General features: G+C 39.1%; 97 protein-coding genes, 4 tRNA genes and 2 pseudogenes. 96 read left to right on the top strand and 7 right to left on the bottom strand.

The window, feature by feature from the left end; genetic code table 11:
- Positions 1–143: 143 nt before the first annotated feature.
- From B9J78_03985 to B9J78_03900, 18 genes are all read left to right on the top strand, one after another.
- Positions 144–1,544: a hypothetical protein gene (locus tag B9J78_03985; protein MBA2124078.1), complete on the top strand. Its 1,401-nt coding sequence runs from the start codon at positions 144–146 to the stop codon at positions 1,542–1,544.
- A gap of 133 nt (positions 1,545–1,677) precedes the next feature.
- The gene (locus B9J78_03980) at positions 1,678–2,418 is read left to right on the top strand and encodes a 3-oxoacyl-[acyl-carrier-protein] reductase (GenBank protein MBA2124077.1); all 741 of its coding nucleotides are present in this window, start codon (positions 1,678–1,680) and stop codon (positions 2,416–2,418) included.
- 80 nt (positions 2,419–2,498) lie between these two features.
- A complete protein-coding gene (locus B9J78_03975) occupies positions 2,499–3,194 on the top strand; it encodes a hypothetical protein (protein ID MBA2124076.1) in 696 nt (231 codons plus the stop codon).
- Positions 3,191–4,465: a phosphoribosylamine--glycine ligase gene (locus B9J78_03970; protein MBA2124075.1), complete on the top strand. Its 1,275-nt coding sequence runs from the start codon at positions 3,191–3,193 to the stop codon at positions 4,463–4,465. Before B9J78_03975 ends, B9J78_03970 begins: the two co-directional genes overlap by 4 nt.
- The gene (locus tag B9J78_03965) at positions 4,458–5,378 is read left to right on the top strand and encodes a tRNA (adenosine(37)-N6)-dimethylallyltransferase MiaA (GenBank protein MBA2124074.1); all 921 of its coding nucleotides are present in this window, start codon (positions 4,458–4,460) and stop codon (positions 5,376–5,378) included. Before B9J78_03970 ends, B9J78_03965 begins: the two co-directional genes overlap by 8 nt.
- 215 nt (positions 5,379–5,593) lie before the next feature.
- A complete protein-coding gene (locus B9J78_03960; protein ID MBA2124073.1) occupies positions 5,594–6,862 on the top strand; it encodes a GTPase HflX in 1,269 nt (422 codons plus the stop codon).
- A gap of 17 nt (positions 6,863–6,879) precedes the next feature.
- A complete protein-coding gene (locus B9J78_03955) occupies positions 6,880–9,378 on the top strand; it encodes a DNA gyrase subunit A (GenBank protein MBA2124072.1) in 2,499 nt (832 codons plus the stop codon).
- A gap of 13 nt (positions 9,379–9,391) precedes the next feature.
- A complete protein-coding gene (locus B9J78_03950) occupies positions 9,392–9,841 on the top strand; it encodes a hypothetical protein (protein MBA2124071.1) in 450 nt (149 codons plus the stop codon).
- 455 nt (positions 9,842–10,296) lie between these two features.
- Entirely contained in the window at positions 10,297–10,761 is a 465-nt protein-coding gene (locus tag B9J78_03945) for a hypothetical protein (protein MBA2124070.1), read from the top strand.
- Positions 10,740–11,360: an electron transport complex subunit RsxE gene (locus tag B9J78_03940; protein MBA2124069.1), complete on the top strand. Its 621-nt coding sequence runs from the start codon at positions 10,740–10,742 to the stop codon at positions 11,358–11,360. The genes B9J78_03945 and B9J78_03940 overlap by 22 nt, the downstream gene beginning before the upstream one ends.
- A 4-nt stretch (positions 11,361–11,364) precedes the next feature.
- Positions 11,365–12,147, top strand: coding sequence for a tRNA pseudouridine(38-40) synthase TruA (locus B9J78_03935; protein MBA2124068.1), 783 nt, complete (start codon positions 11,365–11,367; stop codon positions 12,145–12,147).
- 23 nt (positions 12,148–12,170) lie between these two features.
- Positions 12,171–12,932 carry a hypothetical protein gene (locus tag B9J78_03930; protein MBA2124067.1) on the top strand — a complete coding sequence of 254 codons (762 nt, stop codon included), beginning with the start codon at positions 12,171–12,173 and terminating at the stop codon, positions 12,930–12,932.
- Positions 12,884–15,121 carry a hypothetical protein gene (locus tag B9J78_03925; GenBank protein ID MBA2124066.1) on the top strand — a complete coding sequence of 746 codons (2,238 nt, stop codon included), beginning with the start codon at positions 12,884–12,886 and terminating at the stop codon, positions 15,119–15,121. The genes B9J78_03930 and B9J78_03925 overlap by 49 nt, the downstream gene beginning before the upstream one ends.
- Entirely contained in the window at positions 15,090–15,800 is a 711-nt protein-coding gene (locus tag B9J78_03920; GenBank protein MBA2124065.1) for a hypothetical protein, read from the top strand. The genes B9J78_03925 and B9J78_03920 overlap by 32 nt, the downstream gene beginning before the upstream one ends.
- A 59-nt stretch (positions 15,801–15,859) precedes the next feature.
- Positions 15,860–16,030, top strand: a complete 171-nt coding sequence (locus B9J78_03915; protein ID MBA2124064.1) for a hypothetical protein — start codon at positions 15,860–15,862, stop codon at positions 16,028–16,030.
- Between the two features lie 88 nt (positions 16,031–16,118).
- Positions 16,119–16,340 carry a hypothetical protein gene (locus B9J78_03910; GenBank protein ID MBA2124063.1) on the top strand — a complete coding sequence of 74 codons (222 nt, stop codon included), beginning with the start codon at positions 16,119–16,121 and terminating at the stop codon, positions 16,338–16,340.
- Positions 16,341–16,349: 9 nt separating this feature from the next.
- Positions 16,350–16,562: a HicB family protein gene (locus tag B9J78_03905; GenBank protein ID MBA2124062.1), complete on the top strand. Its 213-nt coding sequence runs from the start codon at positions 16,350–16,352 to the stop codon at positions 16,560–16,562.
- Positions 16,507–17,109 carry a hypothetical protein gene (locus tag B9J78_03900; protein MBA2124061.1) on the top strand — a complete coding sequence of 201 codons (603 nt, stop codon included), beginning with the start codon at positions 16,507–16,509 and terminating at the stop codon, positions 17,107–17,109. Before B9J78_03905 ends, B9J78_03900 begins: the two co-directional genes overlap by 56 nt.
- A 26-nt stretch (positions 17,110–17,135) precedes the next feature.
- Here the strand turns inward: B9J78_03900 and B9J78_03895 are convergent, their stop codons facing one another.
- Genes B9J78_03895 through B9J78_03885 form a run of 3 tightly spaced genes read right to left on the bottom strand, consistent with a single transcriptional unit; the run spans position 17,136 to position 17,795 of the window.
- Entirely contained in the window at positions 17,136–17,315 is a 180-nt protein-coding gene (locus B9J78_03895; GenBank protein MBA2124060.1) for a hypothetical protein, read from the bottom strand.
- Between the two features lie 49 nt (positions 17,316–17,364).
- Entirely contained in the window at positions 17,365–17,580 is a 216-nt protein-coding gene (locus tag B9J78_03890) for a hypothetical protein (GenBank protein ID MBA2124059.1), read from the bottom strand.
- On the bottom strand, positions 17,577–17,795 hold the full coding sequence (locus tag B9J78_03885; GenBank protein ID MBA2124058.1) for a hypothetical protein: 219 nt from the start codon (positions 17,793–17,795) through the stop codon (positions 17,577–17,579). Before B9J78_03885 ends, B9J78_03890 begins: the two co-directional genes overlap by 4 nt.
- Positions 17,796–18,396: 601 nt before the next feature.
- Here B9J78_03885 and B9J78_03880 point away from each other — a divergent pair.
- The 49 genes and pseudogenes from B9J78_03880 to B9J78_03640 all read left to right on the top strand — a co-directional run bounded on the left by B9J78_03880 (position 18,397) and on the right by B9J78_03640 (position 58,596).
- Positions 18,397–18,522, top strand: a complete 126-nt coding sequence (locus B9J78_03880) for a rubredoxin (protein ID MBA2124057.1) — start codon at positions 18,397–18,399, stop codon at positions 18,520–18,522.
- Positions 18,523–18,735: 213 nt separating this feature from the next.
- Positions 18,736–19,212 carry a hypothetical protein gene (locus tag B9J78_03875; GenBank protein MBA2124056.1) on the top strand — a complete coding sequence of 159 codons (477 nt, stop codon included), beginning with the start codon at positions 18,736–18,738 and terminating at the stop codon, positions 19,210–19,212.
- 17 nt (positions 19,213–19,229) lie between these two features.
- Positions 19,230–19,670 (top strand): hypothetical protein, encoded by a 441-nt coding sequence (locus tag B9J78_03870; GenBank protein MBA2124055.1) that lies wholly within the window; start codon positions 19,230–19,232, stop codon positions 19,668–19,670.
- A 116-nt stretch (positions 19,671–19,786) separates the two neighbouring features.
- A complete protein-coding gene (locus B9J78_03865) occupies positions 19,787–20,263 on the top strand; it encodes a hypothetical protein (GenBank protein ID MBA2124054.1) in 477 nt (158 codons plus the stop codon).
- Between the two features lie 15 nt (positions 20,264–20,278).
- Positions 20,279–20,515 (top strand): NrdH-redoxin, encoded by a 237-nt coding sequence (locus tag B9J78_03860; GenBank protein ID MBA2124053.1) that lies wholly within the window; start codon positions 20,279–20,281, stop codon positions 20,513–20,515.
- A gap of 1 nt (position 20,516) precedes the next feature.
- On the top strand, positions 20,517–20,753 hold the full coding sequence (locus B9J78_03855; protein MBA2124052.1) for a hypothetical protein: 237 nt from the start codon (positions 20,517–20,519) through the stop codon (positions 20,751–20,753).
- A gap of 19 nt (positions 20,754–20,772) precedes the next feature.
- Positions 20,773–21,672 carry a hypothetical protein gene (locus B9J78_03850; GenBank protein ID MBA2124051.1) on the top strand — a complete coding sequence of 300 codons (900 nt, stop codon included), beginning with the start codon at positions 20,773–20,775 and terminating at the stop codon, positions 21,670–21,672.
- Positions 21,673–21,772: 100 nt separating this feature from the next.
- A complete protein-coding gene (locus tag B9J78_03845) occupies positions 21,773–22,195 on the top strand; it encodes a hypothetical protein (GenBank protein MBA2124050.1) in 423 nt (140 codons plus the stop codon).
- Positions 22,196–22,276: 81 nt separating this feature from the next.
- Positions 22,277–23,572, top strand: a complete 1,296-nt coding sequence (locus B9J78_03840; GenBank protein MBA2124049.1) for an O-acetylhomoserine aminocarboxypropyltransferase — start codon at positions 22,277–22,279, stop codon at positions 23,570–23,572.
- Between the two features lie 58 nt (positions 23,573–23,630).
- Positions 23,631–24,567, top strand: a pseudogene (locus B9J78_03835) (cysteine synthase A).
- The gene (locus tag B9J78_03830) at positions 24,564–25,724 is read left to right on the top strand and encodes a homoserine O-acetyltransferase (GenBank protein ID MBA2124048.1); all 1,161 of its coding nucleotides are present in this window, start codon (positions 24,564–24,566) and stop codon (positions 25,722–25,724) included. Before B9J78_03835 ends, B9J78_03830 begins: the two are co-directional and overlap by 4 nt.
- The gene (locus B9J78_03825; GenBank protein MBA2124047.1) at positions 25,714–26,358 is read left to right on the top strand and encodes a methionine biosynthesis protein MetW; all 645 of its coding nucleotides are present in this window, start codon (positions 25,714–25,716) and stop codon (positions 26,356–26,358) included. The genes B9J78_03830 and B9J78_03825 overlap by 11 nt, the downstream gene beginning before the upstream one ends.
- Before the next feature lie 159 nt (positions 26,359–26,517).
- Positions 26,518–27,579, top strand: coding sequence for a hypothetical protein (locus B9J78_03820; GenBank protein MBA2124046.1), 1,062 nt, complete (start codon positions 26,518–26,520; stop codon positions 27,577–27,579).
- Between the two features lie 143 nt (positions 27,580–27,722).
- Positions 27,723–28,571, top strand: a complete 849-nt coding sequence (locus B9J78_03815; GenBank protein ID MBA2124045.1) for a sulfonate ABC transporter permease — start codon at positions 27,723–27,725, stop codon at positions 28,569–28,571.
- Positions 28,572–28,577: 6 nt separating this feature from the next.
- The gene (locus B9J78_03810) at positions 28,578–29,453 is read left to right on the top strand and encodes an ABC transporter ATP-binding protein (protein MBA2124044.1); all 876 of its coding nucleotides are present in this window, start codon (positions 28,578–28,580) and stop codon (positions 29,451–29,453) included.
- Between the two features lie 15 nt (positions 29,454–29,468).
- The gene (locus B9J78_03805; GenBank protein MBA2124043.1) at positions 29,469–30,470 is read left to right on the top strand and encodes a cysteine synthase A; all 1,002 of its coding nucleotides are present in this window, start codon (positions 29,469–29,471) and stop codon (positions 30,468–30,470) included.
- Between the two features lie 142 nt (positions 30,471–30,612).
- The gene (locus tag B9J78_03800; protein ID MBA2124042.1) at positions 30,613–31,752 is read left to right on the top strand and encodes a cystathionine gamma-synthase; all 1,140 of its coding nucleotides are present in this window, start codon (positions 30,613–30,615) and stop codon (positions 31,750–31,752) included.
- Positions 31,753–31,782: 30 nt separating this feature from the next.
- Positions 31,783–32,091: a hypothetical protein gene (locus tag B9J78_03795; GenBank protein MBA2124041.1), complete on the top strand. Its 309-nt coding sequence runs from the start codon at positions 31,783–31,785 to the stop codon at positions 32,089–32,091.
- A 63-nt stretch (positions 32,092–32,154) separates the two neighbouring features.
- Positions 32,155–32,883 (top strand): hypothetical protein, encoded by a 729-nt coding sequence (locus tag B9J78_03790; protein ID MBA2124040.1) that lies wholly within the window; start codon positions 32,155–32,157, stop codon positions 32,881–32,883.
- A gap of 113 nt (positions 32,884–32,996) precedes the next feature.
- Positions 32,997–33,932: a hypothetical protein gene (locus B9J78_03785; GenBank protein ID MBA2124039.1), complete on the top strand. Its 936-nt coding sequence runs from the start codon at positions 32,997–32,999 to the stop codon at positions 33,930–33,932.
- Positions 33,933–34,075: 143 nt separating this feature from the next.
- Entirely contained in the window at positions 34,076–35,311 is a 1,236-nt protein-coding gene (locus B9J78_03780; GenBank protein ID MBA2124038.1) for a hypothetical protein, read from the top strand.
- A complete protein-coding gene (locus B9J78_03775) occupies positions 35,308–36,273 on the top strand; it encodes a hypothetical protein (GenBank protein ID MBA2124037.1) in 966 nt (321 codons plus the stop codon). Before B9J78_03780 ends, B9J78_03775 begins: the two co-directional genes overlap by 4 nt.
- Positions 36,248–36,484, top strand: coding sequence for a hypothetical protein (locus B9J78_03770; protein MBA2124036.1), 237 nt, complete (start codon positions 36,248–36,250; stop codon positions 36,482–36,484). Before B9J78_03775 ends, B9J78_03770 begins: the two co-directional genes overlap by 26 nt.
- The gene (locus tag B9J78_03765; GenBank protein ID MBA2124035.1) at positions 36,481–37,509 is read left to right on the top strand and encodes a hypothetical protein; all 1,029 of its coding nucleotides are present in this window, start codon (positions 36,481–36,483) and stop codon (positions 37,507–37,509) included. The genes B9J78_03770 and B9J78_03765 overlap by 4 nt, the downstream gene beginning before the upstream one ends.
- Positions 37,510–37,532: 23 nt before the next feature.
- Positions 37,533–40,628, top strand: coding sequence for a CusA/CzcA family heavy metal efflux RND transporter (locus tag B9J78_03760; GenBank protein MBA2124034.1), 3,096 nt, complete (start codon positions 37,533–37,535; stop codon positions 40,626–40,628).
- A gap of 140 nt (positions 40,629–40,768) precedes the next feature.
- The gene (locus B9J78_03755) at positions 40,769–41,692 is read left to right on the top strand and encodes a phosphate ABC transporter permease subunit PstC (protein ID MBA2124033.1); all 924 of its coding nucleotides are present in this window, start codon (positions 40,769–40,771) and stop codon (positions 41,690–41,692) included.
- Position 41,693: 1 nt separating this feature from the next.
- Positions 41,694–42,545, top strand: a complete 852-nt coding sequence (locus tag B9J78_03750) for a phosphate ABC transporter, permease protein PstA (GenBank protein ID MBA2124032.1) — start codon at positions 41,694–41,696, stop codon at positions 42,543–42,545.
- A gap of 13 nt (positions 42,546–42,558) precedes the next feature.
- Positions 42,559–43,416, top strand: a complete 858-nt coding sequence (locus tag B9J78_03745) for a phosphate ABC transporter ATP-binding protein (protein MBA2124031.1) — start codon at positions 42,559–42,561, stop codon at positions 43,414–43,416.
- Positions 43,397–43,801: a hypothetical protein gene (locus B9J78_03740; GenBank protein MBA2124030.1), complete on the top strand. Its 405-nt coding sequence runs from the start codon at positions 43,397–43,399 to the stop codon at positions 43,799–43,801. Before B9J78_03745 ends, B9J78_03740 begins: the two co-directional genes overlap by 20 nt.
- Positions 43,802–43,828: 27 nt before the next feature.
- On the top strand, positions 43,829–44,209 hold the full coding sequence (locus B9J78_03735; protein MBA2124029.1) for a hypothetical protein: 381 nt from the start codon (positions 43,829–43,831) through the stop codon (positions 44,207–44,209).
- Between the two features lie 10 nt (positions 44,210–44,219).
- On the top strand, positions 44,220–45,257 hold the full coding sequence (locus B9J78_03730) for a glutamyl-tRNA reductase (protein MBA2124028.1): 1,038 nt from the start codon (positions 44,220–44,222) through the stop codon (positions 45,255–45,257).
- The gene (locus tag B9J78_03725; protein MBA2124027.1) at positions 45,200–45,880 is read left to right on the top strand and encodes a hydroxymethylbilane synthase; all 681 of its coding nucleotides are present in this window, start codon (positions 45,200–45,202) and stop codon (positions 45,878–45,880) included. Before B9J78_03730 ends, B9J78_03725 begins: the two co-directional genes overlap by 58 nt.
- Complete coding sequence (locus B9J78_03720; protein ID MBA2124026.1) at positions 45,877–47,277, top strand: uroporphyrinogen-III C-methyltransferase; 1,401 nt, start codon at positions 45,877–45,879, stop codon at positions 47,275–47,277. The genes B9J78_03725 and B9J78_03720 overlap by 4 nt, the downstream gene beginning before the upstream one ends.
- On the top strand, positions 47,259–48,239 hold the full coding sequence (locus B9J78_03715; GenBank protein MBA2124025.1) for a delta-aminolevulinic acid dehydratase: 981 nt from the start codon (positions 47,259–47,261) through the stop codon (positions 48,237–48,239). Before B9J78_03720 ends, B9J78_03715 begins: the two co-directional genes overlap by 19 nt.
- Before the next feature lie 100 nt (positions 48,240–48,339).
- Positions 48,340–49,641, top strand: a complete 1,302-nt coding sequence (locus tag B9J78_03710) for a glutamate-1-semialdehyde-2,1-aminomutase (protein ID MBA2124024.1) — start codon at positions 48,340–48,342, stop codon at positions 49,639–49,641.
- Position 49,642: 1 nt separating this feature from the next.
- Positions 49,643–50,782 (top strand): cysteine synthase A, encoded by a 1,140-nt coding sequence (locus B9J78_03705; protein ID MBA2124023.1) that lies wholly within the window; start codon positions 49,643–49,645, stop codon positions 50,780–50,782.
- Positions 50,783–50,794: 12 nt separating this feature from the next.
- The gene (locus B9J78_03700; protein ID MBA2124022.1) at positions 50,795–51,652 is read left to right on the top strand and encodes a coenzyme F420 hydrogenase; all 858 of its coding nucleotides are present in this window, start codon (positions 50,795–50,797) and stop codon (positions 51,650–51,652) included.
- On the top strand, positions 51,649–51,885 hold the full coding sequence (locus tag B9J78_03695; GenBank protein MBA2124021.1) for a hypothetical protein: 237 nt from the start codon (positions 51,649–51,651) through the stop codon (positions 51,883–51,885). Before B9J78_03700 ends, B9J78_03695 begins: the two co-directional genes overlap by 4 nt.
- 9 nt (positions 51,886–51,894) lie before the next feature.
- Positions 51,895–52,586 (top strand): annotated as a pseudogene (locus B9J78_03690) (hypothetical protein).
- A 13-nt stretch (positions 52,587–52,599) separates the two neighbouring features.
- Positions 52,600–52,878: a molybdopterin synthase sulfur carrier subunit gene (locus tag B9J78_03685; protein ID MBA2124020.1), complete on the top strand. Its 279-nt coding sequence runs from the start codon at positions 52,600–52,602 to the stop codon at positions 52,876–52,878.
- The gene (locus B9J78_03680) at positions 52,875–53,693 is read left to right on the top strand and encodes an adenylyltransferase (GenBank protein ID MBA2124019.1); all 819 of its coding nucleotides are present in this window, start codon (positions 52,875–52,877) and stop codon (positions 53,691–53,693) included. The genes B9J78_03685 and B9J78_03680 overlap by 4 nt, the downstream gene beginning before the upstream one ends.
- Positions 53,694–53,696: 3 nt before the next feature.
- Positions 53,697–53,936, top strand: coding sequence for a ferredoxin (locus B9J78_03675; GenBank protein MBA2124018.1), 240 nt, complete (start codon positions 53,697–53,699; stop codon positions 53,934–53,936).
- Positions 53,937–54,013: 77 nt separating this feature from the next.
- Entirely contained in the window at positions 54,014–54,184 is a 171-nt protein-coding gene (locus B9J78_03670; GenBank protein ID MBA2124017.1) for a hypothetical protein, read from the top strand.
- Between the two features lie 596 nt (positions 54,185–54,780).
- On the top strand, positions 54,781–54,990 hold the full coding sequence (locus B9J78_03665; GenBank protein ID MBA2124016.1) for a hypothetical protein: 210 nt from the start codon (positions 54,781–54,783) through the stop codon (positions 54,988–54,990).
- A gap of 77 nt (positions 54,991–55,067) precedes the next feature.
- Complete coding sequence (locus B9J78_03660) at positions 55,068–55,298, top strand: hypothetical protein (protein MBA2124015.1); 231 nt, start codon at positions 55,068–55,070, stop codon at positions 55,296–55,298.
- Positions 55,295–56,170 (top strand): hypothetical protein, encoded by an 876-nt coding sequence (locus B9J78_03655; protein ID MBA2124014.1) that lies wholly within the window; start codon positions 55,295–55,297, stop codon positions 56,168–56,170. The genes B9J78_03660 and B9J78_03655 overlap by 4 nt, the downstream gene beginning before the upstream one ends.
- On the top strand, positions 56,161–57,453 hold the full coding sequence (locus tag B9J78_03650) for a hypothetical protein (protein ID MBA2124013.1): 1,293 nt from the start codon (positions 56,161–56,163) through the stop codon (positions 57,451–57,453). Before B9J78_03655 ends, B9J78_03650 begins: the two co-directional genes overlap by 10 nt.
- A 116-nt stretch (positions 57,454–57,569) precedes the next feature.
- On the top strand, positions 57,570–58,142 hold the full coding sequence (locus tag B9J78_03645) for a hypothetical protein (protein MBA2124012.1): 573 nt from the start codon (positions 57,570–57,572) through the stop codon (positions 58,140–58,142).
- Positions 58,132–58,596, top strand: a complete 465-nt coding sequence (locus tag B9J78_03640) for a hypothetical protein (GenBank protein ID MBA2124011.1) — start codon at positions 58,132–58,134, stop codon at positions 58,594–58,596. Before B9J78_03645 ends, B9J78_03640 begins: the two co-directional genes overlap by 11 nt.
- Before the next feature lie 287 nt (positions 58,597–58,883).
- On the opposite strand, the gene B9J78_03635 is transcribed toward B9J78_03640, so the two are convergent.
- Positions 58,884–59,165, bottom strand: coding sequence for a hypothetical protein (locus B9J78_03635; protein MBA2124010.1), 282 nt, complete (start codon positions 59,163–59,165; stop codon positions 58,884–58,886).
- 120 nt (positions 59,166–59,285) lie between these two features.
- Between B9J78_03635 and B9J78_03630 the strand changes: the two genes are divergently transcribed.
- Genes B9J78_03630 through B9J78_03595 form a run of 8 tightly spaced genes read left to right on the top strand, consistent with a single transcriptional unit; the run spans position 59,286 to position 66,537 of the window.
- Positions 59,286–59,903 (top strand): hypothetical protein, encoded by a 618-nt coding sequence (locus B9J78_03630; GenBank protein MBA2124009.1) that lies wholly within the window; start codon positions 59,286–59,288, stop codon positions 59,901–59,903.
- Complete coding sequence (locus B9J78_03625) at positions 59,900–60,457, top strand: hypothetical protein (GenBank protein ID MBA2124008.1); 558 nt, start codon at positions 59,900–59,902, stop codon at positions 60,455–60,457. The genes B9J78_03630 and B9J78_03625 overlap by 4 nt, the downstream gene beginning before the upstream one ends.
- A gap of 21 nt (positions 60,458–60,478) precedes the next feature.
- Positions 60,479–61,492 (top strand): hypothetical protein, encoded by a 1,014-nt coding sequence (locus B9J78_03620; GenBank protein MBA2124007.1) that lies wholly within the window; start codon positions 60,479–60,481, stop codon positions 61,490–61,492.
- 51 nt (positions 61,493–61,543) lie between these two features.
- Positions 61,544–62,062 carry a hypothetical protein gene (locus B9J78_03615; protein ID MBA2124006.1) on the top strand — a complete coding sequence of 173 codons (519 nt, stop codon included), beginning with the start codon at positions 61,544–61,546 and terminating at the stop codon, positions 62,060–62,062.
- A 33-nt stretch (positions 62,063–62,095) separates the two neighbouring features.
- Positions 62,096–63,457, top strand: coding sequence for a tRNA (N6-isopentenyl adenosine(37)-C2)-methylthiotransferase MiaB (locus B9J78_03610; GenBank protein ID MBA2124005.1), 1,362 nt, complete (start codon positions 62,096–62,098; stop codon positions 63,455–63,457).
- 49 nt (positions 63,458–63,506) lie between these two features.
- On the top strand, positions 63,507–64,958 hold the full coding sequence (locus tag B9J78_03605; protein ID MBA2124004.1) for a hypothetical protein: 1,452 nt from the start codon (positions 63,507–63,509) through the stop codon (positions 64,956–64,958).
- Entirely contained in the window at positions 64,951–65,508 is a 558-nt protein-coding gene (locus B9J78_03600; GenBank protein MBA2124003.1) for a hypothetical protein, read from the top strand. The genes B9J78_03605 and B9J78_03600 overlap by 8 nt, the downstream gene beginning before the upstream one ends.
- 51 nt (positions 65,509–65,559) lie before the next feature.
- Positions 65,560–66,537, top strand: coding sequence for a hypothetical protein (locus tag B9J78_03595; protein ID MBA2124002.1), 978 nt, complete (start codon positions 65,560–65,562; stop codon positions 66,535–66,537).
- 223 nt (positions 66,538–66,760) lie between these two features.
- On the opposite strand, the gene B9J78_03590 is transcribed toward B9J78_03595, so the two are convergent.
- Positions 66,761–67,519 (bottom strand): hypothetical protein, encoded by a 759-nt coding sequence (locus tag B9J78_03590; protein MBA2124001.1) that lies wholly within the window; start codon positions 67,517–67,519, stop codon positions 66,761–66,763.
- A 486-nt stretch (positions 67,520–68,005) separates the two neighbouring features.
- Between B9J78_03590 and B9J78_03585 the strand changes: the two genes are divergently transcribed.
- Together B9J78_03585 and B9J78_03580 are read left to right on the top strand one after the other, a co-directional pair.
- Positions 68,006–68,251, top strand: coding sequence for a hypothetical protein (locus B9J78_03585; protein MBA2124000.1), 246 nt, complete (start codon positions 68,006–68,008; stop codon positions 68,249–68,251).
- A 4-nt stretch (positions 68,252–68,255) separates the two neighbouring features.
- A complete protein-coding gene (locus B9J78_03580) occupies positions 68,256–68,447 on the top strand; it encodes a hypothetical protein (protein MBA2123999.1) in 192 nt (63 codons plus the stop codon).
- A 1,943-nt stretch (positions 68,448–70,390) separates the two neighbouring features.
- Here the strand turns inward: B9J78_03580 and B9J78_03575 are convergent.
- Together B9J78_03575 and B9J78_03570 are read right to left on the bottom strand one after the other, a co-directional pair.
- A complete protein-coding gene (locus B9J78_03575) occupies positions 70,391–71,512 on the bottom strand; it encodes a hypothetical protein (protein MBA2123998.1) in 1,122 nt (373 codons plus the stop codon).
- A gap of 337 nt (positions 71,513–71,849) precedes the next feature.
- On the bottom strand, positions 71,850–72,788 hold the full coding sequence (locus B9J78_03570; GenBank protein ID MBA2123997.1) for a hypothetical protein: 939 nt from the start codon (positions 72,786–72,788) through the stop codon (positions 71,850–71,852).
- A gap of 364 nt (positions 72,789–73,152) precedes the next feature.
- On the opposite strand from B9J78_03570, the gene B9J78_03565 reads away from it, so the two are divergent.
- The 19 genes from B9J78_03565 (at position 73,153) to B9J78_03475 (ending at position 92,222) form a co-directional block, all read left to right on the top strand.
- A complete protein-coding gene (locus B9J78_03565) occupies positions 73,153–74,334 on the top strand; it encodes an electron transfer flavoprotein subunit alpha (GenBank protein ID MBA2123996.1) in 1,182 nt (393 codons plus the stop codon).
- A gap of 137 nt (positions 74,335–74,471) precedes the next feature.
- Complete coding sequence (locus tag B9J78_03560) at positions 74,472–75,062, top strand: carbon monoxide dehydrogenase (GenBank protein MBA2123995.1); 591 nt, start codon at positions 74,472–74,474, stop codon at positions 75,060–75,062.
- Complete coding sequence (locus B9J78_03555) at positions 75,059–76,240, top strand: ferredoxin oxidoreductase (protein ID MBA2123994.1); 1,182 nt, start codon at positions 75,059–75,061, stop codon at positions 76,238–76,240. The genes B9J78_03560 and B9J78_03555 overlap by 4 nt, the downstream gene beginning before the upstream one ends.
- Entirely contained in the window at positions 76,221–77,084 is an 864-nt protein-coding gene (locus tag B9J78_03550; protein MBA2123993.1) for a ferredoxin oxidoreductase, read from the top strand. The genes B9J78_03555 and B9J78_03550 overlap by 20 nt, the downstream gene beginning before the upstream one ends.
- A 29-nt stretch (positions 77,085–77,113) precedes the next feature.
- Positions 77,114–77,836 (top strand): ferredoxin oxidoreductase, encoded by a 723-nt coding sequence (locus B9J78_03545; GenBank protein MBA2123992.1) that lies wholly within the window; start codon positions 77,114–77,116, stop codon positions 77,834–77,836.
- A 67-nt stretch (positions 77,837–77,903) separates the two neighbouring features.
- Positions 77,904–78,101: a 4Fe-4S ferredoxin gene (locus tag B9J78_03540; GenBank protein ID MBA2123991.1), complete on the top strand. Its 198-nt coding sequence runs from the start codon at positions 77,904–77,906 to the stop codon at positions 78,099–78,101.
- Positions 78,102–78,388: 287 nt separating this feature from the next.
- Complete coding sequence (locus tag B9J78_03535; GenBank protein MBA2123990.1) at positions 78,389–79,012, top strand: hypothetical protein; 624 nt, start codon at positions 78,389–78,391, stop codon at positions 79,010–79,012.
- Positions 79,012–79,575, top strand: a complete 564-nt coding sequence (locus B9J78_03530) for a hypothetical protein (protein ID MBA2123989.1) — start codon at positions 79,012–79,014, stop codon at positions 79,573–79,575. The genes B9J78_03535 and B9J78_03530 overlap by 1 nt, the downstream gene beginning before the upstream one ends.
- Before the next feature lie 302 nt (positions 79,576–79,877).
- Positions 79,878–81,068 carry an aspartate aminotransferase gene (locus B9J78_03525; protein MBA2123988.1) on the top strand — a complete coding sequence of 397 codons (1,191 nt, stop codon included), beginning with the start codon at positions 79,878–79,880 and terminating at the stop codon, positions 81,066–81,068.
- Positions 81,069–81,147: 79 nt separating this feature from the next.
- Positions 81,148–82,386: a homocitrate synthase gene (locus B9J78_03520; protein MBA2123987.1), complete on the top strand. Its 1,239-nt coding sequence runs from the start codon at positions 81,148–81,150 to the stop codon at positions 82,384–82,386.
- 36 nt (positions 82,387–82,422) lie between these two features.
- A complete protein-coding gene (locus B9J78_03515; protein ID MBA2123986.1) occupies positions 82,423–86,001 on the top strand; it encodes a chromosome segregation protein SMC in 3,579 nt (1,192 codons plus the stop codon).
- A gap of 825 nt (positions 86,002–86,826) precedes the next feature.
- Positions 86,827–86,902, top strand: a tRNA-Lys gene (locus tag B9J78_03510).
- Positions 86,903–86,930: 28 nt separating this feature from the next.
- Positions 86,931–87,013, top strand: a tRNA-Leu gene (locus tag B9J78_03505).
- 25 nt (positions 87,014–87,038) lie between these two features.
- Positions 87,039–87,114 (top strand) — tRNA-Gly (locus tag B9J78_03500).
- Positions 87,115–87,410: 296 nt separating this feature from the next.
- On the top strand, positions 87,411–88,706 hold the full coding sequence (locus tag B9J78_03495) for a trigger factor (protein MBA2123985.1): 1,296 nt from the start codon (positions 87,411–87,413) through the stop codon (positions 88,704–88,706).
- Between the two features lie 46 nt (positions 88,707–88,752).
- Positions 88,753–89,349: an ATP-dependent Clp endopeptidase, proteolytic subunit ClpP gene (locus B9J78_03490; protein ID MBA2123984.1), complete on the top strand. Its 597-nt coding sequence runs from the start codon at positions 88,753–88,755 to the stop codon at positions 89,347–89,349.
- Positions 89,346–90,506 (top strand): aminotransferase, encoded by a 1,161-nt coding sequence (locus B9J78_03485; protein MBA2123983.1) that lies wholly within the window; start codon positions 89,346–89,348, stop codon positions 90,504–90,506. The genes B9J78_03490 and B9J78_03485 overlap by 4 nt, the downstream gene beginning before the upstream one ends.
- Positions 90,503–92,092, top strand: a complete 1,590-nt coding sequence (locus B9J78_03480) for a phosphoglycerate dehydrogenase (GenBank protein MBA2123982.1) — start codon at positions 90,503–90,505, stop codon at positions 92,090–92,092. Before B9J78_03485 ends, B9J78_03480 begins: the two co-directional genes overlap by 4 nt.
- Positions 92,093–92,146: 54 nt before the next feature.
- Positions 92,147–92,222: transfer RNA gene (locus B9J78_03475), tRNA-Asn, on the top strand.
- Positions 92,223–94,249 lie beyond the last annotated feature (2,027 nt).

Below are 94,249 nucleotides of genomic sequence, written 5' to 3'. Positions count from 1 at the left end.
ATATAAATCGGCTCCATACGGAGGTTTGCGGGCTGTCATCCTTGCTAAAAAAAGAACTTGGGTTAAACACAAAAACATTTTAACATATTACTAACCAATTCGCTCTAGGATGTCTAGGGTGAAGATTATACCAGGAGGTAAAAATGAAGAGGTTCATTTTACTGGTCGGCATATTTTTGGGTTTATTGCTTTTCCTTGGTAGGCAAATTGGGGCAGAGCCAGTAGATATAAGCCTTACGGTCTACAACCAAAATTTTGGCCTGGTTCGGGATGTGCGTTATTTAGACCTTGAAAAAGGGTTAAATGTGGTAAGATTTAGCCAGATACCGGTGCTCATAGAGCGGGAGAGTATCCATTTTAGATCCCTTACACATCCGGGGAGCGTCTGGATTCAAGAGCAGGATTTTGAATATGACCTGATAAGCGTCAGCCGGCTTCTACAAAAATACTTAAAACAAGAGATTCAAATTCTAGATGAAAAGAACCGCCTCTATTTAGGCCAACTTCTAAGTTACAGTGACAGGGAGATAATTTTAAGAAGAAAAGACGGCGCTATTACAGTAGTTGAACGCGGGAATATAAGCAGTATGGAGTTTCCCGCTCTTCCCGAGGACTTGGTGGACAGTCCCACGCTGGTCTGGGAGATTGTTAACGAAAAAAAAGGCCAACATAAAGCAGAGGTTTCCTATCTGACCAAGGGACTTAACTGGACAGCTGAATATAAGGCGACAATATCTCCCCAAGAAGAATTCTTAAAATTAGATGCATTGGTTACCTTAAATAATACTTCCGGAGCTGCCTATAATGATGCTGCATTAAAACTAGTGGCCGGAGAGCTCAGACGAGAAAAAGAAACACCAGGAATTATAAGAGAAATGGCGATGATGAAAATGGCAGACATGGCCGCTCTCCAGTTTGAACAACAGCAGTTATTTGAATATCATACCTATACCCTACCTCATAGGACTACATTAGAAAACAATCAGCAAAAACAGATTTTATTCTTAACCTCCGAAGACATACCCTTTGAGAAGATATATACTTTTGAGACTGCGAAAGAGCACTGGCGGTATGACCACCGGGTTGAGTCTCTGAGAACTCCTGTAGAGGTTACTCTGCAGTTTAAGAATGATGAGAAATCCCGGCTTGGTAAGCCCTTACCCGCTGGCAAGGTGAAGGTCTATCAAGAAACAGAATCGGGTTTAGAATTTATAGGAGAAGACAGCATCCTTCATACACCTGAATCAGAAGAAGTAAAACTCTATATTGGCAATGCCTTTGATATAATGGGTGAGAAAAAACATATAGAACACAAGAAGATTGCCCATAATATCTTTCAGAACACATATGAGATCAGCATAAGAAACCACAAGAAGGAAAAGGTTACTATCTCGGTTGTTGAGCGTTTAGGAAGCGATTTGGAGATTATCTCTGCTGACCATAACTATAAAAAGAAAGACGCCTTTACCGTAGAGTTTAGTATGGATATTGCTCCTGAATCCTCCTGTTCTATAACCTATACCGTCCGCAATAAGATATATTAAAAATAGGCAAATGTCTTAAGAAAAACCCGTTCTTGTTTGTGTCAAAAACCCTGGTGGTTAGCGGTTGTTGGTAAATAAATTTAAGTATGAAATGTTCTTAAATTAAATTTGAGAAAGAAGATAGGAAAATAATATGTTAAATAATAAAATTGCATTTATAACTGGTGCGGGAAGAGGGATTGGTTTTGAGATTGCAAAAACTCTTGGGAAACAGGGTGCAAGCCTTGTCCTGTGTGATATAGATGAGAAAATAATAACAGACTCTGCAAAGTCCCTTTCTGATTTAACAGGGAAAAATGTTTTGGGTTTGGTTATAGATGTTACAGATCAGGAGTCGGTTGAAGAAGGTGTAAATAAAATTATTGATAAATTTCAAAAGATAGATATTCTTGTAAATAATGCAGGTATTACACGAGATGCACTTATTTTAAGAATGAAAGACGAGGACTGGGATGCTGTTCTTAATGTGAATCTTAAAGGTGCATTTCATTGTATAAGGTCGGTGTCCCGTTATATGTTAAAACAAAGGTCTGGTAAAATTATAAATGTTGCATCCATAATAGGGCTGATGGGAAATCCTGGACAGGCTAACTATTCTGCATCAAAAGCAGGTCTTATCGGGCTTACAAAAACTGCTGCAAAAGAGTTTGCCTCACGCGGCATACAGGTAAATGCAGTTGCCCCTGGTTTTATAGAAACGGTAATGACCTCAAAACTTACGGAAGATATAAGAAATAAAATACTCTCTGTAATACCTGCTGGCAGATTCGGTAAGGCAGAGGATATTGCAGAAGTGGTGCTTTTTCTTTCAGGTTCCGGTTCAGATTATCTTACAGGTGAGATTATTCGGATAGACGGCGGAATGGCAATGTAGATAAGATAGGCCAGGAAACGGACGGGTTAGGAAGTCTTGATAAAAATTATGTTTTAAAGTAGACTAATTTTGTGGAGAATATTTTTAAGAAAAACACCAAATTTTTGAAAAACAAAGCAAAAGAATTTGGCTCTGTCCTTACAGGAATTGCGAATATAAAAGATGTTAAAAAAGAGTTTTCTATTGATAAACAAACATTAACAAATCTTGATTTTGCGATTTCCGTTGCTGTTTTAGTATCCGATAGCATTCTTTCGGGTATTAAAAATCATCCCACCCACCTTTATTATCATCATTACAAACAGTTGAATATGTTGTTAGATAGCATTGCAACAAGACTTTCTAATTGGATAAATATCCAGGGCTTTTCATCTCTTCCTGTTCCAGCCTCACAGATAATAGATTGGGAAAAACAAAAAGCGCATCTCTCTCATAAAAAAATGGCAGTTCTGGCAGGTTTGGGATGGATAGGAAGATCCAACCTTCTTGTAACGCCGGAGTTTGGTTCACAGGTTCGGCTTGTAACTGTTCTTACCAATATGCCACTTTCAGTTGATACATCATTAAAAAAGTATATGTATGGGTGCAGGATGTGTTTTTCTTGTATTGAGTCTTGCCCTGCACATGCTATAAAAAAAGATGTGAAAGATTTTGATTTTAAAGCCTGTTTTGAAAAACTTCAAGAGTTTAGAAGATTAAAATATACAAACCAGTTTATATGCGGTGTATGTGTAAAATCTTGTAAAAGGACAAGACAAGATGTAAGGAGAATATGAAAGCAGTTGTGATCGGTTCTGGTGGAAGAGAGCATGCAATTGTATGGAAGATAAGCCAGAGTCCAAGGATAAAAAAGATATGGTGTCTGCCGGGCAATGCCGGAATTTCATCAATTGCAGAGTGTGTGAATATAAAAGCAGATAATATAGGGGAGATTTTTGAATTTGTAAAGAAGACAAATCCAGATATTGTTGTCGTTGGCCCTGAAAAGCCTCTGTGTTTAGGGCTTTCAGACAGGATTTCTTCTATCGGTATAAATGTATTTGGCCCTTCAAAAGATGCATCCCAGCTTGAGGGAAGCAAGGTTTTTTCAAAACTTCTTATGAAAAAATATAATATACCAACCGCAAATGCAGAGATTTTTAAAGACTATCAAAAGGCATTACATTATGTAGAAAGTGTTCAATTTCCCATTGTTATAAAAGCAGATGGCCTTGCAGCAGGAAAAGGTGTTTTAATTGCAAAAACAAAACAGGAGGCAAAACAATCAATTAAAATGATTTTAGTGGACAGGGTATTTGGCTTTTCAGGTGAAAAGATAATAGTGGAAGAGTGTCTTACGGGGCAGGAGGCATCAATACTTGCTCTTACAGATGGAAAAACAGTGATTTCTCTTGCTCCATCCCAGGACCATAAAAGAATAGGCGAGAATGATACAGGACCAAACACAGGTGGTATGGGTGCATATTCACCAACACCTGTTGTGACAGACTCTATAATTAAAGAGATGGAGGAAAAGATATTAAAAAAAACTGTTTATGCAATGGAAAAAGAAGGACACCTATACAGAGGGGTTTTGTATGCAGGGATTATGATTACATCAGAAGGACCAAAGGTTCTTGAGTTTAATGTAAGGTTCGGAGACCCTGAGGCGCAGTCAATACTTCCGAGGCTTGATTCTGATATTGTTGATGCAATGCTATCTGTTTGTGAAGGAAAGATTTTGCAAACAACATTAAAATGGAAAGAACAGTCTTGTGTATGTGTTGTAGTCTCATCAAGAGGATACCCTGGAGATTATGAAAAGGGCAAAATAATTTACGGACTTGACAAGGTTTCAAAGATGAGAAATGTCCATCTCTTTCACTCAGGAACAAAATTTAATAACGGGAATATAATAACAGATAGCGGAAGAGTTATAAGCATAACCGCAATGGGGAAAAATATAAAAAGTGCTATAAAAAATGTGTATAATGCAGTTTCTATGATAAGTTTTGAAAATATGTATTACAGGAAAGATATTGCCAGGGTAGCATTGTTATATGAATAGGGCAATATTTATTGTTGGTCCTACCGGTACTGGCAAGTCAGATGTTGCAGTTGAACTTTCCAAAACTATTCCCTCAGAAATCATCTCTTGTGATTCTATGCAGGTATATAAAGGAATGGATATAGGAACAGGCAAGGCATCAAAAGAGATACTGTCAACAGCACCACACCATCTTATTGATATTATTAAACCTTCAGAGGATTTTAATGTTGCAAAATATATTTATTATGTCCAAATTGCGCTTGAAAAAATAAAGAACCATAATAAGATACCGATATTTGTTGGTGGAAGCGGACTTTATATAAATTCAATAGTGTACGGCCTTTGCGGTGCACCTGCGCAGGTTCCTGAAATAAGGGCTCGGATTTTAAAAGAGCAAGACCGGAAGGGAATAGAGTATCTGTTTAAAAAGTTAAAAAGTGTTGACCCTGTTGCTGCATCAAAGATTGAGGGCTTTAACCTGAGAAGGATTGTAAGGGCATTAGAGGTATTTGAGGCTACCGGTATTGCAATATCAAGATACAGAGAAAAAACAGAAAGCATAATTTCCAATTATGCTGTAAAAATGTTTGGGCTTACAATGGAAAGGCAAAAATTGTATAACAGGATAAACAAAAGGGTTGTGAATATGTTTGACATGGGGCTTGTGAGAGAGGTAAAAAATCTTTCTCAAAATAAAATGAGTTGGACATCAAGCAAGGCTCTCGGTTATAAAGAGGTGATAGACTGTTTAAAGAAAAACATTTCTCTGGAAGATACAATTTCTCTTGTTCAAAGAAACACAAGAAGATATGCAAAAAGGCAGATGACATGGTTTAAAAAAAATAAAAATATAAAATGGATAGATGTAGAAGATAAAGCGTCTGAGGATATAGCAAACCAGATTTTTAGCTTTACAGCAGGAGACAGATGACAGGTGACAGGGAAAAGCCGTTGTTCGTATATCGTCGTAAGTATCTTTTATGGAATGCAATATACGGAATACAGGGGACAGGAGGTAGTGGAAAAAATGGTGACTGGTGATAGGCAATAGGCGACAGGTGACTGGTGCCCTGGTATCTCGGTGAACGGTGAACGGTGAACGGTGAACGGAACGCAGGCGACAGATGTCAAGGATAAAACTATTATATGAAAATTTATCGGACAAACGAAAAGGCTTTTCTTGTCATTGTGGAAAACACACAGGACAAGGAAAGATGGTATATTACAGATATTGTTGAAGAAACCAGACAACTTGTATTATCAAGCGGAGTTTCTATTGTAGGTGAGATAATATGCAGGCAGTCAACAATAAATCCAAAGTTTTATATTGGGACAGGCAAGATTGAAGAGATTATCCATTCTTCATATATAAGGGGTGCAGATGTTTTAATATTTAGTGAGGACCTTTCTGGGACACAGCAAAGAAATCTTGAATTGGCTTTTGGGTCTAAGGTAATAGACAGAACACAACTTATACTTGATATATTTGCACAAAGGGCCCATACAAATGAGGGTAAGATTCAGGTTGAACTTGCCCAGGTGCAGTATCTTCTCCCGAGACTTTCAGGCAAAGGTATAATGCTTTCAAGGCTTGGAGGAGGTATAGGAACGCGTGGTCCGGGTGAAACAAAACTTGAAACAGATAGAAGGAAGATAAGACAGAAAATAGGCCGCCTTAAAAGCAGTTTAGAAGATATTAAAAAGCACAGACTTCTTTCAAGGAAACACAGGAAAAAACATAATCTTCCAAGTATTGCGCTTGTCGGTTATACAAATGCAGGAAAATCTGTACTTCATAACACACTTACACATTCTGGCGCATATGTGGATGACAGAATGTTTAGCACTCTGGATCCTCTGGCAAGGGAGTTAAAACTTCCCAACGGTTGCAAGGTTGTTATACTTGACACGGTTGGTTTTCTTCACCGTCTTCCACATCATCTTATAGATGCATTTAAAGCCACGCTTGAAGAAACAGAAGAATCAGACCTTATACTACATATAGTTGATGTTAGCCATCCCCGTGCTTTCAGGTATATAGAGGCAGTAACAGATGTTTTAAAGGAATTGAATGTATCTGAAAAGCCACAGCTTCTTTGTTTGAACAAGGTAGATCTTCTTGATACACCCGCAAGAATAAAAAGGCTAAAAGATTTGTATCCGCAGTCGGTTGTTATATCTGCGCTTCATGGGAATGGTATTGGAATTATGTTAGAAAAAATTGAACAGATGTTGTCAAAATATTTTCAGAGAATTAAAATTACAATACCGAGAGAAAGACAGGACTTATTAAGTTTAGCATATTCAGAAGGGAATGTTTATTCAAGACAGGATTTACAAGAGGGGGTATATCTTGATATAATAGTTTCATCGGCAATAGCGGATAAGTTTTTACTAATGAATAATATAAAATAGGAAGGAAAAATTAAAATATGTCAAACAATGAAGCATTATATGCAAGAAATGAAAAGATATTGCAGGTTCCGGTAGAGGAAGAGATGAAGTCTGCTTATCTGAGGTATGCAATGAGTGTTATTATCGGCAGAGCGCTTCCGGATGTAAGAGATGGTCTTAAGCCTGTCCAGAGAAGGCTTCTTTATTGTATGAAGAATGACCTTAATTTAGAACACAATAAGCCCTATAAAAAGTCTGCCCGTATAGTGGGTGATACAATGGGTAGATATCATCCGCATGGCGATGCAGCGCTTTATGAAACACTTGTAAGAATGGCACAGGATTTTTCAATGAGGTATCCTCTTGTGGATGGGCAGGGGAACTTTGGTTCAATAGATGGGGACCCACCGGCTGCAATGAGATACACAGAGGCTCGTCTTGCTTCAATATCGGACACAGTGCTTCAGGATTTAGACAAAGATACCGTTGCATTTGGTCCAAACTTTGATGAATCATTAAAAGAACCACTTGTTCTTCCTTCCATACTTCCAAATCTTTTAGTAAACGGCTCATCTGGTATTGCCGTTGGTATGGCAACAAACATTCCTCCTCATAATCTTTCAGAAGTTGTAGATGCAATTACATCTCTTATAGATAATCCTGATTGTGAAATTAAGGATTTAATGAGATTTATAAAAGGGCCTGATTTCCCCACAGGTGGAATAATACTTGGGGCAGAAGGTATAAAACAGGCATTTACAACAGGAAGAGGTTCCATAAAACTATCGGCAAGGGCAAATATTGAACAGCAAAAATCAGGCAGGGAATCTATTGTAATTACCGAGATTCCATACCAGGTAAATAAAACAAACCTTATACAGGCAATAGCAGACCTTGTCCAGAATAAAAAGATAGAGGGCATAAGTGATGTCCGTGATGAGACAGACAGAGAAGGTGTCCGTATAGTTGTTGAGTTAAAAAGGGATCAAAACTCAAGGGTTATATTAAACCAGTTGTACAAACATACACAGATGCAGACCACTTTTGGTGTTATAATGCTTGAACTTGTTGACGGGAAGCCCCGTGTTTTAAATATCAAAGAAATACTTCAGGAATATGTAAAATACAGAAAAGAGATTGTTACAAAAAGAACACAGTTTGAACTTGATAAAGCACAAAACAGGGCACACATATTAGAAGGATTTAAGATTGCTGTTGATAACCTTGATGCAATTATAAGTATTATTAAAAAAAGTGAGAACCCTGAAATTGCAAAACAGGCTTTAATTAAAAAATTCTCTTTTTCTGACAAACAGACTCAGGCAATACTTGAGATGCAACTTCAAAGACTTACCTCTCTTGAAAGGAAAAAAACAGACGATGAATATCTTGAAATTATAAAACAGATAGAAATCTATAAAGGCATACTTGCCAGTGTAAAAAAAATTCTTCAGATTATAAAACAGGAGGTAATGACATTAAAAGAAAAATATGGTGATGAAAGAAGAACACAGATTGTTCTTAAAGCAGAGGAACTTGAAACAGAGGATTTAATTGCAGAAGAAGATATGGTTGTTACAATATCCCATATCGGTTATATAAAAAGGCTTCCTGTAAGTACATACAGGAAACAGAAAAGGGGTGGGAAAGGTGTTTCTGCAGGTGAATTAAAAGAAGAGGATTTTATAGAGCATCTTTTTATTGCAAGCACGCATGACTATATGTTGTTTTTTACAGATAAAGGAAAGGTGTACTGGCTTAAAGTATTTGAATTGCCGCAAGCCTCAAGACAGGCAAAGGGAAGAGCAATAGTCAACTGTCTTGAAATTGAGCAGTCAGAAAAGATAAGCTCGCTTCTTGTTGTAAGGAAGTTTGAAGAAAATAAGTATCTTGTTATGGCAACACAAAAAGGAATTATAAAAAAGACCACACTTTCTGTATATTCACATCCCAAAAAAGCAGGGATTGTTGCTATAAATATTCGTGAAGGGGATAAACTTGTTGCCTGTCAGATTACAGATGGGAAAAGTGATATATTTTTTGCGACAAAACAGGGAAAGGCAATAAGATTTAGTGAAGAGTGCATCCGTGCTGTGGGAAGAACAGCTACTGGTGTCAGAGGAATAAGGCTGTCCAACGAAGACAGTGTGATAGCAATGGAGGTTGTAGGCACAGGGGCCCTTATTTTTACGATAACTGAAAATGGGCTTGGCAAGTGCACTTCAATAGATGCCTACAGGAAACAGAGAAGAGGTGGCAAAGGCATAATAAATATAAAATGCACACAGAAAAACGGAAGTGTTATAGGGGTTAAGGCTGTCCAAGAAGATGATGAACTTATGATAATTACGCAGGAGGGTATGATGGTAAGAACCCCAGCAAAGGATATAAGAACAATTGGTAGATCTACTCAGGGTATAAAAATAATAAAACTTAATGAAAGTGACAGTGTAGCAAACCTATCAATACTTGCGGCAAAGGATAATGAGAATTCAGCTCTTCAGCAGAACGGAGAGCAGGGTGGCCCAGCCCTTTAAGTAAGGGAGCGGGGTGAAGTTGAGGAAGGAACAGAACAGTGGAATAGAGCTTATAGAACATACAGCAGATATCGGGCTTATCTTAAACGGAAAAGACTTAAAAAGCCTTTTTAAGAATGCCGCCCTGGGGCTTTTTCAGATACTTGCTGATATAAAAAAAATAAAGCCTTTACTGGAAATAAAAATATTGGTAGAAGAAGATAATTTAGAGTTTTTGCTTGTCCGGTTTCTTCAGGAGATCGTATATATATCTGAAACACAAGAGATGGCTTTTAAAGATATAACTATTGAAGATATAAAAAAGACGGCTAGTAGGTGGTCTATTTCTTCTGCACTAAAAGCAGAACCATTTGAAACATCAAGACGGAGGTTAAAAACTTCTGTAAAGGCAGTTACATATCATAACCTGTATATTAAAAAAACAGGCGCAGGTTATCAGGCAAGGGTAATATTTGATGTGTAGGAATAGAAAAATCACAATGCAAAGTAAGCAGCTGGTGCCAGAACACCAGAGCACCAGAGCACCAGAACACCAGAGCACCAGTTTTAGCGCTCAAAGGAAAACTCTATGTTGTTTCAACGTCTATCGGCAATCTTTCTGATATTACATTCAGGGCAGTTGAAGTTCTTAAAAGTGTTTTTCTTATTGCCGCTGAAGATACACGGCGGACATCCATTTTATTGCGGCACTACAATATAGGGACACCGATAGTAAGTTTTCACTTGAAGATTTGGCTGATCTTGTTCCTTTAAGAAATATAGTTCTTGTAAAAGAAATAACAAAGATGTTTGAAGAATATATAAGAGGAAAGATTGAAGATGTCTTACAGATATGTAAAAACAGAGACTTAAAAGGAGAATATGTCCTTATCATTGCGCCCAAAGAATCGTAATCTATTATTATCTTTCGTAATTTGTTTGTTTTACTTTTCCGCCGTCTTTTCTCAACAAATACAGATTAAGGACCTTCTTAATACACCCTGGGTTTATGATGGTCAAGAGGTCATTGTCAGGGGTGAGGTTATAGGCAATGTAATGAAAAGAAAAGATGGTGTGTGGTTTAATGTTCTGGATGAAACAGGTGCTATGGGTATATGGACAGAATCTCTTGATGTTTATTTACAGGGTGGTTCATACAACAGGACAGGAACTATTGTTCTTGTGAAGGGTTTCTTTAACAGGGCATGTCCAAAACATGGCGGTCAGATAGATATACATAGCAATGAAATAGATATAATTTCAGATTCTACAGAAAGGCAACATCCGCTAGATAAAGGAAAACTTAAGATTCTTACCCTGCTTGGCATCCTGTTTTTAGTTGCAATTGTTTTTAATTTTATATTGATTGCAAGGAGAAAACGATGGCTGAAAAACTCTGCGTAAAAAGCTGCCTCTGGAACGGTTTGTGCATTGAAAATCCTGTTTTTAGGCTTATGCTCGGACTGTGTCCTGCGCTTGCTGTAACAACATCTGTTTTAAGCGGTTTCAGTATGGGTCTTGCGGCAATATTTGTTCTTATATGTTCCAGCGTGATTATATCACTCTTAAAAGGCATTATACCCGAACAGATAAGGATCCCCTGTTATATTGTTGTGATTGCAACATTTGTCACGATTACAAAGATGATTCTTATGGCATACTTCTTCGAAATCTATAATAAATTAGGTCTTTTTATAGATATTATGGTTGTCAACTGTATAATCCTTGGAAGAGTAGAGGCATTTGCATCAAAGAATACTGTTTTTTATTCTTTCTGGGATGCAGTGGGCATGGGAACAGGATTTCTTTTTGCCACAACACTGATAGGAGGTATCCGTGAAGTATTGGGAAGCGGGACACTGTTAAGCGGCACATCATTTGTTTTTTCTATACCATTTTTAGAAACAAGTCCTGTAATTGCTATGATACTTCCACCAGGTGCATTTCTTATAGTAGGTTTTATTCTCGGGCTTTTAAATTTAATGCAAACCAGGAGATTATGAGCCTGTGTCCAGAAGATTTCTTGTCCAAATAGAATATGACGGAACTTCATACTGCGGTTGGCAGGCGCAGGACATCAAAAAATCAAAAAAGCCCAGCATTCAACAGGTTGTTGAAGGTGCTATATTTAAGTTATTCAATACGAGGGTTAAGGTTTATTCATCAGGTAGAACAGATTCAGGTGTTCATTCTCTGGCACAGTATGCGCATTTTGATGTTGATACACATTTTTCAGACTTTAAGATTTTAAAAGCAATCAATTCATACCTGCCGGAAGATGTTGCTATTGTTCAGTGTAGACAGGTTGGGCGTGATTTTAATTCAAGGTTCTTACCCTCAATAAGGACATATACATACACAATTGTCAACAGAAGTGTAAGACCCGTTATACAAAGAATGTACTGCTGTTTTATTCCATATCACCTGAATGTAAGAAGAATGCAAAAAGAGATAAAGTTTATTATAGGGAAACACGACTTTAAGTGTTTTCAGGCAAAAGATAAAAAGGAAAGGTTAGGTATAAGAACAATAACTGCTGCAAGTGTCAGGAAAAGGGGGGATAAAATTTATATACAAATCAGTGCCAATGGATTTTTATATAATATGGTAAGAAACATCGTTGGCACACTTATTGATATAGGAAGGGGAAAATTACCGCAAGGCAGTATGAAAAAGATACTTGATTCTAAGGATAGGTTTTTTGCAGGGCCCACTGCTCCTGCAAAGGGACTTTGTCTTACCAGCATAGACTTTTGTAAGGTTACAGAAGGCATTGTTTCAGGAAAATAATACAGATAGTGAAGGAGTAGGTATTGAGAATAATAGATGCAGTTTTTTTAGGAGTTATACAGGGACTTACTGAGTTTTTACCTATTTCAAGCTCCGGTCATCTAGTAGTTGTCCAGCAAATGTTTAATCTAAGGCAGGCAGGGTTTGCGCTTAATGTTCTTTTACATTTAGGAACTATTTTTTCAATACTGATATTTTTTTATAAAGACATTATTGCATTATTTAATAAAAACAGAAAGACAATTTATATGATATTTATATCTATGCTCCCCACAGGCGTATTGGGTTTATTCTTGCATGGATATCTTGAAAATTTATTTGAAAACATCAGGTTTGTTGGATGGATGTGGCTAATAAACGGAATGGTTCTTATATCAGCAAGTTTATATCTTAAGTTTAAAAAAAGTAGGACTTTTAAAAATAGTGTTGGTTTTAAGGAAGCGGTATGGATAGGATTTTCACAGGGAGTTGCAGTTTTACCCGGCATATCAAGGAGTGGTTCTACTATATCCTGTGCTATATTTTCAGGTATAGAAAAACAACAGGCTATAAGATTCTCAATGTTATTAAGTATTCCTGCTGTTGTAGCAGCAAATATTGTTAAAATAAATGATATACAACAGATAACAGATCAAGCCGGATTATTACCAGTCTTTTTGGGATTTATAACATCTTTTTTATCAGGTATTTTAGCACTCTGGATATTATGGAAGGCTGTTCAGAAACAAAAGTTTGAATGGTTTGGAATATATTGTATTATTGCTGGGACCTACATTTTAATATGAAACAAGAACATATAAGTGAAATTAAGGGTGTTGTTATTATTGCCGTTTCTATTCTTATTATGGCAAGTTTAATATCTTGGACACCACAGGACATACCATTTTATTCTTCACAGCCAAATATGCCTGCAAAGAACTTTGTCGGTATATTCGGCGCATATCTTTCGGGTGTCCTATTTTTCTTGTTCGGCATCTCGTCGTTTCTCATCCCTTTATTTTTATTTTATGTGGGACTTAATTATTTTGTCAGGAAAAACATCCAGAGGCCTTGTGATAAAATTATAGGGATTTTGCTTCTCATATTTTCAGTCTGCGGGATTTTAGGTATATGGTTAGGTTCAAATAAGTTTAATTTAACCGGTTTTTTAGGTCTACTGATATCTAATGCTCTTATCTCTTTTACAGGAACATTGGGGGGCTTGCTCATTTTGTCTGTTGTAGGAATTTTGTCTGTGGTTCTAATAACTGAGGTGTTGATTGCATCTGTGTTTGTCCGAATAAAAGATTGGTGGAACCTAAGGATTTTAACGCAGGATAAAAAACCTATCTTTGAAAAGAATCTAAAAATGACGGGAATAAAAACAAAATTTGTCCGGCCCGTCAGAACTTCTGTGAAAATAGACAGTGGTTTTCACTTTAAAAAACGCCCCTTACAACCCGTAGCATCAAGGCCAGAAGATGTAAGAGAAGAAAAACAGGATAAAAAGCCTGATTATATCTTTCCGCCCATAGATCTGTTTGATATCCCTCCTCCTATAGAGCAAAGAAAAATAGAAGAAGATTTAAAGAAAAATGCACAGATTCTTGAAGATACACTGAAAGACTTTGCAGTAGAAGTAAAGGTTGTCCAGGTTGACAGAGGTCCTGTTATCACGCTTTATCAAATCCAGCCTGCATCAGGCGTAAAGGTAAGCAGGATTGTTCAGCTTTGTGATGATATTGCTCTTAATATGAAGGCTGAGAGTGTAAGGATTGTTGCCCCGATTCCTGGTAAATCAACAGTAGGCATTGAATTACCTAACACACAGTCTACTTTAGTATATTTAAGAGACATACTTGAAAGTTCAGAGTTCAAAAGCACAGGCGCCAAACTTCCGCTTGCACTGGGTAAAGATATTGCAGGAAAGTCTGTTGTATCGGACCTTATAGATATGCCTCATCTTCTTATTGCAGGAACAACCGGTTCTGGAAAAACTGTGTGCATAAACTCACTTATATCCTCTTTTATATTCAGGATTCACCCCAGAGATTTAAAATTTCTTCTTATTGACCCGAAGATGGTTGAGATGAGTATGTTTAACAACCTTCCTCATCTTTTATGTCCTGTTCTTATAGATGCAAAAAAAACATCAATTGCACTTATGTGGTTGGTTCAGGAAATGGAAAGAAGATTTAAAATATTTTCCAATGTTGGTGCAAGGGACATAGAAATGTATAACAGTAAAATATCAGGAAAACAATTACAATCAAAAAATGGTTTAGAATACAAACGGATTCCGTTTATAGTGGTTGTTATAGACGAACTGGCAGATCTTATGATGACTGTCAAAGATGAGGTTGAGGCCGCTATACAACGTTTGACGCAGTTATCAAGGGCAGTGGGAATACATCTTATAGTTGCAACACAAAGACCGAGTGTTGATGTTATAACGGGTGTTATTAAGGCAAACTGTCCTGCAAGAATATCATTTCAGGTCTCATCCAAAGTTGATTCAAGAACTGTTCTTGATATGAATGGCGCAGAGAAATTGCTTGGCAAAGGAGACCTGTTATTTTTAAGACCCGGAACCTCAAAACCCATAAGAGCACAGGGCTCACTTGTAAATGACGAGGAGGTCCAAAGACTTGTAGGTTTTGTAAAATCACAAACACAACCTTCCTACGAACAGACATTATTAAATTCAATAAGGTCTGACAAACATCTCTTTGCGGGTTCTGTTGCCGATGATGAGTTGTATGATGATGGATTACAGATTGTATTATCTACAGGAACAGCTTCTGTTTCTGTTTTACAGAGAAAGATGAGACTGAGTTACCAAAGGGCTGCTCGTCTTATAGACCTTATGGAAGAAAGGGGGATTGTTGGTCCTTACAGGGGTTCAAAACCCAGAGAAATACTTGTTGATATTCCCGCCGGACAGGTAGAAAAAAAAGGTAAAGATGAAAACATTGTGTCAGAAAATAAGGGATAAAAGAGTACTCTTAAATGTTTCACAAGAGGAAGTTTCTCATAAGACGAAGATACCTGTAAAAATTATTGCTGCGATAGAAGATGGAACAGTGGAAAATATTTTAGAGTGGGTTTATATAAAAAGTTATATAAAAAAACTTGCAGATTTTTTAAAAATTCCATCAGAAGTCATCTTTGACGAATTCAAAAAAACCTCACATCTTTTAAAACAGGAGATAGTTATAAAACAGGACTCTTTAAAAATAAAAATAGAATCAGGTAAAAAAAGAATTAAATTTAAACCGATATTCTTAGGAATTATAAGCGTAATAATTTTAGGATTTATTTTATGGGGTTCAGTAGTTTTTATTCCCAGGATAAACTTCAAAAGACAGGCAAAAACAAAAATTAAACAAGAAGTGCAGGTGCCAAAGGCGGTTATTCCGCAGGTTCAATTTTTTAAGGTCAGGCTGCGGGCAAAAAAGGATGTATGGATGCAGGTAACAGTGGACGGTAGGGTGCTGTTTTCTGCTATACTATCAGAAGGCAGAAGTATAGGGTGGGATGTTAAAGAAAAAGTCCTTTTATGGGTGGGAAACGTTGATGCTGTATCTCTTCAGATAGACGGTAAAGATTATGATATCCCAGGCAGAGGTGTTGTAAAAGATATAGTCATTACAAGAGAAGGTGCGAAAAGGTAATGGGGGGTTATGCTCACGGGTTCATAAAAACAGATGACTGGTGACAGGTTAACTGGTGACTGGTGCTCCGGTGCACTGGTGTTCTGGTAAGGGGGGGTAGAGCTCACGAAGAGTTAGGACTGGGCACAGTAATCGTCGGTGCCTTTTCCGATTCGGCAGTCAAGAAAGTTTTAGGTCTGCCCAAGAATTTAGAGCCGTTGGCAGTAATGCCCGTAGGGTATAAGAAATAAAAGTCAGTCTTGAGGATTTGATACACCATTTTTATAAATGTCTTGACACATTAGGTATGTATGATGTAACTTAATAGAAGGGAATAAGATGGGTAGAGAACTAAGAGGAATTAAGGGAAAGGAAGCGATTGAGGCTTTTGTTCGGGCAGGTGGGGAAAAGAGGCCGGGGAAGGGGGATCATGTAAATATAAAAATGCCTAATGGGCTAATTATTACTATTCCCGGGAAAAAGGAGTTAAAAATTGGGTTATTAAAGGCCGCTATTCGAAAAGCAGGCTTAACAGAAGAACGATTTTCTAATCTTTTATGAGGAGGGGGTATGGAATATACAGTAATATTGCATCGGGCTGAAGAAGGAGGTTTTTGGGTGGAGGTTCCTGCTTTACCGGGTTGTTTTTCTCAAGGTGAGACAGTGGAGGAAACTTTAACCAATACAAAAGAAGCGATAGAATCTCATCTTCTGGCCTTGAGAGCAGATGGGCAGAGCTTGCCTAAAGACGAAATTTTGGTTTTTAGTAAGATTGAGGTATAAATTGGAGGTTGAAATTCTCTTGGCTCGGGCAAATCGTTTGATTAATCACGGACCGGTAGTTCTGGTTACCTCTCAATATAAAGATAAGACAAATATCGTCACCTTGGCCTGGGTTACTCCGGTATCACACAATCCGCCTCTGGTAGCCATCTGTATCCACAAGAATCACTTCTCCCATGAGTTGATTAAAGAATCCAAAGAGTTTGTAATAAATGTGCCAGGAGAGGATTTAATAGAAAAAGTACACGCTTGTGGAACTGTCTCGGGAAGAGAAGTGGATAAGTTTCAAAAATTTGGGCTCACTCCCATAAAGGCCAAGAAGGTTAGCCCTCCCTTAATTGCTGAGTGTTTTGCTCATCTGGAATGCAAGGTAGAAAAAATCTATCCTGGAGGAGACCATTCGATATTTTTGGGTGAGGTAGTTTATGTCCAGGTAGAGGAAGGATTATTTAGTGAGTTTTTGGACGTTGAGAAGGTTAAGACCTTACATCACTTAGGAGCGAATCTATATACCACGCCTGCAAGGATTATAAAGGTTGCGGATTAAAAATCAGACTTAAAATATATCCCGCTTTAAGGTTGAGGTTGAGGTAGTAACCTTCTAATTTCACTTTCCAACTGTTCTTTCAGGGCATAGTGGTCTTGCAGGAAGGGAAAGAGTGTCTTTGCTATAAAGGCAATCGCTACTACACACTTGCGATTTGCGATTTGGGGGCTTTTTTCTTTTAAGTAATTATTTATGCGAAACCTCATGCTACTTCACGCAATACTATTTTAGCCCTGTCAGTAAAAGAAGAACTGCTTAAGAGTTTAAGGATATAGATTTTTTTAACACCATAACCCACCAATGATACTTTCTGGTTCTTAATAACTGGATGTTTAAGGGAGAAAAGTATCTTTTCTGAAGATTCTCTAATTTAGTGAAACTTTTTCCTCCAAATTCTTCTCCCCAGTCTGTCTGGAAGTAGAGTTTTTGATAAAAACCAAAGGCTCTTAACCAAAGTTGAACTAATATCATAAAGGCAAAACCGTTGGTAAATGACTTTTCCTTCCTGCCTGGGGCAGACAGGTTAGTTCTCTACTGGTCTTTGAAATGTTTCCTTTATTCTTATTTAAGGTACTTAAAAGAAACTCTCTTGCTTTTATCCTATTCATTATGGTAGAGCTGGCAATAGGTAATCTGGGACATCGGAAATCCCCTTTAGTCTTTTGATAAAACTTTAAAAGAGACAATATTCATTTTACCTGTCTGCCCCAGGCAGGTAAGACTTCAAAACATCTTTAAAAGCTCTACCTGTCTGCCCCAGGCAGGAGGGGGTGGTCACGATGTCCAGGCGCAAAAACACATGTTAATTGACCCTGTTAGAGAATTGCTTGATGCCAAAAGTGTTTATAGATATTGGTTTCTCTAACAGGGTTGACATGAACCTGAGATATGTGTTAGGATAATTACACCATGAATCGAGTTAAGTTTCCCCAAAAATTGTGCTTGACAGGTTTAATGAAATGTGGTATACTGAACCTAGCTTTTGGAGAAACTAAACTGTTACGTTATCATTATTATGGGGCTGAATAGTTACAGTTCTACTCTGTTGCCTTTAGAAAGAAGCGCTATGAGAGCATAAAAGAACTTCAGGTTGACCTGGATAACTTCATGGATTATTATAATTACAGACCTGTCTGCGAGCGCTCTCGCTCAGGCAGGCGAACACACCAAGGCTATAAACTAAAGAAGAACGGCTATAGGATACCGCCTGCCTGTGCGTCTTCGCCTGTCTGCTGTGCTGGCACAGGCAGGCACGCAGACAGGTAACAACATCTTGAAGCCAGGACAATTTATGACCAGCAAAAAGGTGACCCGGATAACGGTATAAACCCAGGCACTACCTTTGAGGATTTACCGGATAGTTGGGTTTGTCCACAATGTGGAGTAGGTAAAGATTTGTTTGAGAAAGTTTAGGAAGGAGGTGAATACAAATGGCAAAGAGATGCGGGACAAAAAAAGCAACCAAAACTGCAAAGAAAGGTAGCCGTTATACCTGTGATGCTTGTGGTTTGGTGGTTACAGTGGATAATGTCTGCGGTTGTGTGGATACTTGCGATATCATCTGTTGTGGTTATGAAATGAAGCCCAAGAAATAGTTGCTTAAAACAAGAAAGGAGGGTCTAAAAAATGGGTAAACAAGGAATAAAAATCGTAGGGATTGATGTGGGTGATTTAATTAAGGATTTAAATAAGGCCTATTGTGATGAGTGGCTTGCTTATTATGCCTACTGGTATATGGCAAAAACAGTTACCGGTAAAGGTTATGAGGATATAAGTGAATTTTTAGCCAAGATTGCCAAGGAGGAAGAAGAACACGCCGGTGAACTTGCCGACAGAATCCAGGAGTTAGGCGGACTTCCTTTAGCTAACCCAATTGAATTAGAGAAGAATGCCAATGCCCCTTACCCTAAGCCACCCAAAGATACGGCTGATTATGACAAAATTATTAAGGTTGTCTTGGATGCCGAGGCAGGAGCAATTGAGGTTTATAATAAATTGGCAGAGAAAACTAAAGATAAAGACCATGCTACCTATCAACTTATTGGTCATATCTTGTCAGAAGAGATAAAACATGAGGATATGTTTGAAGATTTATTAGAATAAAAATCAAGGAGACGGAGATGGATACATTTGTCTGTGGTAAGTGTGGTTATGTAGCATTTGGTTCGCCTCCCGATGTATGTCCGGTCTGTGGAGCAAAGAAAGAGGCGTTTGAGATGGACAATACTGCGATTAAAAGACCGGTTGATTCGAAAAACCTAAACGAATTAGAAAAGAAGCATATTCCTCAGATTAAGATTACCAAGACTTGCGATTTGGTGGGCTCAGGCTGCGTGGATGCAAATATCAAAATCGGCGAGATTCTGCATCCTATGGAGACAAAACACTACATTATGTATATGGATATCTATTTAGACCGCGCATTTATTGGCCGTTACCATCTCACCCCTGAGAAACTCAATCCTGTTTTGGGGATACATTTGAAAGTAAATTCTGGAAAACTGTTAGTTCTGGAAAACTGCAATCTTCACGGCCACTGGGTGAGTGAAGTAGAGATTTAGTGAATCCAGCACCATCCGGAAGCACTTTTGCCCAAACCAAAAATATTTGATTGCAGTAGAGGTAAAAGAAATTGTTGACCTTATGCCAAGGCATATAAAACCGGAAGCTTAAACTTATGGGAAATATTTTTTCCGCAAGTGAAGTAGTAGAATTGGGCATTCAGATTGAGAAAAACGGCAGGGATTTTTATAATACCCTAACCAAACAATCAAAGAAAGCAAAAGTCCAAGAACTATTTAGGTATCTGGCAGGTGAAGAAGAAAAACACATTGTTGTCTTTCAGAAGATATTGGATTCCGTAGAAAAATACCAGCCGCCTGAAAGTTATCCTGTAGAATATTTTGCCTATATGAATGCCTTTGCTTCTGAATATGTGTTTACTAAAGAAAATAAAGGTAAAGAAATCGCCCAAAAAATAAAGACAGACAAAGAAGCAGTAGATTTAGGCATAGGCTTTGAGAAGGATTCCATTATTTTTTACGAAGGGATGAAGAAGGTAGTGCCAGAGCATGACCCAAAGGTAATTAGTGAATTGATTAGCCAGGAGCAAAGTCATCTCAGGCAACTGGTGGAGTTAAAAAAGAATTTTTAATTTTAAGGAAGCAAGATGGCAAAGTCAGTAAAGATTTATACTACCTCTACCTGTCCTTATTGCATTCGTGCTAAACAATTTTTAAAAGACAACAATATCACTTATGAGGATGTAGATGTGTCTGTTAACCAACAAGCAGGAGAAGAGATGATCCAAAAATCTGGTCAGATTGGAGTTCCGGTTTTAGATATCGACGGTAAAATTATTGTCGGCTTTGACAAAGAAAGAATAAAAGAGGCTCTGGGATTATAAAATGTATGAAATGGGGTATCCATTTGACTCACGTAAACTGAATATGCAATGGCCTATCTGGTGCCGAGGGACCGACAAGACGCCAGTAAGGGACCACCTTAGCCATGCGGCCAGCGAACACGAAGCAAATAGCTCCAACATGCTTCCTCTGTACCGAAAAATTCATCAAATTCCATCAAAGTTCTTGAAAAATCATTGGCGTCCACAACAGCATGTATTACACCATGTGGTAACGTGAGTCAAGTGGATACCCCCATATGTATGATTTAATTATTATCGGTGCAGGACCAGCAGGGATTACCGCCTCTGTTTATGCTGCCAGAAAAAGAATGAATTTCTTGGTGATTACCAAAGATATCGGGGGACAGGCAGCGTTAAGTGGTGATATAGAGAATTACACCGGTTATCAGTTTATCACTGGCCCGGATTTGGCAGCTAAGTTTGAGGAACATATGCACAAATTTGAGATTACCCTAAAGGAAAACGAAGAGGTCGTAGAGCTTAAAAAGAAAGAAGATAAAGTTTGGGTGAAGACTAACAAAGATACTTATGAAGCCAAGACTGCAATCATCGCTTCTGGAAAAAGGTCAAGAGAGCTGAATGTGCCGGGAGAAAAAGAATTTAAGAACAAAGGCCTGACTTACTGCGCTACCTGCGACGGGCCACTGTTTACGGGTAAAGATGTTGCGGTTATTGGCGGCGGAAATTCTGCCTTAGATGCTACCCTGCAATTACTTAAGATAGCCAGGCAGATTTATTTAATTAATAATACTCCCACTTTAGGTGGTGATGCGGTAATGCGGGAAAAAGTAGAAGATGCTAAATTTGTAACGGTCTTAAATAATGCTCAGGTAACAAAAATATTCGGGGAAAGAATGGTTAGCGGGATTAAAATAAAAAGGCAGGATAGAGAAGAGGCATTATCCGTAGAAGGCGTATTTGTAGAAATCGGTCTTATCCCAACTTCCGAATTTGCAAAAGATGTAGAAAAAAATCAATTTGGCGAAATCAGGGTAAACCCTTATAATGAAACCAATATCCCCGGCATCTTTGCTGCGGGCGATGTTACGGATGTGCCAGAGAAACAGATAATTATTGCCGCCGGAGAAGGGTCAAAAGCCAGTCTAAGTGCCTTTCGTTATTTAGCCCATTCATAATAACATAAAAAAATAAATATTTTTTCTTGACAAAATAAAAAATATACTGTATACTTTACTATGTTGATAGGCTTACTAATATTAAGTTGATGGGGATAAAATGAGGATTTCAGCAGAGAGCGACTATGCCTGTAAGGCGCTTTTAGAATTAGCCTTATACTGGCCGAACAGAGAGCCGGTTCGGATATCTACGATAGCCAAGAAACAAAATATCCCGATTAAGTATCTGGAGCAGATTCTAATTCAGTTAAAAAACGCAAGGTTAGTAGAAAGCGTGCGAGGAAAACAGGGCGGATATAGACTGGCTAAGGCGCCTCGTGAAATAAGCTTAGGCGAAATGATGCGCAAGGTTAAAGGCCCTCTCTTGCAATTGGCGGATACTGCAACCCAGAAAAAATCTGTATTTACGGCTATTTGGAAAGAGGTGGAGGATTCTATAGTTAAGGTGTTGGATAAAGTAAATTTTGAAGATATAGCAAATAAAACCAGGAGCAGGGAGGGTGCTATGATTTATCAGATTTAATTTTTTTTGCTTACTATATATAAACATCATTTATACGTAATATCTCAACTATATTTATATGTCAAAAGGAGGATGGAAAAAATGACGGAAAAAAATGAGGGTTTGAGAACAGAAACATTGGCGTTGCACGGAGGACAGGTTGCGGACCCGACGACGGGGGCGCGGGCTGTGCCGATTTATCAGACGACCTCTTATCAGTTCAAAAATACGGAGCATGCGGCGAATCTTTTTGCACTGAAAGAATTCGGGAACATTTACACAAGGATAATGAACCCGACAACCGATGTCTTTGAAAAACGAATGGCAGCTCTGGACGGTGGCGTCGGAGCGCTTGCTGTGGCGAGCGGGCAGGCTGCGCAGGCACTCGCTCTCCTCAATATAGCGCAGGCAGGTGATGAGATCGTTTCGGCAGATAACCTCTACGGCGGAACGTATAATCAATTCCATTATACTTTCCCGCGCTTAGGAATAAAGGTCAAATTTGTTAAGTCCAATGACCTTGAGGCTTTTCAGAGAGCGATAACCCCAAAGACGAAAGCACTATATGCCGAATCCATAGGTAATCCCAAACTTGACATCGCGGATTTGGAAGGAATATCCAAGGTTGCCCATAAGAACGGCATTCCGTTTGTTTTGGACAATACGGTATCCCCTTATTTATTAAGACCGTTTGATTTTGGAGTAGATATCATTGTGTATTCGGCGACCAAGTTTATCGGCGGCCACGGCACAAGCATCGGCGGGGTAATCGTTGATTCCGGTAAGTTTGATTGGGATAACGGTAAGTTCCCTCTTATCTCTGAACCCGAACCAAGCTATCATGGAATTGATTTCATCGAAGCGCTTAAGCCGCTTGGTAATATCGCCTATATCATCAAGGCGCGGGTTACTCTTTTAAGGGATCTTGGTCCGGCGCTTTCACCGTTCAACGCTTTTCTGTTTTTGCAGGGGTTAGAAACCTTGCACCTGAGGATGCCGCGGCATTCCGAAAATGCGCTTGCAGTAGCGAAATATTTGAAGAAACATTCAAGGGTAAGCTGGGTTAATTATCCGGGTTTGGATGATAGTCCCGAAAGAGAAAGGGTTAAAAGGTATCTACCAAAAGGAGCGGGTGCAATATTAGGTTTTGGAATTAAAGGAGGGTTGGAAGCGGGAAGAAAATTTATTGACTCGCTTCAATTAATATCGCACTTGGCCAATGTCGGTGATGCTAAAAGTCTTGCCATTCATCCGGCGACTACCACACATCAGCAGTTATCTGACGAAGAGCAGTTATCAACCGGGGTGACTCAGGATTTTGTTCGCCTGTCCATTGGCATTGAGCACATTGACGATATCCTTGCCGATATCGAGCAGGCATTAGCTAAAACAGCATAAGACACCCCGCGCTTATTGGAATTGCGCGGGTGTTGCCCTTGTGGCAAGGAGGATGACAATGGGTAGGATATATTCTGATATTACAAAAACCGTAGGCAATACTCCTTTAGTAAAACTTAACCGTATTACCAATGGAGTAGAAGCTACGGTAGTAGCGAAGTTAGAGTCGTTTAATCCGCTTTCAAGCGTGAAAGACCGTATAGGAGTATCGCTGATTGAAGACGCAGAGCGCAGGGGTGTGCTTAAAAAAGACACCGTAGATTATTGAACCTACCAGTGGCAATACGGGAATCTCTCTGGCATTCGTAGCTGCGGCAAAAGGCTACAAATTGATTTTGACTATGCCTGAGACGATGAGTATCGAACGCAGGCAGCTGCTTAAAATCCTCGGGGCAGAGGTTGTATTAACCGAAGGCACAAAAGGGATGAAAGGCGCAGTGGAAAAAGCTGAAGAGTTAGCCAAGTCTACCCCAAACAGTTTTATACCGCAGCAATTCAATAATCCTGCTAATCCTGAGATCCATCGCAAAACAACTGCCGAGGAGATCTGGAACGATACTGATGGAAAGGTTGATATTCTCGTATCAGGAGTTGGTAATGGAGGAACAATCACGGGAGTCTCCGAAGTAATTAAGAAAAGAAAGCCGGATTTTAAGGCAATCGCAGTTGAACCCGAAGCTTCTCCGGTTTTATCCGGTGGTAAACCCGGGCCGCATAAAATCCAGGGAATAGGCGCAGGGTTTATCCCTCAGGTTTTAAATAGAGATGTCGTGGATGAGATCATCCAGGTTTCTAATGAAAACGCCGGAGAGATTGCCCGGCAACTCGCAAAATTAGAAGGGATCCTTGCCGGTATTTCAAGCGGCGCAGCTCTATGGGCCGCATTGGAAGTTGCCAAGCGAAAAGAGAACAAAGGAAAACTCATTGTGGTAGTCCTCCCTGATACAGGGGAACGGTATCTTACTACATGGCTTTTCCAAGAGGTTAAGGTATGACAGAGGAAAGAAGAGAATCAAGGGAGAATAGCGTTGGGGTTGCTCAGACGCAATACGTTACGTTTGATAGCCTTCCACTCGAGAGTGGAGAGAAGCTTGCACCTGTTACTCTTGCCTATGAGACCTATGGTGTATTAAACGAGAAAAAATCTAACGCCATTCTTATTCTCCATGCGCTTTCAGGCGATGCGCATGTAGCCGGTGTGCATGAAGGGCAGAATAACACGGGATGGTGGGATGCTATGGTCGGCCCGGGCAAGGCATTTGACACGGAAAAGTATTTTGTAGTTTGTTCAAATGTTTTAGGCGGATGCAAAGGCTCTACCGGTCCCTCAAGCGTCAATCCCAAAACCGGTAAGCCTTACGCTCTTGATTTTCCGGTTATTACCATAAATGATATGGTTAATGCCGAAAAGCAGCTTATTGATTATTTAGGTATTGAGAAATTATTGACAGTTGTAGGCGGTTCAATGGGGGGAATGCAGGTTTTGTCGTGGCTGGTGAGATATCCCCAGAGGATCCGCAGCGCAATACCAATTGCCACAGCTGCAAGGCATTCTCCTCAGCAGATTGCGTTCAATGAGGTAGGTAGGCAGGCAATTATGGCTGATCCGTACTGGAAGTCGGGGAATTACTACGACGGGCCACTGCCAGCCAAGGGCCTAGCAGTGGCAAGGATGATTGGCCATATAACATTCATGAGCGATGTTTCCATGACTGAAAAGTTCGGAAGACAAAAAAAGAATAATGCCCAAAACGTCAAATTCACTGCTGATTTTGAGGTAGAGGGGTATTTGCGCTATCGCGGCGACAATTTTGTCAAAAGGTTTGACGCTAACTCTTACCTTTATATTACCAAGGCCATTGATAATTTCGATGCATCAAATGGTATGTCCCTTCAGGAAGTGTTAGAGGGAATAAAGGCGAAAGTGCTAGTTATTGCCTTTAAATCAGATTGGCTGTATCCGGCATATCAGTCAAAGGAAATAGTCAAAGCCTGCAAGCTTTCAGGGATAGAGGCGACATATTGCGAAGTTGATTCAACATACGGACATGACGCTTTTCTTTTGGAAGTTGAGGAAGAAACGCACCTGATTTCACATTTCTTAAAAAAAGTATTTTATGAATATGAGGTAACAGGAAGCTATGACATATGAGAATATCCGCCCGGATCATAGAATAATACTCGGTTTAGTCCAGCAGCAATCAAAAGTTTTAGATCTTGGCTGCGGGACAGGAGAGCTCTTGTATATTCTGATCAAGGAGAAGAACGTACGCGGTCAGGGCATTGAAATAGACGAGCAGGCAATATATAAATGTGTAGCCCGGGGTTTAAGCGTATTTCATGGAGACATAGATTCCGGACTGTCCGAGTATAAAGATAAATCTTTTGATTATGTAATTTTAAACCAGAGCCTTCAGGAGGTCAGGAAGCCTGAAATTGTTCTGAAGGAATCTCTGAGGGTAAGTAGAAAAGTTATAGTTAGCTTCCCTAATTTTACCTATTACAGTGCGCGTTTACAGATATTCTTTAAAGGCAAAGTTCCGGTCACGCCTTCTCTGCCTTATGAATGGTACAATACGCCCAATCTCCATTTTTTAAGCATTTCGGATTTTATTGAATATTGCCGCAGGAGAGACATCAGAATAGAAAAATCCTTTTTTATCGGGAAAAATAAAAAGGTGAGGATATTTCCAAACTTGTTTGCATCGGTAGGAATATTCCTCATCGCGAAAAAAGAGCCCGAAAGTATTTGTAAATCTTCTCCAAAAATAGTAGAGGTAGTGTAGGGCTTTATGCCCGTGTAGGCATAGCGCAGGGGCTTCTCCCGTTCTCGGACGCCCATCTACACTACATTGCCCATAAAGGGGGATACTACCCTGTGGATAACTACACTTTTGGGAGAAGAGCCGTATTTGTAAATGTAAAGAGAGGAGGATAGTGTCAAAATGAATAAAGCTACTCGAAATCAAAAGTGGTTGTGGGTTAGTCTGGCGGTTACGCTAGTATTGGTGATTGTGGTTGGAATGGTTTTGGTCACGGACTGGTTTCGGCCAGCTCCTGTTGGCGACCCAGAAGATGTTTTAACCAAAATCATTGTTGCTGATGCTTGGTCCACGCATCATTTAAACCTGTATGTCGCTCAGGAGAAGGGGCTTTTTGGAAAGCATGGCCTGGAAGTTGAGATTCAGCCCGTCAAAAGCCTGTCTGCAGCCAGGGATCTTGTGGTTGCTGGGGCAGCAGATGTGTTCTGGTCCTGTCCCACAGTAGCCATCGCCGCCATAGCTGGCGGTGCACCTATGCAGATAATTGCTCAGGTTAAAGAGCCCTGCACTTCAGTTTTGGTTGTTCCCGCTGGTTCACCCATTGAAACACTGAGAGATTTGAAGGGGAAGAACATTGCCGGGATATCGCCAGCTTGTGAAGCGGTAATTAGCATAACCAAAGCAGCAAGAGGGGAAGGCGCTGAATTTAACCTGGTAAAGCTTGCCGGAGGACCGGCAATTGCTGCCCTTGAGGCAGGCCAGATTGACGGCGCAATTTTGGAAGAGCCTCATGCCAGCATAGTGGAATTGAAAGGATTCAGAGTGCTTTTCCGAGAAGTTTCTCTGGCTATCCCCTGCCGTACTATCAACGCAAGAGCGGGATTTTTGGCAAGCGATGCCGATGCACTGAAGAGGTTTGTCGAGGCGGTAAATGAAGCTAATGCTATCATCCGTAAGGAGGGACCTCAAGCAGATGTTATCGTCGAGATCGCCCATAAATATACAGGGGCGCCCAAAGATGCCATTAGACATGGCAATCCAAGATTAGGGTTCACCATCTACATAAATGAACAGGGCTACAAGCAGTTGGGGGATGACTTGGTCGAGTTAGGTCATATCAAGGAAAACCCTGGGGACAGGATGTTTGCGCAAGAGTTTAAGGGGATAACCTGGGGGTTTGCTGAGAGACCTGTGGAAATTAAGATTCAAGAGGACGGACACGTGACCGTGATTGAGAAGAATTAGTGCCTTGCAAAATTAGTTATTGATACTAAAATCACCAAGTAGTCATTGTCCGGCTTGACCGGACAATCCAGAATCCCTGGCCATTTCCTGGATTCCCGCTTTCGCGGGAATGACAAAGAGCAAGAATTTAGGGAGGATTACTTGTGGAAGAAACAGCCGTAAGCAGGACTATTACTTATGAAACAAAGGGGTTAAACTTAGTAACGAAAGAGTTCCGGACTTTTGCTAAAAATTCCTTTGGCAGCATTATTACCCGCGAATTCCTTACCGTGGCCGTTCCTATTCTTTTGTTGTGGGAGTTCCTTCCTCGTCTTGGCGTTGTCCCACAGACCTTGATACCCCCACCGTCGACCGTTGCCCTTACCTTCTGGGACCTTCTCGTCGAGCATGACTTCATGGGACACCTTGGTAGCAGCCTTTTAAGGTTCTTCTCAGGTTTAGTTTTGGGCTTATTGCTCGCTTTTCCAATAGGGATTCTGATGGGCTGGAATATGTTTCTCCGTCGGCATAGCTTGCCACTCTTCCAGATTTTGGCTCCGATTCCGCCGCCAGCCTGGGTGCCTATTACCATTATCTTCCTTGGTGTGGGGCTGCCAATGCAGACCTTTTTGGTTTTCCTGGGTGCTTTTTATCCCATTCTTTTTAACACTTATCAGGCGGTGAAAGATACTGAGCCAAGGTATATTGCCTCGGCGCGGGTTTATGGTGCCAGTGAATTTACTTTGATTAAGCATGTCTATGTTCCTGCTGCGCTTGGCTCTGTGATTATGGGGATTAAAATCGGCATAGCCCTGGGGCTGGTGATGCTGGTAATAGCCGAGATGTACGGCGCCCCTAATGGCATTGGCTGGCTTTTGGTGGAATCCAAGGAATTCTTTCGCATAGACAGGATGGTGGTTTGTATGCTTACCCTGGGTTTTATGGGCTGGTTTCTCATTGAAATCATGAAGCACCTTGAACTTAAACTCGCTTTCTGGAAGGCGGGGAGGTAATCAGCCATGATCGAAGCCAGGGAAATCACCAAGTTCTTTTCAGTAATTAACCCTAATGGAATAGCCGAGGGGAATACTGCAGTTTTATCCGTCTCATTAAAAATCGAAGATGGCGAGTTTGTGGCTATCGTTGGTCCTACCGGTTGCGGCAAGTCTACTTTCCTGGAAATCCTGGCAGGGTTACAGGCCCCATCTGAGGGACAGGTCTACATGCAGGATAAGATGGTATTAGAACCACTCCCTCACACACGCAAGGAAATGGATGCTTATCAAAAGAAATACCGCTTCCTGTCACCGATCGCCAATAACCTGTTTCGAGACACCCCGAAGTTTGATATTGCTATGATTTTCCAGGATTATAGTATTTATCCATGGATGACCGCATTAGAAAACGTGCTTTTTACCTTGAAACTGCGTGGTGTATTGAGCGGGGAAAGGGAGCAACTGGCTAGAAGGTACTTAAGCCTTGTGGGTTTGAGCGGTGCTGAAAATAGATATCCCTCCCAACTTTCAGGAGGAATGCGTCAGCGTGTTGCCCTGGCTAGGGCTCTTTCGGTGGAACCAAAGATTATCCTGATGGATGAGCCCTTTGCGGCAATTGATGCTCTTTCGCGGGAAAAACTACAGGATGATCTTTTAAACATCTGGAAAATTATGCAAAAGACTGTCGTTTTCGTAACTCATGACATTGAGGAGGCGGTATATCTTGCTGACCGCATAATCGTATTTTCACCTCAGCCGGGTACGGTCCGCAATATCATTTCCGTAGATGTCCCCAGACCGAGAATGCGTGGCAACAAAGAATTAGTGGAGTTGGAGAACCGTATTTTCCAGATTTATCGCTTCGATGTTATTGGCGAGGCTTTAGATTATGTTATTTAATTGAGGAGAAGATGGATGAACATAAATCAAATTGAATCTCCGGATGAAGTTCCGATTCGGGAGAAGAATTTTCGAGGTAAGATTTACCAGGATATAACCCGGGTAATTGGCTGCACTCCTCTTGTCAGGATAAATCGGCTGACACGCGATTGCGGAGCCGAGGTAGTAGCCAAGCTGGAGTCGTTTAATCCCTTAAACAGCGTGAAGGATAGAATCGGCGCAGCCATGCTCGAGGCAGCAGAGAGAGTGGGGTTGCTTAAGCCGGGGATGGTGATTATAGAGCCTACCTCCGGGAACACCGGGATTGGGTTGGCTCTTGCCTGCGCCGCCATGGGATATCGCCTGGTTTTAACTATGCCCGAGACGATGTCGATAGAGCGCCGGAAGATTCTGCAGATATTAGGGGCTGAGGTTGTACTTACACCAGGTTCAGAGGGGATGAAGGGCGCTATTAGCAAGGCAGAGGAGCTGCATCGCCAGATCCGGGGCAGCTTTGTCCCCCAGCAGTTTGAAAATCTGGCTAATCCACATGTCCATCGTCTAACCACGGCGGAGGAAATCTGGGAGGATACCGGTGGTAGAGTGGATATCCTGGTTGCAGGTATCGGTACAGGAGGGACGGTTACCGGGGTATCGGAGGTAATTAAGAAGCGCAAGCCTTCTTTTCAAGCAATCGGGGTGGAACCAGAAGCATCTCCGGTGCTTTCCGGAGGTAGACCAGGACCGCATCGTATACAGGGGATTGGCGCTGGTTTTGTGCCGAAGGTGCTAAATCGCAAAATTCTTGATGAGGTCATCACTGTAACAAATGAAGATGCCTTCACTACAGCCAGAAGAGTGGCTAAAGAAGAAGGGATACTCTGTGGCATATCTTCGGGGGCAGCCATGTGGGCAGCTTTACAGGTGGCGAAAAGGCCGCAAAACAAGGGGAAACTCATTGTCGTTGTCTTCCCTGACTCGGGTGAGAGATATGTGTCCACTCCGTTATTCTCTTTCGATTCGGAAGCAACTGCATGAAAGGCTACCCGATCCCACGGCTGAGGCGATCGGACCGGTGCTGATGAGTATCAGGACAGGCTCGAAAGGCGACCGGAGATGTTGGAGGCTTCAGTGGGGATAGAGAAGCCCCCCTGCAAAGAGAAAAGGAAGGAGAAGAAATATGAGATTCGAAACATTAGCGATTCATGGCAGCGAAAAGCCCGATCCCACCACCGGCGCATTAATCACACCGATCTATCAGACCTCCACCTTTGCCTTTGAGGATGTGGGCAAGACCAGGGGCTACGACTATTCTCGCACCTCCAACCCCACCAGGAAGGTGTTGGAGGAGACCATCGCCAGGCTCGAGGGCGGAAAGGCGGGATTTGCCTTTGCCACCGGCATGGCTGCCGAAGCCACCGCAATATATTTGCTGAAGGCCGGAGACCATGTGATCTCCGGAGATGACATCTACGGCGGAACCTACCGTCTGTTTCAAGATGTGATGACCAACTTCGGATTGGAGTTTACCTTCCTACGTCTGAATAACAGACGGGAGATCGAGGATGCCATAAGGCCCAATACCAGGATGATATGGATCGAGACCCCCTCCAATCCGCTGCTAAATATCACGGATGTAGAGATGGTGGTAGATATTGCCCGAAAGCATAATCTGTTGACCATGGCGGATAATACCTTTCCCACGCCCTGTTTCCTGCGGCCAATTGAGTATGGCGTTGATTTGGTGGTGCATTCTACTACCAAGTATCTCAACGGCCACTGCGATGTTGTCGGTGGGGCGATAGTGACCGCTACCGATGATCTAACCCAAAAGGTGCAATTTCTCTTGAATGCTCTGGGCACCTGTGCCTCACCCTTTGACTGCTGGCTGGTGCTTCGCGGGATCAAGACCCTGCCTTTGAGGGTTAAGCAGCATGCGATGTCTGCTGCCGCGGTCGCCTCATTTCTGGAGAAACACCCCCGGGTAAGCAGGGTATTCTATCCCGGACTGAAGTCTCATCCGGGTCATGAGATCGCCGCCCGGCAGATGGACGGTTTCGGCGGGATGGTGTCCTTCGAGATAAATGGCGAGGTTAACTCGTTCTTGAGAGGTGTCGAGCTATTCATTCTAGCGGAGTCCCTTGGCGGCGCTAATTCCCTCGTAGAGCACCCGGCTACCATGAGCCATGCCTCGATGCCGAAGGAGTTCCGGGAGAAGGTGGGTATCTTCGATAACCTGGTGAGACTCTCCGTGGGATTGGAGAATATCGAGGATATAATCGAGGATTTGGAGCAGGCGCTGGCAAAAACTGAAGGTTAGTCAGCCCGACAACGAGTCTATTATCCGGGATTGCCGGGTAGTAAACAATATAATCTTGCAAAAAAACAGATGAGCGGTTTCGGAGGGATGATAAGTTTTGAGATAAAAGGCGGCTTTCCCGCCGTTGAAAAATTCGTATCAAAATTAAAATTGTTCCTGCTGGCGGAGTCGCTGGGCGGGGTTGAATCGCTCGCCTGTTATCCTACAAAAATGACTCACAGTTCTCTATCTGCAGAAGAGAGGTCAAAACGGGGGATAAAAGAAAATCTTATCCGTCTATCCGTCGGCATTGAAAATAAAATTGACTTAAAAGATGATTTGGCAAAGGCGCTGTCGTAATTTTTTTACCATATTTGTCTACTAATATAATAGACAAAATAATCAAAAAAGGAGGAAGTTAAAATGGGATTGTTAGAAAAGGCAAAAACTGCTGATGTGAAGGTGTTGGTGGAAACATTGAGTTTCAAGCAGAAAGTGGACAGGTCAATTGAACTCATCTCCGAAGCATTAAAAGTTTACGGTGACGGATTGGTTGTGGCCAACAGCCTGGGTAAAGATTCAGTGGCGGTATGGGATCTAGCCAAGCGTGTCAGCCCCAAAATAAGAGGGTTTATTGTCACCACCAGATTCCAACACAAAGAGACCATTGAATTTATGTTCCAGGAGGTTGAAAGATATCCGGAACTAAAAATCTATAAGAATGATGCGGATATTCCCGAAGGGCTGTATCGGACAGATCCAAACCGATGCTGCGATTTATTAAAGGTAGAGCCGACCAGTCGCGCAATTAGAGAGATGGAGGCGACCTGCTGGGTAACGGGTTTACGTTGCACCGAAGGCCGCACCCGTACCGATTATAAAGAGGTAGAGGAGCGCGATAAAGGGTTGCTTAAATTAAATCCGATTTTAATCTGGAAAGAACGGGAGGTCTGGCAATATCTGGCAGTATATTCTGTGCGGGTAAATCCGATTTATCAAGAAGGCTACCGCTCTCTTGATTGTTTTACCTGCACGCAAATTACCACCGACGAAAATGAGCGTGCCGGACGCTGGGTTGGCACAAGCAAATGCGGCGGCGAATGCGGAATCCATACGCGGCCTTTGAAAAATGTAGATGGAGATGGGATTTGAGTGGTAGAGAAACCAAAAATCACAAAATATAATATTTAAGAATATGGAAATAAAACAAAATAGTAAAATTGATGAGCAGATGATCGGAAAAATAAAAAACGGAGGGAAATCAGATGACTAAAATGATAAATATTTTATTAATAGTTGTTTTGTTGTTAAGCGGAAAAATTGGGTTTAGTCAGGAAAAAGAACTCAAAGGAACGGTAACGTTATCGGGAGCCTGGGCAATTTATCCGACTGCGGTTGCTTGGGCGGAAGCATTCCGGAAAAAACACCCCGGTGTGAGAATTGATGTCTCTGCCGGCGGCGCCGGAAAAGGCGCGGCAGATGCGATTGCCGGATTAGTTGATATCGGAATGGTCTCTCGTGACCCTGACCCGGCAGAGATTAAGAAAGGGATAGTGCCAATTTACATTTTGCATGATGCAGTATATCCAACGATAAGTGATAAAAATCCAGTACTGCAAGACCTTCTAAAAAAAGGTGTAAAGAGACAGACCTGGATTGACATTTATATCAGCGGCATAATTACTACTTGGGATGAAGTAGTTGGACGGAAGGTAGGTAGACCAATCCATGTCTATACCCGCTCTGATTCTTGCGGTGCGGCAGCAACTTGGGCAGCATACTTAGGTAAGAAGCAAGAAGATTTGCGTGGTGTGGGTATATTTGGTGACCCAGGATTACTTGAAGCATCTAGAAGAGACCCAATTGGGATTGGATATTCTAACTTTAGTTTTGTCTTTACAAGGGAAGGGACAGTAGTAAAAGGTGTGAAGTTAGTTCCAATTGATTCCAATGAAAATGGTCTCGCTGACCCGGATGAAATTTACAACGACCGTGAAACCGCAATCAAAGCAATCCGTGCAGGTAGATACCCGGTGACAAGAAAAAATTATTTCTTTGTCAAAGGTAAACCAAAAGGATTAGTAAAAGAGTTCATTAAGTTTGCTCTTTCTGATGAAGGCACAAAAATTGTTGACGAAATACAAACAAGTTTGTCGCTGTCAAAGACGGAAAGAGAAGAAGTTTTGAACGCAATGGAATAAAGCAAACAAAGGGAGAGGCATTTGCCTCTCCCCGCTAGATACTGTCAAAAATAATATGAAAGAATATGTGTTGACTAACGATACATTAAGTTGTATACTTAATGTATCGTTATCTAACAATTTACTAACCAATTCGCTCTAGGATGTCTAGGGTGAAGATTATACCAGAGGAGGTTGTGATGAAGGTCGTTCTTATCGTGTTAACATTGATGTCCTTCCATATTAAGATAGCCGGAGGGGAAGAGTTGGAAAAACTTTCTTTGGAAGAGGCATTGAAAATCGCTTTTATAAATAATCCTGAAATAGTGACAGCAGAAAAAAATATTGAATCAGCAAGGGCAAGAGTTGTTCAGGCTTTGGCTTATCCTAATCCTGAACTTGAGACGGTAATGAAAAATCCTTCCGGAGGTGTAGAAGTTGAAGTCAGTCAAGAATTGGAACTCTTTGGGAAAAGAACACTCCGGGGAAATATGGCAAGAAATGAGATTAAAATCTACGAAAGTGAGTTGGAGTTAATCCACTTGGGGGTCTCTTTTAAGGTTAAGGAATCATATGCTCAGATATTGTTGGCAAGAAAAATAGAGGAACTTGCTGAGGAGTCTTTAAATCTAACCAGGAAATTTTTGGATAAAGTCCGGGAGAAATTTAATCTTGGAGAAGTTTTAAGGAGTGAATTACTCAGGGCGGAGATTGAGATGTTTTACGCTCAAAATGAGTTATTAGTAGCCGAAAAAGATCTCTCTCTTAATAAGGCAAAATTAAATATTTTACTCGGGAGATCGGTCTCTCATAAATTCGTTTGCACCGATGAATTTGTTTATAAAGAGAGGCGGTTTGATTTAGACACGCTTATAAAAAATGCTTTGATAAACAGGCCAGACCTTAAGGCTAAAAAACTGATGCTTGATTCAAAAAATATGGAGGTAAAATTGATGAGAAAAGAGAGGTTTGCTAACCCCTCCGTCGGTTTTTGGGCAGAACGGGAAGACAGAGAACAGAGATTGGGAGTCACCCTGGGAATACCTTTACCTTTCTGGTATAGAAAACAAGGTGAGATTGCAGAGGCAAGAAATGAGTCACAAAAGATAGAATATCAAATAAATTTCCTCAAAAGGCAGATAGAATTAGAAGTTAACAATGCCTTTGGGGAGGTTGTTTTATCTGATAGGCAAGTGGCACTGATGGAAAAATCTGTAAAGAAAGGAAGCGAATTAATCAGGCTGATTGAGATGCAATATGCGGAAGGAAAAACCGATTTTTTAACCTATCTTGAAGTTCTAACAACATTCAAAGGGACTCGATTGAGTTATTTTAGGTCCATACTTGACCATCAAATAAAGTTAGCGATTTTAGAAAAAACAACAGGAGGTGAACTATGAAAAGGTCTTATTGGCCGTGGCTGTTAATTGTAGGTATAGTTTGTTTAATTGTGGGAATATTAGTGTGGAGAGGATTCAGGGAAGAGGAGCATCCGCATAAACACGGAGAGGTATGCCATTGCTATTGTTTCGAACAACAAGGGAAGGAGGAAGATGCACACAAACATGACGCAGAGCATCCTGTCCATATTGGTCATGGCGCAGAAAAATCGTCCCAGGTCACGGTTTGGACCGAGCGATTCGAAATTTTCCTTGAGCATGCATTTATCGTGGCAAATACACCAACCAAATTTATCACCCATGTCTCCGACCTGCAAACACTTAAGCCTCGGGGAAAAGGACCCGTTACTTTCATTTTGCGTCGCGGCTCCGAGACACCGGACAAGCATATCGCACGGGCTCCGGTTAGAGACGGTATTTACATTCCAGAACTAACTTTTCCACTACCTGGTGAGTGGAGTCTGTCGCTGGTTATCCCCCTTGAAGGCAAAGATCATCTCGTCGAACTGCCGCCTTTTGAGGTATATGGTTCCCATGAAGAAGTTGACCGTGCTCCATTTCCTAAAGAGATCGCTGGCATAAGTTTTCTCAAGGAACAGCAATGGAAAATGCTAACCAGGGCCGAACCTGTGGGACGACGAAAAGCGATAGGACAGGAGACCTTGGTTGTACCAGAGTCGGCTCTGATTGATGAAAACGGCAAGCCAGTAGCTTTCGTCCAGGTAGCCGGCGAAACCTTTGAGAAACGTTATCTGGAACTGGGCAACAGAGATAATGACTTTGTAGAGGTTTTGTCTGGTCTATCCGATGGTGAGCGCGTTGTGACCAAAGGCGCCTATGCCATTGCTGAAGCTGAAAGAAAAAAGGAACATCCGCATAGACATGGAGAGGGCTGCCATTGCTGGTGTTTTGAAGAGGGACATCCACACAGGCACGATGAAGGAGTTCATCACGAGCACTAGTGTAGTGTCCCTAACGTTTCTTGACATTTGGCTGTCATTGCGAGGGGCGATGCAACGAAGCAATCTCACTTTTTGGTTCAGAAAACAAGATTGCTTCACTTTGTTCGCAATGACAAATGTAAAGGGACTTATGGGACGGTACACTATGTCTATACTTGACCATCAAACAAAGTTGGCGATTTTAGAAAAAACAACAGGAGGTGAACTATGAAAAGGTCTTATTGGCCGTGGCTGTTAATTGTAGGTATAGTTTGTTTAATTGTGGGAATATTAGTGTGGAGAGGATTCAGGGAAGAGGAGCATCCGCATAAACATGGAGAGGGCTGCCATTGCTGGTGTTTTGAAGAGGGACATCCACACAGGCACGATGAAGGAGTTCATCACGAGCACGAGGAGGAAGGTGTTGTCCAAATATCTACTCGGGGCAAGAAGATGATAGGATTAAAAACAGATAAGGTTGCTATGCGGCATATAAAGAAAAGTCTACGAATTACCGGAGAGATAGCCCAGGATAGCGAGAAATTATTCCATGTCACTTCCAATATTCCGGGTGAGATAGTTGAAGTTAAAGTTGGTTTGGGGGATAATGTGGAAAAAGGAACTTTACTGGCACTTGTCAAAGGCAGTAAAGACGGGAAAATTGAAGAGATAAAATCTCCCAGTGGGACACTAATTATAGGACAACGTATTTCTGAGGGAGAAGAAGTGGACATGCTTACTTCTCTTTTCACAATAGCCGATATATCTACGATGAAAGCAAGTTTTGATGTCTATGAAAAAGATATAGCCATTGTAAAATTGGGACAAAAAGTCAAAGTGAAAACCCGTGCATATCCCGGCAAGATTTACCCCGGTGAAATAACATTCATCTCTCCACGGGTTGACAGGAGAACAAGAACTATAAAAATAAGGGTAGATATTGATAACTATGACCACACGCTGAAACTCGGTAAGTTTGTTACAGGAGATATAATTTACACGGCTCCTCACAAAATGGTATCTATTGCCAATTCAGCAATACAAAGATGGGAAAACAAAGAAATTGTTTTCATACCAATAGGGGACAACAGATACAAACTGAGGGAAATCAAATTAGGAACGACAGGGGAGGAGTTTTCAGAAGTGATTGCCGGGCTTAAACTTGGTGAACAGGTAGTGACCAAAGGTGGTTTTCACCTGAAAGCTGAACTCCAGAAAGCGGCTATTGACTTCGGTGCCCACGGCCATCCGCATTAAAATTGTCTGAAGGAGAGAATATGATTGAGAAAATTATTCAGTTTTCATTAAGACACAAATTCTTAGTAGTGCTGGGGTTTGTGGGGATTTGTATTGCCGGATTTATCTCCCTTACCCGGCTGCCTATTGACGCCTTTCCCGATGTCAGTCCCAACCTGGTGCAGGTATTTGCTGAGGTTGAAGGAACAGCTCCCGAAGAGATTGAAGCGTTAGTTACCCGACCAATTGAGGTTGCGATGTTAGGGCTGCCCGGTGTCCAACGGCTCCGTTCACTCTCGTCATTTGGACTCTCCACGGTAAAGGTCTATTTTGAGGATGATGTGGACATATACTTTGCCCGGCAACTTGTTTCCGAGAGACTTAAAGTAGCCGAAGAAGCTATTCCGGACGGATTAAAGATACATCATGGTCTGGAAATGGGACCAATCGCCAGCGGAATGGGGAAAATCCTTTCCTACTATGTTGAAGGGGACGAATATAGCAATGTTGATTTGCGCACATTTCAGGACTGGATTATTAAACCCGACATTCAAACTGTGCCCGGTGTTGCCGAGGTTATCACTCAGGGAGGCAATGTTAGACAGTATCAGATAAAGATATATCCCGCTCAACTTTTGAAATACGATTTAACAATGGAGGATATAATTGAGGCGGTTCAGCAAAATAACCTGAATGTAGGCGCTGGTATTATGAAAAAAGGAAGTGAAGAATGGATTATCCGAAGTTTGGGGTTGATTGAAACCGTTAGTGATATTGAGAATATTGTTATCGGTATTGAAGATGGAGTTCCTGTTTATGTAAGGGATGTGGCAAGGGTGGAATTTGGAGCCGCTTTTAGGCGCGGCATTGCCTCTATGGATGGTCAAAAGGAGATTGTGACCGGAAGCGTCTATAAACTTCATGGAGCAAATTCCTTTGAGGTGATTGGCCGTCTGAAAGAACGAATAAAAGAGATCAATGAAATCTTACCTCCCGGTGTCCGAATAATTACTTTCTACGACCAGTCCTCTCTGGTTAAAAGCAGTATACACACCGTCAGAGAAGCACTTACTTTAGGGTTTATTTTGGTTTCTCTTGTTGTATTTGTTTTTTTGGGTAAATTCCGCAATACCTTAATAGTGGTCTTTTCACTGCCTTTTTCAATGTTATTGGCATTTATTTTGATGCACCGCTATGGAATACCCGGCGACCTGATATCTTTTGGGGGAGTAGCGATTGCTCTGGGTATGATAGTTGATGCCACTATTATAATGGTAGAAAAGATCCAATCATCCCTGCAGGAGAATTCTGATACCGGTTCAGTCACAGGAGTGATTTTATCTGCTGGTAAAGAAGTTGGACCTCCCATACTTTTTGCCGTTTTTATTATCATTGCTGTCTTTATACCCATCTTTACTCTTGGGGGTGTGGAAGGAAAAATGTTTAGACCGCTGGCTTTTGCGGTGACTATGACTATGCTCGGTTCTTTGCTCTATTCTCTGATTGTCGCTCCCGCATTTTGCAGTTTACTCCACAAAAGGAAGAGTGAAGAGAAGAAAAAGAAACCCATTTTTTCCATAGCCCTTAAATTTTACAGGGCAGTGTTGATGTTTTTTCTCCCCCGCCGCTTGTTGGTTGTTTCTACAATGGTTATTCTACTTGTCTTGGGCGGGCTGGTTTTTACCCGGCTTGGCAAAGAGTTCATCCCTACCCTTCAGGAAGGGACAATTCAGGTCTTAGTATATATGGACCCCAACATATCCTTGAAAGAAATCAGTAGTATTGCAACAAAATTAGAAAAAGAGATCTTGACTATTCCAGAGGTTAAACGGGTTGTTTCCGACATTGGTTACGGGGAGGTTGGTCCTCATATACATCACACCAATTTTGCCTGTATAACCGTTGACCTATATCCCAGGGATAAGTGGAAAACGGTTAAAACCCAGGAAGAACTTGTTTCCAAAATTGACCGCCGTATTGCTGATTTTCCAGGCGCTTCAATCAGTTTTTCCCAGCCAATCCAGCACGAGATTGATGATTTGATAGCCGGTGCCGGGACCCAGGTGGTAGTGAAACTATTTGGACTGGATTTTGATATTCTCCGTCAAAAAGCAGCGGAAATAGAAGGAGTCCTTTCCACAATAAAGGGAGTGGCTGATTTAAGGACCGAGCAGGTAGTTGGCCAAACCCAGGTCCAGATAGATATAAACCGTGATGAAGTAGCACGTCATGGACTGAATATTTACGAGATACAGCATGCAATCCACGACGCCATAGGGGGAGAGGAGGTCGGCAAGGTTTTTGAAGAAGAGAAAATATTCGGCATCACGGTTAGATTTGCCGAGCCCTACCGCAAAGACATTAAGTCAATAAGAAACCTACTTGTTCGCACTCCTGCCGGGTATAATGTGCCGCTTGAACAACTGGCGGACATCGGCACGGTTACCGGCATTAGACAGGTAACCCGTGAAGATGCCCGCCGGTTTATCTCCATTCAGTGTAATGTCAGAGGACGGGATGCCGGTGGTTTTGTAGAGGAAGCGCAGAAAAGAATAGCAGAGGCGGTAAGCATTCCTTCGGGGTACAGGATTTCCTGGGGTGGACAATTTGAATTGCATCAGGCAGCAAACCGGAGATTATCGGTTGTCGTTCCGATTACCCTGTTTCTGATTCTCGTGCTCCTTTACATTTTATTTAATTCATTTAAGAATGTTCTTTTAATTATACTGAACATACCGTTGGCATTGGTAGGCGGGATATTTGCCCTTGCTATGTTTGGGGAGAATTTGAGTATCCCCTCTTCTATTGGATTTATCGCGCTTTTTGGAATTACCATGACAAACGGTTTGGTACTAATAACGAGTTTTGAATATCTAAAAAAAGAAGGTCTTGTTTTGAAAGAAGTAATAATTGAGGGTTCTCTGTCAAGATTAAGGGCGGTTTTAATGGCTACGATAACCACTGTACTGGGATTACTCCCCTTAATTATAACTACCGGAGTGGGCTCGGAAATACAGAGACCCTTAGCCATTGTAGTAGTAGGCGGACTTGTTTCCTCTACTTTACTAACCCTGATTGTTTTACCCGTGATTTATAGCTGGATGTCTTCAAGAAAAAAGATAGTAAATGGAGCTTACTGAAAAATGTAAAATAAACTTGCAGTAATGACGGAAAAATGATAAATAGACCACAAAATAAACCACAGAGGGCACAGAGTTAATTCTCTGTGTTCTCTGTGGTTAGATTTTGACAGAACCCCCTGCTAATTTAGGATAAAAAAATGAATGCCAGAAAATTCAAAGATATTGTTGCGCAGAGAGTAATGTTTTTATTCTGTTTATTTGTTTTGAGTATTACTTTTCTGATGGTATTTGGTTTATATTGGAGGTCAAAACCGGTATTGGCGGTAAATAACTTAAAAGAGATACTTTTTTCAGTAACATGGTCTCCTACTTCCGGGCAATTCGGTCTGGCAAGTTTTATTGTTGGAACTTTTTGGGTGACCGTAATTGCAATGGTTATTGCGGTGCCTTTAAGTGTTTTGACAGCAATTTTTCTTTCTGAATATGCGCCGAAAAAGATTCGTGAAGTTATTAAACCGATAATTGATTTATTAGCAGGAATTTCGCCGGTTGTCTACGGCGTTTGGGGGATGATTGCCATCGTGCCGTTGGTGCGGGACTATCTTATGCCTTTTTTCAGCGAGGGATTGCCGTTTTTTCCGTTTCGCTCCAATAATTATACCGGTTTTACCGCTTTAACCGCCGGTATCGTTTTGGCAGTGATGGTTTTCCCCTTAATTATTTCCGTTGTTGAAGAAGTAATCGGAGCAGTTCCTGTTGAGATGAGAGAGGCATCATTGTCTTTAGGTGCCACACAGTGGCAGACAACAAGGTTTGTCGTCTTAAGAAAAGTGCGTTCAGGCATTATTGCAGCAGTAATTTTAGGGTTATCCAGGGCTTTTGGCGAAACAATGGCTGTCTTGATGGTCGCCGGATGTGCTATGCACATATTTCCTAAATCAATTTTTGATCCTGTCTATCCTTTACCTGCACTTATTGCAAATACTTACGGCGAGATGATGTCTATACCTTTATACGATTCGGCGCTGCTTCTGGTAGCATTTATCCTTCTGATAGTGACAATTTTATTCAATATACTTGGTCGGGTAATTTTATTTCACATTGAAAGAGGAGAATCCTGATATGCACGGCAAGAGAATTGAAGAAATTTTTTTTAAGTTTCTTATGCTCTTTTCTACATTTATAGTTGTTGGAAGTTTAGTTCTGATTCTTGCGGTAATCTTTTTGAAAGGGTTGCCGGCGCTGAATCTGGATATGCTTATTAAGACACCAGAAGGCGGATATTATATAGGTAAAGAAGGCGGTATACTCAATGCTATTTTAGGTTCAATTGTTTTGGGATTTGGAGCAACATTTTTGGCTTTTTTAGTCAGTATGCCGATGGTTTTTTACTTAAATTTGTATTTGAAAAAAAATTCAAAACTTGCTTTGGTTGTGCGGCTTTTCCTTGATATTTTGTGGGGCATTCCATCAATCGTCTACGGAGCATTCGGCTTTACTTTAATGGTATTTTTTGGACTTCGCGCTTCGCTATTAGCAGGTATGATTACCGTTGCTTTATTGATAATTCCGATAATGGCAAGAAGTATGGATGAGATCTTAAAAATGATACCGCTGGAATTGAAAGAGGCATCTTTTAGTTTGGGGGCAACCAGATTAGAGACCGCAACAAAAATTATTTTTAAGCAGGCGATGCCCGGGATATTAACGGCAGTCCTTATTGCTTTCGGACGCGGTATCGGTGACGCTGCCTCGGTATTATTCACAGCAGGTTTTACCGATTTCCTGCCTTATTCGTTGTTTAGGCCGGTTGCGACTTTACCTCTGGCGATATTTTTCCAGTTGGGAACTCCTTTTCCGGAAGTGCAGCAGCGCGGATATGCCTCGGCTATAGTGTTGACGGTCCTGCTTTTAACTATCAGTATTGTTTCCAGGTTATTGTCAAAAAAATTTAGTAAACATATTATTAGATAGAGAGGAAAATGGGATGGAATCTGCGAAAACGCATATAAACATAAAAAATCTTAATGTATTTTATGACGATCATCACGCATTAAAGGATATAACTGTCGATATTCCGGAGAAAAATATAACTGCTATAATCGGACCGTCCGGTTGCGGCAAAACAACTTTATTGAAGTCATTTAACAGACTCTTGGAGTTGCAAAACAGTGTTAAAATATCAGGGGAGATTTTATTTAACGGTGAAAATATTTACGGTAATAGAACCGATGTAATTTATCTCAGAAAAAAGATAGGATTGCTTCCCCAGAAACCGTATCCACTGCCGATGTCAATATATGACAATGTTGCATATGGTTTGAGGATTCACGGTCGCACAGGAAAAAAATTTCTGGATGAAAAAGTCCGGCATTATCTGAAAGAAGCAGGTCTATGGAATGAAGTAAAAGATAGATTAAGGACATCTGCGGCAAAATTATCGTTAGGGCAACAGCAAAGATTATGCCTTGCAAGAGGACTTGCCGTTGAACCGGAAGCAATTCTTGCCGATGAACCCACTTCATCATTAGATCCCGTTTCATCGGAACGTATAGAAAAGAAATTGTTGGAATTAAAGAAAGACTATACTGTAATAATAGTTACTCATAACATTCAACAAGCAATGCGGCTTGCAGACTACGTAATTTTTCTTTATTTAGGCCAGTTGATTGAAAATGATTTGGCGAAGAATGTTTTCAAGAAACCAAAAGAAGAGATGACGTCTGCGTACATAAATGGTGAGTTTTTAGATGAAATTTGGGTAAAACGAACTTTTGATTTAACAGGAAAAGTTTCCGATGGGGGGAGGTATTTAAAAGATTTCCATGATTATAAAAAAAAATAAATTAGAGCAAATTGTAAAACATTCTCGTAGAGAATATCCTCGTGAATCTTGCGGAATATTGGCTGGCAAAGAAGAAAAAATTGAGAAAATTTATCAAATGGAGAATATCTCTGATAATCCGGCTACTTGTTATTTTATGGACCCGAAAGAACAATTAAAAGTATTTAAAGAAATGCGTAATTTAGGATTAGAGATGGTAGGTATATACCATTCACATCTTGATACAGAGGCTTATCCTTCGGCGCATGATGTGGAGTTAGCCTATTATCCGGATGCTTCTTACGTAATTGCTTCAATAAAGGATAAAGAAAATCCAAGCATAAGGTCATTTAGAATTGTTAATGGTGAAATTACAGAAGAAGAAATCGAACTGGCTGATAGTTGATGGTCTATAGTTGATGGTCTATAGTTGATGGAGGAGGTAAAAATGTATGGGTTTGAAAAACTCGAAGTTTGGCAAAAGACAAGGAAGTTTGTGAAAAGGATTTATGAACTTACGGCAACTTATCCACCAGAAGAGAAATTTGGTTTAGCTCAACATACTCGAAAAAGTGCGATTTCCGCGTTGTCAGCCATTGCAGAAGGGAGTAGCCGGTTTAGTAAAGTCGATTTTAAGCGATATATTCAAATTTCTCTTGGTTCTCTATATGAGACGGTAACGCAATTATTTGTTGCCCTAGATAATGATTTCTTAACCCAGCGGGCATTCAACGAACTCTATTCTGAATCCGAGAATATTGCTAAAATGCTTTGCAATCTCTCTAAATCCCAATCCATAGACAATAGACTATAGACGATAGACGATGTTGATGCTAGTAGGCACAAATCATAAATTTAGCCCCATTGAATTAAGAGAAAGGCTTTCTTTTTCCAAAAAGAGGTTAAAAGATGCACTTTCTCTCTTAAGGGAATGGCAAATATTTAAGGGAGCGGTTATTCTTTCTACTTGTAACCGAGTGGAGATTTATGCTAGCACAGAAAATCTCAAAGTTGCAAGAGCCCATATAATAAATTTTCTTTCGCGATACCATGAGATTGAGATAGAAAAAATTTTACCTTATCTCTATATATATGAGGGCGAAGAAGCGGTTAGACACTTATTTTCGGTCACTTGCGGTCTAGATTCGTTGATTCTTGGTGAGACACAAATTTCAGGGCAAGTTAAACATGCATATCTTGAAACAGAAGATATTGCTTTTGCTGATAAGTTCTTGACCAAGATTTTTAATCATGCTCTAACTTTAGCTAGTATGATACACAAAGAGACCAAAATATCTGAAGGAAAAATTTCGGTAGGAGGCATTGCTATAGATTTTATAAGAAAGCGATTAGGCAACCTATCGCACAAGAGCATTCTAATTATTGGAGTAGGGAAGGTTACAGAATTAGTTTTGAGGTACCTAAAAAAAGAAAAACCCAATGTGGTCTTTATCTCCAGTCGATCTTTTGAAAAGGCAAAGGCATTGGCAAGTCAGATTAATGCTGTGGCTGTAAGATTCGATAGATTAAGAGAGTCTTTGAAAATGGCGGATGTAGTCATAACCGCTACAGCAAGCCCACATTTTATTATTAAAAAGGAGACCTTAGCAGGCCTTATTAATCGGGAGCTTCTTATAGTTGACCTTGCTTTACCAAGAGACGTTGATCCTCTAGTAAAAGAGATAATGGGTATTGAGCTTTTTTGTTTAGAAGATTTAGATACTGTAATTGAAGAAAATATGAAGATAAAGAAACGAGAAGCACAAAAGGCTAAAAAGATTATAGATATAGAGGTGGAAAGATTATGGGAAAGAATTACAGAGTTGGAACAAGAACCAGCCCTCTTGCACTTAAGCAGGTAGAAGAGGTTGTAAACAATTTAAAGAAATTCTACCCTGATCTTAATGTAAAGATTATAGGTATAGATACATATGGCGATAAGGATAAGTTTACGCCTATATCGCAAATAGAAGGAACAGACTTTTTTACAAAAGAAATAGATGAGGCACTTTTAAGGGGTGAGATTGATTTTTCTGTCCACAGTGCAAAGGACTTACCGGATAATTTGGCGCCTGGACTTTTTATCGCGGCCATTACAAAGTCTATTGATCCTTACGATGCCCTGGTTTCAAAGAATAATCTAACCCTTGATGAACTGAAGGTGGGCGCAAAAATAGGGACAAGTAGTTTGAGAAGAAAAACCCATCTTAAAAATTATCGTGATGATTTTCATATTGTGGATATCCGCGGTAATATCGGGGAGAGATTAAAGATGCTTGATGAAACAGACTTAGATGCTATTGTGGTTGCTGCTTGTGGCCTGATTAGGTTGGGGCTGGAAGATAGGATTTCCCAAAGGATACCATTTGAGATCCTTATTCCTCATCCTTTACAAGGGTCTTTGGCAGTTGTCAGAAGAGCCGAAGATTTACATCTGCATAACTTGCTTTCAGCAATCGATTCCCGGGAGGCGGTTTTATTATGAAAGGCAAAGTTTATTTAGTGGGTGCAGGACCTGGTAAGCCTGATTTAATAACTGTAAGAGGACTTAATATCCTTAAAGAGTCGGATGTGGTTATTTATGACTACCTCGTAGATAAGAGTCTTTTAGGATATACAAAAGATGGCGCAGAATTAATCTGTTGCGATGAATTAGGTAAGAAACGCTACGCTAATGGTTTTTTAGTTCATCAGAATAAAATTAATAATTTGTTAATCAGGAAGGCCAAAGAAGAAAAGAAGGTGGCAAGGCTAAAGAACGGTGATCCCTCAATATTTAGCAGGTATTCTCAGGAACTTGAGGTCTTAACCAAAAATAAAATAGAATTTGAAGTAGTCCCGGGGGTTACTGCCGCAGTTGCGGCTGCGGGTCTAAGTGGCATACCTTTAACCGATAGAAAACTTGCTTCCAGTTGTGTCTTTGTTACCGGTCATGAGGACCCGACGAAGAAAGAAAGTTTGCTTGATTGGGATTCACTGGCAAAAATTGGCACATTAGTTCTTTATATGGCAATAGAGAATTTGGATGAAATAGTTTCCAAGTTACTTAAGTGCGGAAGGGATGAGAATACACCAGTGGCAATAATCCAGGATGCCAGTTTAATAACCCAGAGAATTTTAACCAGCACCTTAAAAAATATTGCGAAAAAGGCCAAAGAGCAAGGTTTAAAACCGCCGGCAATAGTTATTGTTGGCAAGATAGCAAAGTTAGAGAAGGAATTTAACTGGCTGAGGAAAGGTAAGTGGGTTTTGTTTACCGGTTTGTCGCAGGAGAGATTTTTCAATAAAGGCGTTTATTTTCATCTTCCTTTAATTAAGATCGAGCCCTTATATAACTATAGGGAATTTGATAATTATGTAGAGAATATCAGGAATTTTGACTGGATAGTATTTGCCAGCCGATACGGCGTAGAGTACTTCTTCAAGAGGTTGAAAGCGATAGGTTATGATTCAAGGTTGCTTTCAAATATAAAGATTGGAGCTATCGGGAATTCTACAAAAAATAGACTCTTAGACTTTGGAATTATAGCGGATTTGGTACCTAAGAAAGAATCCGCGGAAGGCTTGGTTACGGAATTTAAGAACTTAGACATAGAAGGCAAAAGGATATTTTTACCCCGTTCAGATATTTCGGATAAAGGTTTGGAGAAGGCATTCAAAAAATTAGGAGCAAGAGTAACTACCAGTTTCGCTTATAAAAATGTAATGCCTGAGGATTTGCCAGACTTAGAGTTAAATACTTTTAATGAGATTATGTTTACCAGCCCCTCTGCGGTTAGAAATTTTAAGCGAAGATATAAAAAAATACCCCAAAGTGTAAAAGTTAGATGTATTGGTGATGTAACCTTAAAAGAGGCAAAAAAATGGCATTTAATAGATTAAGAAGAAATCAAATAATTAGGAATTTGGTTAGCGAAACAAGGCTTGTAGCTTCGGATTTGATTCAGCCTTATTTTGTTATTGAAGGAAAAAATAAAAAAGAAGTCATTAAGTCCATGCCTGGAGTTTATCGGCTATCTATCGACAACTTGCTTAAGGATATCAAGGAGACTAAAGTTTTGGATATAAAAGCAATACTCTTATTTGGAATTCCGCGTAAAAAAGATAAGAAAGGAACCGAAGCTTACGCCGAAGGTGGCATTATTCAGAAGACTGTAAGAGCAATCAGAAAAGAAATAAAAGATATAATAATTATTACCGATGTTTGTTTATGCGGATATACTCCTTATGGTCATTGCAGGATATTGAAAAAAAATGCCGAAGTTCTTGATGTAGATGTTGATGGAACTTTAGATACTTTAGCTAAAATAGCTGTTTCTCACGCTCAGGCAGGAGCGGATTTTGTTGCGCCTTCAGCAATGATGCTTCACCAGGTTAAGGCGATAAGAAAGGCCTTGGACAAGAATGATTTCGTAAAGACTAAAATATTTGCCTATTCGGCAAAATACGCCTCAAATTTTTATGCACCATTCCGAGAAGCGCTTAATTCAGCTCCCCGCTTCGGGGACAGAATGAGTTATCAACTTGACTTCGGTGATCCGAGTGAAGCATTAAAACGGATAGGTCAAGATATTGATGAAGGTGCAGATATGGTTATGGTTAAGCCAGCATTAGCGTATTTAGATATTATCTATAGGGCAAAAGAAAAGTTTAATATACCTATAGCTGCATATAATGTGAGTGGAGAATATAGCGCAATAAAAAAGTTAAGCGAAGGCGATAAAACAAAGGAGAAGGAGTTAGCTCTTGAGGTGCTTACCTCCATAAAAAGGGCTGGCGCAGATTTCATTATTAGTTATTTTGGAAAAGAGGTTGGGAAATGGTTGATGGTTGATGGTGTATAGTTTATAGCAAAAAGGAGAATAAATGTTTAGTTTTGAGAAACTTGAGGGCTGAAATCATAGCTAAAATGCTTAGTAAACTTTCTAAATCACGGGATAGTCAATGAGCCATAAACTATCAACTATAAACCATAAACTTTTTGGTGAAGCCAAAAGGTATATTCCCGGAGGAGTAAATAGCCCGGTGCGTTCATTTCAGGCAGTGGGAGGATTGCCTGTTTTTGTAAAAGAGGCAAAAGGTTCAAAAATTTACGGAGAATGCGGCAAGGGGTTCATTGATTACTGCCTGAGTTGGGGAGCATTGATTTTGGGCCATGCGCATCCGAAGGTTATAGAGGCATTATCACGAACCATAAAAAATGGAACCAGTTTTGGCACAGTGACAAAATTAGAGACAGAATTGGCAAAACTTATTGTAGAGGCAATACCTTCTATAGACCAGGTTAGACTTACTAATTCTGGCACAGAAGCAGTAATGAGCGCAATTAGGCTTGCCCGCGCCTGTACAAAAAAAGATAAGATTATAAAATTTGCAGGCGCATACCATGGTCACGTAGATTATCTTTTGGTAAAAGCAGGTTCAGGTCAGGCGACGTTGGGTATTCCAGCCAGTTCAGGTGTGCCGAAAGATTTTATTAAACATACAATAGTACTTCCTTATAACGATATAAAGAGAGCTAAAGAAACAGCAAAAAAGTTTCAAAAAGATTTAGCAGCGATAATTGTTGAACCGGTGCAGGCAAATTGTGGAGTGATTAGACCTTTGCCTGGATTTCTCGAAGGCTTAAGAAAGATAGCTGATAAATATAATATCGTTCTTATTTTTGATGAAGTGATTACCGGCTTTCGTCTTTCGTATGGCGGTGCTCAAGGTTATTTTGGCGTAAAAGCAGATTTAACTTGTTTAGGTAAAATTATCGGAGGAGGTTTACCTGTAGGCGCATTTGGAGGAAGGAAAGAAATAATGCAGTATCTTTCTCCGGAAGGTGAAGTTTATCAGGCAGGCACATTATCAGGAAATCCCGTAGCGGTTACAGCAGGAATAATTACTTTAAAGTTGCTTAAAGAAAATAACCCTTATAATGATTTGCAAAAAAAGGCCGAAGAATTGAGCCAGTATTTAGAATTAAAAGCCAAAGAATATCAAATAAAGATTAAAGTCAATCACATCGGTTCTATGTTTAGCATATTTTTTACAGGTAAGGATGTTACGGATTATCAGACCGCACAAAATCAAGATTTAAAGTCCTTTAAACGATTCTACCACAACTTGCTAAAAGGAGGAGTTTATTTTTCTCCTTCAGGATTTGAAGCAAATTTTTTATCTACTGCGCATACAGAAAAAGATTTAAAGTATACCTTACGGGCTATTAGTAAAGCACTAGAAATTTTAAGGAGGAGTTAAAATGGCTATAACTATTTTCTTAAATGGAAAAAAAGAAGAGATTAAGAATAATATTAGCATATCAGGTCTTTTGGACGCTAAAAAGATGAGGCCTGAAGTGGTTACAGTAGAATTGAACGATAAAATCATTGGTAAAGATAAGTATCAATCTACCCAACTTAAGCCAAACGATAGGCTAGAGTTCGTTTACTATATGGGTGGAGGTTTGCCTTTTTCGGAAAGAATAGCAGAAAATGTATTAGAATTAATAGGTCAGACTCCTATGGTAAGATTCAATAAGATTGCAGGAGGAGGTTCTGCGGAAATTCTGGCAAAATTAGAGTCTTTTAACCCCGGGGGGAGCGTTAAAGATAGAATCTGCCTTTCAATGATTGAAGATGCTGAAGATAAAGGCTTGCTTAAACCAGGTGCAACCATAATCGAGCCAACAAGCGGTAATACTGGTATAGGACTGGCGATGATTTCAGCGGTCAAAGGCTATAGATGTATTCTTACTATGCCCGAGACAATGAGTTTAGAGAGAATATATATTCTTAAATCTTACGGTGCAGAAGTGGTGCTTACTCCTGGGGCCGAAGGGATGAGGGGTTCTATTAAAAAAGCGGAGGAGATTCTGAAGAAGATTCCAAATAGTTTTATGCCTCAACAGTTTAAAAATGAGGCTAACCCTGAGATTCACAGGAAGACGACTGCAAAAGAAATTCTAATTGTTACAGATGGAAAAATTGACGCCTTTGTTGCGGGAGTTGGCACAGGAGGAACGATAACCGGAGTAGGTGAGGTTTTAAAGAAGAATAATCCGAAGATAAAAATAGTTGCAGTTGAGCCTGCGGCAAGTGCTGTTCTTTCGGGAAAAGAACTGGGCCCACATAAGATTCAGGGTATTGGTGCAGGCTTTATTCCCGATGTTTTAAACCAGGGCATAATTGATGAGATAATTCAGGTTGATGATAATGATGCATTCAGAACAGCAAGAAGGCTAGCTAGGGAAGAGGGGTTATTCGTAGGTATATCAGCAGGCGCAGCAGCATATTCAGCATTAAAGGTAGCCAAAGACTTAGGAGAGGGTAAAAGAGTAGTTGTAGTCTTACCTGACACAGGTGAGAGATATTTTTCTATGGAACAGTATTTCGAAGCGTAAGAGGTAGTTAATATGGCTGAATACAATATAAAAGAATTAAAAAGTGGTGGTTTAATGAAGCAAAAGGAAAAGGATTTATTTTCTCTGCGCCTGCGAGTTGTGGGTGGATATGTTAAGTCTGAACAATTAGTTATACTTTCAGAAATCGCCAATAAATATGGCAAAGGATATATCCATTTGACCACAAGACAGGGTGTTGAGATCCCCAACATAAACTTTAAGGACTTTGAGAAAGTAAGAAAAGAACTTGCTGAGGTTGAGCTTGAAATGGGCGCCTGCGGCCAGAGGGTAAGGACTGTAACTGCCTGTCAAGGCAAAGAGTGCAGCCACGGTTTAATAGATTGTCTCTTTTTGGCAAGAGAGATTGACAAAAAATTCTTTGGCATAGGGGGATACCCACATAAATTTAAGATAGGAATTACCGGCTGTCCAAATGCCTGTATTAAACCCCAGGAGAATGACTTAGGAATAATGGGTCGGCTGAAGAAGAGATTCGTAAAGGAAAACTGCGATTACTGTGGTTTATGTGCGCAAGTTTGCCCAGTGGGTGCAATAGAGGTGGATAAAGACAACGAAAAGATTATATTTCATGAAGATAAGTGCATAGGTTGCGGTGACTGTGTATACTCTTGTCCAACCAATGCCTGGCAGAAAAGGCAGGATGGTTACACTATCTCCGTAGGTGGAAAGATGGGCAAATTCCCGAAATTAGGCATAAGGGCATTTGATTTTGTGGAAACAAAGGAAGAGGTATTCAAGATTATAGAAAAAACATTGCAGTTTTACAAAGAATTCGGCAAACAAGGCGAGCGGTTCAGGGACACCTTAGACAGGGTCGGGTTGGATAATTATAAGGAGTACGTCCGATGAATGCTATAAAGCCGCGCGAGACTTTAAATTTGGAAAAAGTAGCGTGTCCTAACAGCTTTGTTAGAACAAAGCTTAAACTTGAAGAGATGGAGCAGGGGCAAGTTTTAGAGGTGATTTTAGATGATGGCGAGCCTATTAAAAATGTTCCTCGGGCTGTGAAAGAAGAAGGGCATGAAATCATGAAAGTAGAAAAATTAGATAATAAGTGGAGACTGTTAATTAAGAAAGCCTGAGGTGAAAATATAAGTTATGTTAAAGGATTAAAGTGCAGAGAATGCCAAAGAACATATCCAAAAAAGCCTCTCTATGTATGCGAGTACTGCTTTGGCCCCTTAGAGGTTGATTATGTGTTGACTAACGATACATTAAGTTGTATACTTAATGTATCGTTAGTCAACACTTTATAGTTCCCTGTGCCGGCGGTTCTTTAATCACCAAAATCTGGAAAGGGTTAAAAGAATTTAAGACCATAGGATTGATTGACAAAGTTGATACAGAAATTCATGCGGCTCAAGCCACAGGCTGTTGTCCTATAGTTACTGCCGTTAAAGAAGATTCCGATATCATAAGACCAGTTAAGCCGAACACAATCGCTAAATCTTTAGCTATTGGGAATCCAGCAGATGGTGTATATGCAGTTGGAACTGTAAAGGAGTCTGGCGGTTATGCTGAAGACGTGACTGATGATGAAATTGTTGAGGCAATAAAACTTCTAGCAGAAACAGAGGGAATATTTGCTGAGACAGCAGGGGGTGTGACTTTAGGTGCAACAAAGAAGCTCATTGAGCAAGGCAAGATACCTAAAGATGAATCTATTGTTGTATGCGTAACAGGCAATGGTTTGAAGACTCAGGAAGCTGTTGTAGAGAAGATAGGAAAGCCAATTAAAATTAAACCTAATATCGCTTCTTTTAAAGAAAACGTAAAGGAATAAGGAGGTTGCAAAGATGGCAATTAAAGTTAGAGTTCCAGCACCACTTCAGAAATTAACTAAAAACCAGTCAGAGATCCAAGCAAATGGCACAAACATAAAAGAGTTAATCGATGATTTAGAGAGAAATTTTCCAGGGATTAAAGGAAGAATTTGTGATGAAACAGGTAAGGTTCGTAGATTTATAAACATCTATGTAAATGAAGAGGATGTACGATTCCTGCAACAAGACCAAACTCTCCTGGAAGATGGCGATGAAGTTTCGATAATTCCAGCAATAGCAGGAGGAAGATAATGAAATTACGCGAAGACCAAATTGAAAGATATTCACGGCAGATAATACTACCCAATGTAGGCGGAAAAGGCCAAGAGAAATTACTTAATGCCAAAGTCTTAATAATAGGTGCAGGTGGATTAGGGTCTCCTTGCGCATTATACTTAGCTTCTGCAGGAATTGGTAAGATCGGGATTGTAGATTCAGATAAGGTTGAACTTAATAACCTTCAAAGACAGATTCTCCATTCGAATTCAAACGTGGGAAAGACTAAGGTTGAATCCGCAAAGGAGAGAATGACTGGTATAAATCCCGATGTGGAAGTTATTACTTATAACCTCAGGCTTACTTCAGAAAACATATTGGATATTATTCGGAATTACGACATTATTGTTGACGGCTCGGATAACTTTCCAACGCGCTATTTGGTAAATGATGCCTGTGTCATATCTCGTAAGCCATTATCTCATGGAGGCATATTTAGATTTGACGGTCAGGCAATCACAATATTGCCGCATCAAAGCGCTTGTTATAGATGTTTATTTCCAGAACCACCACTACCTGGCCTTGTGCCAAGTTGCCAAGAAGCAGGCATATTGGGGGCAGTTGCTGGGATAATTGGCACAATCCAAGCAAATGAGGCACTAAAATATATCTTAGAAATAGGAAATCTTCTAGCAGGGAAGCTTTTAGTATTTAATGCTTTGGATTCTTCTTTTCGGCAGGTTAAGGTTCCCAAAGATCCAAAATGCCAAATTTGCGGAGAAAGCCCAACAGTTACAAAACTAATAGATTATGAGGAGTTTTGTAGTCTCAAGAAAATAAAGGAGGAGTAAGCTATGGCAAAGAAAATGGTACATTTAGTATTTCCCCAAAGGCTAATTAAGAAGCCTGTGATTTATACTATGGCAAAGAAGTATGAAGTAGTCCCGAATATCCGCAGGGCAAAGGTTACAGAAAAAATAGGAGAAGTAACTTTAGAGTTGAGTGGCACAAAGGAGAATTTGGAAAAGGGAAGAAGGTATTTGGAACGACAAGGCGTAAAGGTTGAGCCAGTAGTTGGAGACATTGTAGAGTAATTACTTGCAATCCATTTGACAATAGTATTTATATATGATATAAAAACCTCTATATTGAGAAAAAGAGGAGGTTTAGGATGGAATATGGATATAAAGAACCAGTTTATACTATCGGTATAGTCTCCAAGTCTTTAAAAGTTTGCCCAGCTACACTTGGGATCTGGGAGAGAAAAGGATTAATTAAACCCGCACGTTTAGGAAAAAATAGATTTTGCTACCAAGAAAGAGATGTGCGGGCTGCTTTTTAAAAACATCAAGATCGCCCCCGCCATCGGCGGGGCGTTACCACAAAAAAATTTCTTTTTTTCTTTTTGCCCCCTTTAATTTTTTGTTTTCAGAAACAGAAAAGAAACTACAATGTCAAAAGAATCAAAAACTTATAAAAATATGCCAAAAAAAGTCTACATTCGAACTTTCGGATGGCCTTATGCTTCGGCTTTACAATATACTTTATTTGTTCTTTAAGATTCAATGAACTTTAGGCACCGCCTGCTTAGGCAGGCTCCCGGTGTGGTGTTTGCACCGTTCAGCTTCGCTGTCGCTCAGCTTCACTCCACGCTCGCTTGGACGCTCGCTAAAGTGGTAATGCAATAGTCCGATTCGGCTTTGTGTTGGACGCATTTTGGGTGGCGGCAAAATGCGCCCAACACCCTGCGTCCTCAACCTCGCAATGTAGTATTTTACACTGTATTCTCGTGTGTCTGCTGGGTAAGTCAAATGGTCCTGAAAATCGTTGACAAAGTAAATAAACTTGATATAATAAAGTTAAAATTAGATATTTGTTCCGTGTTTGAAGGGGGGAAATCCCGGACGTTAAAAAAGTAAAACCTTCGTTGGTAAAGTTATGACCGGCGGAGGATTTTTTATTTTTGGAGAAATAATGAAAGAAGCTGTTAACTGGCATGAATCAGCAGAGATTTACTGTAAGGCAGAAATGTACGAGGATGCCGTTGCTTGTTATGATCGCGCCATAGAACTAAATCCATCAGATGACGTGGCGTGGTTTCGTAAGGGATATGCTTTTTTCTTCTTGATAAGAATACTGAAGAGTTAAAGTGCTATAATAAAGCCCTGGAGATTAATCCAAAAAATATTGATGCCCTAGAAAATAAAGGGGCGTGTTTATTAAGGATGAGTAGAGAACAAGAATCAATGGAGTGTTTTGAGGAAGCGCTTAAAATAGCGCAACGCAATGTCTGCATATGGTTTAACAGGGGCATGGCGTTAAAAAAGAAAGGCAGATATTGGGACGCATTACTTTCTTTTGATAAAGGACTTGAGCTTTGTCCAAATGATAAAGATGCCCTGCGATGCGTGGATGACATTATGAAGAGGCTAATTAAACCAGAGAGGTTAACATGAGCAAGGAAGAGAAGTGGAAGTTTAAGCGGACAATGAATGAAGAATTGAAGAAAAAGTTGATAGAGGAGCCTTTATATAAACAATTGTTGCCGGATATTAAGGATAATGGCGAAGTTTTTCCGGCAATACGAAATGAAGTAATAGATTTTTATCATTATGGTGGCAGATTATTCTCATATGACAAAGAAGGATTTAAAACGCACGTTAAGTATGCTTCGGCATATAAAGAATATCCCGAAGCGTATATTACCGAGCTAATGCTTGGGAATCTGAAACAAATACAAAGTTTTACCGACGGCTATGAAAGGATAAAAGAAAATTGTTCTTTATATTCAGGAGTTGAAGCTCAAGGAGTTTCTAAAATATATGAAAATCATTCGTTCGCGAGTTCAAAAACGAAAAATTCGAGCGTTGTGGTTTTGGATATCGAAGTTTCATTTGAGGCGATAGAAGAAGATAGGTTGCAGGATAGAATCGATATACTCTTATTTGAAAAAGAAAAGAATAGATTAATCTTCTGTGAGGTAAAACACTTTTCAAACAGCGAGATATGGGCAGAAAAGGTTGAGAACATAAAAGTAGTGGAACAGATAAGAAGATATACTGACCAAATCAAAGATAAAGAGGGCCAAATCATCGCGGCATATAACAATTATACGAAGATAGTTAATGATTTATTCCAGATATCCTTACCTGAACCGGAGAAGATATGCCCTACAGTTCCTTTGATAATATTTGGATTTGACCGCGATCAGTTGAAAGGAAGGTTTAAGGATTTATTTAAAGAAAAAATCGAGAGAGCCATTACTTATTATCCAATAGGTAGTGTGTCGTCGATAAAATTGGAGAATTTGATTAAGCAATGCAAATAATCATCCATCGTGGTACTCATGAGATTGGCGGAAGTTGTGTTGAGTTAAAGACAGTCAATAATAGAATCCTAGTCGATTTTGGCATACCTTTGGTTTCTCGTGACCATCAGCCGTTCGAAGTAAAACAGCTTAAAGGTAAGTCCCTTCAAGAGCTTAAAGAGCAGAAGATCCTTCCCGATATAAAAGGGCTTTTTAAGGATGAGAAAAAAGGCATTGATGGAATCTTGATTTCTCATTCCCACCTTGATCATTACGGCTTCCTTCAGTACGTAAATCCAGAGATACCGATTTATTTAAGTAAGGGCGCCGAGCTTCTTATTGAAGTTTCAAATATTTTTGTTCCCACCAAAGTTGGCAAGCTAAATACAAAGGTGATTAGTAATAAAAAGCAGTTGAACATAGGCGATTTTAATGTTACGCCTTTTCTGGTTGACCATTCTGCCTTTGATGCGCTTGCATTCCTAATTGAGACAGAAGGCAAGAGGCTATTTTATTCAGGAGATTTCAGGGCCCATGGGAGAAAAGCAATATTATTTAATCAAATAGTCAAGAGACCACCTCAAAATATAGACTGTCTGCTTATGGAGGGTTCGGCTCTTGGCAGAGAGGATGCCCAGTATAAAACTGAGGAAGACGTTGAAAGGCGGCTAGAAGAAATTATATCAGAGAGAAGAAATATAACCTTTCTATTTGCCTCATCGCAAAATATTGACCGGATAGTGTCGGCGTATAGGGCGTGCCTCAAAACAGATTCAACCTTTGTTATTGATATTTATACCGCCTTTATTCTGGATAAACTCAAGCAAGTCTCTGGGAAAATTCCTCAGTTTAATTGGAAAAATGTGAGAGTTAAATTTCTCGATGCACACGCGAAGGCGCTTGCTCAGGCAGGCCATAAAAACCTGCTCTATGCTTACAACAAAAGAAAGATTGAAATGCCTGAAATTAGCAAAAATAAAAATAGGATTCTTATGCTCGCACGCGATAATTCTGTTTTCCCTTTGATACTAAAAAAGATCATTGATGTAGCAGGTGCCACAATAGCTTATTCTATGTGGGATGGATATCTTTCCATAGGATTTAGGGCGTTTTGTAAAAGCAAGAGACTGACTCTGGAATATATTCATACAAGCGGGCATGCCAAGCCAGAGGATCTAAAAGCCTTTACATCAGCAATGAAGCCAAGAATACTAATTCCGATTCATACTTTTGACCCGAACAGTTATCCTAATCTTTTCAAAAATGTCAGGATTCTAACCGATGGAGAGGTTTTAAATATATAAATCGCATTTCTATAATACATGCTGCTTGACCAGCATAAATGAGGAAAACGGTGAAATTTTAGTTTGACATTGTTATATAAAAGTATTACAATTGTAATACGAAAGGATTACAAGAGATGGATATAACAAACGTTTTCAAATCTAAAACACGAAAGGCGCTGTTTAGGCTATTTTACACAAATCCACAGAGCGAATATTACCTGAGAGAGCTTGAGCGTATTCTCGATATCCCTGTAAGTATGATTCGCAAGGAATTGCTTCATCTGGAAGAAGCTGGCATTTTTGCCTCATCCAGAAAAGGGAATCTCGTTTATTTCTTTCTCAACAAGTCTTATCCGCTATTTGAAGAGATGAAAAGCATGGTGTTTAAAACAATCGGCATAAAAGGGTTGTTAAAAGATATCCTTGAAAAGATAAAAGGTGTTGAAGCAGCTTTTATTTATGGTTCGTTCGCCAAAAATGAAGAGAACGCTAAAAGCGACATTGATTTGTTTATAATAGGCAAAGTAGACGAAGATAAATTAGTAACAGGAATAGGAAAATTAGAAAAAGTTCTAAAAAGAGAAATAAATTATAGCTTATATTCGAAGAGAGATTTTATAAAGAAGAAGAGAGAAAAGGATCCCTTCATATCAGACCTTTTAGAGGATTCGAAAATATTTTTAGTAGGAGATAAAAATGACTTTTGAAAAATTTATTGAAGAATACCTAAATAAAGGGCTATTAAAGAGACAGAAATGCAATTACCGTGCAGTCGAAAAGCTTATTTCGCGTTCATTTAAAGATTTAAAAACATCAAAAGCTAATTTGGATATCGATGAAGGTATTGCTTATACAGTCGCATATTTAGCAATGTTGCATGCGGGAAGAGCATTTATGCTCCTAAAAGGTTTTCGTCCTACAGACGGCTATCAGCACAAAACCGTTGTGGAATTTATGTCGCATTTCTTAGGAAAAGAATTTGAAATCATCGTAGCTCGTTTTGACGAGATGAGGAAGAAGCGCAACATATTTACATACGATGTTGATATATCTATTTCAAAGACAGAAGCCAGCAATGCCTTGAATATGGCTGAAAAGTTTGTTGATTTAATTAAAGAGATTATCAAAAAAGATTCTCCTCCGGCTCAATTTAAATTTTGAGGGAGGGTCCCATATATGTTAAACTTTAAAAATTCTTCTAAACGGCGGTTCAGGCGGCGGCCGCAATAAAAAAGGAAAACGGATTTAGTTTTTGCGAGGTTGAGGACGCAGGGTGTTGGGCGCATTTTGCCGCCACCCAAAATGCGTCCAACACAAAGCCGAATCGGACTATTGCATTACCACTTTAGCGAGCGTCCAAGCGAGCGTGGAGTGAAGCTGAGCGACAGCGAAGCTGAACGGTGCAAACACCACACCGGGAGCCTGCCTAAGCAGGCGGTGCCTAAAGTTCATTGAATCTTAAAGAACAAATAAAGTATATTGTAAAGCCGAAGCATAAGGCCAGCCGAAAGTCCGGATAAAGACTTTGGAGGCAAAAAATTTGTAACTCTTTTTAGGTTCTTGGTTTGGCATTTTTGTTTTTCCTCAAAAAATAAAAAATTAAAGGGGGCAAAAAATTCAAAAGAAAAGAGCTTTTTGTGGGCGATTTTGATGTTTTTGCCCCGCCTGCGGCGGGACTGCATCAGCTCCCTAGCCGCTGCTAAAAAGCAGCCGGAAAGGAAATTCCCCACCCAAAACGGGCGTGCGCATATTTCCCAGCCCTCTTCAAAATTTCACTCTTCAAAATTTAGCTTGACATATATCAGCGTTGGTGATAATATTATCACCACAAGTGATAATGGAGGTTGAACATGAAAGATAAAATAATAAGGCTATTCTATGATGATGTATATGCCCAGTTTACAATAAATGAGTTAGCAACGAAAACAAATATTTCTTATAGTTATGTATACAGGCAGGTCGAAGAATTAAAAGAGAAGGATATTATAATTGTCGACCAGCGTTCGAACCGCAAGTATTGCAGGCCTAACTACAAGAATCCAGAAGTCAAAACGAGTTTTGTTAAAATATCGAATCAGATAGCCGAAGATTTTTTAAAGAAGAGGGATAAAATTTTCTTCGTAGTTGAAAAGCTTCTTTCGGTATTGCCTAAGAAAACAGATTTTAACTTACTTTCTGTTGTTCTATTTGGATCTTTGGCTAAAGGGACCGACTTTAAAAAAAGCGATATCGATCTTTTTATCCTTATCCCTTCAAAAAAGAAATATGATGAAATTATTGATATGGAATGTGTCGCCTTGTCAAAAGGTTTTGGTGTCGAAATAAACCCTTTGGTTTCTGAGCCAACAAATTTATTAACAATGTTAAAAGATAAGGAGCATAATGTAGCCAAGGAGATCTTAAAAAATAAAGTAATATTGTTTGGTGCAGAGAAATTTTGGGAACTAATATTGGAGGTAATAAAATGAGTGATTTGAAGAAAGAAATGCTAAAAATAAAAGTAAAAGGTTATTTTGATAATGGCGATTTAAAAGTAGACCCCACAATTACAGCGCTGGTAAAATATCATGTTGATAAAGCAAGGCATAATATCGAGACAGGTTCTTTACTTATGGAGGTTTCGGAAGATAACGAGAGCAAGAAAAGACTAAAAGTAAGTGCCGATTATATTGGATATGATTGGACTATAAGCTGTGGATATTATGCAATGTTTCATGCGGCAACAGCTGCGTTGGCCGCAATAGGGATAAAAGCCCAAAGCCATGAAAGCCTTATTGAGGGTTTAGAATATCATTTTGTTTTCAAAGAAAAGACCATAGAATCAGAGGACATCGAGAAGATAAAATCTGCAAAAAAGCTTGATGAGAAATATGTTAATAGAATGTGGGCCACGAAATCCAAAAGAAATACAGCACAGTATAAGGCAGATGCAGTTATTGCGCAAAAAGATGCTGAAAAGGTTTATAAAAATGCGATAGATTTTGTTGATACGATAGAAAGTTTAATAAAGGGATTAAAATAAGTCTATTGTGCGCTAATAATATTGTGGATATTAAAAATGAATGAAAAGCTAAGAATAGCAATTTATACACGAGTATCTACTGAAGACCAAGCCAAAGAAGGTTATTCTTTAGAAGTACAAAAAGAATACCTTGAATCCTTTGCTAATCGTGAAGGATATGAAGTTTTCAAGGTGTATTGCGATGATGGCATAAGTGCATATTCCACGCGTCGCCCGGCTTTACAACAGTTGCTTGCTGATGCGAAGGCAAAGAGGTTTGAGCTTGTGTTGGTCCATAAGATCGATCGCTTTAGTCGCAACCTTAAAGACTTGCTTATGCTGGTGGATGAGCTATCTTCCTATGGCGTTGGCTTCAAATCTGCAACAGAACCTTTTGACACAACGACATCAGCAGGGACACTGATGTTTCAGCAGCTTGGCTCGTTTGCCGAGTTTGAAAGAAACCGGATTGCTGAAAGGGTATTCCCTGGCATGATGAAAGGCGTTCAACAAGGCAACTGGCAAGGCGCACGATTTGCGCCATTCGGCTATGCTTATAACAAAACCAAGAAGCTATTAGAGGTTGAAGAAAGAGAAACGAATATCGTTAAGCTGATATATACGATGTATATTTCCGGCAAGAGCACACACGACATAGCAGCATACCTTGATAGGAAAGGATACAAGACAAGGACAGGCAAACAATTTTACAACAAGTTTGTTTGTGACATACTTAAGAATCAGATTTACACCGGTAAGATTGTTTGGAATAAAAAACACTATGACAAGAATCAGAAAACCAAAAAACATTACAAATATATCAGAAATGATCCTTCTAAAGTTCTTGTTGCACAGGGAAGGCATAAGCCTATCATAGATGGAGAAGATTTTGTAGAAGTTCAGAAGCTGCTGGCGAACAAGACACGAACATGGCGACCGAGAACAAAAAGTCAAGAGTATCTTTTGACAGGTCTTATCGCTTGTGCTAAGTGCAATCATAGGTATACAGGTGTATCGTCCATATCAAACCATCGCTTGAATAGGAAGAAACGTTAGTATAGGTGTTCAGGTCCTTATTCAAGCCATATAAATTGTACCAACAGGGCAGTGAAGGCAGAGGATATAGAGCCGGAGGCCACAAAAATAGTTGCTCAGTTGGTCCAAAACGAACGCCTAAAACAGAGCCGATGGACGACAGGGACTGGTCTTGAGATTGCTTCGGTGTTGACATCAGGGATGTCAACACCTCGCAATGACGTGGGTTTGTTCAAAGATAAGCTGAAAATTAACCAAGAAAAACAGTCAAGACTTACAGACGCTTATCTGGAAAATTTGCTTGGCGAAGATGTCTATCGCGAGAAAAATTCAAGCCTCAGAAACGAAGAAAAAAACTTGAAAAAACTCTTTGCAGGATATGAACTTAGAGAAATTGAACGAGAACACTCAGAGGGCTATATTAACAGAGTAAAAGACTTTCTTGATGGGTACGATGACAGCAAAGAAAAAATAGACTTTGCTGATAAGAAACAGCTCGCCGGGCTGCTTTTTAAAAACATCAAGATCGCCCCCGCCATCGGCGGGGCGTTACCACAAAAAAATTTCTTTTTTTCTTTTTGCCCACTTTAATTTTTTGTTTTCAGAAACAGAAAAGAAACTACAATGTCAAAAGAATCAAAAACTTATAAAAATATGCCAAAAAAAATCTTTATCCGTACCTTCGGATGTCAGATGAATAAAAGGGATAGTCAGATGATTTTGTCCTGTCTTCTGACAGATGGATTTGTTGTGTCTGATGGTATTGAGGATGCTGATGTTGTCCTATTTAATACCTGTTCCGTAAGAGAGCATGCTCAAAACAGGGCGATAGAGTATGCAAAAGATGTAATATCAAAGAAACCAGGGGCGGTTGTTGGGCTTGTAGGATGTTCTGTGCAGTTGCTCAGGGAGGAAGTTTTTGAAAAAATACCCGGACTTTCTTTCGCATGTGGACCTGATGATACAGGTTTAATGGGCAATATTATTCAGAGAGTAATAAACGGAGAGAAAAATATACTTGAGGTTGGAAGGAATTATCCTGATAATACAAGTATATCTGTAAACAGCAAAGTATCGGCATTTGTAAATATTGCAAAGGGGTGCGAAAATTTTTGTTCATATTGTGTTGTTCCTTATGCAAGAGGAAAATTAAAAAACCGTCCGGTGCAAGAGATTGTCCGGGAAATAAAAGATTTGACAAATAAAGGAGTAAAGGAGGTTACACTCTTAGGACAGAATGTGTCTGCATATAAATATCAAGAATGTGATTTCACTGAACTTTTGAAAATCATAAATAAAGAAACTGATATAAAAAGGATAAGGTTTTTGACAAGCCATCCAAGGGATGTGGATGAAAAACTTCTTAAAACAATTGCTGAACTTCCCAATGTGTGCGAACATATCCATCTTCCCTTACAGTCCGGTTCAGACAGGATATTAACGCTTATGAACAGAGGATATACAAGGGAATATTATCTTAAACTGATAGAAAAATGTAAGTCTATAATTCCGCAGTGCTCTATAACAACGGATATAATTGTAGGCTTTCCATCGGAAAAAGATACAGATTTCAAAGATACGATTTCTGTTTTAAAGCAAATAAGGTTTGACGGTGCATTTGTGTATAAATATTCTACGAGGAAAGGAACATCTGCCTATAATCTTTCCGATGATGTAAGTATAAACGATAAAAAGTCAAGGCACAGGGTAGCACTTGACCTTGTTTCTTCTATAGCAAAATATAATTTAAGAAGATTGATAGGCACAGAACAGGAAGTCCTTGTTGAAAAAATTGTCAAAAAATCTATAGACGCTAACATATGGGCAAAAGGACATACAAGAAAGAACAGAAATATTGTTTTCCCTGTTGATAGGTTTACCCCACTGGATAGCTTGCCATATCCAACGAGGTTTATACCGGGGCAGATTTTCAATGTTCTTGTCAAAGATGTTCACAATTGCACACTGGTTGGGTATTGTCTTTAGAGGCGCCTCCAATTGAGTGTCCTTACGAACACGAGAGGGAGCCCATACGGTGGGCCTTGCCAAATTATATGAGAAGGATTATATGCCAATAAAATTCGGGACAAGTGGCTGGAGGGCAATTATTGCCGATGAGTTTACAAAGGAAAATGTCGCAAAAGTTGCAACAGGGATTGCAGGGTATCTGCACTCAAATGGTCTTGCAAAAAAAGGTGTGGTAATAGGATATGATACAAGATTTCTTTCTGGTGAATTTGCAAAAACAGTCGCAGATGTTTTATCAAAAACAGGTATCAGTGTTCTTCTCTCATCAAGAGATGTTCCCACCCCTGTTATTGCGTTTTATATAGTAAGGGAAAAATGTGCAGGAGGAGTGAATATTACTGCAAGTCATAATCCGGCATATTATAGCGGAATAAAGTTTTCATCTTCTTACGGAGGTCCTGCGCCTGTTGAGGTTACATCTGAGATTGAAACAAGAATCACACAACAAACATATATATCTGAATGTGCGACACCTTCTACTGTTAAACAGGTTGAAATGGGAAAAGCGTATATCAGGCATCTTCATACTGTTATAGATGTTTCTGCAATAAGAAAAGCACATTTAAAAATCGGTGTGGACTGCCTTTACGGGACAGCCAGGGGGTATCTTGATAGATTTGTAGAAGGTTCAGGTTGTAGGGCCACTGTTATTCACAGTTATCCGGACCCGATGTTTGGAGGAAAACGACCAGAGCCTGATGCAGAAAGTCTGTTTGAACTTTGTTCAATTGTTAAAAATAAAAAACTTATTGCAGGACTTGCCACAGATGGGGATGCCGACAGGTTTGGTATAGTTGATAGAGACGGAACACTTCTGACCGCAAATCAGGTAATATGTCTTGTGCTTGAGCACCTTATTTTAACAAGGCTGCCTAAATGGAGAAAAAAAATAAAATGTGTGGCAAGGACACTTGCAACAACACATATGATAGATGCAATTGCTCAATATAACGGACTTTGTGTTTATGAGACACCCGTGGGTTTTAAGTATATCGGTGAAAGACTAAAACAAGGAGATTGTATTTTAGGGGGTGAGGAGTCGGGAGGACTTTCAATATATAAACACCTGCCTGAAAAAGACGGGATTCTTGCCAATCTTCTGATACTTGAGATGATTGCCATAAAAAGAAAAAGCCCAAAACAGATACTTCAGAAACTGTATAAAAAATATGGGACATTTCTTACAAAAAGGGTTGATATTTATTTGAACCCGTCCTATAGTTTTAAGGTTCTGGAAAAACTTTCAGGATCTGATGTAAGAGAATTTGCAGGTAAAAAGGTAATAAAAATAAACAGGATAGACGGTGTAAAGATTTTGCTCGAAGATAATTCCTGGGCAATGTTCAGAGTATCGGGGACAGAGCCTGTTGTGAGGTGTTATTATGAGGCGGATTCAAAATCGGGCCTTCAAAAATTAGAACAATCCGGAAGGCTCTTTATAGGGGGGAATAATGAATAAAATGTATGTATGTTTAATAATGTGTATCTTTATCCTTTGTGGTTGCGGGATGGAGGGTTTGCAATTTTTTAATAAATCATCAACAGAAGAAAAGGTGTTGTCAGCAGATAAGGATTTTAAGGACGTGCTTGATAAAAAGAAAGATGTTGATGAAAGAGTAAGATATAGAAGAGAAGAATATCAAAACGAAAAAAGAAAATTGCAAGATAAAATAAAGGATATTCAGGCACAAATAGTGATGGAGAAAAAACAGGCTGATATGGATATAAAAAGTATAAAAGCAGAAATTGACCCTTACAGGCAGAAAATAAATGAACAAATAAAAGATGCAGTGGCACAGACCAAATATGTGAGGGACAATATAAAAAGACATAAACAGGCAATAGAAGCACTGGAAAGACTGAATGGAAAATCTGATATTAAATCTGAAAAATGGGGTGAGGAATTGTTGAATTTAAGGAAAAGTCTCTCATCTGAGGAGATGACACTTTCACAATTAAATGAAAAGATTAACCTGTTGAAAATGAAAAGGGGGTTGTTGAGGCGGTAACCCATACCTTATTTGCGAGGTTGAGCAGGGGGTTGGGTTACAAAGAATTGTATGAAAAAATATGTTTTCGGAGTTGACATAGGTGGCACAAAAACAGATGTTGGACTTATAACACTGAACGGTTCAGTAGTTGAAAAAATAAGGTGGAACACCTTTAAAGTAGGGGGATGGAAGGCTAATATTACAAATATAATAGATGTAATAAATAATTTGCATAAAAAACATATTAAAAAAAAGGACAGGATAATGGGTATAGGTATAGGAGCGCCCGGTCCTATGGATTTTGAAAAGGGGATGATACTTTCTCCACCCAATATGTTCGGATGGGATTATGTTCCTTTTGTTGACTGTTTAAAGAAAAAAATTAAACTCCCTACAATTATGGACAATGATGCAAATGCAGCCGGACTTGGTGAAAATATATTTGGTGCAGGAATTGGGGCAAACAGCCTTTTTTATTTTACAGTAAGTACCGGGATAGGTGGTGGACTTATAATAGATAAAAAGATTCATCATGGCTTTACCTTTGATGCGGCAGAAATAGGTCACATGACGGTTAACCTCGAAGGGCCTGTGTGCAATTGCGGGAAGGTTGGATGCCTTGAGATGTACTCAAGCGGAACATCTATTGCAAGATTTGCGCGCCAGATGGTACGACCCACTTTTCGTAGGCGCCTCGATTCTAAGATATTAAAGATTGCAGGCATACGGGAAAACATCAGTACAAAAGTTGTTGCAGAAGCTGCAATGTTAGGTGACAAGACGGCAAGGTATGTTATTGAGCAGGCCGCATACTATTTAGGGTTTGCAACATCAGCAGTTATACAGATTGTCAATCCGGAGGTTGTGGTTTTTGGAGGAAGCGTTATGAAGATGGGTGCGCTTTTTTTAAAACCCCTGAAAGATAGCGTTAAAAAATTCACATGGAAAAGGCCATTTGAATCCTGCAAGATTTTAAGGGCAAAATTAGGTGATGACACAGGTGTTCTCGGAGCGGCAAGTTTAGTTATAAGCAAAACACCTAGGTAAGTAGACTACTGCCTGTAGGGCGCCACCAAGGTATAAACAATTTCCAATTTTCACATCACAAATAAATTCAAAACATAATCCACGCCCCATCTGAAGGATACCCTGGTGCCCGGGGTTCCAGTCGCCAGTCCCCCACCTTGACTCCTACTTCCTACCTACTATCTACTGCCTACTACCTACTACCTCCTGCCTCTTATGCCTGTCACCTTGTCATCTGTTTTCTTTATCTTCTTTTCAAAAAATTATAATACCCGCTTAATTTTATGCGGAACGATGGCCCTATCTTATTTCTTTCTGTTATTTTTATTCTTCGGACAGAAAATATATCAGCTCTTTTTCCTCTTACTTTTGTTGCACAGGCAAGCATATAACCTGCCTTTTTTACTTCATTTTTTATGTCTTCGTTAAATGCCCCAAAGGGATAGCAGAAAAAATCTATTTTTGTGTCTAATATACTTTCTAAATCTGACTTTGAGGTTTTGACCTGATATTTTACCTCTTGAGCTGTTAAGTCTGTAAGTGCCATATGATGGACAGTATGGCTTCCTATTATTACAAGTCCGCTTTCATGGAGCTCTTTTAATTTTTCTTTCCCTATATAACTTATATTATTAATAAAACCAGATATAACAAAGATTGTTATAGGGGCTTTGTGTTGTAATATTACAGGGTATGCATAATCTGCAATACTCTTACATCCATCATCAAATGTTATGACAACAGATTTTCTCGGTATATTTCTGGCAGGGATATTTTTTGTATACTCTATATAATCATAAAGGCTCCATATTTTGTAATTGTTTTGCTTTAAGTGTTTAATCTGTTTTTCAAATGTTTCAGCAGACACCGTTAAACCGTCAGCAGGCTCTCCTATTCTATGATACACAAGCACAGGAACAACATACTGATTGGGCAAATAAAAGAAAAGTATCAATATAGAAAAAATAAGAATTATTACTGAAATAATTATTTTATTTTTCATAAGAATATTTTTCTCCTCGTTTTAGATGACAGGGTGAAAAACTCATCAGACCCTAAAATCGATGTCCTCTTTCAAAAATCTAAGCAATCAGAGATTGTGAAGGGTTTTTCAACAACCTCATTATACTAAATGAGCGAGGTTTTTAATATATGTCTGTTTCCATTCCCCTTAAAAAAATTAAAAAATAAGTGCTTGACCCTGTTAGAAACGACAATAATATTTTCTAACAGTGGTGAAAAAGTTAAGATACATATACGACGTTGAAGGTTAGGTTTTTTTTCTGATTTTTTTTGGTTTAATTTTAGGTAATTGAATAATCAACTGATTGAAAACTCCGTCCTACTTTGGTGAGATCTCGTCTCTATGAGGTGAACCATCATGTGAATTAAGCAAAATGAAGTATTTTATTGAAAGTACTAACCCTGATGCATATATGTATGACTTATACAACTATTTGACAATATTATCTTTTCGTGGTAGAATTTCATGTGGAAGACGAGAAAATATCAGAAAATGAAAGTGAAATCGGAATATGTTTACCTTGATGTGTGCGCGTTAGGTAGACCTTTTGATGAACAAAATTATTTGAGAATCCACATGGAAACAGAAGCTGCTAATTTGATACAATCAAAAGTGAGGGAAAGTATTTATAGATTGTTAGTCTTGCTGGTTCATTTCCAAGAAATAGAAGCTATTCCGGATATCACTAAGTGTCTGTTTCATAAGAGATAAATACATGGTGTGGCAACCCTGTTGTTTTTTGTCAAAAGGAGGGTTTAAAGTGAAAGAAAAATATATGGATGAAAAAGTTGTAATAAAGAAATCTGTTAAAGTACTCATAGAAAAAATGGGTCCGGTGGGGCGTAAATTCAGTAAACCCCATATTACTTTTTCAAAAGACCATTTTATTTTAACTCTTCTTTCTTAAACTGTCAAACAATTTTCCTTGCCTTTTTAACTGCCTGCTAACAGAATAGATTTTAGTCTTTTCTTTAATAAATAATTCTAAAAACTTACATTGCTTTTTCTTTTATGATAATTTATTGTAAGATGAAAAATATATATCATGGTCGGCAATTTACTGAAAGAGAAAATAAAAGAAATAAAAAAGATTATAAAGAAGAACTTTCATCTTTCTCAAACCAAACTCTCTTAAATAATTTGTGAAAAGATAAATTGGCCTGGTCAAAATGCTCAATTAAAACAGCATGCATTAAAAAAGGCTCTTCTTGCAAATAGAGAAAGAAAGAATAATTAAACTCCCCTCCCTCTTTTTTTGATTTTCCCCTGGGTAAAGATAAAGAATTTAGCCTCTAATATGTAAGGATGCTTTGAAGATACTAAAGAAAAAGAAGTAAAAGATGCAACTGGTTTACAAGGAAAGTTTAAGAGAAAAAATCAAAAACTTAGAAAAGAAAATAGAATTCTAAAAATAAAAATAGAAAGTATAGAAAAACAAAGCTACAAGAAAGATGCCTGTTCTTACTTAAGATAGTAAACCTGTCTAAAAAGTAAAAGCAGAAAGGAGAGAACAAGAAGCTCAGGATAGTTACCAAGTATTATAGACAAAAGACTCCTGAAAACTTACCAAAAGTAGAAAAGTTCTGTAAATTACCCAAAGAAGAAAGATATTGTAAAAGATGTAGATTGTCTTTAGAAGAATTATCTACTGCAGAAGATTCCTATAAGATAGTGGTAAGAAAGACCTATTTTCTTAAGAAGAAAGCAGAGCAGGAAATATAAGAAAACCTGTTCTTGTCTAAATCCTATTATAACTTCTTCTTTTCTCCAAAGATTATACATAGAAGGGTAAATTTGATGTAAGCTTTTGGGTTAAGGTAATTCTGAATAAGTATCTTTTCAGTCTTTTTTTACAAAGGCAGGTCTTCCAGGTGAAACTTTCAGACCTGGATATTTTTATAAGAAAAGATTTTATCAAGATACAGGATAAATATCCAGAAGACACTATGTTCTTACTTATTGGGTACAGGAATGAATAAATAATATTGCCAATCTCTATCTTATCAATGAAAAACATCTGGCACAGCTAAATAATCCTGATAAGTTTTCTATCTATCAGGAGCAGTTGGTAGAGAAATTGGAAAAGACAAAAGAACGTAGCCGGCAAAAATATGAACATCCAGAGCAGATTAAAGCAATAGAAAGTCTTAAAGAACATTGGAAAAGATTAACTATCTTTGTAAAGCATCTTTTGTACCTATAGATAATAATCTGGCAGAAAGGTGTTTTAAGATGTCAGTTCTTGGCAGGAAAAATTACTACAGTAATTACTCTAAGATAGGGGAAGAAATAAAAGCTGTTTTTTTACAATGACCCAGAGCTATCTTTTAATGGATCAGACTCTTGCAGCTGTTTAGAATACTACTTTGAAGAATATGCTAAGGAAATGGTCTTTCTAAAGACTTGAGAAGATTCTTACTGCAGGCTATTTAAGGAAAAGAGACCACCACACCTGAAATTACAACTATTGTCTGGGACAATGGGTAAGCCTGAACAACAGGCACCTGAGTAGCTTCTTCGGGGGCAATGTGCTACTTATAATTACAATTATCCTGTCCTATTATCTATCATCTGTAATGTGAAGTTTTTTGGAAAATTCACAACAGGTCAGGGGTATACTTTTGTCTTTTTCCACTTAATGACAGACTTCTGTTTTAGAAAAGCGATGAATAAGAAATTGGCTTGTGAGATTCAGGGGGCAAATAGATAAGGTTGATGGGGTTCAGTGAACTTTCTCGTAGAATATATTGAAAAGGAACTTGCTAAAATCCGTAGTCCAGTGTTACCTATGTGGTCAGCCAGCACACATCCTCGCCTTTACTCCCTTAATCTTTGCCATCTCCTCTCCTCTTACGCACCTGTTAAATAAGAAACCATCTTATGGTAATATTCTACTGCTCTTTCTTCTTCCCAGCAGGTCCCCGTGAATATAATTCTTTTGTTTTTTACTTCTTTCAGTTTCTCTAAATCCTGCCAGGAACGCCGGATAATCTGTTCTTTTGTGTTACTGGCTCGTTCATTAAAATTCATGTACGCGTCATCCACATATCCGGAAACAAAGACGATTTTGGCGTTGGTTTTCTCCGCCATCTTGTTGATGGGAAACTCGTGGAAATCCACACCCATAAGTCCCTTCGTCCCTAAAAGGTTCCCGGCCTGGTGGGTGTAATCGCCGCAGGAGTGGAGGAATACACCGCCGAACTCACGGGCAATCATCTCGTTGTAAGGTACCACAAACTCCGCATATATCTTGGGTGAGATTACCGCTAAATAATCGTCACTCATATAAATTCCGTAGGGAAGCCAGTTGCTGTGGCTATAGCAGAAGAGATTGGTTACCTTCTCTTCAAAAGTGCGTACCATCCTGATTATGGTTTCGGCAACCATCTTCATCAGGAGGTGGACCTCTTGAGGATGGGTGTAAACCGCTTCAAACAACCGGGTATCCTGCATCACAATACCTGCGGTGTCCACCGGACCCTGAATATCGGGAAGGGATATCGGAAAGCCAGAACCGACCTTATTCCGGAAGTAAAGCGCCTTCTCTAACGCTAAGTTGAATATCTCGGCTTTCTTTATTTCCGGCTTCAGATGAATAATATCTTTCGGGTCATCAATGATATGTTCGGTCCAGGGCATGTTATCATCAAGAAATCTGGTTGGACAACCAAAGGCTGAGGCGATAGTACCAACTCCCGCGATGGGAGATAAAGAAAAGAGGGCGTCGTCCTTAAATTTAGCGGACAACTTCTGTTGGAATCCCTTAATCTGCTCTTCTAAATGAAACTGATGGTCTTTCATCGCTCGGGCTGCGTTCCGGCCACCCTCTGCCTGTTTTTCTAAAGAGAAGCCTTCATACTTACCGATGTTGAAGAAGAACGGTAGACGGTCCAACGGTTTTCTCTCGTAAAGGCTGGTAATTCTTTTCTTTATCTCAAATATCTCCTCTTTTGCCTTATTTGGTATCTCCATAATCTTTTGATATTATAACTCAAAGTGAATACAGGGGACAAACTGGATTCCCGCTTACTGCATGCGGGAATGACAAAAAAAGGGACTTGCCCCTGTATGCCTTAGGCAGTGGTAGTGGTAATTTCGCGAAGTCCGTCGCCGAAAAGGTTATAAGTCAGAACCGTTACAAAAATAAGAAGACCGGGGATAGTGTAAATTCAGTAAACCCCATATTACTTTTTCAAAAGACCACTTTATTTTAACTCTTCTTTCTTAAACTGTCAAACAATTTTCTTTGCCTTTTTACCTGCCTGCTAACAGAATAGATTTTAGTCTTTTCTTTAATTGTTTTACAACGCTACGTTAGTTGAATATTATATTTCTCAATTAAGTACTCTTTGGGAGACCTATATCCCAAAGTTTTTAATTTTGCCTCCTTGTTATAATACTCTGTAAACTCTATCAATTTATTTTCTAAATCTAATGTATCAGAAAAAATATATTTTGTCAATACCCTTTGCTTAATTTTCTTATTTATTGCTTCTACCTGTCCATTTGTCCATGGGTGCTTAAATTTTATTGTTCTGTGCTGTATTTTATTATCCTTACATACTTTAACAAATGGATGCATCTTTTTAGTCTTTTTACTCTTTGGTAAGGCATTATAACAAAACTCTTGTCCGTTATCTGTTAAAATATAATTTATCTTATATGGATAAAATTTTAATACCTTCTCTAATAATATCTTGCTATTTTTCATATTTTTATTCTTTACTACTATCACATATGCTAACTTTGATACTCTGTCTATACAGGTGAAGATATAATGCCCGGGCACACAAAATCTTTGATTTTGGGTCGTGTTTATTTTAGGCGCATAGAGTGTATCTACATGCAAATACCCTATTGTGTATTTCTTGAACTTCTTAATTTTTCTCTCTTCTTTTATAAATTCTTCTGGTATTATCCCAAACCCATTCCTTGCTACACATCTATATACCTTCATAGGATATAAATTATGGATTTTATCTTTTAGGATACAATATATATCCTCACAAGATAATTTCTTTTGTTTGCGCTCAAATAATATTAGGTCTTCTTCCTCTTTAGTTAAGGTTATATTTAATTTGTGTGGACGAGATGTCCTATCCTGAATATCCTCTCTTTCCCTCCATCTTTTTGCTGTATGCCAACCTATATTGTATTTAGTTGCTAATGCATTTATACTTAATTTACTTTTCTTTATCTCATCCCTTATCTTTAAGGTAGTAGCATTCTTATGTAACCTTATTTCCATATATCCTCTTATATATATTATCGGTAATTATCTATTTTTATTTAGTTTAACCTATAGTTGTAAAACAATTTATGCGATACTTCTAATCTTGGTTAAAATATTTTAAGTTTATTTCAATGGGTAAAACTTTACCTATTGAATTGTATTCTAAAGAAAGTGTAAGTCAAAAAAGGGGGAAGTCTTTGTGTTATTCCCCAATTCAATTTGGAAATTCGGCTTTTAAAATTTTTCTTGCAAGCAGGAGCAAACCTCTATTTTCGTAGGGGTAATCTTACACGGGAATAATAGAAACATTTTTATTTGTCTTAATCTTTTTTTGTTATAATATTCAAAAGTCAACCCTGCATTAAAATAAGGAGATGATATGTCAATAAATGTTGATAAGAACAAGAGTATCGGTTGCCTCTTGTGTATAAAGGCTTGCTTGTCTGATGCAATTGGTGTTATAGATAAGATTACTGTTATCAATGAAAACCGCACGCTCTGCAATGCCTGTATAAAGGCTTGTAAGTTTAATGCTATTACAATTGTAAGAGATGAAAAATCCGTACAATATGGGTGTGTGTGGGTATTTGCAGAACAAAAACAAGGGAAGATTCAGACAGTGGTATATGAGCTTCTTGGGGAGGGAAGAGAACTTGCAGATAAACTTAATACAGAACTATGCAGTGTCCTTTTGGGTGAAAATATAACACAGCATGCAGCAGAACTTATATCAAAGGGTTCTAACAGGGTATATGTTGTAGATGACACTGTTTTAAGAGATTATTTAGATGAGGCATACAGTAATGTATTAACATATCTTATAAATAAATATAAACCTGAGATTGTTCTTACAGGCGCTACATTTATCGGAAGATCTCTTATACCAAGGGTTGCTGTTCAATTAAAAACCGGTCTTACAGCAGATTGCACAGGGCTTGATATTGATAAAGAAAAAAAATTATTGTTGCAGACAAAACCTGCATTCGGCGGTAATATTATGGCAACAATACTATGCCCTTATAAAAGACCACAGATGGCAACAGTAAGACACAAGGTAATGAAAGAGGCAACCCCAGACACTTCAAGAAAAGGAGAGGTAATAATTGAAAGTATTGAACCACGAATAATGTATTCAAGAGTGAAATTTTTTGATAGGTTTGACGAAACCATATCAACCGCAAATCTTTCAGAGGCAAATATAATCGTATCAGGTGGCAGAGGGCTTGGCAAGCAGGAAAACTTTAAGATGATTGAGGAACTTGCATCAGTATTAGGTGGTGCTGTCGGTGCATCAAGGGCGGCGGTGGATGCTGGTTGGATGCCGTATTCTCACCAGGTTGGGCAGACAGGTAGGACAGTATGTCCAAAATTATATATTGCGGTTGGAATATCAGGGGCAATACAACACCTTGCAGGTATGCAATCCTCAAGTGTAATCATTGCAATAAACAAAGACCCCAATGCACCTATATTTCAGTTTGCAACATATGGGATTGTAGGAGACTTAAATGAGATTGTCCCGGTCTTGATCTTAAACTTGAAAAAATTGTTTGGAAAGTAATTTTTTCTTGACACATCTTAAACAATGTTATATCATAGTTTTCACAATTCCTCTTCTTTTGCCCCTGTTCCAACTTGTCTCTTAAGGAACACGGGTCTTCGGTGTGGAATTATTTGACTTTTAACATAGGAAGAAAAATGCAAAAAGTTGATTACCCTGTTCTTGCTGGGCCAGAGGGCTACTTATCACCATCTGCGGCTTCTATGGGAGTGGTGCTTCCTGATGAAGGAGAGGCATTGGTGGAAGGTAGGATTGTGCCTGAAGAAGAGGCAATGGAAAAAATAGCGGAGAAATTACTTTCTGCAAAAAACCCTTTCTTTTTTCCAGGACCGCTCATTCTCTGGGCCTGGAATGAGAAAGCAGTAGAAAAAGCAAAAGCAGTAAAAGAAATGACAGAGGTGGTTCCTGCAAAGATAATTCCTATGCCTGATTACAGGCCAAAATATCCAACGATTAATCCCAGAGAAGAAATCAATCCCAACCATCCCAACCTTACCATATGGCATAATAAGATTGATGTTTGTGTCTTTATAGGCGTGCACTGTCATTACGCTAATCTTGCCTTAAAAATTGTCCGCGGTGGAACCAATTGTTATACTATAGCTTTGTGCGGAGAATACGGTCATGAAGATGCGATGATTACATTAAGGGATGTACATACTGAAAAGGTAAGACAACTAACAGAGGTGATAAAAAGAGCAAAAGCAGAAAGAAAAGGCAGGAGATGATAGAACAGAAAGTGATTGAGCAAAAAATAGTAGAGCCAGAGGAGATCTTTTTTAAAGCCAGAAGAGAGAAACAGTTTATTACAGGTAGTGAAGCAGTCCGGGAAGCAATTAAAAGAGCCAATGTAGATATGGCTGTTTCTTATCCAATTACCCCTCAGTCAGAGAGTATGCATTTAGTAGGGGATATTTATGCCCAAGGCTATCTTAAAGACTATTACCGGGGAGAAGATGAATTGGGTGTAATGTCAGCAGTTGCCGGTGCTTCTATGGGAGGGGTAAGAGTTTTTACCGCAACCGGAGGTCCAGGAACATTGCGCGCATTTGAGATGTTTCCTACCTGGGCCGGGGCAAGACTGCCTGTTGTCTGCGCTTTTTTTTGCCGGGGAGTAAACTCTCCTTTGACTATCCAGCCGGATACTATTGAAATAGGGTTTATGTTAGACACCGGGATGCTTATATTTCATGCAGAGACTGCCCAGGATCTTTTTGATATGATTCTTAAAAGTTTTATTATTGCTGAAAAGCCAGATGTCCATTTGCCCATCGGGGTATTTGCTGATGGTTTCTTTGTTACCCACACCAGAGAACTTGTAGAAGTACCTCCCGAGGATATTAAACTTCCTTCATATAACCCTTACATGTCTCCTGTTCCGGTAATGGATATGGAAACCCCACCGGTAAGACAGATGCGGGATCCTTTTGTGATGAAGTCAAATTTTATAAGTTATGCTGCTCATGCCTCCTGGCAGCAGGAAGTACGTGCTGCTGGTGAAAGGGCAAGAAAACATATAAAAAAATATTTAGGTGGTTTTCTTGAAACTGAAAACGAAGATGCCGATATCCTGATCGTGGCCTCCGGAACAGCGGCTTCCCAGGCAAAGGAGGCTATAATTAGAGCCGAAAAAGAGGGAATAAAAGTAGGATTGGCGAAATTGAAAGTACTCAGACCTTTTCCCGCAGAAGAGATTAGAAGATTGGTCAAAAACAAAAAAGCCATCATTGTTCCTGAATTTAATATCACTGGCTGGTTAGCAAGAGAGATTAAATCAGTTATTGAAGATAATTCCAGGGTGGTTGGTGCTCCGAGGGTGTTTGGCGGAATGACAATGCCTGTAGAACTGATATCTAATGAAATAAAAAAACAGCAGGAGGCCTTAAATGAGTGCAAATATAGTTAAAATCTCACCCGGATTTGAAGAGATAATGCCTGAGGATTATCGTAACCTGGTTAAAGATGGCCCATATGGCAGGGGATTGGATGTTGATAAATTAGGAACTTTTAAAGAGTTGATAGAAGAGCATCCTCTGTGTGCCGGTTGCGGATTGGCTCTTTCCCTGCGGTTAATTTTAGCATCCTTGCCCAACCCTGAGGATACAGTGATTGTGGGGACAACCGGTTGTAATAGTCTATCCTTTTCTCAGGTAGCCATCCACAATATCCACTCTCTCTTTGGCAACCAGAATGCGGTTGCTACAGGATTAAAGCGTGCTTTAAAGATACGGTTTCCTCAAAAAGCAAAAGATGTAGTGGTAATAGGCGGAGATGGCGGAATTGGCGATATTGGATTAGGCATGGTAATGCACTCCTGGTTCAGAAGAGAGAAGATTACTACCATAATGCTTGACAATGAGTCTTACTCCAATACTGGCGGCCAGGAAAGCGGTATGTCTTGTGAGGGAGCGGTGCTTAATATGGCTCCTACGGGGAAAAAATTCCCCAAGATTTCTCTGCCCGAGATTGCCCGCGATGCAGGCTGTGTCTATTCAGCAACGATAACTCCGGCCAGTCCCAAACGTTTAGGAAAGGTAGTCAAACAGGCAATTCTTATTGCCAGAGAACTAGGCCCAACATATGTTCAAATTTATTGTCCCTGCCCCACCAATTACAAATTTAAGCCTCAAGAATCCTTAAAAAGAGCAAAAGAAAAAGAAAAAGATGGTTCTTATCCAATAAAGGAATATTTAAGCCCTCCTGCAAAGGAATTTGTGGAAGGATTGGAGGTGGTAAATAAACCCCGTTAGAAATTCTGGCTGGGACATATAAGGAGAAAATGCTGATAAAAAATACGACAGTAGTTGATAAGAATATTTTTAATGGGGTAAAACAAGATGATTTAACCATTAGAATGTCTGGACTGGGAGGACAGGGAGTGGTAACCGCTGCCCATATACTTGGCGGGGCCGTGGTTAGAGACGGCAAATTTAGCACTGTCAATCCCTTCTTTGGGGCAGAAAAAAGGCTTGCTCCTGCTGAAAGTTATGTGCGCATCTCATCAGAGAAGATATACGAGCGGGGTGAAATCATTTATCCCAATATAATTATGATTTTTCATCCTCATGTGATTACCTTGGGAAAGTGTTATACAATGCCTTTTTATGATGGACTGAAGAAGGAAGGGCTGTTGATAATTAATGCAAGTGAACCTTTAAGTCTATCCGATGAGGACAAGAGCAACTTAATCACACTGAAGGTAAAACTGTTTTATATCCCGGCTACCTCTATTGCTATGGATATAGCCAGGACGGAACTTTCAACCAATATTGCGATGTTAGGAGCATTGGTGGGTATTACTAAGGTTGTCTCTTTGAAAGCCCTGCAGGAGTCTTTAGAAGAAAGGTTTGGCAAAAAGAAATTCGTGGCTTCTGCAACCACCGCCGCTCTTGATGACACTATGAAGAGTAAATTTGCTAATGTAGCCCAACTGATAGAAAAAAATATGGAAATTGTTAGAAAGGCAAGTGAGAAGATAAACCCCGTTAGAAATTTTGTTTAACCAGATAGCAAAATTGATATTTCTAACGGGTAAAGGAATATTAATTAGGAAAGGTAAAAAAGAGGATATGTATTTTGCCGCGGGGGTTGATAAAGAAAAATGTAAAGGGTGCAGGTTATGTATTTTTGCCTGCCCCGAACCTAATGCAATTATTTTTAAGCCCGAAGAGAAGAAGATAGTTATTAACACAAGTAGATGTAAAAATTGTAGGTTGTGCATAGAAACCTGCCCATTTAAGGCTGTATCTGTTGTCTCTATGGTTTAACCTTAGCCGTTCTGATAAAAAAATGACAAATCTCAAATGACAAATGTTAAATGACAAGTGTCAAATGACAAAAGTTTTGAAATTGCTTTTTAATTATAAACTTAATAATATTTAGTGCTATAACAATACTTTACTCTAAATTTTAAATGTTTAAAAATTAAATAATTTAAGAATTCAATCAAAACTTGTCTTTGTGAAAACGGGGATTTAAAATTTGAAATCAGTGGGATTGCAGGTTATCCAACGGTTATACGCCATTTCGCCCATAAATATAAAGAGATAAACTAATGACAGAAACATATAAAGGACAAAAGATGATGAAAAAAACAGAGGAAATTCAAGAATTCTGGGCTTATGATATGAAACAATCAGTGAATTCAGATGTAACATTGCTGGATAATGTTCAATTTATCTATGAACTGTCATTGGCACAATTAGAATTAAGGGCATTAGGCGGTAATTTTGTTACCACAAATGGATTGAGAGAGTTTAAAGTGAGTAACAAATCAAATGAGTTGGACGAAAAATTGATAAAACGAACAGCATACTTAAAATCCGTTGGTAAAAGATTTACCGATTATCTTCAAATAATTCAGAAAAACAGAACAAGGTCTGTCAATCAATACCTTACTCATTGGATTTACCCTTACAAAGGTAAATTTCATCCCCAAATGATTAGGGCTCTTTTGAATATAATAGGACTTAATCAAGGTGATAGTGTTCTTGATCCCTTTATAGGAAGTGGAACAACTGCCTTAGAGGCTCAACTTTTGGGTATAAACTGTGTTGGTATTGATATATCTCCTCTTTGTGTGCTTCAAAGCAAAGTTAAAGTTGAATCTATAGATGTTTTGGCAGATATTATAAATTGGAAAGAAAGAATAAGAGACAAAATGGACACGCCGTTATAATGGGTAATAAAAAACGCAGCTGGCAGAGCGTAGATGAACTTTTGCTGTGGTTTGGAAAAAATAAAAAAGAAGCTGTGAAGAAATACAGAGAATTTATCGCTGACGGCATTGGTAAAATCGCTGCAATAGATTTTTCAGGGGGGGGACTATTACGAAGCGCAGGAGGTTGGTCTGAATTGATTAATATGAGACGCAAGAAAGAATATTGGCGGGGTGATGAACGCATATTGGGAGATAGTGATTTTGTTAATAAGGTACTGCGGGACGCAGAAGAAACCTTAGACAGAAGGGATAAGTTCCAAAAAGAAGGATGGGGCTTGGAAACCATATCTGAGAAGATTTGCGCGTTACTAAACATGGAAACCAGAGATTTAAAAAGAAAGGGACGCGCTAATTTAATATCAGATGCTAAGGGAATAGTTTGTTATTTCGCAAGTAAACAGTTAGGGATAAGCACGACAGAGATTGGGCGATTTTTAGAGATCTCCCAACCTGCCGTATCTAAAAATATAGTTAAAGGGGAAATGGCAGTGGAAAAGAGGAAGATTAAATTATTAAGTTAGCTCCGTCCCCTATTTCCTACAAATCAATAGAAAGCTATGTTGCAAGACTACCACGAAAACTCTTTTTTGCAATTCATAAGGATTTGGCTGTTCGTATTATGGGAGGATTCTCCCTGAGATGGTATTAGTAAAATGAGATTAATGAAGGTTTGCTGGGCACGTCGCCTAACAGCGGGCTATACAGCTCAGCCACTTCGCACCTTCGCCCAAATTGCCTTCGGCAACTTTCTTTTATCTACAATATGGCTCCCCACATATGGGGTTTTTTGTGACCCTCTCTATGCGATGTACAGGAGTTATGAATGTTGATTTCAAAAAGGGTAAGTCATATCAATCCTTCGCCTACCTTAAATATCACTGACAGAGCCAAGAAAATGAAAGCAGAGGGTATTGATGTTATTGATTTTGGTACAGGCGAACCGGACTTTGATACGCCAATAAATATTAAAAAAGCGGCAAAAACTGCTATTGATAAGGGTTTTACCAAGTACACTGCAAGTTCAGGTATAAAAGAGCTAAAGGATGCAATCTGTCAAAAGTTTAAGTCTGACAATCAATTAGAATATCAACCTGATGAGATCATTGTATCCTGCGGTGCAAAACATTCTATATTTAATATAATTTTTGCTCTTTGCGATGAAAAAAGTGAGATAATCTTACCAAGCCCTTACTGGGTAAGCTATCCGGAAATGATTCAAATAGTCGGGGCAAAAGAAATTGTTCTTAAAACGACACAAAGACATAATTTTAAAATTACACCCCATCAACTTGAATATGCCATTACTCCAAAAACAAAGCTTTTTATACTTAATTCTCCTTCTAATCCCACAGGTATGGTTTATACCAAAAGTGAGATGGAACAGATAAGCAAGATTATTATCCAATCCGGTATTTACTGTATTTCGGATGAAATCTATGAAAAGATTGTCTATGACACAAAGCATACCAGTATTGCTTGTCTTGGTAAAGAAATTAAAGAACGCACATTGGTTGTGAACGGTCTTTCAAAGGCATATGCTATGACGGGCTGGCGTATAGGTTGGACAGCAGGACCAAAACAGATTATTCAAGCAATGTCTAATCTGCAAGACCATTCTACCTCAAATCCTGTCTCAATTTCGCAGAAAGCAGCAGTGGAGGCTCTAACAGGAGATCAAGGCGATTTAAGTAAAATGGTTATGGAGTTTAAGAAAAGACGGGATTATATTATTAGCAGGATAAATTCTATAAATGGATTATCTGCTGTGATGCCGCAGGGTGCATTTTATTGTTGGGTTAATATATCAGATATTTTAGGGCAAAAATTCAATGGTCGTGCAATTGAAAACTCTTTACAAATGGCAGACCTACTTTTAAGTTATGCCCATATTGCTGTGGTACCAGGCTGTGTATTTGGCGATGATAATTATTTGAGGTTTTCATATGCAACATCTATGGAAAATATTATTGAAGGATTAAACAGACTTGAAAAATTTATCAGGGGAATTGGTTAAATTTTTGTCAGTTCAGGAAACCGCCATTTGTCATTTGTCATTTGTTATTTTTTTATTATCTTTATTATAAAGGGGTCTTATGCCGAAGATTTATATTATTGATGTAACAAACAGAGATGGAGTGCAAACATCAAGGATTTGTCTTTCAAAACTTCAGAAGACACTTCTTAATATACACTTGAATAAATTTGGCGTGCTTCAAAGCGAATTTGGTTTTCCCGTTACATCTCATGAGACAAATTATCTTAATGCTAATCTTGAATTAGCAAAAAGAGGTGTGCTGTCTCCCATCAGACTGAGCGGGTGGATAAGAGCAATTGAAAAAGATGTTCAAACTGCGGTGCAAAGATGTCCTGATATAAAATACTTGAATCTTTCAATTTCAACATCTGACCAGATGATTACACATAAATTCAAGGATAAGATGGACTATGTGGCTGTAATAAAAGAAATGAGCAGTGCTGTCCAACTGGCAAAAAAGATGGGCATAAAAATCTTAGGAGTAAATGCTGAAGATGCATCTAGAACACAGATAGAATATTTGATTGAGTTTGTTCAAGCAGCAAAAAAATCAGGGGCAGACAGATTCAGGTATTGCGATACATTAGGATATGATACTCCGTTTACAATATACAAAAATATTAAAAAAATTTTAAGACAGGTCAAAATTCCAATTGAACTGCATTGTCATAATGACCTTGGGATGGTGGTTGCGAACTCCGTTGTAGGCGCTATGGCGGCTGTTGACTCTGGAGTAGATGCCTATATCAATACCTGTATCAATGGTATGGGTGAAAGAGCAGGCAATGCCGACCTTGTGGCAGTTGTTCTTGCATTAAAACACGGGAGCGGTTATAAGGATAGGTATATTTTAGATGAAAGAATTAACCTAAAGATGGCATGGAAGTTGTGTAAATATGCATCATATGCATTTGGGATACCCATTCCTATTAATCAGCCGGGCGTTGGTGCAAATGCTTTTGCTCATGAGTCAGGTATACATGCTGATGGTGCTCTTAAAAATAGACGAAACTATGAACTATATGATTTTGAGGAATTGGGAAGAGGTGAGCCTGAAATTATTGAAACCGGAAGGCAGATTACTATTGGAGAATATTCTGGTATAAAAGGGTTCAGAAATGTATACGATAAAATGGAAGTAGAGTTTAAAGATGAACAGGAAGCCACAAATATTCTTGAACTTGCAAGATACGCTAATGTGCACAATCAGAAACCGCTTGTGGAAGAAGAACTCTGGTTTATTGCAAAATATCCCGATATTGCTAAAAAAATTCTTACAATGACGCCGTTTAACTAATTTTAAGTTTTCATTCCTATTCTTACAAAAACAGGAATGTTGTGCTCACAGGCTCTTAAAACAGGAGATGCATTGGAAGATAAGCATTTTTTAAAGCGTATTACACTATTGGGTTTTAAATCCTTTGTAGACAAAACAGAACTGGTATTTGAACCCGGTATTACCTCAATCGTTGGTCCGAATGGCTGTGGTAAATCAAACATATCCGATGGTTTAAGATGGGTCCTCGGCGAGCAAAATCCTCGCCTTTTAAGGGCTTCAAAAATGGAAGACCTTATATTCAACGGAACCAAGACGGTCCCCCCTATGAACCTTTCGGAATTAAGCGTAGTTTTTTCCAACTTTTCAAAAATTCTTCCCATTGACTATGATGAGGTTACAATTACAAGAAAACTGTTCAGGGCGGGCGAAAGTGAATACTGGTTAAATGGCACTGTTGTGCGGCTAAGAGATATTGAACAACTTTTGGCAGGCACAGGTATAGGAGCATCTGCTTATTCATTTATGGATCAGGGAAGGATGGCACAGATTATTGAATCAAAACCGGAATCCAGGAGAGTTGTGTTTGAAGAAGCAGCAGGAATTACAATGTATGAGACAAAAAGAAGTGAGGCAGAAAGAAAACTCATAGAAACAGAAGATAACATACTTCGTATAAATGATATAATTACAGAAGTAAACAGGCAGTTAAATTCTATACAGAGACAGGTTGTCAAGGCGCAAAGATACAAAGAAGAATTTGAAACTCTTCGTTCTATGGAAGTTAAATTAGCAACGCACAAAGGACTTCTTCTTATGGCACAGAGGGCCTGTGTTAAAGATAAAGCAGAGCAGATATTAGCACAGATAAAAGCCAAATCTGATGAGCTTAAAAAATCACAGGAAGATGAAGAAAAATTAAAAAATGAATTTTTTCAGTTAGAACAAAAACTTGCCAATACAAAGGCTGAACAGATAGCTCTTCAAGGTTCTATACTTTCAGCACAGGAAAAGATAAATACAAACAAAGAATGGTCTGATAAATTAAATTCTTCAAACCTGAAGATTTTATCTGATATAGAATCTTTGGGGGTAAGAAAAGATGCACTTGAATCTCAGATTTCAGAAATTATAAAAAAAAAGGAGCAGACAAAATTAGATATAGCAAACATAGAGACAGAGATTTCTTCTGTGGCAGATAAAGAAAAAACAATTATAGACCAGTTTGAAGCAAAGCAATCTGTCTTAAAACAGTTAAAAGAAAAAATATTTGAACTCCAGACAAAAAGAGCAAACCTAAGAAACGAATACCTAAATATAAATGCCAAACTTAATGAACTCGGTATAAGGCTTCAAAGATACAGAGCAGATACAGAGCAGATACAGAAACAAAAAGATACTGTTTTACAAAACATAGATACACTCGGTGCCGATATTGAAAAAATAAACATAAAAATACAGAAGGCTCAAGTGGGCAGGGATGGTATTCTTTCGCAAATACAGATTATATCAACCGAGAAAAAAAACAAGGCAGAAAAACTTTTAGAATATGAAAAAAGGCATTCTGCAAGTATTTCTAAAACAGAAATGCTTAAAACCCTTGAGAAAGATCATCAGGGATACAAAAGCGGTGTAAAGGCAGTACTTGACGAGGTTGATGCCGGCAGGTTATCAAATATTAAAGGGACACTTGCACAGTATATGCAGGCCAGGGAAGGATTTGAGAAAGCAGTTGAATCACAACTTGAAGAAATTGCAAAATTTCTTATCTGTAAAGATATAGATACCGCACTTATTGCAGCACAGATATTAAAACAAAAAGACCTAGGAAAAGCAACATTTATTCTCTCTGACAGCATTGACCCGTCCCTTATAAATGATAATATGCAGATTCAGGGAGCCTGCAGGTTCACCTCTTGTATACAGGTCCCGGAAGAGATGGAGAAAATGTTTAAAGAGATATTAAAAGATGTATGGTGTGTAAAAAATATAGAAGAGGCAAAGAATATTTTAAAAGACTGTCCTGATATGATAAAACTTGTTACATTAGACGGAGATATCATAACAAGATATACCATTACAACCGGTTCTTTAAACATCTCAGATATAAGCGTTATAGGAAGGCAGGCAAGATTAAGTCAGGCAGAAAAAGAAACATCACAGATTGAACATAGTATCTCAGAAATGAAAAGTCAGATCTTTTTTTTGACAGATAAAGAAAACAGTCTTAACAAAGAGATTTCAGGTTTTACGGAAATGATAAGACAAAAGTCCGAACGACTGGCACATCTGCTTACAGTCCTTAACATTGCAAAACAGAATATGGAAAAAATAACGCAGGAGCAAAAAATCATAGAAACTGATATAGTTCAGACACAGGAAGAAGCTGAACAGATAAAAACCAAAAACAACATCCTTAATTCGGATATATCAAAAATAGAGTCTGAGCTAAAAACTGCAGAAAATCAACTTTTAGATGCCGAAAAATCCATACAACAGATAAATCTTTCAAAACAGGAAATTGCTATTCATAAAACTAAAATTGAAGGGCATCTGGCAAACCTTAAAAATCAGGAAAAACATTTTTTTGAAACGGTGCATGTCTTGCAAAAATCCCTTGAAACAGAAAATCATTCTTTACAGGATAAAACCGCAGAGATTGAGCAAAATAAAACAAGAATTGAAGATATAAGAAATAATAACTTTCAGTTAGAACAGGAACTTTGGATATTCAGGCAAAAAGAAAATGATTTTTTGAAAATCCTTTCTGAAAAAGAAGACAGTAAGAACAAAGCAGGACAATCTTTTGAAGAAAATAGCAATATGCTACAAAATATAAGAAATCTGATAGAAGATTTAAAAAATCAAGAAAGAGATGTTGAAATAGAAATTATCCAGATAGACAAGAATATAGAAACAATAAAAATGCACATAGAAGGAGCATATCACATTGAGATTGATTTAACAGGAAGAGATACTCTTGAACATTGGGACCAGATAGCAACTCAGATAGGTCAATCAAAAGAGCGGATTGCACAGATGGGTCAGGTCCATATGGGTGCCATAGAGGAGAACAGGGAACTGAAAGAAAGATTTGATTTTTTAACCCAACAGCATGATGACCTTGTACAATCAAAAGACTCACTTTTAAAGACCATAGAAAAAATAGATAAAACCGCAAAAGAGATGTTCACACAAACATTTGAAAAAGTCAGAGAACATTTCAAAACCTATTTCGGACAATTGTTTGGTGGAGGCGAGGCTGATATTTTTCTTTTAGACCCTGCAAATTCCCTTATAAGTGGTATTGAAATTGTTGCAAGGCCGCCGGGTAAAAAACTTCAAAGCATTGCACTTCTTTCAGGAGGTGAAAAAGCTCTTACAGCAGTTTCTCTTTTATTTGCCATATTCAAGGTAAAGCCCAGTCCGTTTTGTATATTAGATGAAATAGATGCCCCCCTTGATGAAAGCAATATCGGAAGATTTATAAAACTTTTAAAAGACTTTGTCAGAGACTCACAGTTTCTGATAATTACACATAATAAAAAAACCATAGAAATTGCAGATGTTATATATGGTGTTACAATGGCAGAACATGGAATTTCAAAAGTTGTCTCCGTTAAGTTTAAGAAATAGACAGAGCCCTGTCTTGGCTTATTATTAAAGTCAGGCACGTTTTTTTGTTAGTCATTGCGAGCAACTGAAAAGAACGTGGCAATCACAGTAAAGATGAGACTGCTTCGGGCTTGAGCCCTCGCAACGACAGGATTACTTCAGGCCTGAGCCCTCGCAAATCCAAAAATATTGACTTTTATGTTTATGTTTGGTAAACTATAAAATATTCGCTTCTAAGTGGGTAAAAGAGGAAAAAACAAGGAGGGTATATGGCAGCAGAGTGGAAAAAAAATAAACTGGTAGCAGCAGTATTGGTAGGTATTATCATTATCTGCCTGGTGATAATCATCAGTAAGATTTTTTCCTGAAAAGTATTATCACATGTGTTTATGTTTGGTAGATTGTGAAATGCACTCTTCCAATAGGTAGAAGTTATCATTATCTGCCTGTGGATAATCATTAGTATGGTTATTCCTAAAAAGTATTATTACGAGGCTAACCTTGTGTGTGAGCCTTGTGGACCAGCAAGTTTGTCAGTTAAGAAAATTTCTGGTGCGCAAGAATTCCCCATGAGATGCTCTGTCTGTAGGAAAATGACAGTTAACAGAGCAATGAAGTGTTTTGATTGCGATTATATTTATGCAATTAAACCCATTGATGACCCTGTGGCGATGGAGATAGGACCAGGCCTTATGATACAGAAGTGTCCAGAATGCGACTCTCTTAATGTGGGGGTTCCACCGGGTCCTGTCCTGCCCAGATAATGCCGACAATGCTACCATTATAGAGGGGAAAAAACAAACGCTCCCAAATTATTAAAGATCCGAGGGAGGTCCTGTTTTTTTAGCGCCCTTAGCTCAATCGGTAGAGCAGCGGACTCTTAATCCGTTGGTTGATGGTTCAATTCCATCAGGGCGTACCATTATGTGTGAGCCAAAATTCCGCTTTGAGCGAGGGTGGCGGAACTGGCATACGCGCTAGCCCTAGGAGCTAGTTCGCTTTGCGATTGCGGGTTCAACTCCCGCCCCTCGCACTTGGGGTAGTTTCTGTACTTTTCTGCGGGTGTAGCTTAGCCGGTAGAGCGCCACCTTGCCAAGGTGGAAGTCGTGGGTTCAAATCCCATCACCCGCTCCATATAAGGGATTTGAACCACCAAAGGGGTCTCAGGGGAAAAGGTTAGTTTTCCCCTGTGTTTTAAAAGGAAAGAGAACATTAAGGGAAAAACATTGGTTTTCCCTTAAAGAGCATAAGCGATGGTTCAATTTCCCATCACCCGCTCCATATAAATGTGGCGATGGGTGACAGGTAACAGATGCTCTGGTGACTGGCATAAGAAGTAGGAGGTGATAGGTAGGGGAAAAATGGCGACAGGTGACTGGTGACGGTGAACGGAGAACGGTAAACGGAATTATATTAAAGAAAGGAAATAGATGAATCTTTTAAGTGCGAAAGTACAGAGTTCCGAAGGTTGCAGGAAAGAAGTGTTTGCAGAGGTTTCACAACAGGATTTTCAGGTAGTATATAAACGGATTTTTGAAGATATTTTTAAAAATGCCCAAATTGCTGGTTTCAGAAAAGGAAATGCTCCTCGTGAAATTGTAGAAAAACAGTTTAATTCTTTTGCAGTTGAACAAACCATTAAAAAAATTATCCCGGAAGCATCTACAATTGCATGGGAAAATTTAAAATTCACACCTGTGAGCATTCCTGAGATTACAAAGGTTGATTATAACCCGGGAGGTTCTTTACAGTTTTCAATGATAGTAGATGTTGCCCCCGAGGTTAATCTTCCTGAATATAAAAATATAAAAGTAAAAAAACAGAAGATACAGGTAAAAGACGAGAATATTCAGGGTGTGTTAAAAGAATTACAGGACAAGTTTGCTGTTTTTAAAAAGGTTAAGTCAAGGGCCATTCAAGTCGGGGATTATATACGGTGTGATATAGTTTTTACTGTTCCCGGTGTAGGAGAAGAAAAACAAAAAGGTGTATGGTTTTTTGTTGATGCAAGTTCTGATCTACGGGAGGTTCTTTTTCAATTGGTGGGACTTAATACAGGTGCTACAAAAGAAATAGATGCAAAGGTTCCAAAGCGTGTTGGAAAAGTAGAATATTGGGAAAAGGATGCAAAATTTAAAATAAATATTAGAGAAATAATGGAACGAAGTATTCCTGAATTAAATGATGAACTTGCAAAGAAGATGAAATTTTCCAACCTTGAGCAATTGAAAGAGTTTGTTCAAAAAAATGTTGAAAAAAACGTAAGAAACCAGAGCAAGGCAGATTGCTTCCAGCAGATTATTGACCATTTACTTGAAAAAACAAGTATAGATATTCCGCAGAGCCAGGCAAAATTTAAACTTGAAAGACTTGTAAGGGAACAAAAAGTGGATCTTTTTAAAAAAGGTGTTCCGGTAGAAGAGATAAATAAGCAGGAAGAAAAAATCCTAGAAGAACTAAAACCGGTTGCCGACCGTCTTACTAAACAAAATTTTTTACTTACCGCAATTGCACAAAAAGAAAATCTTGTAGCAACAGAAGAAGAGGTGAACGGTGCTGTTTTACAAATGGCACTTCACTACGACCAAAAACCTTCTGAAATGCGTAAGATTTTAGAAAAGGAAAATGCAATTGATGGGCTTTATGACAGAATTACGGAAGACAAGGTCTTAAATTTTCTTTTGGAAAACGCAAATGTTGAACAGATAGAGACTCTGAGAAACTAAAGATAACAAGTAATCGGCTCACAAGCAAGAGAAAAGAGGGGGAAATATGGATGGATTGATACCAATGGTCATTGAACAAACAGGACGCGGAGAAAGGGCATATGATATATATTCAAGATTACTTAAAGAGAGAATTATATTTATTGGTTTTCCTATTGATGATATAGTTGCAAATCTTGTAATAGCCCAGATGCTTTTTTTACAGATGGAAGACCCTTCTAAAGACATAAACATATATCTGAATAGCCCAGGTGGTTCTGTATCAAGCGGGCTTGCCATATATGATACAATGCAATATGTACAGTGCGATGTTGCAACATATTGTGTCGGCATGGCAACAAGTATGGCAGCTGTTCTTCTTGCCGCAGGTACAAAAGGTAAAAGGTATTCTCTTCCCAATGCAAGGGTTATGATACATCAGCCCTGGGGAGGAGTGCATGGCGCCGCAGCAGACATAAGCATACAGGCAAAAGAGATACTAAAATTAAGGGACAACCTTAATACTATTATTGCCAAACATACAGAACAGTCTCTTGAAAAAATACAGAAAGATACAGACAGGGATTTTTATATGTCCTCACAGGAGGCAAAAGAATACGGAATAATAGATGAGGTTGTGCTTTTAAGAAAAACTAAAAAATAGAAAGAGAAATGCAAAAAAATTACCTTCTGACCCCAGGTCCTACACCTGTCCCGGAAAGTGCTCTTCTTGCAATGGCGCAACCGATTATTCATCACAGAACACCTCAATTTCAGGCAGTACTGAAAGAGGTTGAAGAAGATTTAAGGTATGTGTTTCAGACAAAAGAAAATGTGTATATCTTTGCTTCAAGCGGAACAGGTGCAATGGAAACATCGGTTGCAAATCTTTTATCTGCAGAAGATAAGGCAATTATTGTAAGAGGTGGAAAATTTGGCGAAAGATTTGGTGAAATATGTGAGGCTTACAATATAACCTGCCTTTATATAGATATCCCATCCTGTGAGGCTGTTTCAGCATATCAGATAAAGGAATTACTTAATAAAAATCCAGGTGTAAAGGCTGTTTTTACTACACTTGTTGAGACATCAACGGGTGTTACAAATAATATAAAAGAGATTGCAAGTGTTGTTTCTTCAACAGATGCGGTTCTTGTTGTAGATGCCATAAGCGGGCTTTGTTCTGTTCCGTTTCATATGGATGAATGGAAAGTGGATGTTGTTGTTGCAGGTTCACAAAAAGGTTTAATGATACCGCCGGGATTATCATTTATTGCATTGAATCAAAAAGCATGGAAGTCAGTAGAGTCTTCAAAATCTTCCAGATACTATTTTGATTTGAGAAAGGCAAAAGAAGCACTTGATAAGACAGACACACCATTTACACCAGCAGTAAGCCTTATCATAGGGCTTGCCGAGGCCTTGAAAATGATAAAATCAGATGGCCTTGAAAATATATGGAACAGACACGAAACAATGGCAGATGCAATAAGAGCGGCTATTGCGGCCATGGGTTTGTGTCTTTTCCCCAAGCAAGGCGCAAGCAATGCGGTTACCGCTGTAAATGTTCCAGCCGGTATAGATGGTGAAAAACTTGTCCAAACACTTAGAGACAGATATGGGGTCGGAATTGCAGGTGGACAGGAAGAACTTAAAGGAAAGATATTCAGGATTGCAACAATGGGTTATATGACGCAATGGGATGTTTGTGTAGCATTATGCGCATTAGAGATTGTTTTGATAAAGATGGGTTATAAAATGCAGGCAGGCGTTGGATTAAAAGCAGCAGAAAAAGTATTTATAGAAAGAGCAGATTTATGAAAATACTTATAAGCGATTCTCTTTCAGAAGAGGGTATAAATATTTTAAAACAGGAAAAAACTTTTCAGGTAGATGTCCATACAAAACTAACCCCCGAGCAGTTATTGAACTGTGCAGGCGAGTATATCGCCCTTATTGTCCGAAGTAGCACGAAGGTTACAAAAGAGGTTATATCCGCTGGTAAAAATTTAAAGTATATCGGAAGAGCAGGTGTAGGGGTTGACAACATTGATGTTGATGCTGCAACAAAAAAGGGTATTGTTGTTATCAATACACCGGGCGGTAATACCATTTCAACAGCAGAACACACTTTCAGTATGATGCTTGCACTTTCAAGAAATATACCCCAGGCAAATATATCTTTAAAGTCTGGTGTATGGGATAGAAAAAAATGGATGGGTGTTGAACTTCAAGGCAAAACCATTGGTATCATAGGGCTTGGGAGAATCGGAACAGAAGTTGCAAAAAGGGCATCCGTTTTTGGAATGAGGGTTCTGGCATATGATCCTTTTATTTCATTGGACAAGGCATCAAAGATGGATATAGAACTTGTCCAATTAAACACACTGCTTGATAAGGCAGACTACATAACCGTTCATGTACCTCTAACAGAAGAAACAAAGTATATAATAGGAGCAAAAGAACTGTCCATTACAAAAAAAGGTGTTCGTATAATAAACTGTGCAAGAGGCGGCATCATAGATGAGACTGCTCTGGCAGAGGCTATAAAAAGCAAACAGGTTGCCGGTGCAGCATTTGATGTGTATGAAAAAGAACCTCCTCAAAAAGAACACCCTTTTTATTCACTTGAAAATGTGATTATGACCCCGCACCTGGGGGCTTCTACAGAAGAGGCACAGGCTGCTGTTGCAGTTGAGATTGCTTATCTTATAAAAGATGCGCTAACAGGAAAAGGGATTAAGAATGCTGTAAATATACCATCATTGGGGATAGAGGCAATGAAAGGGCTTGAGCCTTATCTTTACCTTGCAGAAAAGATAGGGCTTATTCAAGCGCAAATTTTAACAGGGTATGTATCAGAAGTATCCATAGTCTACAGTGGAGATGTGTCTTTGCTTGATGTTGGTATGGTAAGCCGCGCAGCTATAAAGGGATTTCTTACTCCTGTTGTAGGAAGTTCTGTTAATTATGTAAATGCAATGATAATAGCACAGGAAAGAGACTTAAAGATTGTTGAATCCAAATCAACAACTTTTTCAGATTTTGCAAATCTTATATCTGTTTGTGTCCAAACAGACAAAGTAGAGAATACCGTTGCAGGCACACTTTTTACAAAGAAAAACCCAAGGATAGTAAAAATAAATCAGTTCTATGTTGATGTGAGTCCTTCTGGCAATATGCTTCTTATTGACAACATAGATGTTCCGGGTATTGTAGGAAGTGTAGGGAGTATATTAGGTAAGAATAACATAAACATAGCAGGTATGACATTTGGAAGAGAAAAACCGGGTGGAAAAGCAATAACAGTTTTAAATATTGATAGTGCAGTGCCTGATAATGTACTTGAACAAATTAAAAATTCTAAAAATATAACCGGTGTGAAACTTATCAAATTAAGTTTTTAAGTTTTATTGAGGATTTTGATATTTTGATATTTGTCATTTGCTATTTTATTGTATTCCCCCGTAGCTCAGTTGGTAGAGCGAGTGGCTGTTAACCACCAGGTCCGAGGTCCGAGTCCTCGCGGGGGAGCCAACATACAATCGCTGCAAAAATCCGAACTTTTGGATTTGCAGTTTAAATATAACTTTTTAGATTTTCTAGTTCGCATATAAGCAACAAAAATGTCTATTATGTAACTAAACTTTGGCAAATTTAGCCTTTTTACCCTGTAACAGCATAGTTTAACCTAAGCTGTTTATTCTTTGATATAGCCAACCTGAATACTTCATCCGCATCTAACTTCTTTTGGAATTAGCTATAGCTCCAAAAGATAAAGGAGCGTAAGATCTCACCTGCTGCCATCTGACACTTGCCGCCAATGATAACAACACTGGCTTTGAGCCATCTATAAAGGCTGCCTTTTGTATTGGTCTGAAGAACTGTATAGGCTAAAAACAGAAGATTCCAGTGACAACAGGTACCTCTCATAAGCCTCGCCTCACAATCTTTATAGACATAGGTTCTGCTTGGCATCCCGGTAGAAGGTCTCAATCGGCCAACGCCTCAGGTAACAGGTTAAGATTTTCTCCATTGGCCACTCCTTTTTGTTGGTTACCAGATAAAAAGGGTCTTCTTTAAGATCAGGGTCAAGAAAAGAGATGATAATCTTTACCCGATACCGGCCTTACGCGTCCTTAAAGTGCGAGAAAAACTCCAAACATCTACTATCTGTCCATCTCTTTCCTTGATTTGAGGTTTCTTAAAGAAGTCAGGAGAAAACATCTTAAGGTATTTGCTTAAAGAAATCCATTTGTCTTTAACGGAAACTTTACGATTTGACCGAGAAGCGAATATCCAGGACTTACCTGATAAGGCCTGTCAGATACTCAGCAAAGAGGCGTAATTGACTCTTGTTGAAGATTGAAGAGAAAGGAGGTAATATTCATTCTATGAAACCTGGTATTCGGACAATTGGTAACATTTTTCCTCCTGGTTTTGTTAGCAATAGTATAACACAGAAATCAGGCAATTTTGCTATCCTTGCCAAAGTTCAGTATCTAAGAGCCACCAGTTAAACCCTTTCTTGTCTTCTTCTACAGATATAAACCAGCCTGTCTTGTCAGTGCGTCAATGTTTGACAAACAGGGCCTTTTCTCTGAGAAGGGGTTATGTCCCACATTCCGCAAAGAAATTCTATACATTTCTGTGACAGTCCCTTGCCAATAGAGAGATTTGATAGATTTTGAAAATTCAATCTTTTACTTTATGGTCTAATAACATTTCTACATAACTCATTGCTATATTTGACAGATAGGTTTTTATTGTGTATAGTATGCAATCAAACAAAGGAGACTGCATATTATGCACTTAACCTAGGGTACTTGTCATTATAAAGAGAAAGAGTATACTTCCTACAGTATTGCTGAATTATATCGAGAAGGAAAAATAGTTAGGAAGCGGATTCTTTTTCCTCTGGGTAAATTATCAGAAACCCAGGCAGCACAAATTAAGCTCATCCTGAAAGTAGTTAAGGGAAAAGAGTCTATTCTTTCCTGTATTGAGGATATCGTTCCCTTAAAATCTTTATCTTATCTGGAGGTAGCGGTGGCTAATAAATTATGGAAAAACTGGCAGATGGATAAAGCCTTTAATGAAAACAAAATAACCAATAGCTCTATTTCCACTCCCTGGTTGCCAGAGTATTAGCTATCAACCGCTGTCTGGAGCTTACCTCCTGTTATTCCATCCAGGATTGGATAAAGACAATCGCCCTTCCCCAGATTCTTAACTTTGATCCTGAGACTCTCAATGATGATAAACTCTACCAGAGCAGATTAAAGTAATAGAAAGTCTCAAAGAACATTGGAAGGGATTAACTATCTTTGTAAAGCATCTTTTGCACCTATAGATAATAATCTGGCAGAAAGATGTTTTAAGATGTCAGTTCTTGGCAGGAAAAATTACTACAGCAATCACTCTGAGATAGGGGAAGAAATAAAGGCTGTTTTTTTACAATGACCCAGAACTATCTTTTAATAGATCAGACTCTTGCAGCTGTTTAGAATGCTACTTTGAAGAATATGCTAAGGAAATGGTCTTTCTAAAGACTTGAGAAGATT

This window comes from bacterium Unc6, assembly GCA_013626165.1.
Lineage (GTDB): Bacteria > Omnitrophota > Gorgyraeia > Velesiimonadales > Velesiimonadaceae > Velesiimonas > Velesiimonas alkalicola.
Note: the sequence above shows the minus strand (reverse complement) of the source record. Positions and strands in the feature narration are given on the sequence as shown.

What these genes read in the sequence shown, in the direction of transcription:
- B9J78_03985 (MBA2124078.1), top strand. Translation starts at nt 144, where the DNA reads ATGAAGAGGTTCATTTTACTGGTCGGCATATTTTTGGGTTTATTGCTT.
- B9J78_03980 (MBA2124077.1), top strand. Translation starts at nt 1,678, where the DNA reads ATGTTAAATAATAAAATTGCATTTATAACTGGTGCGGGAAGAGGGATT.
- B9J78_03970 (MBA2124075.1), top strand. Translation starts at nt 3,191, where the DNA reads ATGAAAGCAGTTGTGATCGGTTCTGGTGGAAGAGAGCATGCAATTGTA.
- B9J78_03965 (MBA2124074.1), top strand. Translation starts at nt 4,458, where the DNA reads ATGAATAGGGCAATATTTATTGTTGGTCCTACCGGTACTGGCAAGTCA.
- B9J78_03960 (MBA2124073.1), top strand. Translation starts at nt 5,594, where the DNA reads ATGAAAATTTATCGGACAAACGAAAAGGCTTTTCTTGTCATTGTGGAA.
- B9J78_03955 (MBA2124072.1), top strand. Translation starts at nt 6,880, where the DNA reads ATGTCAAACAATGAAGCATTATATGCAAGAAATGAAAAGATATTGCAG.
- B9J78_03940 (MBA2124069.1), top strand. Translation starts at nt 10,740, where the DNA reads ATGGCTGAAAAACTCTGCGTAAAAAGCTGCCTCTGGAACGGTTTGTGC.
- B9J78_03925 (MBA2124066.1), top strand. Translation starts at nt 12,884, where the DNA reads ATGGTTTGGAATATATTGTATTATTGCTGGGACCTACATTTTAATATG.
- B9J78_03920 (MBA2124065.1), top strand. Translation starts at nt 15,090, where the DNA reads ATGAAAACATTGTGTCAGAAAATAAGGGATAAAAGAGTACTCTTAAAT.
- B9J78_03910 (MBA2124063.1), top strand. Translation starts at nt 16,119, where the DNA reads ATGGGTAGAGAACTAAGAGGAATTAAGGGAAAGGAAGCGATTGAGGCT.
- B9J78_03905 (MBA2124062.1), top strand. Translation starts at nt 16,350, where the DNA reads ATGGAATATACAGTAATATTGCATCGGGCTGAAGAAGGAGGTTTTTGG.
- B9J78_03900 (MBA2124061.1), top strand. Translation starts at nt 16,507, where the DNA reads ATGGGCAGAGCTTGCCTAAAGACGAAATTTTGGTTTTTAGTAAGATTG.
- B9J78_03895 (MBA2124060.1), bottom strand. Translation starts at nt 17,315, where the DNA reads ATGAGGTTTCGCATAAATAATTACTTAAAAGAAAAAAGCCCCCAAATC.
- B9J78_03890 (MBA2124059.1), bottom strand. Translation starts at nt 17,580, where the DNA reads ATGATATTAGTTCAACTTTGGTTAAGAGCCTTTGGTTTTTATCAAAAA.
- B9J78_03875 (MBA2124056.1), top strand. Translation starts at nt 18,736, where the DNA reads ATGGGTAAACAAGGAATAAAAATCGTAGGGATTGATGTGGGTGATTTA.
- B9J78_03870 (MBA2124055.1), top strand. Translation starts at nt 19,230, where the DNA reads ATGGATACATTTGTCTGTGGTAAGTGTGGTTATGTAGCATTTGGTTCG.
- B9J78_03865 (MBA2124054.1), top strand. Translation starts at nt 19,787, where the DNA reads ATGGGAAATATTTTTTCCGCAAGTGAAGTAGTAGAATTGGGCATTCAG.
- B9J78_03860 (MBA2124053.1), top strand. Translation starts at nt 20,279, where the DNA reads ATGGCAAAGTCAGTAAAGATTTATACTACCTCTACCTGTCCTTATTGC.
- B9J78_03855 (MBA2124052.1), top strand. Translation starts at nt 20,517, where the DNA reads ATGTATGAAATGGGGTATCCATTTGACTCACGTAAACTGAATATGCAA.
- B9J78_03850 (MBA2124051.1), top strand. Translation starts at nt 20,773, where the DNA reads ATGTATGATTTAATTATTATCGGTGCAGGACCAGCAGGGATTACCGCC.
- B9J78_03845 (MBA2124050.1), top strand. Translation starts at nt 21,773, where the DNA reads ATGAGGATTTCAGCAGAGAGCGACTATGCCTGTAAGGCGCTTTTAGAA.
- B9J78_03840 (MBA2124049.1), top strand. Translation starts at nt 22,277, where the DNA reads ATGACGGAAAAAAATGAGGGTTTGAGAACAGAAACATTGGCGTTGCAC.
- B9J78_03830 (MBA2124048.1), top strand. Translation starts at nt 24,564, where the DNA reads ATGACAGAGGAAAGAAGAGAATCAAGGGAGAATAGCGTTGGGGTTGCT.
- B9J78_03825 (MBA2124047.1), top strand. Translation starts at nt 25,714, where the DNA reads ATGACATATGAGAATATCCGCCCGGATCATAGAATAATACTCGGTTTA.
- B9J78_03820 (MBA2124046.1), top strand. Translation starts at nt 26,518, where the DNA reads ATGAATAAAGCTACTCGAAATCAAAAGTGGTTGTGGGTTAGTCTGGCG.
- B9J78_03810 (MBA2124044.1), top strand. Translation starts at nt 28,578, where the DNA reads ATGATCGAAGCCAGGGAAATCACCAAGTTCTTTTCAGTAATTAACCCT.
- B9J78_03805 (MBA2124043.1), top strand. Translation starts at nt 29,469, where the DNA reads ATGAACATAAATCAAATTGAATCTCCGGATGAAGTTCCGATTCGGGAG.
- B9J78_03800 (MBA2124042.1), top strand. Translation starts at nt 30,613, where the DNA reads ATGAGATTCGAAACATTAGCGATTCATGGCAGCGAAAAGCCCGATCCC.
- B9J78_03790 (MBA2124040.1), top strand. Translation starts at nt 32,155, where the DNA reads ATGGGATTGTTAGAAAAGGCAAAAACTGCTGATGTGAAGGTGTTGGTG.
- B9J78_03785 (MBA2124039.1), top strand. Translation starts at nt 32,997, where the DNA reads ATGACTAAAATGATAAATATTTTATTAATAGTTGTTTTGTTGTTAAGC.
- B9J78_03780 (MBA2124038.1), top strand. Translation starts at nt 34,076, where the DNA reads ATGTCTAGGGTGAAGATTATACCAGAGGAGGTTGTGATGAAGGTCGTT.
- B9J78_03775 (MBA2124037.1), top strand. Translation starts at nt 35,308, where the DNA reads ATGAAAAGGTCTTATTGGCCGTGGCTGTTAATTGTAGGTATAGTTTGT.
- B9J78_03770 (MBA2124036.1), top strand. Translation starts at nt 36,248, where the DNA reads ATGAAGGAGTTCATCACGAGCACTAGTGTAGTGTCCCTAACGTTTCTT.
- B9J78_03765 (MBA2124035.1), top strand. Translation starts at nt 36,481, where the DNA reads ATGAAAAGGTCTTATTGGCCGTGGCTGTTAATTGTAGGTATAGTTTGT.
- B9J78_03755 (MBA2124033.1), top strand. Translation starts at nt 40,769, where the DNA reads ATGAATGCCAGAAAATTCAAAGATATTGTTGCGCAGAGAGTAATGTTT.
- B9J78_03750 (MBA2124032.1), top strand. Translation starts at nt 41,694, where the DNA reads ATGCACGGCAAGAGAATTGAAGAAATTTTTTTTAAGTTTCTTATGCTC.
- B9J78_03745 (MBA2124031.1), top strand. Translation starts at nt 42,559, where the DNA reads ATGGAATCTGCGAAAACGCATATAAACATAAAAAATCTTAATGTATTT.
- B9J78_03740 (MBA2124030.1), top strand. Translation starts at nt 43,397, where the DNA reads ATGATTATAAAAAAAAATAAATTAGAGCAAATTGTAAAACATTCTCGT.
- B9J78_03735 (MBA2124029.1), top strand. Translation starts at nt 43,829, where the DNA reads ATGGAGGAGGTAAAAATGTATGGGTTTGAAAAACTCGAAGTTTGGCAA.
- B9J78_03730 (MBA2124028.1), top strand. Translation starts at nt 44,220, where the DNA reads ATGTTGATGCTAGTAGGCACAAATCATAAATTTAGCCCCATTGAATTA.
- B9J78_03725 (MBA2124027.1), top strand. Translation starts at nt 45,200, where the DNA reads ATGGGAAAGAATTACAGAGTTGGAACAAGAACCAGCCCTCTTGCACTT.
- B9J78_03720 (MBA2124026.1), top strand. Translation starts at nt 45,877, where the DNA reads ATGAAAGGCAAAGTTTATTTAGTGGGTGCAGGACCTGGTAAGCCTGAT.
- B9J78_03715 (MBA2124025.1), top strand. Translation starts at nt 47,259, where the DNA reads ATGGCATTTAATAGATTAAGAAGAAATCAAATAATTAGGAATTTGGTT.
- B9J78_03710 (MBA2124024.1), top strand. Translation starts at nt 48,340, where the DNA reads ATGAGCCATAAACTATCAACTATAAACCATAAACTTTTTGGTGAAGCC.
- B9J78_03705 (MBA2124023.1), top strand. Translation starts at nt 49,643, where the DNA reads ATGGCTATAACTATTTTCTTAAATGGAAAAAAAGAAGAGATTAAGAAT.
- B9J78_03700 (MBA2124022.1), top strand. Translation starts at nt 50,795, where the DNA reads ATGGCTGAATACAATATAAAAGAATTAAAAAGTGGTGGTTTAATGAAG.
- B9J78_03695 (MBA2124021.1), top strand. Translation starts at nt 51,649, where the DNA reads ATGAATGCTATAAAGCCGCGCGAGACTTTAAATTTGGAAAAAGTAGCG.
- B9J78_03685 (MBA2124020.1), top strand. Translation starts at nt 52,600, where the DNA reads ATGGCAATTAAAGTTAGAGTTCCAGCACCACTTCAGAAATTAACTAAA.
- B9J78_03675 (MBA2124018.1), top strand. Translation starts at nt 53,697, where the DNA reads ATGGCAAAGAAAATGGTACATTTAGTATTTCCCCAAAGGCTAATTAAG.
- B9J78_03670 (MBA2124017.1), top strand. Translation starts at nt 54,014, where the DNA reads ATGGAATATGGATATAAAGAACCAGTTTATACTATCGGTATAGTCTCC.
- B9J78_03665 (MBA2124016.1), top strand. Translation starts at nt 54,781, where the DNA reads ATGACCGGCGGAGGATTTTTTATTTTTGGAGAAATAATGAAAGAAGCT.
- B9J78_03660 (MBA2124015.1), top strand. Translation starts at nt 55,068, where the DNA reads ATGAGTAGAGAACAAGAATCAATGGAGTGTTTTGAGGAAGCGCTTAAA.
- B9J78_03655 (MBA2124014.1), top strand. Translation starts at nt 55,295, where the DNA reads ATGAGCAAGGAAGAGAAGTGGAAGTTTAAGCGGACAATGAATGAAGAA.
- B9J78_03650 (MBA2124013.1), top strand. Translation starts at nt 56,161, where the DNA reads ATGCAAATAATCATCCATCGTGGTACTCATGAGATTGGCGGAAGTTGT.
- B9J78_03645 (MBA2124012.1), top strand. Translation starts at nt 57,570, where the DNA reads ATGGATATAACAAACGTTTTCAAATCTAAAACACGAAAGGCGCTGTTT.
- B9J78_03640 (MBA2124011.1), top strand. Translation starts at nt 58,132, where the DNA reads ATGACTTTTGAAAAATTTATTGAAGAATACCTAAATAAAGGGCTATTA.
- B9J78_03630 (MBA2124009.1), top strand. Translation starts at nt 59,286, where the DNA reads ATGAAAGATAAAATAATAAGGCTATTCTATGATGATGTATATGCCCAG.
- B9J78_03625 (MBA2124008.1), top strand. Translation starts at nt 59,900, where the DNA reads ATGAGTGATTTGAAGAAAGAAATGCTAAAAATAAAAGTAAAAGGTTAT.
- B9J78_03610 (MBA2124005.1), top strand. Translation starts at nt 62,096, where the DNA reads ATGTCAAAAGAATCAAAAACTTATAAAAATATGCCAAAAAAAATCTTT.
- B9J78_03600 (MBA2124003.1), top strand. Translation starts at nt 64,951, where the DNA reads ATGAATAAAATGTATGTATGTTTAATAATGTGTATCTTTATCCTTTGT.
- B9J78_03595 (MBA2124002.1), top strand. Translation starts at nt 65,560, where the DNA reads ATGAAAAAATATGTTTTCGGAGTTGACATAGGTGGCACAAAAACAGAT.
- B9J78_03590 (MBA2124001.1), bottom strand. Translation starts at nt 67,519, where the DNA reads ATGAAAAATAAAATAATTATTTCAGTAATAATTCTTATTTTTTCTATA.
- B9J78_03585 (MBA2124000.1), top strand. Translation starts at nt 68,006, where the DNA reads ATGTGGAAGACGAGAAAATATCAGAAAATGAAAGTGAAATCGGAATAT.
- B9J78_03580 (MBA2123999.1), top strand. Translation starts at nt 68,256, where the DNA reads ATGGTGTGGCAACCCTGTTGTTTTTTGTCAAAAGGAGGGTTTAAAGTG.
- B9J78_03575 (MBA2123998.1), bottom strand. Translation starts at nt 71,512, where the DNA reads ATGGAGATACCAAATAAGGCAAAAGAGGAGATATTTGAGATAAAGAAA.
- B9J78_03570 (MBA2123997.1), bottom strand. Translation starts at nt 72,788, where the DNA reads ATGGAAATAAGGTTACATAAGAATGCTACTACCTTAAAGATAAGGGAT.
- B9J78_03565 (MBA2123996.1), top strand. Translation starts at nt 73,153, where the DNA reads ATGTCAATAAATGTTGATAAGAACAAGAGTATCGGTTGCCTCTTGTGT.
- B9J78_03560 (MBA2123995.1), top strand. Translation starts at nt 74,472, where the DNA reads ATGCAAAAAGTTGATTACCCTGTTCTTGCTGGGCCAGAGGGCTACTTA.
- B9J78_03555 (MBA2123994.1), top strand. Translation starts at nt 75,059, where the DNA reads ATGATAGAACAGAAAGTGATTGAGCAAAAAATAGTAGAGCCAGAGGAG.
- B9J78_03550 (MBA2123993.1), top strand. Translation starts at nt 76,221, where the DNA reads ATGAGTGCAAATATAGTTAAAATCTCACCCGGATTTGAAGAGATAATG.
- B9J78_03545 (MBA2123992.1), top strand. Translation starts at nt 77,114, where the DNA reads ATGCTGATAAAAAATACGACAGTAGTTGATAAGAATATTTTTAATGGG.
- B9J78_03540 (MBA2123991.1), top strand. Translation starts at nt 77,904, where the DNA reads ATGTATTTTGCCGCGGGGGTTGATAAAGAAAAATGTAAAGGGTGCAGG.
- B9J78_03535 (MBA2123990.1), top strand. Translation starts at nt 78,389, where the DNA reads ATGACAGAAACATATAAAGGACAAAAGATGATGAAAAAAACAGAGGAA.
- B9J78_03530 (MBA2123989.1), top strand. Translation starts at nt 79,012, where the DNA reads ATGGGTAATAAAAAACGCAGCTGGCAGAGCGTAGATGAACTTTTGCTG.
- B9J78_03525 (MBA2123988.1), top strand. Translation starts at nt 79,878, where the DNA reads ATGTTGATTTCAAAAAGGGTAAGTCATATCAATCCTTCGCCTACCTTA.
- B9J78_03520 (MBA2123987.1), top strand. Translation starts at nt 81,148, where the DNA reads ATGCCGAAGATTTATATTATTGATGTAACAAACAGAGATGGAGTGCAA.
- B9J78_03515 (MBA2123986.1), top strand. Translation starts at nt 82,423, where the DNA reads ATGTTGTGCTCACAGGCTCTTAAAACAGGAGATGCATTGGAAGATAAG.
- B9J78_03495 (MBA2123985.1), top strand. Translation starts at nt 87,411, where the DNA reads ATGAATCTTTTAAGTGCGAAAGTACAGAGTTCCGAAGGTTGCAGGAAA.
- B9J78_03490 (MBA2123984.1), top strand. Translation starts at nt 88,753, where the DNA reads ATGGATGGATTGATACCAATGGTCATTGAACAAACAGGACGCGGAGAA.
- B9J78_03480 (MBA2123982.1), top strand. Translation starts at nt 90,503, where the DNA reads ATGAAAATACTTATAAGCGATTCTCTTTCAGAAGAGGGTATAAATATT.